The sequence below is a fragment of the Candidatus Bathyarchaeia archaeon genome, assembly GCA_041447175.1.
GTDB lineage: Archaea > Thermoproteota > Bathyarchaeia > Bathyarchaeales > Bathycorpusculaceae > JADGNF01.
Window position 1 is genome coordinate 1007961 of record CP166960.1, and the last position, 115343, is coordinate 1123303.

General features: G+C 44.9%; 110 protein-coding genes, 5 tRNA genes and 2 CRISPR repeat arrays (1 of these 117 only partly in view). Of the genes, 52 read left to right on the forward strand and 63 right to left on the reverse strand.

What is annotated here, in order from left to right; genetic code table 11:
- Positions 1–18 precede the first annotated feature (18 nt).
- A complete protein-coding gene (locus ACBZ72_05305) occupies positions 19–180 on the reverse strand; it encodes a 30S ribosomal protein S30e (GenBank protein XES78292.1) in 162 nt (53 codons plus the stop codon).
- A gap of 237 nt (positions 181–417) precedes the next feature.
- Between ACBZ72_05305 and ACBZ72_05310 the strand changes: the two genes are divergently transcribed.
- The 3 genes from ACBZ72_05310 to ACBZ72_05320 all read left to right on the forward strand — a co-directional run bounded on the left by ACBZ72_05310 (position 418) and on the right by ACBZ72_05320 (position 1679).
- Entirely contained in the window at positions 418–915 is a 498-nt protein-coding gene (locus tag ACBZ72_05310; protein XES78293.1) for a hypothetical protein, read from the forward strand.
- Positions 916–1023: 108 nt separating this feature from the next.
- A tRNA-Leu gene (locus ACBZ72_05315) sits at positions 1024–1111 on the forward strand.
- Positions 1112–1295: 184 nt separating this feature from the next.
- Positions 1296–1679, forward strand: coding sequence for a PadR family transcriptional regulator (locus tag ACBZ72_05320; GenBank protein XES78294.1), 384 nt, complete (start codon positions 1296–1298; stop codon positions 1677–1679).
- Positions 1680–1983: 304 nt separating this feature from the next.
- Here the strand turns inward: ACBZ72_05320 and ACBZ72_05325 are convergent, their stop codons facing one another.
- From ACBZ72_05325 to ACBZ72_05340, 4 genes are all read right to left on the reverse strand, one after another.
- A complete protein-coding gene (locus ACBZ72_05325) occupies positions 1984–2487 on the reverse strand; it encodes a hypothetical protein (protein XES78295.1) in 504 nt (167 codons plus the stop codon).
- A 5-nt stretch (positions 2488–2492) separates the two neighbouring features.
- A complete protein-coding gene (locus tag ACBZ72_05330) occupies positions 2493–3497 on the reverse strand; it encodes a hypothetical protein (GenBank protein XES78296.1) in 1005 nt (334 codons plus the stop codon).
- Positions 3498–3634: 137 nt separating this feature from the next.
- Complete coding sequence (locus ACBZ72_05335) at positions 3635–4135, reverse strand: hypothetical protein (protein XES78297.1); 501 nt, start codon at positions 4133–4135, stop codon at positions 3635–3637.
- A gap of 5 nt (positions 4136–4140) precedes the next feature.
- Positions 4141–5379, reverse strand: coding sequence for a hypothetical protein (locus ACBZ72_05340; GenBank protein XES78298.1), 1239 nt, complete (start codon positions 5377–5379; stop codon positions 4141–4143).
- 173 nt (positions 5380–5552) lie between these two features.
- Here ACBZ72_05340 and ACBZ72_05345 point away from each other — a divergent pair, with 173 nt between their 5' ends.
- The gene (locus tag ACBZ72_05345) at positions 5553–5732 is read left to right on the forward strand and encodes a hypothetical protein (GenBank protein ID XES78299.1); all 180 of its coding nucleotides are present in this window, start codon (positions 5553–5555) and stop codon (positions 5730–5732) included.
- 48 nt (positions 5733–5780) lie between these two features.
- Here ACBZ72_05345 and ACBZ72_05350 read toward each other — a convergent pair whose 3' ends face one another.
- From ACBZ72_05350 to ACBZ72_05365, 4 genes are all read right to left on the reverse strand, one after another.
- Entirely contained in the window at positions 5781–6266 is a 486-nt protein-coding gene (locus ACBZ72_05350) for a GNAT family N-acetyltransferase (GenBank protein XES78300.1), read from the reverse strand.
- Positions 6267–6318: 52 nt separating this feature from the next.
- A complete protein-coding gene (larA, locus tag ACBZ72_05355; protein XES78301.1) occupies positions 6319–7620 on the reverse strand; it encodes a nickel-dependent lactate racemase in 1302 nt (433 codons plus the stop codon).
- A gap of 81 nt (positions 7621–7701) precedes the next feature.
- On the reverse strand, positions 7702–8472 hold the full coding sequence (locus ACBZ72_05360; GenBank protein ID XES78302.1) for an HAD-IIB family hydrolase: 771 nt from the start codon (positions 8470–8472) through the stop codon (positions 7702–7704).
- The gene (locus tag ACBZ72_05365) at positions 8462–9649 is read right to left on the reverse strand and encodes a glucosyl-3-phosphoglycerate synthase (GenBank protein XES78303.1); all 1188 of its coding nucleotides are present in this window, start codon (positions 9647–9649) and stop codon (positions 8462–8464) included. The genes ACBZ72_05360 and ACBZ72_05365 overlap by 11 nt, the downstream gene beginning before the upstream one ends.
- A 254-nt stretch (positions 9650–9903) precedes the next feature.
- Between ACBZ72_05365 and ACBZ72_05370 the strand changes: the two genes are divergently transcribed.
- From ACBZ72_05370 to pyrE, 3 genes are all read left to right on the forward strand, one after another.
- Positions 9904–10932: a sodium:calcium antiporter gene (locus ACBZ72_05370; protein XES78304.1), complete on the forward strand. Its 1029-nt coding sequence runs from the start codon at positions 9904–9906 to the stop codon at positions 10930–10932.
- Between the two features lie 98 nt (positions 10933–11030).
- Positions 11031–11729 carry an MBL fold metallo-hydrolase gene (locus ACBZ72_05375; protein XES78305.1) on the forward strand — a complete coding sequence of 233 codons (699 nt, stop codon included), beginning with the start codon at positions 11031–11033 and terminating at the stop codon, positions 11727–11729.
- Positions 11726–12364, forward strand: a complete 639-nt coding sequence (pyrE, locus tag ACBZ72_05380) for an orotate phosphoribosyltransferase (protein ID XES78306.1) — start codon at positions 11726–11728, stop codon at positions 12362–12364. Before ACBZ72_05375 ends, pyrE begins: the two co-directional genes overlap by 4 nt.
- Here the strand turns inward: pyrE and ACBZ72_05385 are convergent.
- The 6 genes from ACBZ72_05385 to ACBZ72_05410 form a co-directional block, all read right to left on the reverse strand.
- Positions 12361–12924 (reverse strand): TATA-box-binding protein, encoded by a 564-nt coding sequence (locus ACBZ72_05385; GenBank protein XES78307.1) that lies wholly within the window; start codon positions 12922–12924, stop codon positions 12361–12363. The two genes, pyrE and ACBZ72_05385, sit on opposite strands and share 4 nt — an antisense overlap.
- 44 nt (positions 12925–12968) lie before the next feature.
- Positions 12969–13709, reverse strand: a complete 741-nt coding sequence (locus ACBZ72_05390) for a hypothetical protein (protein XES78308.1) — start codon at positions 13707–13709, stop codon at positions 12969–12971.
- A 67-nt stretch (positions 13710–13776) separates the two neighbouring features.
- Positions 13777–14427, reverse strand: coding sequence for a signal peptidase I (locus tag ACBZ72_05395; GenBank protein ID XES78309.1), 651 nt, complete (start codon positions 14425–14427; stop codon positions 13777–13779).
- A gap of 135 nt (positions 14428–14562) precedes the next feature.
- Positions 14563–14733: a chorismate-binding protein gene (locus ACBZ72_05400; GenBank protein XES78310.1), complete on the reverse strand. Its 171-nt coding sequence runs from the start codon at positions 14731–14733 to the stop codon at positions 14563–14565.
- A 277-nt stretch (positions 14734–15010) separates the two neighbouring features.
- The gene (locus ACBZ72_05405; protein ID XES78311.1) at positions 15011–15487 is read right to left on the reverse strand and encodes a cyclopropane-fatty-acyl-phospholipid synthase family protein; all 477 of its coding nucleotides are present in this window, start codon (positions 15485–15487) and stop codon (positions 15011–15013) included.
- Between the two features lie 35 nt (positions 15488–15522).
- Positions 15523–15849, reverse strand: a complete 327-nt coding sequence (locus tag ACBZ72_05410; GenBank protein XES78312.1) for a hypothetical protein — start codon at positions 15847–15849, stop codon at positions 15523–15525.
- A 352-nt stretch (positions 15850–16201) separates the two neighbouring features.
- On the opposite strand from ACBZ72_05410, the gene ACBZ72_05415 reads away from it, so the two are divergent.
- Positions 16202–16510: a winged helix-turn-helix domain-containing protein gene (locus tag ACBZ72_05415; protein ID XES78313.1), complete on the forward strand. Its 309-nt coding sequence runs from the start codon at positions 16202–16204 to the stop codon at positions 16508–16510.
- Between the two features lie 193 nt (positions 16511–16703).
- Here ACBZ72_05415 and ACBZ72_05420 read toward each other — a convergent pair whose 3' ends face one another.
- A complete protein-coding gene (locus ACBZ72_05420; protein XES78314.1) occupies positions 16704–17105 on the reverse strand; it encodes a hypothetical protein in 402 nt (133 codons plus the stop codon).
- Between the two features lie 89 nt (positions 17106–17194).
- Complete coding sequence (locus tag ACBZ72_05425; GenBank protein XES78315.1) at positions 17195–18523, reverse strand: rhodanese-like domain-containing protein; 1329 nt, start codon at positions 18521–18523, stop codon at positions 17195–17197.
- Between the two features lie 318 nt (positions 18524–18841).
- Between ACBZ72_05425 and ACBZ72_05430 the strand changes: the two genes are divergently transcribed.
- The 5 genes from ACBZ72_05430 (at position 18842) to rnz (ending at position 25856) form a co-directional block, all read left to right on the forward strand.
- A complete protein-coding gene (locus ACBZ72_05430) occupies positions 18842–21718 on the forward strand; it encodes a DEAD/DEAH box helicase (GenBank protein XES78316.1) in 2877 nt (958 codons plus the stop codon).
- Between the two features lie 256 nt (positions 21719–21974).
- Positions 21975–22718, forward strand: coding sequence for a hypothetical protein (locus ACBZ72_05435; GenBank protein ID XES78317.1), 744 nt, complete (start codon positions 21975–21977; stop codon positions 22716–22718).
- 296 nt (positions 22719–23014) lie between these two features.
- Positions 23015–23893, forward strand: a complete 879-nt coding sequence (locus ACBZ72_05440; GenBank protein XES78318.1) for a ribose-phosphate diphosphokinase — start codon at positions 23015–23017, stop codon at positions 23891–23893.
- Positions 23893–24930 (forward strand): DNA methyltransferase, encoded by a 1038-nt coding sequence (locus ACBZ72_05445; GenBank protein XES78319.1) that lies wholly within the window; start codon positions 23893–23895, stop codon positions 24928–24930. Before ACBZ72_05440 ends, ACBZ72_05445 begins: the two co-directional genes overlap by 1 nt.
- Positions 24931–24935: 5 nt before the next feature.
- Positions 24936–25856: a ribonuclease Z gene (gene rnz, locus ACBZ72_05450; GenBank protein XES78320.1), complete on the forward strand. Its 921-nt coding sequence runs from the start codon at positions 24936–24938 to the stop codon at positions 25854–25856.
- Here the strand turns inward: rnz and ACBZ72_05455 are convergent.
- The 5 genes from ACBZ72_05455 to ACBZ72_05475 form a co-directional block, all read right to left on the reverse strand.
- Positions 25845–26630, reverse strand: a complete 786-nt coding sequence (locus tag ACBZ72_05455) for a sugar phosphate isomerase/epimerase family protein (GenBank protein ID XES78321.1) — start codon at positions 26628–26630, stop codon at positions 25845–25847. The genes rnz and ACBZ72_05455 overlap by 12 nt on opposite strands.
- A gap of 306 nt (positions 26631–26936) precedes the next feature.
- Positions 26937–29666, reverse strand: coding sequence for a glucosidase (locus ACBZ72_05460; protein ID XES78322.1), 2730 nt, complete (start codon positions 29664–29666; stop codon positions 26937–26939).
- A 159-nt stretch (positions 29667–29825) separates the two neighbouring features.
- A complete protein-coding gene (locus tag ACBZ72_05465; protein ID XES78323.1) occupies positions 29826–30197 on the reverse strand; it encodes a DUF1622 domain-containing protein in 372 nt (123 codons plus the stop codon).
- 26 nt (positions 30198–30223) lie between these two features.
- A complete protein-coding gene (locus ACBZ72_05470) occupies positions 30224–31099 on the reverse strand; it encodes a bile acid:sodium symporter family protein (GenBank protein ID XES78324.1) in 876 nt (291 codons plus the stop codon).
- Between the two features lie 40 nt (positions 31100–31139).
- Positions 31140–33494 carry an arylsulfatase gene (locus ACBZ72_05475; GenBank protein ID XES78325.1) on the reverse strand — a complete coding sequence of 785 codons (2355 nt, stop codon included), beginning with the start codon at positions 33492–33494 and terminating at the stop codon, positions 31140–31142.
- Positions 33495–33715: 221 nt separating this feature from the next.
- Here ACBZ72_05475 and ACBZ72_05480 point away from each other — a divergent pair, with 221 nt between their 5' ends.
- Complete coding sequence (locus ACBZ72_05480; protein ID XES78326.1) at positions 33716–34231, forward strand: DUF6325 family protein; 516 nt, start codon at positions 33716–33718, stop codon at positions 34229–34231.
- Positions 34232–34505: 274 nt separating this feature from the next.
- Here the strand turns inward: ACBZ72_05480 and ACBZ72_05485 are convergent, their stop codons facing one another.
- Positions 34506–35435 (reverse strand): hypothetical protein, encoded by a 930-nt coding sequence (locus tag ACBZ72_05485; GenBank protein ID XES78327.1) that lies wholly within the window; start codon positions 35433–35435, stop codon positions 34506–34508.
- A gap of 399 nt (positions 35436–35834) precedes the next feature.
- Here ACBZ72_05485 and ACBZ72_05490 point away from each other — a divergent pair, with 399 nt between their 5' ends.
- The 4 genes from ACBZ72_05490 (at position 35835) to ACBZ72_05505 (ending at position 37857) form a co-directional block, all read left to right on the forward strand.
- Positions 35835–36206, forward strand: coding sequence for a hypothetical protein (locus ACBZ72_05490; protein XES78328.1), 372 nt, complete (start codon positions 35835–35837; stop codon positions 36204–36206).
- A 150-nt stretch (positions 36207–36356) separates the two neighbouring features.
- Positions 36357–36674 (forward strand): hypothetical protein, encoded by a 318-nt coding sequence (locus tag ACBZ72_05495; GenBank protein XES78329.1) that lies wholly within the window; start codon positions 36357–36359, stop codon positions 36672–36674.
- Between the two features lie 365 nt (positions 36675–37039).
- Positions 37040–37288, forward strand: a complete 249-nt coding sequence (locus ACBZ72_05500) for a hypothetical protein (protein ID XES78330.1) — start codon at positions 37040–37042, stop codon at positions 37286–37288.
- A gap of 236 nt (positions 37289–37524) precedes the next feature.
- Positions 37525–37857: an SHOCT domain-containing protein gene (locus ACBZ72_05505; protein ID XES78331.1), complete on the forward strand. Its 333-nt coding sequence runs from the start codon at positions 37525–37527 to the stop codon at positions 37855–37857.
- A gap of 117 nt (positions 37858–37974) precedes the next feature.
- Here ACBZ72_05505 and ACBZ72_05510 read toward each other — a convergent pair whose 3' ends face one another.
- The 7 genes from ACBZ72_05510 to ACBZ72_05540 form a co-directional block, all read right to left on the reverse strand.
- Positions 37975–38274 (reverse strand): PRC-barrel domain-containing protein, encoded by a 300-nt coding sequence (locus ACBZ72_05510; GenBank protein ID XES78332.1) that lies wholly within the window; start codon positions 38272–38274, stop codon positions 37975–37977.
- A gap of 211 nt (positions 38275–38485) precedes the next feature.
- The gene (locus ACBZ72_05515; GenBank protein ID XES78333.1) at positions 38486–39253 is read right to left on the reverse strand and encodes a hypothetical protein; all 768 of its coding nucleotides are present in this window, start codon (positions 39251–39253) and stop codon (positions 38486–38488) included.
- A 79-nt stretch (positions 39254–39332) separates the two neighbouring features.
- Positions 39333–39419, reverse strand: a tRNA-Ser gene (locus tag ACBZ72_05520).
- A gap of 72 nt (positions 39420–39491) precedes the next feature.
- A complete protein-coding gene (locus ACBZ72_05525) occupies positions 39492–42290 on the reverse strand; it encodes a PKD domain-containing protein (protein ID XES78334.1) in 2799 nt (932 codons plus the stop codon).
- A 180-nt stretch (positions 42291–42470) separates the two neighbouring features.
- Positions 42471–43268 carry a TIR domain-containing protein gene (locus tag ACBZ72_05530; protein XES78335.1) on the reverse strand — a complete coding sequence of 266 codons (798 nt, stop codon included), beginning with the start codon at positions 43266–43268 and terminating at the stop codon, positions 42471–42473.
- Positions 43269–43335: 67 nt separating this feature from the next.
- Positions 43336–44025 carry a PAC2 family protein gene (locus ACBZ72_05535; protein ID XES78336.1) on the reverse strand — a complete coding sequence of 230 codons (690 nt, stop codon included), beginning with the start codon at positions 44023–44025 and terminating at the stop codon, positions 43336–43338.
- A gap of 13 nt (positions 44026–44038) precedes the next feature.
- The gene (locus ACBZ72_05540) at positions 44039–44815 is read right to left on the reverse strand and encodes a PAC2 family protein (GenBank protein XES78337.1); all 777 of its coding nucleotides are present in this window, start codon (positions 44813–44815) and stop codon (positions 44039–44041) included.
- A 111-nt stretch (positions 44816–44926) separates the two neighbouring features.
- On the opposite strand from ACBZ72_05540, the gene ACBZ72_05545 reads away from it, so the two are divergent.
- On the forward strand, positions 44927–45163 hold the full coding sequence (locus ACBZ72_05545) for a zinc ribbon domain-containing protein (GenBank protein XES78338.1): 237 nt from the start codon (positions 44927–44929) through the stop codon (positions 45161–45163).
- On the opposite strand, the gene ACBZ72_05550 is transcribed toward ACBZ72_05545, so the two are convergent.
- Positions 45124–45912 carry a TrmB family transcriptional regulator gene (locus ACBZ72_05550; GenBank protein XES78339.1) on the reverse strand — a complete coding sequence of 263 codons (789 nt, stop codon included), beginning with the start codon at positions 45910–45912 and terminating at the stop codon, positions 45124–45126. The two genes, ACBZ72_05545 and ACBZ72_05550, sit on opposite strands and share 40 nt — an antisense overlap.
- 155 nt (positions 45913–46067) lie before the next feature.
- On the opposite strand from ACBZ72_05550, the gene ACBZ72_05555 reads away from it, so the two are divergent.
- Positions 46068–46454: a hypothetical protein gene (locus ACBZ72_05555; GenBank protein ID XES78340.1), complete on the forward strand. Its 387-nt coding sequence runs from the start codon at positions 46068–46070 to the stop codon at positions 46452–46454.
- A gap of 307 nt (positions 46455–46761) precedes the next feature.
- Entirely contained in the window at positions 46762–47160 is a 399-nt protein-coding gene (locus ACBZ72_05560; protein XES78341.1) for a hypothetical protein, read from the forward strand.
- A 4-nt stretch (positions 47161–47164) separates the two neighbouring features.
- Here the strand turns inward: ACBZ72_05560 and ACBZ72_05565 are convergent, their stop codons facing one another.
- Complete coding sequence (locus tag ACBZ72_05565) at positions 47165–47662, reverse strand: Lrp/AsnC family transcriptional regulator (protein ID XES78342.1); 498 nt, start codon at positions 47660–47662, stop codon at positions 47165–47167.
- A gap of 473 nt (positions 47663–48135) precedes the next feature.
- Here ACBZ72_05565 and ACBZ72_05570 point away from each other — a divergent pair, with 473 nt between their 5' ends.
- Positions 48136–49215, forward strand: a complete 1080-nt coding sequence (locus tag ACBZ72_05570; protein ID XES78343.1) for an mRNA surveillance protein pelota — start codon at positions 48136–48138, stop codon at positions 49213–49215.
- A gap of 102 nt (positions 49216–49317) precedes the next feature.
- Positions 49318–49905: a TATA-box-binding protein gene (locus ACBZ72_05575; protein ID XES78344.1), complete on the forward strand. Its 588-nt coding sequence runs from the start codon at positions 49318–49320 to the stop codon at positions 49903–49905.
- Between the two features lie 19 nt (positions 49906–49924).
- Here the strand turns inward: ACBZ72_05575 and ACBZ72_05580 are convergent, their stop codons facing one another.
- A complete protein-coding gene (locus ACBZ72_05580; protein ID XES78345.1) occupies positions 49925–50635 on the reverse strand; it encodes a nucleotidyltransferase domain-containing protein in 711 nt (236 codons plus the stop codon).
- Positions 50636–50717: 82 nt separating this feature from the next.
- On the opposite strand from ACBZ72_05580, the gene ACBZ72_05585 reads away from it, so the two are divergent.
- The 3 genes from ACBZ72_05585 (at position 50718) to ACBZ72_05595 (ending at position 52608) form a co-directional block, all read left to right on the forward strand.
- Positions 50718–51659, forward strand: coding sequence for a TIGR00269 family protein (locus ACBZ72_05585; GenBank protein ID XES78346.1), 942 nt, complete (start codon positions 50718–50720; stop codon positions 51657–51659).
- A gap of 17 nt (positions 51660–51676) precedes the next feature.
- The gene (locus ACBZ72_05590; GenBank protein ID XES78347.1) at positions 51677–51940 is read left to right on the forward strand and encodes a hypothetical protein; all 264 of its coding nucleotides are present in this window, start codon (positions 51677–51679) and stop codon (positions 51938–51940) included.
- Positions 51941–52374: 434 nt separating this feature from the next.
- Positions 52375–52608 (forward strand): NifU family protein, encoded by a 234-nt coding sequence (locus ACBZ72_05595; GenBank protein ID XES78348.1) that lies wholly within the window; start codon positions 52375–52377, stop codon positions 52606–52608.
- A gap of 201 nt (positions 52609–52809) precedes the next feature.
- Here ACBZ72_05595 and ACBZ72_05600 read toward each other — a convergent pair whose 3' ends face one another.
- The 3 genes from ACBZ72_05600 to ACBZ72_05610 form a co-directional block, all read right to left on the reverse strand.
- Entirely contained in the window at positions 52810–53271 is a 462-nt protein-coding gene (locus tag ACBZ72_05600; protein ID XES78349.1) for a hypothetical protein, read from the reverse strand.
- Positions 53272–53432: 161 nt separating this feature from the next.
- Positions 53433–55541, reverse strand: coding sequence for a hypothetical protein (locus ACBZ72_05605; GenBank protein ID XES78350.1), 2109 nt, complete (start codon positions 55539–55541; stop codon positions 53433–53435).
- Positions 55542–55786: 245 nt separating this feature from the next.
- Positions 55787–56926 carry a carbohydrate binding domain-containing protein gene (locus tag ACBZ72_05610; GenBank protein ID XES78351.1) on the reverse strand — a complete coding sequence of 380 codons (1140 nt, stop codon included), beginning with the start codon at positions 56924–56926 and terminating at the stop codon, positions 55787–55789.
- Positions 56927–57297: 371 nt separating this feature from the next.
- On the opposite strand from ACBZ72_05610, the gene ACBZ72_05615 reads away from it, so the two are divergent.
- The 3 genes from ACBZ72_05615 to cysK all read left to right on the forward strand — a co-directional run bounded on the left by ACBZ72_05615 (position 57298) and on the right by cysK (position 59512).
- Positions 57298–58002 (forward strand): hypothetical protein, encoded by a 705-nt coding sequence (locus ACBZ72_05615; protein XES78352.1) that lies wholly within the window; start codon positions 57298–57300, stop codon positions 58000–58002.
- 117 nt (positions 58003–58119) lie between these two features.
- Complete coding sequence (locus ACBZ72_05620) at positions 58120–58479, forward strand: transcriptional regulator (GenBank protein XES78353.1); 360 nt, start codon at positions 58120–58122, stop codon at positions 58477–58479.
- A 112-nt stretch (positions 58480–58591) separates the two neighbouring features.
- On the forward strand, positions 58592–59512 hold the full coding sequence (gene cysK / locus ACBZ72_05625; GenBank protein XES78354.1) for a cysteine synthase A: 921 nt from the start codon (positions 58592–58594) through the stop codon (positions 59510–59512).
- Between the two features lie 58 nt (positions 59513–59570).
- Here cysK and ACBZ72_05630 read toward each other — a convergent pair whose 3' ends face one another.
- The 5 genes from ACBZ72_05630 to ACBZ72_05650 all read right to left on the reverse strand — a co-directional run bounded on the left by ACBZ72_05630 (position 59571) and on the right by ACBZ72_05650 (position 64222).
- A complete protein-coding gene (locus tag ACBZ72_05630) occupies positions 59571–60839 on the reverse strand; it encodes a hydroxymethylglutaryl-CoA reductase, degradative (GenBank protein ID XES78355.1) in 1269 nt (422 codons plus the stop codon).
- An 88-nt stretch (positions 60840–60927) separates the two neighbouring features.
- Positions 60928–62043: a GNAT family N-acetyltransferase gene (locus ACBZ72_05635; protein ID XES78356.1), complete on the reverse strand. Its 1116-nt coding sequence runs from the start codon at positions 62041–62043 to the stop codon at positions 60928–60930.
- 180 nt (positions 62044–62223) lie between these two features.
- Positions 62224–63246, reverse strand: a complete 1023-nt coding sequence (locus tag ACBZ72_05640) for an MBL fold metallo-hydrolase RNA specificity domain-containing protein (GenBank protein XES78357.1) — start codon at positions 63244–63246, stop codon at positions 62224–62226.
- Complete coding sequence (locus ACBZ72_05645) at positions 63243–63668, reverse strand: RNA-binding domain-containing protein (protein XES78358.1); 426 nt, start codon at positions 63666–63668, stop codon at positions 63243–63245. Before ACBZ72_05645 ends, ACBZ72_05640 begins: the two co-directional genes overlap by 4 nt.
- Positions 63656–64222, reverse strand: coding sequence for an AAA family ATPase (locus ACBZ72_05650; protein XES78359.1), 567 nt, complete (start codon positions 64220–64222; stop codon positions 63656–63658). The genes ACBZ72_05645 and ACBZ72_05650 overlap by 13 nt, the downstream gene beginning before the upstream one ends.
- Positions 64223–64545: 323 nt before the next feature.
- On the opposite strand from ACBZ72_05650, the gene thpR reads away from it, so the two are divergent.
- From thpR to ACBZ72_05665, 3 genes are all read left to right on the forward strand, one after another.
- The gene (gene thpR, locus ACBZ72_05655) at positions 64546–65112 is read left to right on the forward strand and encodes an RNA 2',3'-cyclic phosphodiesterase (protein ID XES78360.1); all 567 of its coding nucleotides are present in this window, start codon (positions 64546–64548) and stop codon (positions 65110–65112) included.
- Between the two features lie 15 nt (positions 65113–65127).
- A complete protein-coding gene (cca, locus tag ACBZ72_05660) occupies positions 65128–66579 on the forward strand; it encodes a CCA tRNA nucleotidyltransferase (GenBank protein XES78361.1) in 1452 nt (483 codons plus the stop codon).
- Between the two features lie 125 nt (positions 66580–66704).
- Positions 66705–71069, forward strand: a complete 4365-nt coding sequence (locus tag ACBZ72_05665) for an AAA domain-containing protein (protein XES78362.1) — start codon at positions 66705–66707, stop codon at positions 71067–71069.
- A gap of 63 nt (positions 71070–71132) precedes the next feature.
- On the opposite strand, the gene ACBZ72_05670 is transcribed toward ACBZ72_05665, so the two are convergent.
- Positions 71133–71471, reverse strand: coding sequence for a hypothetical protein (locus tag ACBZ72_05670; protein XES78363.1), 339 nt, complete (start codon positions 71469–71471; stop codon positions 71133–71135).
- Between the two features lie 304 nt (positions 71472–71775).
- The gene (locus ACBZ72_05675) at positions 71776–71913 is read right to left on the reverse strand and encodes a CxxC-x17-CxxC domain-containing protein (GenBank protein XES78364.1); all 138 of its coding nucleotides are present in this window, start codon (positions 71911–71913) and stop codon (positions 71776–71778) included.
- Positions 71914–72311: 398 nt separating this feature from the next.
- Here ACBZ72_05675 and ACBZ72_05680 point away from each other — a divergent pair, with 398 nt between their 5' ends.
- Complete coding sequence (locus ACBZ72_05680) at positions 72312–72719, forward strand: NUDIX domain-containing protein (GenBank protein XES78365.1); 408 nt, start codon at positions 72312–72314, stop codon at positions 72717–72719.
- A 58-nt stretch (positions 72720–72777) separates the two neighbouring features.
- Here the strand turns inward: ACBZ72_05680 and ACBZ72_05685 are convergent, their stop codons facing one another.
- The 12 genes from ACBZ72_05685 to ACBZ72_05740 form a co-directional block, all read right to left on the reverse strand.
- Positions 72778–74331, reverse strand: coding sequence for a DUF2206 domain-containing protein (locus ACBZ72_05685; GenBank protein ID XES78366.1), 1554 nt, complete (start codon positions 74329–74331; stop codon positions 72778–72780).
- 760 nt (positions 74332–75091) lie between these two features.
- The gene (locus tag ACBZ72_05690) at positions 75092–76225 is read right to left on the reverse strand and encodes a glycosyltransferase family 4 protein (GenBank protein XES78367.1); all 1134 of its coding nucleotides are present in this window, start codon (positions 76223–76225) and stop codon (positions 75092–75094) included.
- A gap of 42 nt (positions 76226–76267) precedes the next feature.
- Positions 76268–77449 (reverse strand): glycosyltransferase, encoded by a 1182-nt coding sequence (locus tag ACBZ72_05695; protein XES78368.1) that lies wholly within the window; start codon positions 77447–77449, stop codon positions 76268–76270.
- 45 nt (positions 77450–77494) lie between these two features.
- Positions 77495–78667 (reverse strand): glycosyltransferase, encoded by a 1173-nt coding sequence (locus ACBZ72_05700; protein XES78369.1) that lies wholly within the window; start codon positions 78665–78667, stop codon positions 77495–77497.
- Positions 78668–79723: an NAD-dependent epimerase/dehydratase family protein gene (locus tag ACBZ72_05705; protein XES78370.1), complete on the reverse strand. Its 1056-nt coding sequence runs from the start codon at positions 79721–79723 to the stop codon at positions 78668–78670.
- The gene (locus ACBZ72_05710) at positions 79672–80646 is read right to left on the reverse strand and encodes an NAD-dependent epimerase/dehydratase family protein (GenBank protein XES78371.1); all 975 of its coding nucleotides are present in this window, start codon (positions 80644–80646) and stop codon (positions 79672–79674) included. The genes ACBZ72_05705 and ACBZ72_05710 overlap by 52 nt, the downstream gene beginning before the upstream one ends.
- A gap of 198 nt (positions 80647–80844) precedes the next feature.
- Positions 80845–81543, reverse strand: a complete 699-nt coding sequence (locus ACBZ72_05715; protein ID XES78372.1) for a glycosyltransferase family 2 protein — start codon at positions 81541–81543, stop codon at positions 80845–80847.
- A gap of 628 nt (positions 81544–82171) precedes the next feature.
- A tRNA-Gln gene (locus ACBZ72_05720) sits at positions 82172–82247 on the reverse strand.
- A gap of 34 nt (positions 82248–82281) precedes the next feature.
- A complete protein-coding gene (locus tag ACBZ72_05725; GenBank protein ID XES78373.1) occupies positions 82282–82521 on the reverse strand; it encodes a hypothetical protein in 240 nt (79 codons plus the stop codon).
- On the reverse strand, positions 82518–83531 hold the full coding sequence (locus ACBZ72_05730; GenBank protein XES78653.1) for a deoxyhypusine synthase family protein: 1014 nt from the start codon (positions 83529–83531) through the stop codon (positions 82518–82520). Before ACBZ72_05730 ends, ACBZ72_05725 begins: the two co-directional genes overlap by 4 nt.
- Before the next feature lie 453 nt (positions 83532–83984).
- Positions 83985–85664, reverse strand: a complete 1680-nt coding sequence (locus ACBZ72_05735; GenBank protein ID XES78374.1) for a chloride channel protein — start codon at positions 85662–85664, stop codon at positions 83985–83987.
- Between the two features lie 129 nt (positions 85665–85793).
- The gene (locus ACBZ72_05740; protein XES78375.1) at positions 85794–86231 is read right to left on the reverse strand and encodes a ribbon-helix-helix domain-containing protein; all 438 of its coding nucleotides are present in this window, start codon (positions 86229–86231) and stop codon (positions 85794–85796) included.
- Between the two features lie 83 nt (positions 86232–86314).
- Here ACBZ72_05740 and ACBZ72_05745 point away from each other — a divergent pair, with 83 nt between their 5' ends.
- A complete protein-coding gene (locus ACBZ72_05745; protein ID XES78376.1) occupies positions 86315–86521 on the forward strand; it encodes a hypothetical protein in 207 nt (68 codons plus the stop codon).
- 8 nt (positions 86522–86529) lie between these two features.
- Here ACBZ72_05745 and ACBZ72_05750 read toward each other — a convergent pair whose 3' ends face one another.
- The 4 genes from ACBZ72_05750 to ACBZ72_05765 form a co-directional block, all read right to left on the reverse strand.
- On the reverse strand, positions 86530–86904 hold the full coding sequence (locus tag ACBZ72_05750) for an MscL family protein (GenBank protein XES78377.1): 375 nt from the start codon (positions 86902–86904) through the stop codon (positions 86530–86532).
- 51 nt (positions 86905–86955) lie between these two features.
- Positions 86956–87033, reverse strand: a tRNA-Ile gene (locus ACBZ72_05755).
- Between the two features lie 179 nt (positions 87034–87212).
- A complete protein-coding gene (locus tag ACBZ72_05760; GenBank protein XES78378.1) occupies positions 87213–87434 on the reverse strand; it encodes a hypothetical protein in 222 nt (73 codons plus the stop codon).
- Entirely contained in the window at positions 87434–87757 is a 324-nt protein-coding gene (locus ACBZ72_05765; protein ID XES78379.1) for a hypothetical protein, read from the reverse strand. Before ACBZ72_05765 ends, ACBZ72_05760 begins: the two co-directional genes overlap by 1 nt.
- A 182-nt stretch (positions 87758–87939) precedes the next feature.
- Here ACBZ72_05765 and ACBZ72_05770 point away from each other — a divergent pair, with 182 nt between their 5' ends.
- On the forward strand, positions 87940–88410 hold the full coding sequence (locus ACBZ72_05770; GenBank protein ID XES78380.1) for a hemerythrin domain-containing protein: 471 nt from the start codon (positions 87940–87942) through the stop codon (positions 88408–88410).
- Positions 88411–88540: 130 nt separating this feature from the next.
- Positions 88541–88616, forward strand: a tRNA-Arg gene (locus ACBZ72_05775).
- 415 nt (positions 88617–89031) lie between these two features.
- On the opposite strand, the gene ACBZ72_05780 is transcribed toward ACBZ72_05775, so the two are convergent.
- Entirely contained in the window at positions 89032–90627 is a 1596-nt protein-coding gene (locus ACBZ72_05780) for a Kelch repeat-containing protein (GenBank protein ID XES78381.1), read from the reverse strand.
- A 350-nt stretch (positions 90628–90977) separates the two neighbouring features.
- A CRISPR array of direct repeats spans positions 90978–91173; the repeat unit is 37 nt; unit sequence CTTTCAATTCCCGTTACTTGGGATTATCCTTTGAAGC.
- Positions 91174–91846: 673 nt separating this feature from the next.
- On the opposite strand from ACBZ72_05780, the gene ACBZ72_05785 reads away from it, so the two are divergent.
- Positions 91847–92734 (forward strand): methyltransferase domain-containing protein, encoded by an 888-nt coding sequence (locus ACBZ72_05785; protein ID XES78382.1) that lies wholly within the window; start codon positions 91847–91849, stop codon positions 92732–92734.
- A gap of 102 nt (positions 92735–92836) precedes the next feature.
- Here the strand turns inward: ACBZ72_05785 and ACBZ72_05790 are convergent, their stop codons facing one another.
- Positions 92837–94444 (reverse strand): right-handed parallel beta-helix repeat-containing protein, encoded by a 1608-nt coding sequence (locus ACBZ72_05790; protein ID XES78383.1) that lies wholly within the window; start codon positions 94442–94444, stop codon positions 92837–92839.
- 29 nt (positions 94445–94473) lie between these two features.
- A CRISPR array of direct repeats spans positions 94474–97623; the repeat unit is 37 nt; unit sequence CTTTCAATTCCCGTTACTTGGGATTATCCTTTGAAGC.
- A gap of 136 nt (positions 97624–97759) precedes the next feature.
- On the opposite strand from ACBZ72_05790, the gene cas4a reads away from it, so the two are divergent.
- The 14 genes from cas4a (at position 97760) to ACBZ72_05860 (ending at position 112962) form a co-directional block, all read left to right on the forward strand.
- On the forward strand, positions 97760–98647 hold the full coding sequence (gene cas4a / locus ACBZ72_05795; protein XES78384.1) for a type I-A CRISPR-associated protein Cas4/Csa1: 888 nt from the start codon (positions 97760–97762) through the stop codon (positions 98645–98647).
- 7 nt (positions 98648–98654) lie between these two features.
- The gene (gene cas1 / locus ACBZ72_05800) at positions 98655–99698 is read left to right on the forward strand and encodes a CRISPR-associated endonuclease Cas1 (GenBank protein ID XES78385.1); all 1044 of its coding nucleotides are present in this window, start codon (positions 98655–98657) and stop codon (positions 99696–99698) included.
- Positions 99699–99713: 15 nt separating this feature from the next.
- Positions 99714–99995, forward strand: coding sequence for a CRISPR-associated endonuclease Cas2 (cas2, locus tag ACBZ72_05805; GenBank protein ID XES78654.1), 282 nt, complete (start codon positions 99714–99716; stop codon positions 99993–99995).
- A 50-nt stretch (positions 99996–100045) separates the two neighbouring features.
- Positions 100046–100366, forward strand: coding sequence for a UPF0175 family protein (locus tag ACBZ72_05810; protein ID XES78386.1), 321 nt, complete (start codon positions 100046–100048; stop codon positions 100364–100366).
- Positions 100363–100875, forward strand: coding sequence for a DUF3368 domain-containing protein (locus tag ACBZ72_05815; GenBank protein ID XES78387.1), 513 nt, complete (start codon positions 100363–100365; stop codon positions 100873–100875). The genes ACBZ72_05810 and ACBZ72_05815 overlap by 4 nt, the downstream gene beginning before the upstream one ends.
- 11 nt (positions 100876–100886) lie before the next feature.
- On the forward strand, positions 100887–101546 hold the full coding sequence (cas4, locus tag ACBZ72_05820; protein XES78388.1) for a CRISPR-associated protein Cas4: 660 nt from the start codon (positions 100887–100889) through the stop codon (positions 101544–101546).
- A 39-nt stretch (positions 101547–101585) separates the two neighbouring features.
- Complete coding sequence (locus tag ACBZ72_05825; GenBank protein XES78389.1) at positions 101586–103289, forward strand: hypothetical protein; 1704 nt, start codon at positions 101586–101588, stop codon at positions 103287–103289.
- Position 103290: 1 nt separating this feature from the next.
- Positions 103291–104355 carry a hypothetical protein gene (locus tag ACBZ72_05830; GenBank protein ID XES78390.1) on the forward strand — a complete coding sequence of 355 codons (1065 nt, stop codon included), beginning with the start codon at positions 103291–103293 and terminating at the stop codon, positions 104353–104355.
- Positions 104356–104366: 11 nt separating this feature from the next.
- Positions 104367–105365: a hypothetical protein gene (locus ACBZ72_05835; protein ID XES78391.1), complete on the forward strand. Its 999-nt coding sequence runs from the start codon at positions 104367–104369 to the stop codon at positions 105363–105365.
- Positions 105362–106129, forward strand: coding sequence for a hypothetical protein (locus tag ACBZ72_05840; protein ID XES78392.1), 768 nt, complete (start codon positions 105362–105364; stop codon positions 106127–106129). The genes ACBZ72_05835 and ACBZ72_05840 overlap by 4 nt, the downstream gene beginning before the upstream one ends.
- Positions 106119–108239: a CRISPR-associated helicase Cas3' gene (cas3, locus tag ACBZ72_05845; protein XES78393.1), complete on the forward strand. Its 2121-nt coding sequence runs from the start codon at positions 106119–106121 to the stop codon at positions 108237–108239. Before ACBZ72_05840 ends, cas3 begins: the two co-directional genes overlap by 11 nt.
- 281 nt (positions 108240–108520) lie before the next feature.
- A complete protein-coding gene (locus tag ACBZ72_05850) occupies positions 108521–109816 on the forward strand; it encodes an ATP-binding protein (GenBank protein XES78394.1) in 1296 nt (431 codons plus the stop codon).
- Positions 109817–110043: 227 nt separating this feature from the next.
- Positions 110044–111396, forward strand: a complete 1353-nt coding sequence (locus ACBZ72_05855; protein ID XES78655.1) for a DEAD/DEAH box helicase family protein — start codon at positions 110044–110046, stop codon at positions 111394–111396.
- Entirely contained in the window at positions 111397–112962 is a 1566-nt protein-coding gene (locus tag ACBZ72_05860; protein ID XES78395.1) for a DUF790 family protein, read from the forward strand.
- A gap of 4 nt (positions 112963–112966) precedes the next feature.
- On the opposite strand, the gene cas6 is transcribed toward ACBZ72_05860, so the two are convergent.
- Both cas6 and ACBZ72_05870 read right to left on the reverse strand, forming a co-directional pair.
- Positions 112967–113779 (reverse strand): CRISPR system precrRNA processing endoribonuclease RAMP protein Cas6, encoded by an 813-nt coding sequence (gene cas6 / locus ACBZ72_05865; GenBank protein ID XES78396.1) that lies wholly within the window; start codon positions 113777–113779, stop codon positions 112967–112969.
- Between the two features lie 527 nt (positions 113780–114306).
- A complete protein-coding gene (locus ACBZ72_05870; GenBank protein ID XES78397.1) occupies positions 114307–114462 on the reverse strand; it encodes a ribbon-helix-helix domain-containing protein in 156 nt (51 codons plus the stop codon).
- An 88-nt stretch (positions 114463–114550) separates the two neighbouring features.
- Here ACBZ72_05870 and ACBZ72_05875 point away from each other — a divergent pair, with 88 nt between their 5' ends.
- Positions 114551–115343 carry the 5' portion of a TrmB family transcriptional regulator gene (locus ACBZ72_05875; GenBank protein ID XES78398.1) on the forward strand. Its footprint extends 104 nt past the window's final position, so 793 of the gene's 897 nt are visible here — the first part of the coding sequence; it begins with the start codon at positions 114551–114553; its stop codon lies off the right edge, out of view.

Below are 115343 nucleotides of genomic sequence, written 5' to 3' on the forward strand. Positions count from 1 at the left end.
CAAGAAGGGAAGGATGAATTACATCCAGTTTTGTCCAACTTTACGTTGGAGAACTACACGTTTTTCGTAGTTACGGCGAGTCCTGTTTTTAGGGCTCATTTTGGTCCTTTCATGACCTTCAATTTTTGGGGTTTGTGCGCGGACTTTTCCCGCTTTGGATAATGAACCGTGAGTTGGCATTTTATTCTACCTGTTGGCAAATAAAGAAAGGAGGTTCTTCTTAAACCTTTACCTATAAAACTGACGCACAACCCGACTTGTCTGCACCACAAGCAGAAACAGATTATAACTCAAAAAAAACGTGAACAGAAAAGTTCAGCATCAAAAACCATTAAAACCGCCAGCAACATATAAGTACAATAAAACACCGTTCCTTTTCGCTTCACTTAATCAATTCTCCGCAGAAGGTGAACACTCATGGAAAAAACCCAAATCAACACCCAAATTCTACGCAAAATAAACCAGCCCGAATGCTACTTCACAAACAACTTTAAAGGGTTCGAAAAAGTCGCCTCTGTCCGTCGGCTTTTCGGCGAAAAAACCGCCAAAATCCTTGAAAAAATCAAAGTGAAATTCACGCATGACACCATCTACATGCGGGTCACCGACCAAGGGCACCTGCTGATTAACCCCGACTACTTCCAAACAGGAAACCCCACCGACCTCTACTTGGATATAATCCATGAGTTGGTTCACGTAAAGCAGGTTTTTGATGGCAGGTCCTCCAACCCAAAAGTCAACTACGTCGAGCGACCTCTGGAAATTGAAGCTTATGGCATAACGGTTGATGAGGCAAAACGGCTTAACCTAACTGAGGAGCAGATTGTTAACTACTTGGAGTCGGAGCTGGTTCAAGGCGCCGACCTCACCAAGCTTTGTGCAACCCTTGACCTTGACCCAGACGTAAGCTCCTAACCGCCTCGCCAAATCTGGGCTCATTTTTTGGTTTTTGTTTGCTGAGCAGTGGGGGCGGCAAGTATTTATTTGTAAGAGTGGTTTTAGATGAAACCACTGCTGCCGCGTGCAGGGGTCGCCGAGCATGGTCAAAGGCGTAGGCTTCAGGAGCCTATCCTGTAGAGGTTCATGGGTTCAAATCCCATCCCCTGCACCACACCTTAAATCCCCTGCTGTTGGCACTGCCTTTTTGAAGCAGCGTTAAATTGAGTGAATTGGATGGGGTAAAATCTCCCAAAAAGTAGCCTCAATGTTTTTTTGTTGAACAATTAGTGGAACTATCGATTTCTGTAATATGCCCTTTTATGCGATTCAAAAGCAACGTTTTGAACGATGCCCCAATGGACAAAAATGAACAAACAACCAAAGAACAAATAAAAAACAAATTCATTGGAAGGCTGATAACCGAATTCTTAGATATTATAATCATGGCGCACTTCGAAAACGAGCCCTTCTGCGGATACAAAATTCTCCAGCACGTGCAACACTTATTTGGGGTTCGTTTAAGTTCAGGCACCGTCTACTCCACAATCTACGCCATGGAAAGAAAAAACCTCCTGTCAGGCGTAGGATTAAACGGCAAAAGAATCTACCGAGTCACTAACAAGGGCAAACTCTATTTATCAGCTGCCTTTTCACCAGAAGAAACCGCAGAGTTTATGGCAAAAGCAATGAACACACCATTAAGGGATAAAAAGGGTCAAACTAATGAAATGCCAAACTGAGCACACGGCAACCGACGATAAACAAAGAGTTTTTTCGCCAACCCAACTGCTTTTGGACCAGTTTTCTTTACCTTCAGGCGATGCTTTTTTCATAATATTTAGGAAAAAGAAGCGATTTTTGGCGAATATCAACATTATCTAGTGGAGTAGTTGAATTGGAGCAATGTATTTCGAAGAGTGACCAGTCTTAAACACTGTACTTCTTTTAATCGTTGTATGCCTCTTTATCAAGTTACTTAATTGAATTGAAAAGATTCAACAACGGGGTAACCATTTTCAAAATTACAAAAAAAATAAAAAAGGTTTAAGCAGCATCAGCCTTTACTGTTTTATCTAAAGGTTCCTTTTGTGTCTCGGCGCCCTTTGGCTGTTTGGTTTTTCTTCTCAGCTGCAAGCCCTCCGCCAAAAACAGAACCGTCGCGATGATATTGGTTACCGCTAGATATATTAGGTCTATGCTGGGTAATAATCCGTGTAGGAAGAACTGGCTTGCAATTATCACGAGTTCGGTGCCTACCACTCCTGAAAAAAAGAGGGAGTAGCACATCAGTCGGGGCACGAGGTTTCTGCCAATCCACAAGTGCCCACTGATGTTGACTTTTTCTTTGACTAGGTATTCGCCGTATCCGTTTTTTTGCAGTAGTCCGCATGCTTCGAGTTTTTGCAGGTGCCAGTATGCTACGCTGGGGCTGCTTAGATTTGCGCCGCGCATAACTTCGCGTGGACCTACGGGTTTGCCCTCTTTGACCGCGTAGCTGTAGACGTTGAGGGTTTTGCCTTCCAATGATTCAGCGTCTGCGTTGGTCATGAAGTTTAGCTCCTTGGCTGTATGGTTACTTCGCCGAACTGGTCTATTACAAACACTTTGTCTGCCATAGAAACGTTGTCGTATACGTAGCCGTCGCTGGTTTGCTCCCACTGAATCTGAAGTGTATTTTCTGCAATTGCATGGGTGTCTCTGGGTATTGAGCCGTTTATTTGGCTGCTAATTGCTGCATGGAAAAGTATGTCGCCTGTTAGCTGCTCAATTTTCTCTGAGTCATAGTATCTGTTTGGAATTTCGCGGTCATCAAAGATAGCGATTAGCCTTGACTCGTTAGGTGCCCAAAGTTGATTAAAGCCGTTGGGTGTTCCGCTGATACCGGTGATGCCGTGCGTCTCAATGCCTGACGGGAAGTCACTGCCTAGCATTTTTTGGTGTTGGAAGTAAGTTTCGGGTCCAGCAAATGTTGGGGGCCAATCACTTGGGCGTTCTACATCGATTCTGCCTGTGACATCAACCCATGTGCCGTTCATGTTCATGCGTGTGAAGTCCAATTCGCCGTTGGCGTATTCTTCGTAGACCATGACGCCTTCCATCCAGTAGCCTGTGCTGTTCTCTTCAAAAGGTCCATTCATGCTAAATTCTTGGTTGTTGGGTACCCACGTGATGTTGTAGTATTTGCCATCTACCCAAGCGTACTCAGCATCCCATCCGCGCCCGCTCCTTCCAGTGTCTTGTGCAGGTTTGTTGTAGTTCGGGGTTTTTGCATCGCATGCTACTCCGCTAATTTTTGCTGTTTCATTGCTGTTGTTGGTTATGTTCAGGACGGTAAAGTATGAGATACCCGTGAACCTATCAGGCTTTGTACTGGGGTTTATGCTAAAGTTGGCGTATAGCAGGTCAATGCTGATGTCTGCGTAGGGTCCTTTGGGTGGTTCGGGGTATTGTCTGATGGTTGAGAAGTCGATTTTTGACATTAGAAGTGGCGAAGCAGCAGTAACTCCCAGCGATATCGAAAGAATCGCGGCGATTAATAGTTTTGTTCCATATTGCATTTTGTTTTTCCTCGTTTACTCTTTTGGGTAAGTGCCTATTAGCTCTGGTCATAGAACGCCCACGTTCTACCTGTAGAACAACAATCAAACAAGAAACAACACAACCGACACGGGTAAAGAAAAAGGAGGAAAAGAGGTTAAGCACTTTGATTTTGATTAGGTTTCTCGTTGATGGAGTCATCTTTCAAAGCAGTGCCAGGCCTGTTTTTGCGGAACAGAAGTAGCCCTTCGGTTAAAAAGAGCCCTGCAGAGATGGCGGTGACTGGCACCAAATACAAAATGGCTAAGCTGGGTGCTCTTGCTTGTATGAAAAACTGAATCAGCAAAATTGCAAGTTCAACGCCGAGCATGCCAAAGAAAAAGAGGGAGTAGCACATCAGTCGGGGCACGAGGTTTCTGCCAATCCACAAGTGCCCACTAATGCTTGCTTTCTCTTGCACTATGTATGCTCCGTACACGTTTTTCTTAACTAAGCCAAGCGATTCAAGCTTTTGCAGTTGCCGGTATGCGGTGCTTGGGCTGCTGAGGTTAGCACCCCGCATAACTTCACGTGGACCCACAGGTTTGCCTTCTTTAACCACGTAGGCATAAACGCAAAGAGTGGTGCCTTCGAGGACTTCAGCATCCAAGTTTGTCATCTTGTTTAGCTCCGATCTGCAATGAAAACTTCTATGTCCCATGGGTCAGGCTGGAAAATCTGGTTCGCCTCAAGAACACCATTGTACACAAAGCCCTCGCCTTCTGGTTGCACTGGTATCTGCTGGATTACGTCGATAACTTTTGTGGTATCTGTCATGGTTCCGTTTACAACGCTGGCAGCGTCGGTCAAGCGCGATTGCCCCATAACGTGAACTGCTATGTTTCCGCTTTGAAGATACTGCACAACATCCGCGCTGTAGGCAAATACTGTACCGTTAAACATTATCAGCCTAGACTCATTCGGTGCCCAAGTGTTATTGAATTTGTCAGGTCCCGTGTAGACGGTGATGTGTTCCGAGTAGGGCGATGAGAGGTCAACGGTTATGTTTGCACCTGAAGGGTACATGGGTTTCACTGTTACCGTTGTTATGGTTGTGGTTACGGTTGTGCCGTTGCCAAAGTCTTCTGTTGAGCTGCGTGTGTTTGTTTCTGTGCTGTTCCAGTCTTCAGGCAAAGGTGCTTGAAACAGGTAACGACTGTTGGCGATAGCATGTCCACCTGAAGTCATAGTGCTAAACGGGTCTCCACGGTCAGGCACTTCAACCCTATCAGTGACATCCACCCAAGTTCCGTTGATGTACATGTACGTGTAAGCTAAAGTACCGTTGACGTATGTATCCGAGGTTTCAACACCTTCACGCCAGTAACCCTCATCAGGAAAAGCCGCATCACTTTCTATTCCCCACGGAACAGACGATGGATACTCGGGGTATCCAGGTATGTCGGGGTGCGGCGCAGTTGGAACATTTCCAGAGTTGGGTATCCAGGTAACGTTGACTATTTCCCCGTCAAGGATTGCATATCTGTGGCTGCCTCCAAAGCTTGAGACACCGTTTTCAACGAAGAAACCACCGCCTCGGGTGAAGCTTTCCGCAGATGAGGCTTCTAAGAAGTCCACTTTGACATATTCGTCCGAGAGGTTGGTGACGTTGACGACCATGTTGTAGTTGACGGTTGTGGGGTTTTCGTTGTGGTTCCAAGAGGGCACGGTCAGGGCGGGGTCGGCAGATTGGACGCTGAAGCTGGCGTAGACAACGTTTGCGGTGACTTCGGGTTTGGGTCCTTCAGGCAAGTAGGGGTAGGGCGCTAAGTTAAGTTCAGAGATCAGCAGTGGAGAGGCACATGCGATTCCTATGGACATCGAAAGGATTGCTGCGAAGAGTAGTTTTATTCCGTATTTCATGTGAGTTTCCTCAAGTCCTCTTGTGTGAATGTACCTATTAGCTCTGCTTACGGAACAAACCCGTTCCAGACTGGAACACCCCAAACATGCAGCGACAGCAATTTTCGAGCTAATAGAAAACGTACAGGTTTTAAGGTTGACACACAATGGGTATAGGAGAGGTGAAATATGCCATGGGATGGGGAAGCGCGGGTACACCGCCATGGGTCGACGAAAAAGCCATCGACCAAGAAAAACACCGACGCAAAGACAGCCAGCAAACAGCCAAAATAGAGGCGCTGGAAAAAGAAAACTCCGAACTTAAACAACGAATAAAAGAACTTGAAGATGAATTGAAAAAACTCAAAAAGTAGTCCATTAGAAGTTGGACTGTTTAGGTTTACCTAACCAGCGTTCCTTTTTTAAAGAGAACTTAATTTTTTGCTCATTACGTAGGCGTCTTCGCCGTCGCTGTAGTACCCTGAAATTGTCCGTGTAACCTCCAACCCAACGCCCTTGTACAGGTTCACGCCAGCCTCGTTGGTCACGCGCACCTCAAGATAAATCTGCTTGGCTTTGTAGGCGCACATGCCCTCCATGGCTGCATTCAGCAACGCCGAAGCAACTCCCTGACGCCTCGCCTTGGGCATAACCGCCAACGAAACCACATGCCCCTTGCGGATTAAGCCGCCTAACCCAAAATTACTCAAACCCACCTCAATACGGCACATGATGTAGCCGACGATACCTTTGCTCTCTTCGGCAACAATGAAGGTCTCGGGGAAACGTTCATGCAAATCCACAAAAAACATGTCAGTATAGTTCTCGGGCAGACACACGCGATTGATACGCATCACAGCTTGCAAGTCGCCACGTTCGAACTTTCGGAGCTTGAAGGTTTGCTGCATGTTGAATTTTCCTTCTGTAACCAATTTTCCATAGGGCACTTAAAGGTTACGTTTATTCGGTACTCGCCGTCTCTTCAGAGGAGGATGCTTTGACTTCAGGCAACGTATAATTGCCTTGCGGAATCGTCCAAACGCGCCCAGCTTTCCCAGCAATGTTGAAGGCTTCATTTAATGCGTCGTTTACCGCTCGGGCAGTCTTCAGCTTAAAGATGTTAATTGCATAATAGTCAGGCAACGAGGAAACCAGCACTATTTGGTGGTTCTGCAACGCTTTCATCAAGTAATATGCCTTGTGCCCGCCTAAGACAAAGTTCTTTTTGATTTCCCGCTCAACCGACTTCGCATCAGCAAAACGAACCATCCAATCATAAAACACTTGGTTTCCATGTCCCTCAGGGCATTCCGCAACCAAAATCACCACGCCCCCACGCTTAACAACCTCTAAAGCCCCATCAACAGCCTTGTATGCCTGATACAAATTAAGGTCAGCGGGTGTACCGCCACAACTCACAACCACAATATCAGCGCGGCGGTCAACAACAACACGGTACATTTCATCCACAACCCCAACACCCGCCGCAAAAACGGTTTCCAACTCGCCCGCAAAAGCCTTCACCACCTCACATTTACTGTTCGCAACCACATTAACCGCAAAATCCACCTTAGCAAGTTTTGCGGCTTCAGCCATGTCTTCATGAACAGGGTTGTCTGCTAACACGCCAGTACGGGCATTTGGGCTAAGCATAAGTGCATGGTTAAACTTTATGGTTTCTTCGCCTGCAACGGCGGGCAAAACGCTTTTTCTGCCTCCACCATACCCAGCGTAGTAGTGAAAACCCACATCACCCAGCAGTATCCGAACATCTGCCTCAGCAAAGGTGCGGTTAAGAAGAACCTTGTTACCTCGCTTAGTAGTGCCAATATAGACTAAGTCTTGGGCTCGGCAGTCGTGGCTCTCCGTTTTCACCCGCCCAAGTATCTCTTCGCCCAGAAGCATTTTGGCTTCCTCAGGTTTCACGGCGCGGTGGGTTCCACAGCCAAAAATCACCGTTACATTCTCATCCTTAACACCCGCCGAATTCAGCTCTGCGAGAACGGGCAAAAGCATGATTTCGCTGGGGGCTTTTCGTGTCGCGTCATCAACAACTATTGCAACTTTGCTTTCAGGCTTGACAATGATTTCGCAGAGACGTTTGCTGCCCGTGGGCACGGGCTCTTGAAGAGCACGTTCTACTTCGGCTCTGGCGTCGGGGCAGGCAGGCAACTCTTTAGGCTCAAGGGACCCCAAAAAATTGCGCGCTGGAACCCGAACGCAAACGTCGGTTTTCCCGTATGGAAGCCAAACATCAACCATGAAACATCCCGATTAATAAAAAGACGGAACGCGCATCTATTAAGCCTTGCCAGACAAACACAAGAAACGGCTTAAAAACGGCTACACCTGCGGATTTAGACGGCTGACTTTGCTTAAAATCTTAAGCCAAACATCACTTAGCTGGTCAGTTGGTTTGATGAAGAAAGGTTCATCGACAATGTTTAGCATGTCCCAATCGTTTGGACCATTGCCCACGCCGAAGGTTCGGGGCTTCCCAAAAGCTCTCTCGTAAAGTTGGGTCAGCATGGCTGCAGCTTTGCCTTTGTTGTTGTTACCCGTTAAGTGATAGTAGCGGTCACCTTTAGTTACGGACAACCCCGCTTGCTCGACAAGGTGAATCACCAATTCAGGGTCACCTTTAACGACCCGAAAAGGCTCATCATATTCTCTTTGCTTTGCTAAAGACGCCATCTTTAAGCTTAAACCACACTCCGCCGATAAGTCTTCAACACTCAAGTCTCCAAACCCAACAACCTCAACGTCAGCTTCAGCATTGACCATTTCCAAAATCTCTCTAAGCTTAGAATAAGGAGTGCCTAACTCAAGTACCTGAAAGGTAAGGGTTCGCCGAGAATAAGTGAAATCGAAAGGAAAATACTCGTCAGGGATGAAAATCGCGGCGCCGTTTTCAGAAATGAAAGGGTCACTAAGGTTTAAGGTTTTTTGGAAAAACTGGATTTCGGCGGAGGTTTTGCTGCTGCACAGCACCACGGGTACGTGTAGGGCTAAAAGCTGCTTGACAACGGGTCGGGTTTGTTCATACTCGTACTTGTCGTTTAGCAGCGTGCCGTCTAAATCGGTGAACACCACAGCTTTGGGGTTAGTGTTCAATGGCGGCATTCCTCAAGCGTTCTCTTGCATCAGGCATCGCAGAAATAGTCCGCAGCCAGTCAGGCAGCTGAGCGGTGGTGGGTTTTTCCAGATACTTTCTGCCTTCAGTGATGATAACTTGAGAGAGAGAATCTACGTTGGTTTCTTCTTCATGACGGTCATACTCCAAAGAGTTGCATAATGCATCCGCATTGTATTGACGTATGCGGTCCTGGGCAAACCTACGATACGTAACTTCAAGACTAACCAGAAAAGACTCTGAGATGTTAATCCCCTCGGTTTCCGTCAGTGTCCGCAGCAAAGTAACAAAGCCGTCACCAGCAGTTTTAAGTAAAGATTCGGGACTCAGCGGCTTGTGAATATGATCAAAGAAGCCCAAGTCCACTTCGCAGATGCGTTTGTTTGAAACGTTACGGTAAAGTTCAGCCAGCATCCCTAATTCTAAGCCCCAGTCACTGGGTATCCTAAGGTTTAAGGCTAAATCGCTTAAAATGGCAATTTCACCAGACAACGTGTAACTGAAGCATTTAAGGTACCGTAGGAAAGTGGAGCGGTGGTCCAGCTTCTTTTGGAGGGCATCAATCACGGGGTTAATGAATAGTCGGCAGACGCGCCCGTACATTTTTTTGTTTTCCAGATTAATACGAGCATAGTAGCCCTTTGAGAAGGAAAAATCAAGTTTTGGCTCCACAATAGTGTACAACAGTTTAGTTGGTATTAACCCAGAATAGTTGGCTATGTCAGCATCGTGAAGGGCTAAGGCGTAAAGCTCCAAGGAAGCTATACCTGTGGCAATCCAGAGGTCTTTACCTTTACCTTTTGAAGCAGTAATATCAAGCCCTTTACGTTTAAGTTCCTCCACAATAACTTGCACTTCAGGCTTGTTACACCAAATTATCTCGCAGGGAATTTCGAACCGGTGGGACATCTGCATTGCTTTATCGTAGTCGTCGTCGTTGACTGTGGAAAGGGCGATGAAGACTTTTTTCAGGTACTGACATTCGTTAAGACCGTTGATTATTTGAGTGAAGCTTGGGTTTTTGAAGGCATCCCCCAATATGGGAATTATCACGCCTGATGGATGTTTCTCTCGAAGACTGCTCAGCCTCGTCTGCATGGTGTTAAAGTCCATACTGAAGTCGTGAATACGCGTGATTCTATCTTGGTCAAAATCCATAACAACATCCCCGCTTGCGCGTTAAACGTGGAAACGGTTAGCGGTATTTATAACTTTTCGCAGTCTTTATTTATAAACGTCCCATCTCAAAGCCTAACCCTCAAAGGCAAAACAGGAACCCTAAAATAAAGGCGTACAAAGCATTCTGTTGAACTTTCAGGTACAGAGTTTCAAAAGACAATATTTATATGGAAATGCCAATGCAACTCTGATGAAACAACCAAACATTAACGCCAAAAGGGAGAAAAACGTTCATGGCAGAAATTGCTACTAGCGAATTAATCTTCAACATTGTAGTCATAGCTGTCTCTCTGGTTGTTTTAAACTGGGCAAGCAACACCACAATTAACAACGCACTTCGGGTTTCGTCCATAACAAAACTGGGAAAAACCTCCGTTGGCTTCACATTAATCTCTTTATCAACAACGTTACCCGAACTCACAGTCGCCCTCACTGCAGCCTTTTCAGGCGGTGCAGGTCTCTCATTCGGAAACGCGTTGGGTTCAAACATTTTCAACATATCCGCAATCATCGGTATAGCTGCAATACTCATGTACATCAAGCATATACGGGTCCCGAAAAGCTCCAGAAGCGCCTCAGGTATTAACGTGATTCCCTCACTTGCCAAGGCTGACCTAAACACAATTTACTTTGGGCTTCTGGTTTCATCCTTGATTCCGATGGTGCTCATCTACATTTCCACAGCCTCTTGGATAGTCGGCTTGATTTTGCTGTTCATATTTGCTGCCTACATCTTCAAGTTAACTCAGGTCCGAATCCCCTCAGAGCAAACCGAAGAAGTACCTTTAGAGGAGAAAAAGAAACTAAAACGGTACATAGTCCTCACCATAATCGGAGCGCTAGGCGTCGTGGTTAGCGCCAATTTCCTAGTGGATTCAGCCATCGTCATCGCATCATCCTTTGGAGTCCCTCAAACAGTTATAGGGGCAACCATAATTGCGTTTGGCACAAGCCTGCCTGAACTGACCATAGGCGTGAAGTCTGTTCTGAAAGGACACGCAGGGCTTGCATTTGGCAACATCATAGGCGCCAGTTTCTTCAACACAACACTGATTCTTGGTGTCACCTTCTTTGTGCCGTACCTTGTAGGCACCGAGTTAGTGTTGAACATGGTTGTCTTCCGAAACATAGTCACATTCTCGATAATCATTAACATGTTCTTCTGGTATTTCCTCTCACAAGGCAAAATCAGCTTAAAAGAGGGCGCTCTATTTCTGGGGTTGTACGCACTTTTCCTGTTCACAACAATCGTGCAGGTTTAAACCCGTTCTAAACTCATTTTTGGGCAGGTAATTATTCGCCAGTACAGCAACTTCTTTAAACGCAGCAAACAATAATACTACCTCTGAGGATACTACTAATGCCCGTTGATAAGGTTCCGGAAAAAAACAGCATCATATTCGTATGTATTAACAATTATTCGGGCGTACTCCTGAAGACCCCGTCAAAAACTGTACTCATTGACCCCGTGGACGTGAAAACAAAAAATTTTCCCCAACTAGACGCAATTCTGATAACCCACGAACACTACGACCACTTGGACCAGCGGCTAATTGCAGAAATCCAGAAAAACACTGGATGCAAAGTCATCGCTGATGCAACATCAGCCAAAAAACTCAAACTGTTAGTCCCCCCCGAAAGCCTCATAAAAACTCAAGCCGGCGACAAAAACATGCTCGGCGAAGTTAGGATTGAAACGGAAAACTGCAAACACCAAGCAGCCACCCCCGTCACTTATATAATAACCAGTGAGGACGACTTGAAAGTTTGGCACACCGCGGATAGCATGCCTTTTCCAGAGATGGCCAAAATCGGCTTAAAAGATGACTTGGATGTTGTTTTCTGCACTGTAGGGATTGCATTGGGAGCTTCAGCAGAAAAAGGAAGCGAAATCGCGTGGTTAACCAAGCCCAAAGTGGCAGTTCCCTACCATAGCAGCTCAGTCGAAAGCCAAAGAAAGTTTGCCCAAATCCTACGTAAAGAACTCCCAAAAACCACCTGTGTCGTTCCGGAAGTAAACAAGATTTATCAGGTCTCCCGAGGAGAGAAAAAATCTTGAACACCCCTGAACAGAAAAAAATTGAAATCGCAAAAATCCTAACTAACAGTGACGCCCTAAAATTTGGGTTATTCAAGCTCACAAACGGAAAAGTCAGCCCCTACTACATTGACCTACGCATATTGCCCAGTTTCCCAGACGCCTTCAGAGACATCTGCGACTTCTATGGTGAAACCATAACTAAACAGGTCGGAGTGAAAAAATTCGACCGCATTTCAGGTGTTCCCATTGCAGGCATACCGTTTGCCTCACAAGTTGCTTACAACTTAAGGAAGCCGTTTTTATATGTCCGAAAAGGCGCTCGCCTGCACGGCAGAGAACGACGCGTAGAAGGAATTTTAGTATCAGGAGACCGGGTCTTACTCTTAGACGATTTACTGACAACTGGTTTGACACTGAAAGCGGCGGCTGACGCGGTGCGGGCTGAAGGCGGAGTGGTTACGGAGGCGGTAGTCTTTCTGGACAGGGAAGAAGGGGGACAAGAAATGTTAGAACAAAACGGCATCAAGCTTCATGCAATGCTCAAAATAACTGATGTTGCAAACACATTGTATGATTTAGGGGCATTAGACGAAGAAAGTCTAAAGACCATCCTGAAACAGGTAAAAAAGAAAAAGCCTGCTGAAAAGGCTTAGTCGTCGTAAAATATAAGCAGCTTGTTTTCCAGCAGCAGATGCAACTGGTCTACGGCTACGTAAACATCTTCTTCCTTTTTAGCACCAGTACATACAAGTTTCCCGCTGGCAAACAGCAAAATTACAACTTTAGGGTCAGCCATACGGTAAATTAAGCCTGGAAACTGTTCAGGCTCATACATCGTTCTTCCAAGCGTGAAGGCAGCTTTTTCCAAGTCAATCATTCCGCCAAGACTAGCGGAGGCAACAATGTTTTGAATTTTAAGTTCAGGTTTGCTGATGATTATAATGCCGCCTTTTTTCAGTTCTTTCACAACTTTCATAACAGCGCGTCGTGCTTCTTTTTCACTCTTCGCGCCTGTACAAACCATCTTTCCCGAATTAAAAATCAAAGTGGCGGTCTTTGGACGTTTAAGCCTAAAAACTAATCCTGGGAACTGTTCTGGACGATATTCCACACCAGGGTAGCCTTTGACAACAGCGTTGAGGTCAACTTTCTGGTTTAGCGTAGCTGATGCAACGACGTTTTCGATGGTTATTACAGGTTTGTTCTTGGGCATTATAAGCACTTCTGGCTAGTAACCTTCCTATTAAAGGGCACTGTTTATAAATACATCTGCACAAGTTTGTCTGTTTTTTTCTGTTCAACAATAACAGCAGTTCTTCGCTTCAAAGCAGGAACAACGAATTCAACAAGTAGGATGATTAAAAGTAGAAAACCAATTATGGGTAAAGCAACATACCGGTTGTCCACCCCCACGACATCATGCATAAACATAGCAAGGCGCCCCAACCACGGCACCCGCATAACAAGTTTGCCGACAACTAAGTCTTGGCTAACTGCCCCCTGCGGAATACTTGCGTTACTACTGTACCAAGGGTCATACTCGTAGGGTTTAGCGGTTTCTGGCCAGTAATGTGACGGGTTACCATCCCCTTTGGTGAAGAAATAAAGTTTGCCGTTTATAGTCGTGCTCGCAACGATTCGGTGAACGATAAGTTCATCTGGGTTGTCAGGTCGATGAAAAACAATGATGTCACTGTCAGGATACTGCGTCTTGAGCTCATTGGGAGCTACACCCTGAATTACAATTATATCCCCAACCTGCAAAGTTCTATCAAAAGGACGAAGCCAACCGTCACGTGAGCCGTCAGCATAAGGGATGCTCATGCTTCCACTTACAACAGCCAATGCAGGGGGAATCTCGGTGTTAAAAACGATTTGTGAACCAAACCATAGGCCAAAAACAATACCGACCGTGACTAAAACAACCACAACTGTTTGAAAATAGTTATTTTGCAAGAGGTTTTTAGTTGAATGACGCAGTTTTTGGCTTTCACTCATTAATGAATCCTGTTTCAGTTATAATCAGATGTTTTAATACTTTACCACTGACCGCTGCGGCACTAAATCACGGCTTCATCGTCTGCAACTCACTTTGACTCTGCTTGTTGCGTTTAAGCAGAGGAAACACGAATTCACTCACTATCAGCAGTACGATGAGGATAACAATTAAGGGGATAACTATCGTGTTGTTTGCGCCCGTACTCTGCATCATAATGGCTACCCAACCTATCCAAGGTACGCGCAGAATCACTTTTCCAACGACCATGTCTTGAGGAACAGGACTCCAAGGGTCATACTCGGAAGGCGAAATGGGGTCAGGCCACTTGTTCCAGCCGTTTCCGTCACCTTTGGTGTAAAAAGCCAATTCGCCATCAACTTGAGTTGGCGCCGCGATACGGTGAACAATTAATTCATTGGGTTTTTGTGGATTATGATACACTATTACATCGCTGTTTGGGTAGTCCGTAAGGAGGTCTTGAGGATTTATTGGTTGGATAAGAAGTATGTCGCCTACATGGAGGGTTCGGTCAAAGGGGTGTGTCCAGCCATCGCAGAGACCGCCATAGGGGATGCACATGCTTCCTGATGGAACAACGGCAACATATCCTGCCTGCTCAACTAAGTAGAAGCCGCCTACTGCCGTAGCAACCAAAGCTATGAGTATAACTGTTTGAACGTTGCCGTCTTTTAGGGCTTTTTTGATGCGGGCAGTCACGTTACTTCATCCATTAGGGGGCTAAGGTTAACTTGATGTAGTGATTGGAGCTTTAATACTTACCCGTAACGGGAGAACTAAGGTTTACAAAAAGAAAGGTTGGAAGCGATTGTTGTTAGCGTCAGGCTACCGTGGCTAAATTTTCTTTTTGCTTAGAACTTCGCGGAAGGTAGCGTGGCACTTGGGGCATTCGAAGAGCCCGATTTCTAGTTGCATGCGTTTGCCGGCTTTGTCTGGTCTTCCAGCCATTTTCCAAGTTTTCTTTGGTTTGGAAACGTCGGCTCCGCATTTGGGACATTTTGCCATGTTTTTTCCTCCAAATAATACGTTATCTATTCATGGTTTCGCATGACGAGAGATAAAAAACTTGCCCTTACGTTCCCATAGAAAACGCATATCGAAACATCAAAAATTAACACTTTGATGTCAAAAACTATTGAATGGGCAAAAAAAGCCACAAGCATGCTATAGACAAAATGCGCTCAACAAGCCACCACCAACAAACAGAAACGCCTCCACAAAAACAGCCAAACGTTAAACATAAACAAACAGAGTATTCACTGAGGCACAAAAATGAAAAAAATTATTGCTTGTGATAAAGGTAAATCGTGTGAGACGGATACCCTAACGAAGGGTTCTCCACGAAATTATCAACCTTCACGGGCTTCCAGCCAACAACCTCATAGTCGTGGCTCACAACCCGAACACCTTTTTTCAGTTCCGCTTCCATTTTCGGCTTAACCTTCTCGTTAGCACTGGTCGTCAAATAAAGGTAAACCACATCCGCTGAGGTCAAATCAACCTTGAACATGTCCCCGTTCACTATTGTTACGCGGTCACTTAAGCCATTGTCATGAATCACGTTTACTGCACGTTTAGCCAAATCTTCCCGCATTTCAACGCCCACAGCTTTAGCCCCAAAAGTTTTCGCCGCCATAATTACTGCTCGTCCGTCGCCAGAGCCTAAATCAAAAAGAATTTCGCCTGGCTTCAAATTGGCAAGTTCAAGCATATGCTGCACCACAGGCATTGGACTTGGAACGAAGGGTGCAATAAACATTCAGTTACCTCCATGTTGATTTTGAGATTGCATATCTAAGTCACGTAAGCATCTTTTTTCTGGGTGGTTCTTCTTGCTTCACCACATTTGACGCAGCTTTGCGCACATAGTTCAAGGTACTTTGCTTCATCTCCAGAACCGACGGCTTCGGCGGCTTTCTGGCATAAACCGCTGGGTTCGTCGCACCCTTCCTCTTTGCATAAGCCCGAGATGTATTGGCAAATTTCTTGGACATCTTTGGGCTCTAACACTGCGCGGTTAGTTCTAACCAGAAGACACAATTCCCGTGCCATTACACAGGTTTTCACATACTTGACCCGGTCTAAAACTTCTTCTCGGAGTTTTTTTCGGCTAATCTCCACTTTAACGTCTCCTTAGTCGATATTGCGCTCAGTTGAATAATAGTTTTTCCACTTAAAAGCTTGTTGTATACAATGGATAAAATCGACTAGTTCCTGTCAAAAAAGTGCATGCGTGCTCAACACGGCTATTTTAGACTGCTGCGTAACAGATAAAGCATTGCCAGAAAAGTGAACCTTTCAATGAACCAAAGCACGACAAATTTTATAGGACAACACAGCAAAATAAAGACTGGGTGTAAGTTATGAAGAAAACTGACTCAGTCAGGGCATGTAGGGAACAGGGTTGTTCATGGATCAATATACAGTATAGGAGTGTTTTCATTGCTATGCCCCATAGAAATGAGGGGTTACAATGAGCAAGCCTGAGAACGCCGTATTTGAAACACCGATTTTAGTCTTACTTATCCTCACTAAAGGTGCTGAATCAAGAAGGAACATTTTGGTTACTCTGCTTTCTGGTCCCAAAAACTGTAATCGCATAGCAAAAGAAGTTCATTTGGACTGGTGGACTGTCCAAAAACATCTTCGCCATCTAAAGAAAGAAAACTTGGTAAAAAGGTCAGAGTTTGGAAATTCAAAGTTCTATAGCCTTTCACCCAAAGGTGAAGTTATTATACGAACATTTTTGCAAAGATGCACGGACCCGAAAAAGATACCCTAACACGTTTACTTCGTCCCAAAAGCTAAAAAAAAGATAACCTTGTGCAGTGTAAAAGCTATTTTGGAGCTAAACTCAGCTTCAAGGTTAAAAACAGTCAGTAACCGTTTCGACATAACAAGAGTGGCGACAAATGAACAAAGCCGTAAATTCTCTGCTCTTTTCAGAAATAAAAAAGAAAGTAGTGTGTGCAGGGTTACGTATAAGGCATGTAATTCCGTCGTTTGCCTATAGTGTACCCCACTAATCCCCCAATAGTGGTAGGTATAACAACTAAGAGGATGATTGATAGAACTGGCCCAAGAGCACTGAAGGGGTAAGTCATGCCTGTAACTAAAAGAATGAAAACCACCGAAAACATAGTTAGGGAGAAGCCAAGTAAAGCACCAGCGCCAATGAAGGCAATTTTGTTAATAATATGCAGAGCTTGCGTGTGCCGATATTTTGTCTGAATATGCCAGACTGCATAAACAAGAGGAACAGTTACAATGGTTACGAGAACACCACCAAAAAAGATGGATAAGTCGATATATGATAAGATGAATAAGGCAACCTGTACGACTATAAGAACGGTATAGACTATAAAAAGCAGAGGCAAAAATTGCCTCCACGACTTGGACCCTTTTTCTGCCTCGCAGTTCATCCTAGTATGTTACCTCCTATGCACTTTTATTTTTTGCGATAAGGCTATGGACAGAGACCAGCTGCGGCACAGGCTATGGCGGCGCTAAACTCTAGTACAAGGTAGTAGTAAACAAGTGTAGCACAGTAGGCACATATTGGTGGAAACAGAAAACATATGCCGATACAGCCCATTGTGAGAAGAGGAAGCGCAACTTGACATAGTGTGCATTCGGGTTCGGGGTCTATCAATACTGCTAAATTGTTAAGGATTTCTTTATCGTATTGTGGCAGTTGTTCTTGCACTATTCTAGAAAAGCGGCTAAGTTCCGTAGCCATTAGCTGATAGTTTTGACCAAGCTGCTCGAGTTTTGCTTCGTTGTTCTTCTGTCCCTCTTTAATGTAAGCTTGGCCTATCTTTGTAGCTACTTCATCAAGTGTGTTATACAACTGTGATAACGTGACAGTAGAGTTAATTTCTGCGAGGTCCAGAGAGAGGATTTTAGATGCTTCAACTGGTACGAAGTTTACGATAGTAACGGAGCTGTTGTAAGTCTTTGCGTCCAGCGGTGTGAGATTAGTAGCTATTGTAAAATTGTATTCCGCATGTTGGAGCAAATAATCAAGGCTGTAATACTGTAGCGACGCCACGTTACTAGTGATTGTAATCATGGAGAAATTTGCCGCTTCGCTCACACCATTAGTATTGTTGCTATAATGCCACAATACACTTTCAGTGATTGTAAACTCAAGCAATGTTCCGTTGAGTTCATACGTTACCATAGTTACTGTGTAATCTGCTCCCTCATACAGGGGGGTAATCTGAATGTTAGTTATTTCACTGGCGTCTTGGCACCCTTGACTTGTTTTGCATAAGACACAGTCCGTTAGCATTAACAAAGGTTCCATTTCAATATTAACTCCGTTTTCGCCAGTTGTGTCCACGGCTACATTGTGAGATGTAATGTAAGCTGGGTATTCAGCTTGTATCCACGCTGTTATTCCGCCAATCATGTTGTAGACGCCGTCGAAGCCCTGATCTGTAAGGATTTTAGATGCTATCGCGCTTCTTCCACCAGACCCACAATAAACAATTATTTTGGCGTCCATATCAAGCTCATTTGTTCGTATTTCAAGTTCATCAAGAGGGATTGAAATGGCCCCGTACAAATGGTTAAGGTTGTATTCATTTTCATTCCTAACGTCTAAAATGATGATTGAGCCTCTTGTAGATTGATGCTTAATCATATCGTAGGCTTGTTGTACAGTGATGTCTTGGGAGTCGACCAGTTTAGGCGTTGCGAGAGCAGGTTGTACTAATACCAGCATCGAAAGCATTAGAGCTGATAACAGTACGGCGGTAACCAATTTTCTAAACTCCATAATTTTTAACATTTTTCTCAGCCCTTTTCTACCGGTGATTTATAGCTCTCTGCAAACTGTTAAGAGACTTTGGACGAGTCAGACCCAATTTGGGCACAAATTGCACCGCCACCCAACAAAAAACACTTTTTTAAAAAATGAGTGACTGCGCAATTAACTGTAAACTGAATACATTTTTCAAGAACCTTAGCGAGGAAAAGGCGAATACGAAGCAAGAATTGGTGTTAGAGGGGTTACGGGGCGTCAGTATACATGAAGTTGTTGGTGTCTCCAAAATGCTTTTACCGCAGATTTTCCGCTTTACTTGTGTCCCGTTGAGGTTAAAGCGGATTGCAAGAAGCTTCTGAGAACGTTTTTGAGTTACTCGTAAAACCTGTTCGAAGGCTTGTGGAACAAAAGGGGTTTCCAAAACCCACCGAGCCCCAAGAGAAAACCATACCCAAAATCTTGGAAGGCAAAAACGTCCTCTTAATTTCACCCACCGCCACCGGCAAAACCGAAGCTGCATTTTTGCCTGTGCTCAGTATGCTTCTTCAGGCACCCAAGACACCAGGCATCAAAGCACTGTATGTTACGCCGTTGCGGGCACTAAACCGCGACATGCTAGAACGGTTGACATGGTGGTGTAACAACTTGGATATTCGGTTGGCGGTGCGGCATGGCGACACGGACTCAAAAGAGCGGGTGCGTCAGTCCCGAAGCCCCCCCGACATTCTGATAACTACGCCTGAAACGTTGCAGTCTATCCTTTCGGGGTGGCTTTTAAGGCAGTCTCTGCAAAGCCTCCGATGGGTAATCATCGATGAGGTCCATGAGCTTTCGGACAGCAAACGTGGCAGCCAACTCTCCCTCGCGTTGGAACGTATCCGAAACCTCATCGGCAAAGATTTTCAGATGATTGGACTTTCTGCCACCATCGGCAGCCCCGAAACTGTGGCTCAGTTTCTTGTTGGCTCCCAGCGTCCGGTGGAAATTGTGCGGGTCTCAGTCGCCAAGATGGTAAAGCTGCAGATTCTCTTTCCCAAACCCACTGAGGATGATGCGCGTTTAGCGGGGAAGCTGTTTACGCATCCTGAAGTGGCAGCAAGGCTGCGGGTAATCCGAGAGTACATGCTTAAACACAAATCAGTTTTGCTGTTCACCAACACCCGCTCCATTAGCGAAGTGTTGGCAAGCAGACTCAAAGTTTGGGACATGAACTTTCCCGTCAGCATCCACCACGGCAGCCTCGCCAAGCCCAGCCGCCTTGCCGCAGAGACGGGGCTAAAAAGTGGGGAACTGAAGGGGTTAATTGCAACCAGCAGCCTCGAGTTGGGCATTGATGTGGGCAGAATCGACTTAGTTATCCAGTACATGAGCCCGCGGCAGGTAACGCGGCTTATTCAGCGGGTTGGCAGGGCAGGGCACAGTTATGGGCATGTGGCGCGGGGCGTAATAATTGGCATGGACAGCGACGACACGCTTGAAGCCCTCGTAATCGCAAACCGCGCTCTCAAGGAGGAGATGGAGACAGTGGTAGTTCCCCCTAAACCCTACGACGCATTGACCCATCAGGTTGCGGGTTTGCTTTTGAAAACGCGGCGGTTAGACTTTTACGAAATCCTGAGGGTTTGCCAAAACGCTTTTCCATACGCAGACTTAACCATGGATGATGTAGAGAAAGTCCTCAAGTACATGCATACGCGGTTTCCAAGGCTTGCGTGGGTTAGCGTTGAGGATAAGGTGGCTCTTAAGCCCTCCCGAAGCAAGGCGCTTTTTGAGTACTACTTTGATAACTTGTCGATGATTCCTGTGGAGAAGCAGTTCTTGGTCATTGACCAAACTACGGAAAGCAGCGTGGGCGTGTTGGATGAGGCGTTCATGGCTGAGTATGGAAAGGTGGGAACCAAATTTATCATTCGAGGTAGCCCCTGGCAGATTGCTCATGTGACTGACGATAAGGTGTACGTGCGTCCCGAGGAGGACCCCAGCGGCAGCATTCCCAGCTGGATTGGAGAGGAAATTCCTGTGCCCTTTGAGGTTGCCCAGGGGGTGGCACAAATCCGCGGGTTCGTGGAGGAAAAACTTCAAGGCGGTTTTTCGGTGGAGCAAACCGCGGGTTTGCTGGCGGAGACGTATCCTGCTGACGCTCAAACCATTACCCGTGCGTTAAGTGAGACTGCCGAGCAAGTCAACGCAGGTATTCCTGTGCCAACGCCCAGCCGCATTGTGTTTGAGGATTGGGGCGAATTCGTAATTATCCACAGCAACTTTGGAAGCTTAATCAACCGTGCTTTGGCGCAGTTTTTAGGGCAAGTTCTCAGCGACAAACTGGGATTTGGCATCGTCGTGCAGCATGACCCCTACCGAATTTTTGTGCAGACCATGGGACGAGCCGACGTCATCCGCCTCATCGAAGTTTTTGATGAGCTAAAAGGCATGCCCGAGCAAACGGTTAAAGAAACGCTCACTAAATCCACAATCAAGACAGGACTTTTCAAACGCCGCGTGATTCATGTTGCCCGCAGGTTTGGTGCCCTAAAAAAATGGGCTGACTTTAGTAACGTGAGCCTGCAAAAGCTTATCCAAAGCTTTGAGGGCACACCCATCTACGAAGAGGGCTTAAAAGAGGTCTTCACCAAAGACCTTGACGCCGACGGCTTGGCAAGGGTTCTAAAACAGGTGGGCAGCGGGGAAATCCAGCTTTTGCCCGTGGACAACCAAGGTAACCCCACACCTGTGGCGCGAACAGGCATCGAGAGGGTCAGCATGAAAACCGACCTTATCCCGCCTGAACGGATGCGGGCAGTTCTTATTGAATCCGCCAAGGCAAGGCTACTTAACGAGACAGGAAACTTCATTTGCACCAACTGTTGGAACTACGCGGAAATGATTCGCGTAGCTGACCTCCCCGACCGACCCCAATGCCCTCGATGCGGCAGTTCAGCTTTGGGGTTGTTAAAGGTGGAAGAGGAAAAAGTGGACCCGCTCATCGAGAAACAAGGTCAAAAGCTTACCAAAGACGAAGAAAAACTGCGCACCATCGCCGAAGACACCGCAAAGCTGATTGAACAGTTTGGGAAGCCAGCAGCGGTAGCTTTGAGCGCGCGAAAAGTGAAGGCTGCAGAGGTTAGGGATGTGCTGGAAAAGGAGCCCAAGTTAACGGACCGTTTTTACGAGTTGGTTATGGATGTGGAAAGAAAAACGTTAAGCAAACGTTTCGGTTAACCAGCCAAATGGGTTGCTTGAAGGTATAGGCGGTCTGGCTTTAAGGTGCCATACTTGACTAAGATATAGTTCGTTGCTTCGTTTCGCGTTAATCCAAACCCCAGAGAATTGTTGCCTGGTTTTCTTCGCCAAGAAAAAACCCGTTGGCGTGGTGACTAGCAAACGTGACTAGCTTATGTTTATTATAATAAACAGGCTTTACCATCTTTTGCTTTCGCAAAAGTCAAGCGCCAAAATTTTTAGTGGAGGTGAAAAGATGAGAAAATACCGCATCATTGGAGACACTCTGGCTTTTTCGTTATCGTTAGTTATCGCCTTGGCTATGGCTGCACCAGTTTTTGCTCAGGATTCAACAAACGACACAACGTACACGGACCACGGCAGCTATGGAATCGCAAATGTTCAGCCTTTGGATCAACCGTTTAACGTTAGCATATTGGCGGTAAACATTCAAAATGGTTCCTCAGGAAGTGGAGATTACCTGCGTCTCTCGTTAGGGAACGAATCGTCAGAATTTGTGCCCGTTGCCCTTATCACTAATAATGCACAATCATTAGATTTCAACGAGGCCGTGTACAATGGCAGCGCTGTTTGGACACTGCCCGACCAACAAAATGTCATACTTGTCAATAACAGCGATCTTGAAGTGTGGTTGGGTGATGATGATTTTGACGACGTAGACGACAATGATGAGGATGATGCACTCTTTGTTAATTTAGCGGTGCCCATAGAAGTTTCGCTTCCTCCAAACATGTTCAATAATTTGTCGTCATTTACCCTTCCGCCTCTATCTATAATGTTTGAAGAAACAGACGATGATACCCATAAAACAGAAACTATGCCGGCTCTGCCTTCAGGCGCAGAGATAACGTTTGATAGCGAAATATCCGATGCATTTGTGTATTTCAATTGCCCAACGTGGAATATGACAGGCGAAAAATCAACGCGGTTTGTTGGAACCTTCGCTTCAGAAGCGACAATAACCACTGTGCTGCCCTAACCGTGTTCACGTTTTTAAATTCTCACTCTCTCTTTTTCTTTACCCGAACATTTGGCAGCAAACCCAAAAACGTGGGTTACTTGTCACAGACAACATTGGAGGCAGCACTCTACTTCAACAAACCAATCAAGAATCTTTGGGCAAACACAGCCAGATGCTGTATCAACCAGCAGAGGGAAAAGACCAAAAAAGGGCGGGTGAACGCACTGGATGTAACGTGGGGAAAGTTAAAAAGCAGCCGTTCAAGTTAACCTAAACCCAACCGAACCCATCCAGTTAACATGAGGGATACTAAAGTGAAGATTATTGTTGGACCCGCCTCGCAGGAGCTAGGCGAAAAAATCTCCCAACTAACAGGTTACGAAAAAGTCCCCGTGGCTTCAAGAATTTTCCCCGACGGCGAAAGCTACATCCGCCTCGAAGGCACCGTTGAAGGCGAAGAGGGGGCAATTGTGCAAACCACGTGCGCGCCACAGGACACACGGCTTTTGCAGTTGGCGTTTATGGCTGCAGCGGCAAAACGCAATGGAGCCACAAAAGTTCTCGTTGTCACGCCCTACTTGGGTTATGCTCGGCAAGACAAAATTTTTCTACAGGGCGAAAACATAAGCATTGAAACCTTAGCCGCCATGCTCAAAGCCGCTGGAATCGACCAACTTCTGACCATAAACGTTCACTCCGAACCTGCACTGGAAAAGTTTCCCTTCCCAGCCAAAACTTTGACTGCCATTCCTCAGCTTGCGCAGTACTTTGTGGAAAAAGGCATTCAAAACGCGTTTGCCCTTGCACCAGACAAAGGCGCCATGTACATTGCCCAGCAAGCTCAAGCGGTTTTAGGCGGTGAAGTAGGGCACTTGGAGAAGCATCGTGACCGCTACACCGGCAAAACTACCCAAACCGCAGCCCACCTAAATGTGCAAGGTAAAACGGTGATTATTTTCGACGACATCATCAGCACCGGCGGAACAATCGTTGGTGCCGCACAGATTTTGCGTGAACAAGGTGCAGCCCACGTTTACACTGCTTGTGTGCACGGCTTGTTTATTGGCGACGCCGAAAAACGCATCCTTGACGCGGGTGTGGAAGAAATCGTTTCAACCGACAGCGTCCCAAGCCACCTGAGCAAGGTTTCGTTGGCGCCGTTGATTGCAGACGCGTTGAAGGCGCAACGTTAGTGGCGAAACTTTTCTTTTTGGTCAGCGGTGAATTCGAATCTCTCTCTTTTTCCGAGCTCCAAGCAATTCTCCAAGCAGAAGGCTACGCCTATTCGGTTACGGATAAACTGGACCAAATTCTGAGGCTTACCGCGGACGGGGAATGTGTCGTTCAGGTGCATCGCAGAAGTGCTTACACGCGTGTGTGTGCAGAGGAGTTGTTTGTGTGTGACGCAAACGAGCCAGCCATCACAGAAGCAGTGGCATCAGCAAACTTTCAAAGTGTGCTTTGCGAGGGGGAAACGTTTGAGGTGCGCATCCGCCGAATCAAAGAATACGCCACCAAAGAAGCCACCATGCACCATGAACGCTTGCTGGGGAAACTCATCCTGCAAAACGCGCCCAAAGCCAAAGTGTACCTGAAAAAGCCGCAGAAAAGCTTCTTTGGCGTCCTCACCAGCGGTAAGCTGGTCTTTGGAATAAAACTTGCCGAAATCATCCCTAAACCGTTTGTGGAGCGCAGAGCCCGCAAGAAACCGTTTTTCCATCCTTCCGCCATGAACGCCAAACTGGCACGCTGTATGGTTAATCTTGCGCAGCCAAAAAGTGGCGGTTTCGTTTTGGACCCGTTTTGCGGCACTGGAAGCACTGTTATCGAAGCCACACTTATTGGGTGCAGGGCGGTTGGGATTGATGTGCAGCCGCGCATGGCAAAGGGTGCACTGCGGAATGTTAGGCATTTTGGCTTGGAGCCTGAGGGCATGATTGTGGCTGACGCACGAAAACTTCCGCTTGCCCGTTTGGACTGCATTGTCACTGACCCCCCTTATGGGAAATCCGCTACAACCCTGAAAAGCGGGACACGTGCTATGGTGGAAGGCATCTTCTCTTCTGCAAGCGCGCTGCTTGCGGGGGGGCAACGGATTTGTATTGCTGCACCTAAAACATTGGACATACGACGCATAGGTGAAACGTATGGCTTTAGGCATCTGGAGTCACATTTTGCTTATGTGCATCGGTCGTTAACTCGGGAAGTAGCTGTCTTCGAAAAAAGGTGACCCGTATGAGTTTACGTGTGGTTTTCTTGGGGACAAGCGCGGCGGTTCCAACGGCGAAGAGAAGTTTACCAGCAGTTCTGCTGCAGCGGGGCAATGAGCAGTTGCTGTTTGACTGCGGCGAAGCAGTACAGCGGCAAATGATAACCGCCAAAACAGGGTTGCATAAAGGCATGCACATCTTCATTACGCATTTACATGGGGACCACGTGTTGGGTTTGCCGGGGCTTTTGCAGACAATGGCGTTGATGAATAGGCAAAAACCTGTGGATGTTTATGGTCCTGTGGGGTTAGCGCGTTTTTTGGAGTGTACGCGGGAGACGCTTCAGTTTCAGCTTACCTTTGAGGTCACCGTGCATGAGTTTGAGGGTTCAGGCGTGGTTTGTGACCAAGAGGAATACACAGTTTCTGCGACCCCCACTAATCACTCGATGGTAAGCTTTGGTTACGCGTTTGAGGAAAAGCCTCGTGCAGGAAAGTTCCACCCAGAAAAAGCCCAAGCATTGGGTGTTCCGTTGGGTGAAGCTTGGAGCTTGCTGCAGCGTGGCGTGGACTTTGTTTTGCCTGATGGGCGCGTGGTGAAAACTGAGGAGGTTTCGGAGGCGCCAAGGAAAGGCAGAAAAATCGTTTATTCAGGTGACACAAAGCCTTTTGAGGCGTTTGCAGCGTTTGCGGCGGATGCGGATTTGGTTATTCATGAAGCCACTTTTGAAGACGCTTTAAAGGAGAGGGCGGATGTGGATGGGCATTCGACGCCAAGCCAAGCGGCAGCACAAGCTAAAGCGGCAGATGCCAAGCTGCTTGTCTTAACCCACATAAGCGCACGATACACGGATACGGAGCTACTTTTAGAGCAGGCAAAAAAGGTTTTCCCCAACACCATAGTCGCGCAGGACTTTTTAGAGTTAGAGCTGCCCTTAAGCAAATAGTTTTTGCAGTTTCTGCACCGTTTCCTCTACGTTAAAGACGGCTTCGGTGAGAACGGTTTCTGAGAAACCGGTGGCTTTGAGCATTTTTGCGAATTGCTGCCAGTCAATTGAGCCATAACCTAAACCAAGGTGCTCGTCAGTTTCTCCGTGGTTGTCGCTGATGTGAACGTGGGCGATTTGGTTGGGCAACTGTTGCAGAAATGGCTCAATCTGGGCTTCCAAATGCGCGTGTCCAGTGTCTAAGACGATGCCGATGTCGGTTAAGCCTGTTTCCTTGTAGAAACGGTTAAAGTCATCGGGGGTTTTCATGAGGAAGTTGTATTTTTCAGGCAGGTTTTCCATGGCAATTTTCAACCCCAAATCAGCCGCATTCCGGTGCAGTTCGGTGATGCTTTGAGCGTTTTGTTTCCAGTCTGCGCCGGGATAGAAGGAGCTTATGCCAGATTTGCAGCCGGGATGAAAAACCCACAAATAAGCGTCCAAATCGCTGGCGTATTGTTGGCTTTGTTTGAGGCGGTTCATGGTGGCTTTAAGCATGGTTTTGCTGGGGGAGGCGACGTTTATGTCGGCGAAGGGGGCGTGGATGGAGTACTTGAGATTATAGGATTTTGCGGCTTCGTTAAGGGTTGCTACACGTTTTTTGTTTAAGGTGTGAGTTCCATCATCAACGATTTCAACGTGTGGAACGGGGGTTTTGTCAAGTTGTTTGGTCATTTTGTTGAAGGGTTCGCTGAGCATATAAAGCATAGAAAGCCCGATTCGGGGTTTGGACATTCGGATTCCTCAAGAGGGTTTGCGTTTACAGTTTAGCTCGCACCTAATAACTCTAGTCACCTTTGACGCGTGATTTCACATACGCTACCGTTAAAGACAGGTCCTCTGACAACAACTTTCGAAAAACACATAACAGATTTTATGTTGCTACCTATTTGCGGACAAAAAGTTAAGTTAAATTAGAGGCGAGGAACACTGCGAAGGTCAATGTCTGCTGATATGAACAGGTTGAAGCGTTGACTTTTAGGAAAAAGCCATTCAAGGTTACTGCCAACGGGAAGGTGCTCGAAATGACCATGTATAGGGTTATTGTTCGTTTTTTGAACGCTTGCCAGTTAATGCACGTGCTCCGCTCGCTTCAGACTCCACAACTTGCTCACTGCTTAAAGACCCGTAAAGCTTCATCAAAACAGCAACCAGCCCAGTCCACCCCGTCTGGTGGCTTGCACCAAGCCCAGCGCCGTTATCGCCATGGAAGTACTCGTAGAAGAGAAGGTTGTCTTTCCAGTAAGGGTCAACTTGAAACTTGGGGTTTCCGCCAAACACAGGGCGTAACCCATTCTTGTTTCGCAAAAAGATGTTTGACAACCGTGCGGCGATTCGTTTGCTAACTTCAAACAAGTTCAGCTTATTTCCTGAGCCAGTAGGGTACTCAACAAGGAAACTGTTACCGTAATAACCGTACAAGTTAAGGAGCCCCCGAAGAATAAGCACGTTAATCGGAAACCAGATGGGTCCTCGCCAGTTTGAATTTCCGCCAAATGCTGCAGTTGTGGATTCGGCAGGCTGATAATCTATGCTGAAATCGTGACCAGACAAGTTAAGAGAGTACGGGTTTCCAGCATAGGAACGCGATAATGAGCGAATTCCGTAGGGACTTAAAAACTCGTTTTCATCCAGCATCCTGGAAAGAATCCGACGCAGCTTTGTTTCGTCTGTTAAAGCAACCAGAAAACGTCCTGAAGTTCCTTGTTTTCCAGGGCGATGAATGGCGGCTATTAGTTCAGGATGATTTTTAGTAAACCAGGAAACGCGAGCCGCAAAGTTAGGCAGTTTGTCTAAGGTGTCAGAGGGGAAAATGCTGTTGGCGCAAAACGAGATTAAGCCAACCATGGAGCGAACTTTGATTTTAATTGATACATCGGGAGGCAAACGTAGTATGTCGTAGAAGAAGCCTTCGTCCTCGTCCCAGATTCCACTGGATTCCAAAGCATGCGCAATCCACAAGAAATGGTCAAAAAACTTGATGGCTAACTCTTCGTAGATTGGTTTTTGGCGAGCCAACTCAACGGCAATCTCAAGCATGTTTTGGCAGTACATAGCCATCCACGCGGTACCGTCAGCTTGCTCTAAGTAGGCGCCTCCCGGCAAGGGCGCACTGCGGTCAAAAATCCCGATGTTGTCCAACCCAAGAAAGCCGCCCTCAAAAACGTTACTGCCACTGCGGTCTTTGCGGTTAACCCACCAAGTGAAATTCATCAAAAGCTTCTGGAAAGCTGTTTCCAAAAAATCAAAATCGCCCTGCCCACGCAACTGCTGCTCTAACCGATAATTGAAAAGCACTGCCCAAGCATGAACAGGCGGATTAACATCGTTGAAATTCCACTCGTACGCGGGGACTTGACCATTGGGATGCAGATAACGTTCCAGCAACATTAAGTTCAGTTGTTGCTTTGCAAAGTCGGGGTCAACCAAAGATAACGTGACGGCATGAAAAGCCAAATCCCACGCAGCATACCATGGATACTCCCACTTGTCAGGCATGGAAATTATGTCGTTATTTGCCATGTGAAACCATTGGGAATTGCGCACGCTTCGGCTGTTTTTATGGTAAAAATCTACACCGTGCTCGTTGAGCCATTTAGCAACATCGTAATTGTAGAATTGTTTGCTCCAAAGCATTCCTGCAAGAGCTTGCCGCAGTATTCGCCGTTCATCCTCACTGAAGGAGGAAGGAAAGATGGATTCATAAAACTGGTCAGCCTCCCGACGACGCTGGTTAAGTGTGGTTTCGAAGACTTTTCCGAAAATAGCCGCGCCCTCTGCCGCCGCAGAGTTTTTGGCGAGTGCGTTTGGCGCAATTGTACTTAGCCGTAAACGAATTGTTTTCGTTTCCCCCGGACCAATAATTAATCGACAGCTGACTGAAGCCTTGGTTCCCTCTTTTTGGGGGTTCACGGCAGAAGTATCGTTTTTTACGACGCAGTCGTTTATGCCGTCTTTCACGTATTTGCTCACGTTAGGGGAGCCAAACAGGCGTTGATTGTTGGTTTCGTTTTCAGTGAACAGAAGCGGGGCATCCTGGTCACAGTAAAGGTAGTATTTTCCAAGTGACGGCTCATCAGCCTCAACAACGCTGACATTCTGGAGGTTCATTGCTCTTAACTGCGGTTTAGCCCTGCCCTCGTTATCAGACCACACATTGCGAAACCAGAGAGTAGGCAGTATGTTCAGGGGTGCAGCTTCCTTGCCCCTGTTGCATGCAGTTATTTTAACCAGAATGTCTTCAGGCGAGTTTTTGGCGTACTCAACAAAAATGTCAAAATAGCGGTCATCATCAAAAATTTCGGTGTCTATCAATTCGTATTCAAATTGGTAGCGGTTACGTGCCCTGTTCGTATAAACCAAATCAGTATAGGGATACGCTTTTTGGGGGTACTTGTAGAGGTACTTCATGTACGAGTGCGTTGGCGTGTTGTCCAAATAAAAATAGTACTCTTTGACGTCTTCGCCGTGGTTGCCTTCGCTGTTAGTTAAGCCGAAGAGGCGTTCTTTCAGAATTGGGTCTTGACCATTCCAAAAAGCCAAAGAAAAGCAGAGCAGTTGAGAATCATCTGAAATGCCCGCTATGCCGTCTTCGCCCCAACGGTAAGCCCTCGACCGCGCTTGGTCATGCGAAAAATAGTCCCAAGCGGAGCCGTCCCCGCTGTAGTCTTCTCGCACAGTTCCCCACTGGCGCTCACTTAGGTATGGACCCCATTTACGCCAAGGCACATTTGACTTATGCACGTCGTTTAGTCTATCTTGTTCAGACATAAAATCACACCAAAACATGACCGCAAAAATTTTCATGTGAAAACGTTATTATAAGAATTTGTGACTGCTTGCAATCTACAAAGACCCAAAAAAATGGAGTGCCCCCTTGTTCTGGGGCTTTGCCTGTCTAAACATAAGTTATGGAAAGTTGGGTTACGTTCAATCGGCTTTTGTTTGGTCGTACTTATTTTTTTCTTGTTCCTCAGTTTTCATTTCACGGTCCAAAAAATAGCTTAAAAACGTTCGGATTAGGGCTATGGCGGCAAGTTTGCTGATTTGATCCCAACTGGGCGCGACCGCGGTGCCAATGATGTCAGCGGCTAATTGAAATTCTAAAGCGATGATAAGAAAGCGCCCGAAAGCCAATCGAAGCTTCAGGTACCTGACAATCCGTTCTCGGGAAAGCAGCGCTCTTAAAACCATGAAAACCGCCACCGCGATGCCTACGCCGATTATGGTGACGCTGGACATTTCGGCGAACAGCTTTAAGCCTGCAGCGGCTTCTTTGAAAACCTCTTCGACTTCGCTCATAACAAAATTCCTTCTGAAAGGTTCGGTTATTGGAGATTGTTAGCGTGTGAAGGCTTTTTTCGTCCCCATTCGCCAGCGGAAATCATCAGAAATACAAGAGCAACCAGCGATACGACCATAACTGTCACGCCGACTAGGGGTTTATCGGAAAAATTGACCGAAGCAACAAGTATACTTGCTGTGATGTTACGTTGTGCAGCGCCTAAGCCTGAGACGCGTTTGATGTCGGGATTTTTTGCACTCAGCAGGTAACCGGCAGTCAATGCAAAGGCGATGAAGAATACTGAAAATAGAATGGTGCCTGTGCCAAATGTGCTAAGAATTGGATTCCAGTATACTATGAAAAAGAGGAAAAGCAGCGCCAGTAAACTTACTGTTGTAACTGAGTTTAGCAGTTTGGCTGCGTGTTCAGCAAAGCTCTCGTAACGTTGCCTTATCAGCAAAGCTAAACCGAGCGGAAAAAGCATAAGCAGCAGCAGGGGACGGGCGATGTCTAAGGGGTTAATTGCTGCCTCAGGAATTATGAATGGCAGAACAATAGGCAAAAGGATTACCGTTGCGACCATAAGCAACGTCATTAATCCGACGGCGAATGCAATGCTTGCCTTAGCAAACTGAGCTAACTTGGGAAGGAAAGGTGCACCGGCAGCTAATGCGAGAATAAAAAAACCGATACGTACGTCTTCAGGAAAGGGAAGAAAAGTCCCTAACCCGATGATGACCGCGGGGATTATGAGAAAGTTTACAGCGAGCGATAAAGCCACGATTTTCAAGTTTTTCAGTGATTGCAAAATCAACTTTACGGTTAGGCTAAAGCCCATAGCCAGCATACTGCCGACTACGAACAAAAATGCGAAAAGGGGAATGAGTACGGAAGCAACTGGCGCAGCGACCTCAGACAATCATCCGCGTCCTCCATGACACTGTTCAATCAGGGTCGCCTCACTGTCTGGCCATTACCGTACGCATTTTTGCTTCCGCATCTTCAATGAGCTCGCCGCTGACATCCACCACTATGCTGTTGATTTTTCCTGTAAACTTGAATTGCCCCTTGTAGTCAGGAGTCACAGGCGCACTGGGAGCTTCACCGATGGAGAATTTTCCGCTTAAGCCAATGGCAATCGGGATAGTAACAGGTATATCGCCTTGTCCAACCAGTTCGTTGTCAATGAAGAGTTTTCCGCGTCCAGCAGCGCCTTTTCCAGCAGCAGGGTCAGGCTTTCCAGTTACTTCAAATTCGTAACGCAGCTTATGGTGGCCTGTGGGAATGGTTTTTTCAGATTCAATATGGTATATGGCTTTGGCTAAATAATTGTGTACGTAGTGCAGTTTGTTATCTTTCACATATAGGGCGTAACCGCCGTCATTGGCACCGTGTGAAACAAGTAAACCCTCAACTGCATCGCTTGTTATGTCAACGTCTGCGGTGATTGTGTGCGTACGGTTAAGCACCTTCACAGCAACGTCTGGAGGAATAGGCTCAGTTTCAGGGTAGTAAATGTAACTTGTGCGTTCATCAGCTATCTGAGGCCTAACTTCAGCAAAGCGTGAAGTGCCTCTGCCGTCAACAGGTAACACGTGGTATTTGCCTGCTTCAACATACCACTGAGCAATCATCTCGATTAGGCGGGGCCTGTTTTCTTGTGCGACGTTGTTGTTTTCAGTTGGGTCTTCAACCAGATTGTACAGTTCCCACCCAGTCGCGTCTAATCGCGTAAGTTCCTCGGCAGAAATGGGCATACCAAACGGTTTTCCTGCCTCGGCAAATGAGGGACCAGGCCAGGGACAAACCGCTCGCCACCCGTCATGATAAATCGAGCGGTGCCCCAGCATTTCAAAGTACTGTGTGTGGTGGTGGGTTGGGGCTGTGGCGTTGTCGAAGGTGTGGGCAAAGCTTAAGCCTTGGATTGGAGACTGCGCAACGCCTTTAATCATTGATGGCGGTTCAATTTCCAACGCTTCAAGCACTGTGGGAACCATGTCTATGGCGTGGGCATATTGGGTTCGGAGTTCGCCTTTGGCTTTGATGCCTGCGGACCAGTGTACTATGAAGGCGTCACTTGTTCCGCCCCGGTAGGTTTCGCGTTTCCATCGGCGAAATGGCGTGTCACCAGCCCATGTCCATCCCCACGGGTAGTGATTGAAGGTTTCGGGTCCACCGATTTTGTCCAGCATTTTAAGGTTATCTTCTAACAGTTCGGGGACATTGTTGAAGAACAGGTTTTCGTTGATTGACCCATGCGGTCCGCCCTCTGCGCTGGCGCCGTTATCCGACAGAACCATTATGAGCGTGTTGTAGAACTCACCTATGCTTTTCAGAAAATCCAGCAGTCTGCCAATGTGGTAGTCCGTGTGGGACAGGAAACCTGCAAAAACCTCCATCATGCGTGAATAGACCTTTTTCTCTTCGGGGGAGCATTCGCTCCAAGGTTTCACGTCGGGGTCATGACGAGAAAGCTCTGCGTTTTCAGGCAGTATGCCCCTTTCTTTTTGTTTTTGGAAAACTTTTTCACGGTAGGCTTCCCAACCATCATCAAACTTGCCTTTGTACTTGTCCGCCCATTCTTTGGGAACGTGGTGAGGGGCATGCATTGCGCCTGTACAGAAGTACATGAAGAAAGGCTTGTTTGGCGCGACCTGTTTTGCGCTGGCAATGAAGGAGATGGCTGTGTTTACCAAGTCTTCGGTTAAGTGGTAGCCTTCTTCAGGGGTTTTTGGCGGTCGAACGTTGTGGTTATCTGAGGTTAAGTCAGGATAGTACTGGTTGGTGTCGCCGCCCAAAAAGCCATAGTACCGTTCAAACCCGCGGGCTAAGGGCCAGCGGTTGTAGGGTCCAGCGCCTGAAATTTCGTTAGCTGGGGTTAGGTGCCATTTCCCCACCGCGTATGTGCTGTATCCTTTTTGTTGAAGAATCTCTGAAAGAAAACCGTTCTCGAAGGGGATATAGCCGTTATATCCGGGGTAGCCAGTGGAGATTTCGGTTATTGCAGCCATCCCGTTTGAATGGTGATTTCTTCCAGTTAGAATGCATGACCGAGTTGGCGAACACAGCGCGGTGGTGTGCATGTTGGTGTAGAGTAAGCCATTGGAGGCGAGGCTGTCCAGATTAGGTGTGGATATGAGGCTTCCATAGCAGCCTAGCTGACCATAACCGGTGTCATCCAAAATTATGAACAAAACATTTGGAGAACCTTCCTTGGCTCGAAGAGGCATCGGCCAAGCTGGACTTGACTGGTCAACCGTGCGACCGATGATTCCAGAAAATGCGCTTCCAGGTTTATACTCATTTAAAGGCATAAAACTCACCTTTTCATTGTTTTTCAGAACTTCGTCACATGTGGAAACCTTTGCTCTGCTAAATAGATTTGTGATTGTTATTTAATGCCTACATAGACATTACTAGTTGTCAAGCCACAGCACACATCGGTGTTGCTGCATCATTACAGCTACAAATACTTAAAAATTGTATCCGATATTAACTACTTGAAAAAATTTTAAGGAGACCAAAAAAGATGGTTATGTCAAGCCAAAAATCCGTCATGTATGGCCCCATGCAACTGTTTGTGATGGGCTTTCCCGGAAACGAGTTCAGAGGCGAAATAGTCCCCGCGCTCAACGAAGCCAGAGACAAAGGCATCATCCGAATGATTGACTATGTCTTTGTCATGAAAGACGAACAAGGCAACATCGACTGGGCTAAAGGCACAGACTTAGGCAGGAAAGAAATCAAGCAGCTTGACTCAGTCATAGGTGAATTGCTGGGTTTGGGCGCCGCCGGACCAAAAGGAGCAAAAACGGGCGCAGAAGCAGGCGCAAAATTCGCCGAAAACGACAGGGGCCTATCACGAAAAGAAATTGAACGAATTGCAGACGAAATTCCAAACAACAGCTCGGCACTGCTGATGATTGTGGAGCATCTGTGGGCGAAAAAAATCAAAGAAGCATTAGTCGACGCCGACGGAATCATGCTCGCACAAGGTATGCTAACTCCAGAAATAGTAATGGACATCGGAGCAGCATTAGCAGAATCCTAAAAAAGAAAACAATAGCACATTTTGAAATGACGCCGTAGCGGCGATAACTGCGTAAGCAAACGATTTGATTTTACTGCGCAGTCTTTCCTTTCTTTTCTTTTTTACTTTACTTTGACCGGTGGCTAAGGAACAAAAGCAAAAGCTTCAGATATAACGCTTTTTTGTAACAAAAATCCGGCGCCACACAAAAGGGTCTTTTGACAGGCATCGGTGAAAATGGGTAGGTTCATGATTTTCAAGGTTTGAACTCTCAGATGCTGAAGGATGCTGAAGGTTAGATTCTGAAGAGGTAGAAAATTACGAAGAATATCACTGGAACAATTAGTGAAAGTATGAATCCCCATCGATTAGCACGTCTTGTTAACGCCTCGTTTTTGTAAAAGAACCAGAGTACGAAACCGACAATTGTTACAATCAGGTTCATGACCATGAAAACCAAGGTTGACAACATGAATAGGCTGTAAATGGTAAGTGATGAGGAAGGCGGAATTGTGGCGCTTATTGAGAAATTAAACAATAAAGTTGTAACGAGCATGGAGGTGTTTAAGCCTAAGCGTAGACCAACTGACCCCGCATCCTTGAGGTTGAATAAAAAAGAAAAACCTGACACAATGCTAAAAATTATGGGCGTTATGAAACTTTGAATGCTCGTTGCAGCTCGTTGCCTTTGCTGGGTGACAACCATCTCTGCTCGTGGAAGCTCAACAGCCAAAGGGTAAGAATGAGTCGCCACTGACAACTCAATATCGGTGGTTACCCAACGGGAATTCTCAAAACCGGGGTCAATGCCGGTCTCATTTTCAAGCCAAACTAGCTGTATGTTGTATCCGTGGGTGAGCAACTCGACAGCGACCACTAATTCGATTGTGTCGAAGGGAAAATCGCTTGCATCAGGTGGCGAGCTAAAGGCACCGGTTATGCGGTAAATTTCGTATTTCACATCCCCGGTTAAGTCACTGCTTACAAGAACGGTGGTTGCAGGATTAACCGGATACCCGTTCATTAGATACCAATCAATTGTCTCGATGTTGGGGTCAACCCAGAAGAAGTAAAGGTAAATGTCAAGAGTGTATGAGCCTGAAAGATACTGGTAGCTGTAGATATTATTTAACCAAAGACCGATGTAAACAGTGTTGTTCTCGTATTCTGCTTCGGGGATTTCCCGTTGCGCTAATGGAAGGTCAAGTTCATCAGCCAAAGGCACCGATGGGTAAGCATTAACGACACAGGTATGAAGAAAGGCAGCAGCAGAAGCAGAAAACAAAAACCCAACTGCAACCAACACAAAAATAAAACGCAACCACACCCGTCGACAACTCACACGCGGCATGAAAAAACCTTCCCTGTAGAAACCTGTATTTATCCACAATTTGAAAATCAAATAAACCTATGTGACTACAACACGCCACCTACACAACAACAGGTCATTAAAGGCCGCCAGAAAACGGGAAAAAGTTTTCAAACAAGGTTAAAAATTGAAAAGTTTTAATCTTTCTGGATTCTATAGACCTGTAGAGGATAGCCAGTTCTTAAATGCCAACGGAAAAAACTGATGCTATGGATGCGCTTTTGAAACGCATTAAAAACCTTGGGGAATCACTGGTTGGAGTTTATGGATGAAAATACGCGGTTAGCCTTGATTCGGACGCTACTGGCAACAGAAAGGAACTATTTAGCAGTCGAAAGAACACAGCTTGCCCAGTTGCGCACAGGTTTATCGCTTGCGTTGATTGCGCCTCCAGCAGCGGCAACTTTCACCTACATTTCAGGTTACCTCCCCGAAGCTTTTCGAATAGACATAATAGTCTACATTTTTCTCAGCATCATCACAATCTATGGGGCATACATAAGCGTCTCCGCATACATCGAGTTGAAGAAGACTCGAAAAGTCCAAAGTACAATAAGAAAACGCAAGCTGGAAGTCGTGGAAGAATCAGAGTTTGCTAAAACTTACTTAAAAGAAATATTCACTTAGCAAACCCCGACAATATGGATTGTTATTGAGCGGCATCAGTCACAAACTCTTAAAACTGTGGAACCCTCTACTTTTTTCAGTCTATTAAACAAATTTTGTATCTTGAATAAAATCATAACCTAAGGTCACAAATTGTTGGGAGGTGAAACCGTGATACGCGCATTTGCATCAATAGGCTTCATCATGACGTTAATAGGCGGATTGATTCTTATTTTTATGGGCATTGCAGGAATTCTAGGCATTTTCTGGTTAATCTTCGCACCGATTTTTTCATTAACCGCGTTCATTTGGGGAATAGTAATGCTGGTGCTAGGCATAATCTGCGCTGGCGGAGCCAAATTTGTTTCGAATGTCCCAACAGCAATCTTGATGATACTGATAGGTGTGGCTGCATCTCTACTGGGTGCATGGTTTACCGCTTGGCTAATCATAATTGGAGGAATATTTGGTCTTCTATCAAAGCTGTAACACCAGCACCAAAATATCCTTCATTTCTTCACATTTTTAAAAATTGAAGCTCGCCTTGTGTAGTTTAATCGTTATTCACGCGTGCTTTGTAAACGTAACCAAAATGAACTCCCTGATTACGAAACCAATTTTTTCGGTTTGAAATTCAGCTGCATACGTTTCTATAGAGAATTTGCCTGTTGCATGGGCAAGCCTTATTAGTTCTTGTGAAAGCAACTACCTAGTCTTCACTGGGGATAAATACACATATTACGTGAAGAGATGATGGGACTTGAAAATAAAACTAAACACAAATTTAGCAAGACTTAACCCTAAGTCCGAAAAAAGATCCCGCAATCCACAAAATATTCGGGGGCAAGGTCACCGTGAGTAACCGACTTGTTGAAAACATCCGCATCATCGAAGAAGCGGAACGTCAAGGCAAACGTTTCTGCCCCCAATGCGGAAACAAAATGAAAACCTGCTGCGACGTCCACCGACAACTCAACATAATGGGACATACACCAAACGGCATCCACGAAGCCCCAGAGGAATGGGTCTGCTTCAACTGTGGCCTCAGAGAATACCGAGAGCTGGCAATGAGGGCCATTTGCGGCCGCGCGGGCACATTGTAAGGTTTCTCACATTCTTTTCTTTCTACTCAAGGAAAAACGAATTTTTAGGCAGGCAAAACATTGTCGTAAGCCTACAACAAAGACTTATTTTCTTAATCAACTTCATCTTACAAAGTTGTTCTGTTAGAAAATTAGGTTAAAACACGATTACAGGCACGAATTGATTGAAACTGGAATCGGCGTCCTTGATTGCCTAATTTTCTTCAGCCATCAAGCATAGTTATGGAGGTATGTGAATGTTTAGACCAGGACCGCTTGGTCGTGGAGGCGCCAGACGCAGAACCAGGAGAAGATGGCGAAGACGCACCGCCCTACTTATGATGACAACAAGCCAGAAACAGCAAATCCAGCAGCAGACAGGAAAAAACCCTGAAACCATGACCGAAGATGAACTTAACGCCGCCATGACAAAAACTGGAATTCAACCTGTAGATGCTACAGACCAGCAAATTGCGGATATAGAAAAATTTGCGGACCTTAAAGAAAAAGGTGTCTTGTCTGAGAAAGAGTTTGAGGAAAAGAAAGCGCAAATTTTAGGCATAGCTCCCCCAAAACACAAGATACTATGAAATAACGTGCACAACCCGATTTTGAGGGTACCAAAAAACAGGAAGAGAAGCGCTGGCTTTCTTCCCACAAAAAGGATGGTTCAGGTGAGGAAATTGGGGATTTTAGTTTGGAAGCGGCTACACTACTGTGTGGGGTGTTTTTAGATGGTCAAGCAGGGATGAAACGTCTTTGATTTCTTCTTTTAGCATTATGTCTTCGCCCATTTGGCCGATGAGGTTTGCGGGTAGAGGCACTACGGATTTGGTCATGAAGCCCCCTTTGGCGCCGTAGAGTTTTGCGACTTCATCTTCAAGTTTTACGTCCACTGACTTTAAACCCCAAGTGGTTTCGTCTAATTCCACGTCTTCAACTTTGCCGATGAGCATTCCGCGTTTGGCAAAAACCTTTTTTCCTTTTAGCTCATTTACTTTCACCATAATTATCACTACAAAAAAATATTTGTGAATTAATAAAAACATTTGTAGTAGTATTTTGACTACAATAATTTTTTGTTAATTAAGCTTCATAAAGAGCAGTTAAAAGAGAATAGTCAACACTTAAAAAATGAATAATCGCAAACAACAAGCAGACTAAACATTAATCCAAGAAGAAAAAGCAGAATCATTTACGACACTACAGGCCATCAAATCAGAGGGTAAATGGGGGTTCCGCATCAAGCGCCGACAAAAGCTTTTGGGCAACCTGCTCTTGACTCTCGGAGCCAGTAATTGCAAGCCAGCAGCTACCTTCAGCACCGCACACACCACCAGCCGCGATAACCTCAGCAGTAACACCCGTCAAAAGCGCTAAGGCATCAAGCTCCGTGAAAACCTTCCCCGGCAAAGGCAAAAAACGATGACCAGTGGCACCCGGCGCATTCAATTTCTCCGCCAACCCAAACAAGTCGCAGGGCACGCGTTTCTCCAAACCTACAGGAATAATCAGACCGACCCTGCGTCCTGCAACCACCTGCAAAATGGTGCCCGCGGTTCCCGCCTGCGGATGCCCGATGAGCACGGCAGCTTGCTTCTTCTGCAGGTCTACTGCGTTGGCGCCTTTCAAGATGACATCGCCTTCCTTAAGGTCCGCTGCTACATCATTGAGTTCTTTGCCTTTTTGCCAGACACCCTTGGATATTACGACATCTCCAGGAAACTGGCTGTCATCACTTAGACGTCCTTTAGAGGTTGTGGCTTGGTTTGGCGGTAAAGTGATGCCGCGGAAGAAACGTTTGCGGGAAAACTCTTCAGAAACGCCAAGGCTGCTTAAGAGTTCTTCTGCTATGTAGCCGTTTGTGGTTCCCGCCACAACAACGATTGTTCCCTGTTTGAGGGCTGCTTTTACGTCTGGGTGTTGGGCGATTGCTTTGGCGATTAGTCGTTTTCCAGCGGAGGGTGTGACAACAAACTGTTTCATACACATGACCCAGTTGTGATTATTGGTTGTTTATGTTAATAAACTGTGAAGACCCCCACGCAGAGCTTAAAATTGTGTGTGGCGCGGGGTGGGGGATTTGAACCCCCGTGGCCTTGCGACCACAGACTTAGCAGGCCTGCCCCATACCAGGCTTGGGGAACCCCGCACGCCAAAGCTGACGCTACTCAATAGTCCACGACATTAATTATTATTTTGGTTTTGGATCAAAAAAAGTCCGCTAAACGGACTTATGTGCGGCTTGCCGCTTAACCAAAACCACCAAGAAAACAATGATTGCCCCAAGGCTGCTTAGCAGCGTGAAAGCGATGTTTACGTAGTTATACGAGTAAGTTGCACGCACATCCAAAGGGGAACCCAACAGTAAACAAACACTACTATTGCCGCTTTCCACTGCCCCACTCCAGCTCCCAAACACATAGAAAAAGGAAGCCGAAGTTGCCGTTAGCGTAATATTGGTTCCATAAGGAGCATAAACCGTTTGAGAAGAACCATGAAGAAGTTCACCTGAAACGTTCGCGTAAGCGTAGGAAACAGAAAGCTGCTCGGATGCTTCAACCGTTAACCCCGCAAGAAAAGTCGCGGTTTGATTAATCGCCCCGCCAACCGTTATCGATTGAACCTCACTTGCCCCAGAGTACGCGCCTGCACCTGACCCTGACCAATTTTCAAATTGCCACCCAGAATTTGGAGAAGCCACGAGTTGCAAAGAAACGCTCTCATCATACCAGCCGCTGTCTGGCTGTGTCTCTCCGCCGATGGGTGGAGTTGCCTGGTTTGTTACAAAAAACTGGTGCTGATATTGGACTGCGATGTTTTGGGGTTGACTGATTGTTCCCTGCGCTGCTGAGTCGGATAGCCAACGTTCCGAAGCATTTGAGCAGGATAATAAACTGGGGGTTGAATATGCGGCTCCACTGTCCAGCCAGATTTTTGTGGGCGTACTCGTCAGGAGGTGGACAGCTGGAGAGGAGAAGGCAGTTGAAGAAAGTTTGGGTGGCTGTGGAGGGGAGTTGCCTGTGACTGAATAGGCTGCGGTCACAAGGTATTGATGGTGGTAAAGTATTTCCTTTGTTTGGGGCACACTGGCTATTCCCCCGGTTTGTTGAGTGGTTTGCCATCTTTCTTCAGGGGATAAATTGGAGGCGGGATTTTTAATGGACCATGAAGTACCTGAATCCAAGGCGTACATTGTGGTGGAAGACGAAAGAGTGCTTGTTTGCTTTGTCCCATTAAAAGTATAAGTTAATTGGGGAGCAAGAAAACCCGACGCTCCGCCCTGAACAGAATAACTCAAAGTCAAAGGAACATACACAGGCAGCAGGTTTGATGTTGAATCGATGAAGCCTTCCTTGTCCTTAACTAGCAAACTAACTTGGTATGTACCCCCGAAGTCGTATACGTGGCTGATGATGGAAGAGTTTGTGTCTGTAGTGTTACCGTCACCAAAATCCCAAACGTATCGGGTTATAGGCGTTGGGGCACTTCTGTTTGAACCAGGCACAGAGGTTGAAGCGTCAAAGGTTAAAGACTGATTCGCCAAAGCCAACGTTTCAGCCCAGCTAAAGTTAGCGCTTGGAAGAGTTATCGGAGAAGGAAAATACGTAAATTGGGTATCTAAAGAACCTAACTTGATTACGTTTAGGATACTGTTCCAGTTTTGGTCAAATTGTACTTCGTAAACTCCCGAACGGGGAAAGGTGTACGAAACGGGGTTAGTTCCGAACTGAAACGTCAAGTTTCCCACGTTAACGGGGATGCGGATGGTTGATTTTGGGTAGTCAAAACCGAAAAGGGAAGCAGAAGACAACCAGCATGCCTCTTGGTAGCCTTCGTCGTTTAGGGGCATCGCTAAACTTCCTGTTTCTGGAATTATTCCTTCCAAGAAAAGGGTCATCATTCCCTCAGCGGTCGCAATGTCAGAAAATTCAGTCTGATTGGTGCTTCTGAACGTTCCGTGTGAGTAGAGGGGGCTGTTTAGGAGGGCGGTGGCGGCTTTAGTTTCGTTAAGCAAATCTGCAAAATCGTTCTTCCATGACGATAGCCCAGTGTATGCATGTAGCGCTTGAATGGCAATTAACGTGTTTTCAAGTCGTAGCTCATGGTTAGTTTCCGAGTGGCTAAGCACACCTGGGATGCCCCAAGCCACACTTTGCAGCCCCTGCGCCAAAAGCTTATTGTATAAATCCAAATACACGCGGTCAAAATTCGGAAGCGTTTGCCCACGTGCAACGTAGTAGTTGCCTATTATTATTGCAAAGGAGCCTACTTCACATTCGTACTCGTATTTGCTGTTGTACCCGTTGTATCCGTAAATTCGTCCGCCCCAAAAAGTGTCTTGAATATAATTCCATAGGTCAGCATCCTCATCGTTAAGTTTGACAAACGCATCTAAGGTTTCGGCAGCTTCATCGTAATAGCGAGGTTGCCACTGGAAAATTACTGAGTCCAAAGGATTATAGCCCAGTGAGGGCTTGCCAGCGGCTTGATAGGTGATGAGAAGGTCTTGGTACGCGGCGGTTGTGTTCCATTTTTCCGTCAAATTGTACTGAGGGGCATAACGGTACGCGTTCAAAACAAAGCGGTTCCTGACGCTGAAGTAAGATTGGTCGCCATCTTGCCAAGTAAGTGGAAGATTCTTAAGCATAGGAAGCTCAATCAAAGCTTGACGCGTAGCCTGCTCAATTATCGGAGAATCGTAACCGTCGATTTCACTGAACCGTTTTACCCTCAGTACATTAACCCAATCCTCACAAGAAACAAGCTGCTGGATAAGCGTATCATAATAGTTCAAGGGTAAGGCATTGAAAACCATTGCAAATTTGACAGTGTTTGGGTCTGCGGTCCAGTTAAGGTTACACGCGTTTATGGCTTCAGCTATTGTATAACTGATGGGTATAGATTCATTTTGTGTGGTTATTGTTTCGCTTTTTGCAGGTTTGATTGTTAAAAAGGCAGAAGAAATCATGAGGAAAAACAGAAAGGAAAAGGTTATTCGAAGAAATGTTTTTTTCTTCACGCCTGTTTCCCGTTCCAGAAACCCAAGTTATGAGAGTTCACGTTAGAGAAAAATATAATTGTCCAAGTAACTCCAAGTTTTTCCCCTATGCTATTTCCCCTCAATCTGTTTTATACTCGAGTGGATGGTTAACATTTAAAAGGGTTTCTTCAACAAAGAAAACCAATAACTGCATTATAATTAACCAATTTTGTTGATGTCAACCTGAAAGCCATTGCTCTGTAGCACTTTGGCTAACTTGTATCGCCAAGTCCCCTCCCTATCAAACCGCGTGTAAGTGACGCCCAAGATGCCCTCGGGTAAAACAAACCCTTTCACATCTCTAAAAAGCGGCATGACCCGTTTACTGCTCAGCTTACCAAGAAAAAAACCCAGTTCCAGAACTAGGTTTTGGCTGACTTTGAGCATCACGGTTGAGGGGTCTTCGGGAGAAAGCAGAACAACCGCGAAAGTCACATCCGAGTACTCCGAAAATTCACCTAGCAAAGTTTTACCCTGATTTGGCTGCTCACGCAGCACAACGGGTTCCAGCCCAAGTTTCTGTAAAGTCTGGACAACTTGTTGCTTCATGGGTTCATCTTTTCCGTGTAGAACATGAACTTGACGCCTTTCTGTCAAAGACATCGATGCCTCGCCCGAGTCGTCTTTTAGGGGGGTTAGGAATTTTTCTGTGCACAAGTGAACTCCGCTGATTTCGCCAAGGCAAACGCTTTCTACCACTTTTTTTCGGTCACTACAGTTTGAAACACACTCGCCGCTATGCAACCTTAGTTTACTGCAGTCGTCATTTGACCAAAAGATAACTACCCGCGCCACTTTTGAGGGACTAAGCAACCTGCCGCCTAGCCAAAACGGCTTGTTCGAGTTAAACGGCGTCACAAACGTGCGCGTCAACTCTTCTTCAGAGAGGTTGAAGCGAATCCCCGATTTCTCTTCGTCTTGGTATTCAAGGTAGATGTGGTACTTAGGAGGAGTCACGTCGCATCACACAAAACAAAAAAGAAGCGTTGAAAAAAAGGTTTACGTAAACGTATGAGAACAGTGGTTAGGGTTTGGGTAAACTTAAAACTCGCCCCAGCACCTCAACAATGCGGTCAGCGGCTTCTTGGTCTGGAAACTCCAAGTCGTTCTCTGTGGGCTCAGTGCCAGCAAAAAGACAAACCGCGTCGATATCGACAAGTTTTGTGAAACCAAAAATCAGCCCCGAGAAACCCATGAAAGGACCTTTATAGCCAACACCTACATCGAAGTCTTTTTTCATTTTATCAAGGGTGGCTTGGTTGTTGGCGGCACAGACAACCGTTTTCTCTTTTGTCCCAAACCCAGCCGCCACAATCATACGTTTAACCCCCATATCCTTAAGATAATGCACAATGCTTTCAGCAACAGCGTACTGCCCAGAAAAGTTTGCATGATATCCTCTCACGAGAAGCAGCGGCGGCGTTTGACTGGCATAGAATTGAGTTTTGGGAAAATCAGCTACTCCACCCTCAACCACGGTTCCGCCCATGCCGGGAAGTGACGGATGAGCAGCATACGAGGGCGTAGTCTGATAGACGGCTGGAAGGTGTGTGGAGTAAAGGTCTGCACAAAGTTTGGCGCTGGTTTTGGCGATAAGGCTGTCAACCACAAGTTTGCCGATGCTGCGTAGCCCAGGAGAACCTACAACTGCCACGGGCTCCACTAAGGTGGGGGTTTCGTAGCGGTTTATCCAGATGTCGCGGGTGGTTGCCATGCGTAAACCCCGATTAGGTCACGTAGCTGGGGCGCTTTCCGGACTGCGTCATTTCTTCTCGCACACGACGTTCAATTTCAGCCATCTTGGCGAATGCTTCATCCATTTCTATGGCTTGCTTCTCCATCGGCTCCATGTCCACTTCGATTCCTAAAATCTGAGTAAGCACGTTAAGGGCAGCTTTGGAAGCCCGCGGGTCAATAACGTATTCACCCGTCGGAGTCTGATAACCATGAGTTTCAGCTAACAGACAGACCGCTTCAACGTTTTTCTTCTTGGCTAAACCAATGATTAAGCCGTTTTCGCCTCCGATAATGCCGTGGTCCAGAACCTTGGCGCCTTTGGCTTTTGCTTGCTCAAGCAACTCGGCGGAGGTGGCGGTTGCGTAAACGTCGGGCACATCAAACTGCCGGTCAGTTACCAACGCGGCAACGGAATAGACCCGCTTTAATCCGTGCTCAATTGCCCAATCCAGAACTTCTTCTGAAACCTCGTACTGTCCTTCAGGGGAAAAAGCTTGAGAGTTCCCTGAAAGGAAAACAAGGCTGTCCTCCGCTTCGGTTTTGAAGTTGTGTAACTCGTTGCGCAAAAGTTCCACTAAGCCATCTTCTTTTATGATGACGTAAGGTGGAAAATGCTGGGAATAGATTTCGCCTATTGATTCGGCTTTAAGCTGCTGAATGAGATAGTCAACACTAAGCTTTCCGATGTAAGCCATACCAGGCAACCCAACGATGAGGGTTGACTCCTTAGCGGTAAACGGTTTGAGAATTTTTATCTCGGAGTTCATAAGTTAAGAACTTACGTTCTTACTATTAAAGTTGAATGCTGAGAACAAAAAAGAGAAAAGACCGCAGGTCAATATTTTTAGTGGAGGTTGCTTGGCATTCTTTCGGCTTTCGTGGTCGTACCCGTTCCGTCCTACACAGAAAACACGGCTTGCCCCAAATGCGGCACGCAGACACCAACATGTTCAAACTACTGCCCCTTCTGCGGAACGCCCCTTCGACTGCCTGTTGTGCTAAAGATTTGCCCAAAATGCAAAAGCAAAATCCCAGAAACAGCGCGATTCTGCCCAGAATGCGGAGTAAAACAGGATCAACTGGACCGTGCGCCCTCCCAGATGGTGTCGAAGTAGGTTTTGGCTAATTTAGTAATACAAGAGTTATTTGACCAGATTACTGAAGCCTTTGAACGTCCAACACTGGATATTTTTGGAAGTAACGTTTCTTTACCGTCGAGTATAAGGAAGCAAACGTCGGGCTGGCAAGCAGTGTATCGGATTCGAAAAAGGGGGTTTACTTGTAGGTCACAAATTTCTGTCAGCTCTGACTCAGTTGGAGAGTCCGTAAGAAGGCGCACAGCTACATTTCTGGATAAAGCCTTTTCAGCGACTTCAAGATTTTTGTTCAGATAAACTGCGGCTAGTTTACGTGGAATTATTGCACAGACGCTGTTAGACGTTTTTTCTAAAGCTTTTCGAAGTTTGAGGTAAAACGTCTCGCCACAAGGAAGTAAAATCATCTGGTTGTTTTCTGAGGGCTGTTTGGTTAGGGGTTTATGCTGCAGGTCAACAACTAGACGATTTGCCCTCTTGGAGAGCTTTAGGTTCTCTTTTGCACGCTTCAGAAGTAAGGCTTCAACAGCCTCTTTAATCGGCAGAGGTCTAAACCGTGCGGGTACAGAAACAATTTTTTCAGTTAAACCTAACTCCAACAAATCAGCAACTGCACGATAAGTATCTGGGCGCGCAATTTTAGAGGTGTAAGCGATTTCCTTGGCAGAAGCTGTTCCAATCTCCAGCAACGTCAGATAGGAACGGGCTTGAGCACGAGTGAGCCCAAGGTCAACCAGCACATCAACATACTCTTCAGTGTCCTTTCTCAAAGTAACATCTTCTCCTAGAGTTATTTTCCCGCCACAAGAGCAAGTATTGTGTCTTGACATATAATTATTAAATGTTCCTTCCAACTGTTGGAAGAACACCCACCAACTACATACTTAATAACAAAAAACAGCCATGTACTCAATGGGCACCATCCATGGCTCTTGATAATGCAGACAAGAAAGCACACAATAAAGTCACCACTACAAACGAGGATTTCGACTACTTGCTGCTTGAATCCATAGACGAAGCCTTCTCCACCTTAGGAGAATCCCCCAAAACTGCCATATACTACCATCTCGAGCACAAATTTGGAAGCCCTCGACGCACAATCCCTAGGCGAATTGAAGAGTTTTCAGATGCCCTTGAGAAAGTGTTTGGACTGGGCGCCAAGCATTTAGAAATAATCATTATGAAAAATCTTCACTGTAAAACTTTGGGCACATCACCTTCAGGAAAGGCATGGAACTCATCTGCTTTAACATTTTCTGCCTATATTCTGTTTCAAAAACAACTGTTTAATCAAAGGATGCCAAGGCGGTAAACAGAAGCCAAAACGCTTTCAGCATTAGCCGATACTTTGGCATCATTAAACAATACTACCCTTTCTATCCAGAAATCATGGGGTAATTTGGGAATGAGCCGGATTAGAAGGATTCTGCCGTGTATAAGAGGTTTGTGAATCACTATATTATAAATCATCACTAGTAGCTTTTGAAAAAAGCAAACCCTCACCAGTATGTGTATATTTTCGTGTAAAAAAAGGGTTAAAAATGCAACTTTTTCACCACGCGTTAAGGATAACCACGTTAAAATCTTTCTTACTTTTGAGCAAAATTACGGTGAAAAAGATGAGCATACTAAAACGCATACCTTTTGAAGAAGTTTCAATTGCCGCACACAGAATCTGGACAAACAAAATAATCAGCGACAAAATTGCTCAAGAAGCAGACCAAATCATAAGTCAAGCATACAAACGAAAGTTCATATTTTTTAACGGGAAAAGCGCCAAATGCATCGTTGGAGGCTTATTTTACATTCTGGGTTTTCGGTACGACGCGGTTAAGAAGCAGCGGGAACTTGCTGATAAATTGGGCACTACTGACGTGACAATACGAGCGTCGTACAAGCTGTGGTTGGAAACTTACCCCGATTTATTTGAGGACGTGATTGAAAAACTTGCACAAAACGAGGGGCTCCGCTACTACATCCTGGTTGATTTAAAGCAGATACGCACTAAACCCAGATGAAGAGTCAATGTTTTTCGAGTAGGTTGCTAACTTCGTCTTCAACTTCGGCGGGTCCTTCAAAGGATTCAAAATCGGATTTTTCCCAAATGAAACCCACGGAGACATCGAGATGTTTTATTTCAAAGCATTCAAGGATGGCTTTTATGCTGTGGATTGTTTCGCCTTCGTCTCCTTTCTTCACTAAAGCGACGAGTTCTAGGTTGTGGTCACCATAGCTACGCCAGAGAAGCCGAATTTTTTTATGTTTAGAAAGCAAGTTGAATGCGCGGTCCATTTCGCGCTGAGAGATTCTTAAGCCCATGCATATTGGTACAATCCCAAGTTTTTCTAAGTTGATGGAGCAGCGGATGGTGTTTTTTATTATGCCACTGTTTTCGAGTGCGGCTATTCTTCGATAGACGGTGTTTCGGGTTACGCCACATATACGTGCTAACTCTTCATAGGAGTTTATCCCAGAACTGAGCTGCTTGAGCAGTTGCCTGTCGAGTTCATCCAGAGGCATACACAAACATACACAACGATTAGTATAAAAAATTTTAGTGAAAAACAAAGCTTAAAAAACTTCAAAAAACTACGTTTCAAGAAAAAACTTGCACAGTTTGGAAAAATAAAGCTTAAAAAAAACACCCACACCATCATGCTATTTACAAAAAAGTGTTGACTTTCATAGAAAACCGCGTATACCGATTAAAGAATTATGCTTTGGGCGAATCCACCTACAGACAAGGCGCAAGAAGGAAAAAAAGGCAATCGGAGAGAGACTCGACACCTTGTTCATGCTGTGGTCCGCCAAAGCTTTTCCTCCCGACGTGGCACTTTAGGCTGCAATTCTAAATAGAACAGTCAAAGCAGTTAAGAGTTGCACCAATATACTATATAGGGCTATAAAGCCGCAGGGGCGGGTTTAAACTGTCTCTGGCTCCACAGCATATTTCTACCTCAAACAACATCACATATCCGCCGAGATGTAAAGCTGTGAAAATTATCGAAACAAACTTACGCCAAGGCTTCGTCAAAGTCGTGCCTGACAGCCAAGATGACTTTTGGCATCTGTACAATGTCATCTACAAGGGTGATGAAGTCTACGCTTACACAAGCCGCGCTATAAAAACTGACACGGAAGCCAGCCGCCCCAAAAGCGCTGAGAGAGTTTCTGCGTTTATGGGAGTAAAAGTGGAATCTGTAGCATGGGACAAATTTCTGGGGAAACTACGCGTCCACGGCATCATAATCCATGCGCCCGACATTATCCCCACTGGAGCGCACCACACGATAAGCGTTTCACTAAACCACCCCATAACGATTGTGAAAAAAGCATGGGAAAAACATACATTGGATAGACTAAAACGGGCAAGCGAAACTGAAAAACCAATGCTTATTGTCGCTATAGATGACGAAGGCTACGCAATAGCAGAAACACGTCAGTACGGAATTGAAGTGAAAGCTGAGGAGCGTGTGAAGCTTCCCGGAAAATATGAAGCAGAAAAACGTCAAGGCGCCACAAACGAGTATTATAAACGGGTATTAAACAGCCTCGACCAGTTTTGGAGCCAAAACCATAACCCAATCGTAATCGTTGGTGTTGGATTCATAAAAAACGACTTTGCAGCTTACCTCAAAGATAACGCAAGAGAAACCGCCAAATCTTTAGCTGACATAAAGAGCGTAAACAACGGCGGAATCGCTGGCATATATGAAGCGCTACGGTCCGGTGTCCTCCTTAAAGCGGCTCATGCGATGCGGGTACTGGAGGAAACGGAAGTGATGGAGGAAGCCATGAAACGTCTGGGCAAAGGAGATAGCACAGTAACCTATGGATTAAGCGATGTGGAAAAGGCAGCACAACTGGGGGCTATTGAGAAGCTGATTTTAGCTGATACTTTGCTGCGTGAGTCAGAAGATGAACAGAGACTGCAAATAGAGAAGATAATGCGGGAAGTAGATCACCGCGCTGGAAGCGTAACCGTCGTAAGCACCGAACATGAAGCGGGGTCAAAGCTTTTGGCTTTGGGCGGAATAGCAGCTCTTCTAAGATTTCCGCTTTACCAAGGATAAGGCAACATGAAAATTTGTCCAATATGCGGAGTGCAAGTGCTTATAAAGGCATGGTGTTATATACCCGTAGGTATATAAATTAAGGTGACACGGGATTCAGCAATGACCAAACGACAACCGAAAATCTCGATTCAAAATATTGTCGCTTCAGTTTCTTTAAACCAGAAGATCGACCTCCAAAAAATCGTGGAAAAATTCCCCCAAACCGAATACAACCCCAGCGTATTCCCCGGCTTGGTTTTCAGGCTTAAGAAACCCAAAACGGCGACGTTGATTTTCGGTACGGGCAAGATGGTCTGCACAGGCGCCAAATCCGAGAAGGAATCTCGTGCCGCCGTAGAAAAAGTTGTGAAGGAACTCAGAGGACAAGGAATCCAGATAACTGAAAAACCCATCGTCAACATCCAAAACATTGTAGCATCAGCCGAGTTAGGCGGCGAAATCGACCTGGAAAGTCTCGTCTACAAGCTGGGCAGAGTCATGTATGAGCCTGAGCAGTTTCCGGGAGCCGTTTACCGAATGGACGAACCAAAAGTAGTTTTCCTGATTTTCAGCGCTGGAAAGCTTGTTTGCGTGGGCGCCAAGAAGGAAGAGCAAGTCTACGCGGCGGTAGACAAAATCCAAAAAATACTTGAAGAGAAGGACCTTATCTTCTACCCTGACGTGGAAGGCGCAGCCATCCCGCCATAAACAACAACATCGCCCTTTTCTATTGTGCGCTTTTTAGTCTGCGTCGTACAGCAGGGTTTTCATCCTCAAACCGTTTCAGAACCAACTCGAATGTTTCTTCAGGCGCCAACTCTCTCTTGATAAACACGCCCGTTCTTCCAACGACATCTCGCTTTGTAAGCGCATGCACTCGATCCATCACTGTTTCAACAGCTACACCCAGCAGTTTAGCCGCATAATCTTCTTGTCCAACTATGCTTGTTTCAGTGTGACCCCCCTTTGAGGGCTCAATAAGAATGAGCCGTTTATCCACACCTAACACCCGAACCCCTGCTTTAAGCTGATTGAGCGTCACTTCACCACTAAACCTAAAAAATTCACGCTCCCTTCTGCGCATAGCCATCAAAGGAAAAGAGATAGTTGTTGAAGGGTCAAGTTCAAGGTAGGCTTTCATGGAGTATGCAGGGGTAGCTTGAATTACACATCGGCTTATAATGGGAACGTTTGCTTGTTCCAGTACCGTTTCAAGCAGGAAACTGCTGGGCGGATTGGGGAGGAAAACATCTATGTCGCTGTCTTTGGTTATGTCTCCGCGAGCAATGCTCCCGTGTACTATGGCTTGGATGTGTCTCTGCTCCAGCACATAAATTAAGTCTTGTGCTTTTTGCCTAAACTGTCCCAGCAGACTCCAATGCTCATTGCTGTAAGTGACTTGCCGAGTTTCTGGACGCTGTTTGGGTTTCTCATTCACATTTACCGTCTCTATGGAAGAAAATTAGCTGAATAGTTTATTAGACGTTTGCCAATCAAGAATTGTTCACCGTGAAACATAAATGAGCAAACAAACAACCAAATGCAGCACATGCAAACGCCGACTACCCTTCTACAGCAGACCTTATAGTGGGGAACGTCTATGCAAACACTGCTTTGGCGAATCCATTGAAGACAAAGTTCGTGCAACAATCGTTCGTTACCGCATGCTCGAATATAATGACCATGTTGCAGTTGCAGTTTCCGGTGGCAAAGATAGCCTGACCCTGTTGGAGATTCTGGCAAAAATGGAGCGAAAATATCCCCGCGCCACATTGGTGGCGATAACGGTGGACGAGGGCATTAAGGGTTACAGGGATGAAGCTATGGAAATTGCGGCGCAAACCTGTGAAAAACTGGGCATCCAAAATCACACCGTTAGCTTCAAGGAACTTTATGGGTTCACGTTGGATGAAATTGTCACGCGAACCCGAGAACGGGGGAACGCTTTGACTCCCTGTGCGTTCTGTGGCGTGTTAAGACGAAAAGCACTCAACTTAGCCGCTTTGGAGGTTAAAGCAAACAAAATCGCAACGGGTCACACGTTGGACGATGAGGTGCAAACCAGCTTGCTAAACATTTTTCATGGTGATATTCCTAAAATTGCGGCTGAAAAACCAGTAACTAACAAAGTGCATCCAAGGCTGGTTCAGAAGGTGAAGCCACTTTGTGAAATTCCTGAACGTGAAAGCGCTTTGTATGCCTATGTGAGGGGCATAAGTTTTCAGAGCACACCATGCCCTTACGCGGGGGAAGCAATGCGCAATGATATCCGTGCCTTGCTGAACCGGATGGAGGAACGCCATGCGGGAACCAAACATACCGTTTTCAAGTCGATGGAGAAGCTGCGACCAGCAATGCAGGAAATAGCACAGAAAGGGGAGTTTAAGGAGTGCCGTGAATGTGGCGAACCTGCAACGGGTGAAGTGTGCATGGCATGCCAACTACTTAAACAAATTCGCTGAATTAAACGAACGGCCAGATGGGATTGGGACGAATTAAATTTAAAAACAATAACAGCCACCACCAAATAAGCCTGAACAAAACGATTGCCTTTGAAATAATGGACAGCTTCGTTACGGACAGAAGTGGCAGTTTCACGAGAAACAAACAAAAACAAATTTACTTCTCGTTCAAACCTGCCGAGGGAGAAAAAGCAAACTGGACGGCGGTTGGGTTTTCTAAACTCAGACGGGCAAATCGACCGGGTGGTTGGACTATTTTTTCTCTTGCTTTAGAGGGGTAATTGTTTTCAGGGTAACTATTTGGCTTCTATTTGGATGCTATTAGCAATTGTATGCAGAACCTATAGAGGGGTAGAGGTCTATCAAAACGTAGCCCACCTACCACACCAACAGCAAGAAACAGCAATCTTCCCGTAAACGGTAACCCTAAACTCACGCCACCCACCCACAAATGAAGCCGAGACTATGAAAGAAAACTCACTATCAAGTAGACAACATAACGAATGCACAACAAAGTTAACAGTCGTTCTCAGTTCTAACTACTTTTGATTATGCCGTCTGATGAGCTGCTATGCTTTTGCCGTGTACCGATTATTGTTTAGGCAAGCCACATCTGCTGTTGCATGAATGGCATAATTTGTCGGGTTAAAGCGGAATGCTTTTAAGATTACAGCGACCTTTCAAGAGGAGCTTTCCTTCATGTGAAGTGTTAAAAATGAGTGAATCTGTAGAAAAAAGAGTTCAAAGTGCATTGGACCTAATTAGGCCTCAGTTGCAAGCAGACGGCGGCGACGTAGAGTTCATAGCTTTTGAAGACGGCGTAGTTAAAGTTCGACTTCAAGGTCACTGCGCAGGTTGTCCTATGTCTATGATGACACTTAAGCAGGGCATCGAAGCGTTCCTTAAAAAGGAAGTGCCCGAAGTCGAAAGAGTCGAAAACGTTCAATAAACCACACAGAAAGACCAACAAAAGCTTTTCATCTTTTTTTCATTAAAACTGCCAAAATCCGGGTTTTTCGTTCAGTAGTTACTCCCAAAAACTGGGGACAAAACGAAAATACGCTTTTACAGATTAAAAACAAAGCGGATTAAAATAGAATTATGATTATTAAAAAAGAAAAAGTGGTGAAAGATGTGTTTTGTTGATTTTTTACTTTTGTTTCTTTTTGACTATTGCGATTGTACCGAAAGCTGCAAATGCTGCGCCAACTGCTGCTAATGTTCCGAACACACTCTCAGGCAAGACGAACAAGGTTGCAACCGCGATTGTGAAAACTGGTTGCCCATTAACGTTCACGAAGTAGTATCCAGATGTTGGTGGTACAAATGAGTTAATTGAACCTGCGGATTGCGCCATCCATGGCCCTGCAACTACGTTGCCATCAGAGTCAAGAATTGTAATGTCAGCTACGGAACCGTCGGGTGCTGTTGAAACAAGCTTTACATACACTGTTTCGCCATGATTAAATTGGTTCTTGGGTACGCCGGCTGCATCTTGCGTTATAACTGAAGCGGTTTGAGCCTCGATTGGTGCTGCAAAAGCCATACTTGCGGCTGCTGCGAGAGCTAGAGTACAGATAATAGTCAATACTGCTATTTTTTTAACTTGCATCCTCCATTCTCCTTTTTAGTTTACGGTAGTCTATGTTGTCTACCGTTGCTTATAAAACTTAATGGAAAAGCAAAGACAGTTTTCTAGTCAAGTAATCAATAATGCAAATTCACATCTAGAAAAAAACTACATAAAAAATAAAGGAAAAGGTTGGGTGGTGTTTAGGGTTTTTTGTGTTTGTGTTTGTTGCTGTGGAGGGTGACTGCGGCTGCGAGGCATGCGATGGTGGCCATTAGGGTGCCTAGTGCGCTTTCGGGGACCACAAACAGGGTTGAAACGGCGATGTGAAACGCCGGTGACCCGTTAACCAGCACGGTAAAGTACCCTGCAAAGGGCGGCGTGAAGCTTACGGGTGAGTCTGCTTGGGCAAGAGTAAGCGCTGGACCAAACACGACGTTGCCATCCTGATCCTGCACCTGAATATCCACAACCGTGTGTTCTGGGCTAGGATGCCAATGAATAAAGACGGTCTGACCCAAACTAAACTCGCTAAGCTCAACACCCGCATCATTAGTGGTCCAAACAGAAGCCGAAGTAGCATAAGTGACAGGCAAAGGCGTCAAACCAACATTAAGATCAAAGACCGGCGGCGGAACCGTAACCACAATGCTGTCAGCGGAGTAGTATCCCGGTGCCTCCACGTGTACGCGGTAAGAACCTGCCAAGGTGTCCCACTGGTACTGGCCGTTTACGTCGGTGATTTGCGGGTTCACGTCGGGCTGCATAATTTCGGGTGTTTGGCCGGTGGGCACGTTTTCCCATTCGCCGGCAACTGCGTTGTACCATTGTAGCCAGACGGTGGCGCCTTGGATGCGGTTGTTGGTGGTGACGTCGTAGACGTAGCCTGCGGGGTCAATGTACATGCCAAACTGCACCGTATTAGTTGTGCCACTGGGGTAGTGAGGCGTATAGGTTACGGTAGCTTGACCATGACGCGGATAAAAGGTAGTGGTGTAAGTCCACGTAGGCGCAGGACCCGCCATAGAACCCGTAATGTCCGCTCCACCATCATTCACATGAATCGTGATATCCACACTAACCGCAGCAGCATCAACATACGTAAAGGTGATTGGGGTTCCCCAGTACACTGTTGGTGTTGGTCCCGTGTTTCCTGTTAGGGGTCCAACGTCTACGTTGGGCGGCAAGGATGAACCTGTAACGGCTGTTTGGACGGAGAATTCGTTGTCGTCAAGTCGGGTTTCGATTGTGGTTGAACTGATTGCTGCAGAAGTAGTTAACACCGTGCCCACTGGGGTGGTGTCAGGAATACGTACAGTTACCGTCACACTTCCGTGACCATTAGGAAATGCGGGAACGCTCCCAAGATTCCAGGTTACTGTTGATCCAGCCAAGACTCCTCCGTCTGATGCCGATTGGAATTCAACTCCAGCAGGCAGGGTTGCTTGTAATTCAACGTTTGCTGCGGGGACACTTCCATAGTTGTTGTAGAAGATGGTGTATGTGGCAAGGTGCCCTTGATCCATTGATGCGGGACCATTCATTGACAAGTAAAGGTTTGCTCCGCTGAAAACGGGGAATTTGAACAAAATTGCCAAGCCAGGATTAATAACTTGCTGGTTGTAGGAATACTGTAGCCCCACGGTTCCCATGGGGTCTTCAATTCCGACTGTGGCTGACCCGCCGTTGTTGTACGGCCCAAGATCTGACGATGTTGATCCAGAAACGCCACCAAAGTCTAAGTCATTGTATTGGAAGATAATGCTGTTTGAGCCTTCATAAAGTAGGGCTTCAAAAGTAACTCCACTTGATGAAGTGTGGTAGTGACCGTTGTTATACCATTCTGCTACGAAAATCCTGTTTGGTGCTGTTCCTATCGTTTGGTAGTATATTGCTGCGCCGCTTGTCCATGTAACTAGGTCGTCCCAGTAGGGTGCGAGAAAACCGTGAAGGTTGGGTGTCTGAGTTAGGGGTTGGTTTACGTATTGACTTGACCCGAAGGTCGAGAATAGTAACCCGTTGTTTCCGATTGTAATTTGGCTGTAATCAGTGCCGTAGTAGTTGAAGAAGAAGCCTAAGGGAACATTTGCGACATATGAATCGTCGGTACCGAATAAGATTTGAGTGCCAGTTTGGGTTATGTCAATCCAGTTGTATGTTGGCCCGTTGATGTCGTTGCTGTCTATGTATGTGTAGCCGAAAGAATCAGGACCGCCTGTAGTGGGATGTGGGTCTGCGTGGGCGAAGTTTAGAGCGGCAAATGTGCCAATTACAAGCACTAATATAGATATTATGGCAAATGATTTTTTCAATCCTTTCTCCTCTCGCTATGTAGCGGCAAATCAGTTTATAAGATTTTTGTAATCGTAAAAAGTTATGCATGAAAAAGCTTCAAAAAACAGTATAGACCACACACGTGAATGCCAATAAAACAGACACATGCATTTTTTAACACTTCGAATGATTCAGCTAATCCATGAAAGGTAAAGACGCAATAATTTCGTCTGATACTATGTAAAAACTAAGGAGAAAAAAGAAAAAACAGCAGGTTACTTTGTTATTTTCGTTTCTGCCAGAGGACGGCAATGGCAACCAACACTATCACCACTACAATAATGACTGCAATTATCCAAGCGTACTCCCAAAGGTTTGACGAATCGTCTTGTATGGGTACATCTGATGCTTCACCAATGTTCACATTAAAGGAATTGCCGCCAACAATGGGAAAAGATGCATTATCGTAAACGGTTGTGTCATCCACAGCAATCCATAGATGATAAGAATTGCCTACCGTGATGCCGTTAAAGATTGCCGCTCCATTTGCTCCAATCGGAGAGGAAAAAGACTCTATATGCACAACGCCACTAGTCAAGGGAGTGGTACCGTTAGTTACATGTATTATTACTGGCTCGTTTGTTGGCTCTTCACTGGGAGATGGCGTGGGAGTGTAAATTGGGGTTGTGGGGGTTGATGTTGGAGTTGGTGTTGAAGTAGGAGTTGAAGTAGGAGTTGGAGAGGGTGTAGACGTTGGTGTGGTTGAAGGACTTATGCTTGGAGTTGCGGATGGTGTTGGTGTAGGTGTTGATGTTGGAGAGGGGGACGGGGAAGTTGCAGCTGTTTCTTCAGGAACATCACTTCGGAGACTTAATTGATCAAGATACACTTGATTGGGAGCTGGGTATGAGAACGCGAATTCAATCAGGTTAACCTGTGAAAGATTGAAGGAGTCTGAGGAACGAAAATCAAAGTTCTTGAGGTCCAAGACAAAGAAATGCCAGCCAGTGAAGTTATCGGCAATTAGTTTAGCGATGTTGTTGTTGTTAACATCGAGAATTGCAAAGGTAATCCATGCATTCGAGTTTGAACCGTGAAGCCAGAAACAAATACTGTTGTATTCTGAAAAGTCTTGTGTTTGATTAAACCGATGATAGAAACCTACTGTCGCATATTGCCCAGAAGAGATAACGCCTTTAAGGCTAGATTGCCCAGCGAAAACGGTGGATGTTTCGGTTGTGATTGTGGCTGTTAGGTTGCCAGTACCTCCATTGTAAACAGACCAGTACTCTTGACCTTGGTCATCGAATAGGACTGAGTCCAATGCGAATGCTGGTTGAGTAGTGCTGGAAACAAATAAAACTGCCAAAGCCAGAATTGCCATGGCAGGAATCCATTTCTTGGTTAAGGTTAGGTTGTGCATTATCAATCCACACTTGGCACTTCTCCTAAGAATGGTTACACTTAAAACGTTTACTGTAATTTAAGGAATAACTCGTAAAAGCAGATATTACCAATTGTGCAATATTCCCCTGAGTAAGATTTGAGGTAAGCATGTAAGGTATATGTTGGCTTAGCTTTTTTGAAGCGTTAGTTCAAATTCCATCTGTTGACATTTTATGAGTCTCTCCTTGGAGGAGGGCAGGCTAGGAAGCCTTGAGTCGCGGGGGTAATCTTTTGCACTAACATTGAGTTTTTTGGGTTCGTATGCATCAACCTAATATGTCTCGAATGCATTCTAGATAAATGTCGGATTCTTCAAGAAAAGGAAACAAGCGGCGGGCTTTTTTCAAGATGACTCTGACGGCTAACAACGAGGGGAAACACCTGAAACATAAGAAGACATCGATAAGTGAATATCTAGCTTCGCTTTCCGTACAGTACAGCGTTTATCCAGCCGAGCTCTTTCAAACTTTGGTTAAAGCAAGAGAAAACAAAACAGCCAAAATTCAAGATTTAACTGTAGAATATCGAGGGAGCGTGGACCACGAAGCGATTTTTCTGATTAAACAAAATGACAACGTAGTTGTCCAATTCAGAGCTCCTGAAGAAGTTCTAAGACAAAAAGACATATCTTTTGAAAGCTGGATGGACACCGAGAAAATCCGCAAACAAATCGCAAAATTAAATCCCACTGAGCCTTCATCAACCTCTATTAATGATTTGCGGCATGGCATGAAGAAGGTTAACTTGGAAGCAAAAGTTGTAGAGATTGACAAACCTCGCATGGTACACACGCAGTTTGGTAGCAACGCACTCTTAGCTAACGCAACAATTGAAGACGCTTCGGGAAAAATTAAGCTCTGTTTATGGGACCAACAAGTAAATGCAGTAACAGTCGGCGATAATATCCAAATTACAAATGCGTCGGTTTCCACTTTTAAAGGCGAAAAACAGGTGCGGCTTGGAAAATCAGGCACATTAACGGTCATGCAGACGGATGTGCCGAAGGAAAAAGATGAACCTGAGGTTTCTTCTCGAAACGTTGCTTTTGCATAGGCTATATTTTGTCTATTGCAAGTTTTTCTTTTCAGGTTTGCTCCAGTTCGGGTTGCCAAAAGAGGGTTAGTGTAACTAATTTATAGTGATAAGCAGGTTATAGTGTTCAGAAGGAAAATGAAGGCTCGATGCGAAACTGTAGGTAAATATGTTTTACCGGTGTTCCGTTCACTTGTCGCAAAAGAGTTAGTAAATACCCACAACATGACGCAAATGGAAGCCGCCAAAGTTTTAGGAACTACCCAAGCAGCTATAAGCCAATACATCAACTCCAAACGTGCCTTCAAAGGCGCCCAACAATTCGGTAGAGTGCAACAAAAAATTGAAGCCGTCGCTAAAGAAACAGCCATTAAACTCGCCAAAAAACAAATTACTTGGGAGGAAGTTTCGCTGGATGTGTGTAGGTTTTGTTTAGAGGTTTCGTGTAAAGAAAAAAAATTGCCTGCCTCTCAAACCCTTGAAGATTATGTAATTTGAGGTATACGCTTACGATGCGCTCTGAAGGCGTTTTGATTCTTCTTTGTTGGAGATACGGTTTTATATCGCCCTGAGTATAGCAGTGTTATGACATTTTGGTGGGGAAACAAAGGTGCACACGTATGACTCTGTTTTACAAACCATAGGAAAAACACCTCTTGTCAGGCTAAACAAGATTGCTACAGATTCAAAAGCGCAAGTTTTTGTCAAGGTGGAGGCACGCAATCCTGGCGGTAGCATAAAAGACCGCATATGCCTCAGCATGATTAACGAAGCCGAAAAACAGGGTCTGCTTAAGCCCGAAACCGTGATAATTGAACCCACAAGCGGAAACACTGGCGTCGGATTAGCGATGGTTTCCGCCGTAAAAGGCTATCACCTTATTTTGACAATGCCCGAAAACATGAGCATAGAGCGAAGAGCCTTGCTGAAAGCCTACGGGGCGGAAGTGGTTCTCACATCTGGCTCAGAAGGCATGGCAGGGGCAGTTCAGAAGGCAAATGAAATTGCCGCTCAGACACCTAACTCGTTTATCCCGCAACAATTCAAAAACTCTGCAAACCCAAAAATCCACCGCGAAACAACGGGTCCCGAAATCTGGGCGGACACCGACGGAAAAGTTGACATGGTTGTTGCTGGTGTTGGGACAGGCGGAACCATAACAGGCATCGCTGAATACATTAAACCCCTCAAAGCCACGTTCAAAGCAGTTGCTGTAGAACCCGCAAATTCGCCAGTGCTAAACGGCGGCAAAAAAGGCCCCCACAAAATTCAAGGCATCGGCGCAGGGTTTGTTCCCGACATTTTTAGGCGGGACTTGATTGATGAAATTTTCCCAGTTTCTGATGAGGATGCGTTTGAGACGGCGCGGTTGTTGGCGAAGAAGGAGGGCATTTTAGCGGGGATTTCGTCGGGGGCTGCTACGTTTGCGGCGTTGAAGCTTGCCAGGCGACCTGAAAATGCAGGAAAGCTTGTCGTGGTTATTCTTCCAGACACGGGTGAACGCTACCTCAGCATACCGCTCTTTCAATAAGAAAACTGGCGGTGCATGTCTCGACAAAAAAGATTTCTAAAAAGGAGAAAAAGGTGGTCTATGTAGGTGCCGCGGAAGCGAGGAGTTCTTTGGCTCGGTCCACGCGGACTTTACGTTCCTTCACCATCTGTTCCGCCACCAAATCAATCTGTGCACCCACGGCTCCTGCCTGTACTGCGATGTTTCTTGCGTGAAGGGACATGTGTCCCCGCTGAATACCCTCATTTGATAGCGCACGTAGCGCCGCGAGGTTTTGGGCTAAACCAACTGCTGCAAGGACTTCGCCGAATTCGTTGGCTGATTTGACGTTGAGGATTTTCATGGCAACTTTTGCGGTTGGGTGAGTTTTTACAGCGCCGCCGATAAGCCCCACTGCCATAGGCAACTCGATGGAGCCGACAAGGTCACCGTTGCCGTTTTTCTCCCACTGAGAAAGGGTTGTGTAGGCACCGTTTCGTGCTGCATAGGCGTGTCCTCCGGCTTCAATGGCGCGGTGGTCATTTCCAGTAGCTACAACAACAGCGATTATGCCGTTCATGGCTCCTTTGTTGTGTGTGGCACCTCTGTAGGGGTCTGCGGCTGCAAAAGCTGACGCTGCAACGATGCCGTCGACAACGTCTTCGCCGCCAACAGCGTCTTTAGAAACTGTACACCAAGCACGCGCCAACCGCTTCACAGCTAAATTGGTGATTATACGCAGGTAAACGTGACCACCTGTTAAGGCTTCAATCATTGGGGCTGCGGCTTCTGCCATCGTATTAACCGCGTTTGCACCCATGGCGTCCCGGCAGTCCACATGCAACTCCACAATCAACATTGTTCCCGCGGTTGTTTGGATGACTTTCGCGTCTAAGTCTTTGGCTCCTCCGCCAAAACTGTTCAAAACGGGGTCTTGGTCGTTTGCCTTTTGGAGTATTTCCGCTTTTGCACAAAGCACACGTTGCCTTGCTGCATAGGGGTCTTTTGTGCCAACAACTTGAATTTGCCCAATCATAACGGGTGTTGTGCTGCTGGTGTGGAAGCCACCACTTTCGCGCACCATACGTGCTGCGTAGCTTGCGGCTGCAACCACCGAGGGTTCCTCAATAGCCATCGGAATCAGGTAGTCTTTGTTGTTGATTTGAAAGTTTACGCCTATTCCCAGTGGCAAGGGGAAAGCTCCAACGACGTTTTCTATCATTCGGTCCGCGACAGCCATGGGCAAGGCACCCGTGTTTGACAAAACCGATGCTTCTTCGTCGGTCAAGTTAGCGAACTCTTTGACTTTTACTAATCGTTCATGAGGAGTAAGTTTGTAGAAGCCTGAAATGGCGGAAGATTTCTCCATTTATTGCACCAGACGTTTAACATATCGGAATTTGCATTTAAGTCTTGACTTCGGTTGCAGCGTAATATTTTTGAGATTTCAAGTTTGCTTAAGAGAGAATCTTTTTTGCTAATGCTTTGGCTCGTGAGGATTTCTTAAAAGTTTGAAGCGCCCAAAAAAACAGACCAAAGGACTTTCTTCTGTTCACTACGAACGTGACTCGCGGCAGGGAAGTGTGTGTCCAGACACTCATGTGGGGAAGATTAGTCAAGAAATCCAAATGTTTCACTTCATTTCCTTCAAACAAGGCACGTATCGCCACGTTTGTAATGTATATGCCTAAACCTAACTTGCGGTATTTTTCCACATAAGACGTTTTGACGCCAATGGCTACTTGTTTGTATTTGAAAATAATTGAGTAAGCTAGGCTTTGGCAATTAATTTCCAAAAACCACAAATACATCTTAAACTGGGGGTTAGCATTTACCAAAAAAATGGAAGCATGCCACGCCCACAACAAGTCAGCGTCCGCACTCATCCCGAGCTGAGAACGCCAAGTTTGTTTCCAACTGCTCCCTTCAATGGAAAGGATTTTTTGCAAAGCAAAGTTCGCAGTTTGTTTATCCAAATCCTCAATGCAGGTAACGGTCCATTCGCCCGCTCGGGTAAGGTCTCTTTCTGCTACTCTAAACCTTTTCCTGAAAGCTGTTCCCTGCTTTTTTTGGAACTCCTCCCAAGAACAACCAATGGGCAGGATACGATGCCCGTTTTCAATGTCGATTTTCCTGTTGTGACCGATGTTGTTTTTTTGGCATAGTCCCTCTAAGATGGGAAGATTTGGGGACTCAACTGGAAATGTTAGGGATAGGGAGTGGCATTTCATTTTTTTAAAGAACAGGTTTAGGAGATGTTCTACAGCTTCTTTTCGGTATCTGTTTTCGAAAACGAAGTCGGGGGACAGGGAGTCTTTTAGAAGAAAGGAAACTGTTTGTAACCCTGAGAACCGTTTGAATACAACTTGGGATACTCCGATGATTTCGCCGTTTACGCGGGTAACTAAAACTGCAGGGGTTTTTTTGGGGCCCCTGTTTAGCTGCATAGCGGATTTGGTAAATTGGGAGAGCATGAAGGGGTTTTTGCTGTGTTGGTCAAGGAAGGCATCGATTTCAGATTCTACTTTGGCGAGTTCAATTGGGCTGGTTATTATGGTCGTTGTGAAACGCATGGATTATCACGCTAAAACTTGAGTTCAAGCCTCGTTACATGATTGACAATTAACCGTGTTACAAGGCTCGCATGTGTGACTTCAGAAAAAGTGAATTATTGTATGTGCAAAACTGGTATAAATAATTTAATGGCAACCAAACGTTTGCTTTGCAAAACAAAAGAAAAACAAAGAAACCAGTTAACTAAAAGTAGCTTGGTAACTTTTGCAGGGCATCGCAACTGCAGGTATGCCCAGTCGCGCATGAATAGCCTTTGCGAGCGCCTCACCGTGTCGTCCGCCATGATTGTCTGTGATTACCTGCTTAGGACGCGCCTGCCGCACATACTCAATTAGCCCGTCAAAATCTGAATGGTCACTTAATGCGATAACGTGTTCTTTTTCGCCGATGCGTCGGCAGGGTTTGCGGAATTCCCATCCGCTTACACAAATACGTTCGTTGGTTAAGCCGACTTTTCCTCGGTTGTTCATGTGATAAAACGCCACACATGGCAAATCCTCCTCCAACAGCATTTTGCCTTCCTTTTGAGAAGACAAAGTCATGCAGCCCAAACGCATCCCGTGTCGTGCACAAACTTGGGAAACATTGTAGACCTTCTCAGGCATCACAAACGGCACAGAAACATCAGCGTCGTGAAGAATCTGCATGACTTCCTGCAGTTTACCGTGGTAACCAAACACGTAAACGGTACCGCTTTTAAGCCGCTCTTCCACCATGTGAACCAAAAGCCGCCGCACATCCGCATCAAAGTTGCGCCTGCATGCGGGGTTGCCGTAAGTGGATTCCACCACAAGTGTGTCACAGTTCAAAACAGGTGTACCCTCCAACTTGAAGTCTCCCGTCCACACGATACGTTCTCCGTTGGAGGTTTCCAAAAGCACCTGCGCTGCCCCCAAGATATGCTCGGCTTTGAAAAGGGTTATGCGTTCACCGTCAAACTGCATTGGCTTCTCGTAATTCATCGTCTCTATGTCGTCAAGTCTTGAACCTAACGGTCCCTCCAAAATGTCGATAAGGTCACGTGTGGCTTTGGTCATGAGAACTTTTTGGCATTCCCGCAGACTCCACCGTAACCCTCCCGTGTGGTCCGCATGCGCATGCGTTACAATTCTTAGGGGACGATTTTCGTGATAAGCATCACACGCTACCGAGTTACCCAACAATACCGCGCCACGCGACGTCACCGAAGCTTTCTCATTCAAGCGGTTCCACTTCGCGACCGGGTGGTTCTGGGGGCAAGCCAGTCAACGAGTTGCTGGGGGTCTGAGGATTGCACGGTTACTTTTATGGGTCCAAGAGGTGATTCAGCGTCTGCTTCACAGAAAGAAACATGCCCCGCATACGCCACTTGCTTGTTAAGGTAGAAAGTGAAGGTGTCACCGCGTAATCCATGAAAGAGGGCTTTTCGGGAGGCATCACGGATTTTGTCTCGGCTCAAAACGTTGCGAAAGGTGCCAAGGGGTTCGATGCCTTTGGCTTCTGCTGTTAGGATACTGCCTTTTGATGCAGGTTTAAGCTCGGTGGGCACATCTCCGAAAAGGTTCCATACTGCTTTTTTGACTTTCTCTTCGGACTCAGTTGGATTAACATCTACTTCTATAGACATCTTAGTTACTTGCGCCATTTCTCCTCAATCCTTTTCAAAAACTCAGCAACCTTCACGAACAACTCTTCCTTGGTCCCATCGTTTACGATAACACTTTCGGCTAACGCGATGGCAAACCCGATGCCTACGCTCAGTTCACGCATGTCCCGCTCGTGAAAAACCTCCCAAGTTTTTGGGTCATCACTTCTGCCCCGAACAAAAAGCCGCTCAAAGCGGATTGCAGGTGCAGAATGCACGGTGATTAACTTGAAATCTGCCAAACGCTTCTGGAACACTTCCACCTCCGAGTAACTGCGAAGCCCATCCACAATCACTTTGGAGCTATGTTTTTCCAAAATTTTAGGTACACAGATCTCAGCTACAACACCTACGCCGCCTTTTTCACGAAGTTCCAGCATGACTTCGCCCACGTTTGAAGGGGTTGGCTCCAATCCTCGCTGTGCAGTTTCACCCCGAATCACGTCACCCATGGTCACCACGTCGTATCCGAGTTCTTGGGCGGCTTCCACAACAAGGCTTTTTCCTGAACCCGGCATGCCAGTTAAGCCGATTACCAGTTTATTAGTGTCCACGTCTAGTCCTCTGCGTTTAGCATTAGTTTTGTTCACAATTAAAAAGCATTTGCAAATGTTCCTGTTCAACCAGCAAGCATACACAGACGCGGTTATCTTGCGCAGAAGGGTAACTCGTTTTTGGCTTTGTGATGCGCGACGCATTCGGTACATTTGCCGTGACGGGAGCAGTCCCGTTTGGGGCAAGGACAATTTGGTGCTTCAGTCATAAAATAGTCACCCGTATAAGTTTCTTATAACCGTTTAGTCAAACAAAATCGCAACAACGATATTAAAAGCATTTATGATTGAAAACATAAACCTACTATCTGAGGAACTTTGCAATGTCTGAGTCCGTGAGAGCATTCTTAGCCTTTGACGTAGATAACCCAGAAGTAAAAAAGAAACTGGCGTACATGCAGACGAAGGCTGTGCAGACAGGCGCAGATCTGAAACTGGTTGAAACTGAGAACATCCACATAACTATCCGTTTTCTTGGCGACATAACTTTGAGCATGGCTGACAAAATCTTTGAAGAGATGAAGAAAACCCAGTTTAAGCCGTTTCCTGTGCAACTCACGGGCGTTGGGGTTTTTCCCAACTTGAACTACCCAAGAGTGTTATGGGCAGGCATTGCGTTGGGCGCAGACCAACTCCAAAACGTCTTTAACCAAATCGAACCCAAACTACAGAGCTTGGGGTTCCCCGCGGAACGCAACGCTTTCAGCCCCCACTTGACGATTGCGCGGGTTCGTTCAGCCCGAAACAAACCGCAACTGGCGGATTACGTCACCAAAAACAAAACCTACGATTTTGGAACAACCAAAGCCCAATGTTTTCGACTCAAACGCAGCGTCTTAACACCCAATGGCCCAATATATTCCGCACTAAAAGAGTACTGCCCAAAATAGCAGAAAGGTAACGCCATGACCGCCACACCCACGCTGGAAACTGTGACCAGCCAGATTCTTCAGAAAAGCACTCCAACTCCAAAAGACAGACAGAAAAAAGGTGCACTTGCCAAAGAGTTGGAGCAAAAAGTTGGGGCTGCATGCGAAGAATTCGGCGTTAAAGCTGAGGTGAGGGTGGAGGGTTCTTTTGCAAAGGACACTTGGTTAAGTGAGGACCCTGACATTGACGTTTTTATGCGGCTGCCCACATCTATTCCGCGGATGGCGTTAGGCGAAATCGCCCTCAAAGTTGCCCGTAAAGCCACTGCGGGTTCAGTGCAAGTGGAGCGGTTTGCTGAGCACCCCTATCTGGAAGCATTTGTACATGATGTTCGCGTGAATATTGTGCCCTGCTACGACGCCAAACCAGGAGAATGGTTAAGCGCCACTGACCGAACGCCTTACCACACTGACTACATCAACATGCACCTAAGCAAAGCCCTACGAGGAGATGTTAGGTTACTGAAGCGGTTCATGAAGGGCATTGGTGTGTACGGGGCAGAAATCAGGGTAGGCGGCTTCAGCGGCTATTTATGCGAACTGTTGGTGCTTCATTACGGTTCATTTCAGAAAGTTCTTGAAGCCTTCGCGAACCACAAACCCAAACGAACAGTAGACATTGAAGGTTACTATCAGAACAGGCAACGGGAACTTGAACTGCTTTTCCCTGAACCCCTCGTCATCGTGGACCCCGTCGATAAAGCCCGAAACGTCGCCTCCGCCGTCCAACCCCAACGGCTCCACACATTCGTCGCCGCAAGCCGCGCCTTCCTCAAAGAACCCATCGCCGAATTCTTTTATCCACTCAAAGTCACCCCTCTCAGCTTGGAAGAATTTGAAAAGGCTCTTATGAACCGCGGCTCCACAGTGCTCTTTCTTGTTTTGGGCAAAATCAACGCAGTTCCTGACGTGCTTTGGGGACAACTGCACCGCACTCGAAAAGCGCTACGAAAACAGCTTGAACTCGCCGACTTTAATGTCCTGCGGGATGAAGTGTGGAGCGAAGAGGACGCTTTGTTTTCGGTTTTCGTTTTCGAAATCGACCAGCAAATCATACCTTCTATCAAGAAGCATTTGGGTCCCCCACTGGAGTTGCAAAACGAATGCAGCCGCTTCTTGGAGAAGTATCACTCAAACAGCAATGTGGTGGCTGGACCATTCATCGAAGAAGGACGCTGGGTTGTGGAGGTGTACAGAAAATTCATCGACGCAGCCGCGCTGCTGCAGGAGAAAGTGAAAGACGGTGGCAGAAAGGCAGGTGTGGCGGAACTTATAGCTCAAGAGGCACGTAAACGGTTTCTGGTTTTTGTCGGCGACCAAATTGTTGAACACTACAGCTACAGCGAAACGTTTGCTCAGTACCTGACAAGTTTTCTTTCAGGCAAGCCATTTTGGCTTGAACCAAAATGTAAAAAGCCAGTGAGCTAGGCTCTGGCTGGTAGTGTCTTTGGTTTTGGGTTTGCTTTAGGTTTTGGATAACGGCTTTTAACTGGAACATCACTATTAAACTGCTATCTTATCCAGCTTAGGCTATATGTGAGGATTAAAGACACTTGAGCAGCCCCAGAAATAACCCCAACTATTCAGAAGAAAAAGCCTCAGGCAACAATGAAACGGGGGATTTGCCCTCGCTGGACGCCTCAGGAATCGCCGAATACATTCGCTTTGACTGCTGCCCCCGATATTTCAAGCTCAAGTTTGGTCCCGAAGGAAAAGCTGAGGAGAAAAGCCGCAAATGGCCCGAAGCCTTCAAGCCACTCAGCCCTCTGCTTTATGGTGCAGGTAGAGAACTCGAAGAGGCAAAAATAACAGAGTTGAAGGCAAAAGCCGCTGAATACCACGACTTAACTGACATAGACTCAAAGTATTGCGGATGGCAAAACGCAGGGGAAAAAGCCAGCCGAATCTTGGAGGAGGTTATCACAAAGCAGCTAAGTACCCCGTATTCTGAAGACGCAAAACCTATTCTTCTCTATCAGGTGCCTATGGTTGGACGTGTCGGCATCTGGGAGTTAAAAGGGCGGGCAGACCTCATTGGCGTTTGGCCCGCCAAAGGCGGCAGAGTCAGGGTGCGGATTTTTGAAATTAAATCGTCATGGAAGGAACAAACGGCTCATCGGATTCAGGTGGCAATTTATGCGCTGCTGCTTTCTAAGGGCTTGGACAAGCTATTCAAGGTGGACATAGAAGGCGGAGTAATAAACAAAGAATCCGACTTAGAAACACTCACCTACACAAGCATGCCCCGATTCAAGCTTGAACCCCTCATTCAGGATGTAGAACGACTTCTTTGCAAGGATGGAGAGCTTTACCGAATTCACCAAACTCCACTGTCAAAGGTAGAATATCAACTGGGTTTGCGTTGTGACAACTGCGGTTACAACGAATGCTGCGTCATTCGCGCTGTAGAAAGCGAAAGCATTGCCCTTCTTAACCTCACCCGCGGCGAACAGCACGCACTACAGAAACAGGGCATAAAGCAGTTGGAGGACCTTGCCCGCTTAAAGGTTGTGCCCGATGCCTGCTCTCAAAAGCCCTATAACTTTAAAGAAATTCCTGCACGTGAACCCAAGAAAGTTAAGGCGCTTTCAGCTGACCTGATTATTGGACCTAAACTGGACCGTATGGTTCAACGTGCCCAATTCATGCTCGGTTGGATCCGCCCTAAAAGCCCATACGTAAACAAGACTCGTTGGATGCCTTGGCTGACCGGCACGGGATATGGGGGTCTTCCTGAGGACAGCGCGCAAGAAGGAAGTAACATGGCGCTTTTGTTTAAGCCCGACAGCATGGTACGCGTGTATTTTCACATTCAGTGGGATTACATGTTGGATGTCTTGTCGATGGTGAGCGCCCGGATAAGTTGTACTCGATACCGCGGGAAACCAATTGACATATCCATAGTTATTGGCGGATTGCCTGATGACCGAAAAGAATGCATTGAAGAAGAGCAAGATATGCTGGAGGAATTCTTTTCAAAAGTCACCAACGCCATGAATCAGGTAGCCGCAGAAGTTGGATGCCCTGACGAGACACCAGTTCACCTTTACTTTTACACTCAACATGAACGTGACAAACTGATGGAGGCAGTTAGGCGTCAACCTTCTCTTATAAGCGCTAAAGCAGTCAGGGACCTTCTGGGACTAAGACAAGCCATCGACCAACCCATGTTCTCTATCATTCAAAACGAAGTCTTGCTTCGCAAAGCAGCCGGATTTCACAGCACGGGGCTTTTGCCTGTCCTTGAGCAAAGCGGCTACTTTGACTGGAACCAATGGAACGTCCAACGCCAAGATGGGTCAACAGTAGATTTACGCCGAATCTTCCAGCAGGGTTTCTTCAATTTTACCCTCCCATTTTGTCGGACCCCAGAGGGGGCAATTACGTTTATCCTTGATTTCCACGACAACCGGCGCCATGAGGGACGCTACCCTGCACGGGCACGTTTCGGAAACCAAATCCCCATTGAATATATTTGGGCAGCCAAAGGACGCCTTGACAACTACAACGAAACGGGTTGGGCAAAAGTGCTTGTTGAGAAACGCATGTGGTGCGATTATCCACAGAAAACCCGCCGCGTAAGCGACGAAGAACTCACCTTGCTGGGCATAAAACTGTGCGTTGCGCTTGAACATATCGAGCGGTCACTAAACATACGAAACAGGCGGCTGGGCAAAAAACCAATACCCATTCCCAAAATCGCCGAATTCTCTCTGGGAACCGCAACTTTAGAGCGCAGCTGTAGAGAATTCCTTGACTTGGAATACTTTTCCAAACGCCAAGAAATGTACCAGCATTATGCGTTGCTGCCTTACCAACGGGTAGCCACTGGGCGATCCGTGATTTTTGAATGCACAAGCGTGGAGGAAACGGAACGGGAATTCACGGTTAGGGGCAAAATGGTTTATGACGGCATCGGCCTCCCCAGTGGGGATTGCACCGCCAACGCCTGTAGACTCAAAGGCTCCGACAGTTCGGGCTCAGGTGACTGGCTGGTTGTAACTGAAGTTAAACGTAACAAGGAGGGACTCTTTGAAGAAGCCCAAGAAAGGTCACCTTCTGAAGTTGAGAAATCCGCACGCGCCATCGTCCAAACAGTCAACCTCAACAAAATGGAAATCATCATCAAAGTGGTTACTTGGCCAAGCGGCAAGAAAAGAAAATACAGTGCATGGCACAATTTACCCACCACTGACCCTGAAAAAGCCAGCCGCAGCCGATGCTACCAGCTTTTCGAGACAGGAAGAACATACATCCTTGACGAGTTAGCCGACGACATCATCTCTGAAAGGGCAGGTAAATGTCTAGAATACACCGACAGTAACGCATTTTACAGGCTGCTTTCGGGCTTCTTGACGGGCGAGAATGTGCCCTCTGAACATCAGGCATTACCAAAAGCAGGAGCAGAAAGATTTTTGGGTTGGGTTGACCAAAGGCGTCATGCACCCAAACCAGAACAGAAAGCGTTTATCGACCGCATTTTTAGTCCTGAACAAATCGTTATGCTTCAGGGACCGCCTGGAACGGGCAAAACGGAGTCGTTGCAGCTGGCGGTTTTGGCACACATCGCGGCGCATGGGGCAAGCGCCCGTTGCCGTGTGTTGATGGTTGCGCCCACCCACAAAGCTATCCACGAATTCGTCGCAAAACTTGCAAACGCTTGGCATGAGTACCTTGCTGATGGCGGAGTGGATTTGCGGGATCTGAAGATTTACCGTGTGTTAAGCAGTGATGTTTCAGCAGCAACAGCCTTTGATGGCGTTACATACCTTAACTATAACGAGGACAAAGAAGCCGTGGACCAGCTTCGAGCAAGTCTCATAAATCAGGGCAAATTGGTACCCGACAACGAAGACTGCTCCCCCCTGATTGTTTGTGTAACCCCGCCGGGTATGTATGGATTAATGAATAAAATCGGTGAAGGCGAACCCCCATGGGGCGAAGGTTTCTTTGACTTACTTGCAGTTGACGAAGCCAGCATGATGCGGCTGCCTGAACTGATTCTTTCAGGAGCATTCGTCAAAAAGAACGCTCAAATCTTGGTTGCGGGGGACCATCGGCAACTGCCGCCTATTGTCTCACATAACTGGGAAAAAGAAGACCGCCGCACAATCGAAGAAATGGCCTCATTCTTATCCGCGCAAGACTTCCTTCGCCTGCTGCGTCAAGAAGACCTTGGCCTTGAGCATATCCAATGCAAACATAAGGCGAATATTCCTGCGGAGCGGCTCAGCGAAAGCCACCGATGCCACGAAGTAGTCGCAGCGTTTCTTAAAGAATGGGTGTACGAGAAAGACGGCATCGACTTCCGCTCAGACCAAAAACAGACCCTACAGCTTGCAAACCCAAAAACCGCGGGGCTTTTGGCTGCATTGAAGCCTGAAAACGTGTTTGTCCTCATAGTGCATGATGAGGCTGAAAGTTTTCAGTCCAACTTGGTTGAAGCCAAAATTATTGAGGCACTGGTAAGAAATGCACCTTCAAACAATGTTGGGATTGTTACGCCGCACAACGCGCAGCGGGGGTTAATAAAAAACCTGCTCTCTGACCGCGGGGAAATCCGTGTGGACACAGTAGAGAGGTATCAAGGCGGAGAAGGCGACTTCATCATTATTTCATCTACAGTCAGCGACCCTGATTATGTCCGCGCCGAAAGCGACTTTCTGCTTAACTTGAACCGCATTAACGTAGCTGTGTCTCGCATGAAAAAGAAACTTGTAATTGTCGCCAGCAAATCTATTTTCCAATTCATGCCCCAAGACGCTCGGGACTACGACAAGGCGTTGCTTTGGCGAGGCATCGCCCAGACGGTTGGGTTCACCGCAGACGCAAACCCTCTGTGGAGGGGAACCTTGCAGGAATTCACTGGACAGACGGCAGCCGAAGTTAAGGTGGAAGTTTACGCTAAATCACCCTAACCAGATGGCTGTGGACCTTGCCTGGATCCGTTATGCTCCACGAAAACAGGAATAGCCACAGTGTCATCTGAGAAGGGAAGGAGAAACCACACGGAAAAATGTCGTCTTTGAAATTCTGCGTTTATTGAGCCAGCCCATCCGCGCTAGCTGGTTCAGGTAATTGCTTTCGATGGCGCGGCACCGTCCAGTAAGATTTGAAACGTGAACAGCGGCGCATTCTCCTTTAGAAACAACCACCAAATAAGTCCGCCGTAGATGGTCAGGCAGGGCAATTAGTTTTGATTCCGCAATTTCCATTGGATGTGGCTTCCAGTTCGACATGCTGTTTTCAAGGTCGTCGAGTCGGAAACGGATACTCTGCATTTCTTTAAATATCTGGTCAAATATGGATCGTCTAACCATTTCATGTCCCCCGATTTTCTTTCACTTAAATGAAAGGGGCGAATTTAATGCTTCTTGCAAAATCAATTCACGCAGATTACCAACTCTGCTTCGCATAAATTAGAATAGGCAATTCTTATAGTTAACATAACAGTGTTTTTTAAAAATATTTCTCAAGGAAAAAATCAAAATAAACAAAGCTACAACAGAGTGTAGGAGTCATTTTTCCACGGAGATACTAACGTTCAATTGCACCCTTAGGAATTTGGGTGTAAAAGAACTATAAACAAAAAATGAAATAGTGAGGTTAGATTCTAATGTAAGCTTAGTATCTTCGCGGAGGTCTTCGTTTTGCGTAACACTCGCGGCAGTACACTGGCCTTGTACCATCGGGTTTAAAAGGAACTTCACATTCCTTCCCGCATTCAGCGCAGGTTGCCTTGTGTGATTCTTTATTATACATCTAGTTTTTCAACTCCTTCTACAGCGGGTACAATTTAGTTGTACAGAGTTAGTTATAATGTACACCTATCTAAGCGTATCTGTCCCTACAAATATTTGCATCATCAAAACTCAGAATTTTCAAAAATTTAATGTCGCCTCAAGATTTCTTTGACTATAGAAGTATTCTAATCTGTCAAGGGTCTTCTTTTACGGGAAAACAGAAATCACTCCTATAATATCGGGAGAATTTAAGCGCCTGTGATGATAAACACGTCAGTATGAAAAGGGAGGTAAATAAAGTCGGTTCTCCCCCAAAAGATGATTAGCTTTAACCAATTCTGAGGCGTCTACCCAAAAGGAATCGTAAGAAAGAAAACAACTATTAAGCCACAATACTACTTATTTAAGCGAGAAGAAGTGATAGGCAAAAGGAGAAGAGGTACAGCCATAGTTGACACGCCAGAGGGTATTCTGGTTGTCAGCCGCAACAACAGAACCTTTTTCCTTCCAGGCGGCGGCGCCAAAAGTGGAGAGAGTAGAAGAGACGCCGCGATAAGAGAACTAGAAGAAGAAACAGGACTACAAACCGTGAAGTGCCAGTTCCTTTTCGAATACCCGTCATTCACAAACGATCATAAAGTTTTCTTAATGGAAACGGTCGGTGTTGCTGAACCCGAAAACGAAATCAGGTTCATAGATTTTTTTGATGGCTCAAACTTAAAAGTATCCAGCACCACATGGGAAATAATCGAATTATATCACCTGAAGAGACGACTTAATGAATCACAAGCCACCTCAAGTTCTGGAGACACAAAGAAAACGTAGTTACCTTAAAAGCCAGCTGACCACGCAGCCTGAATTTAGCAGGTCATCAACCAGCTACTTATGGAATAAGCCAATAACCTTGCGCATCCCCATCATCATATATCTGGATTGACTGGGTTAAAGCAGAAGTAGCGAAAACAGAGTTTTCGAAAGGCTCACTGTCGGGATACTCCACATACGCCGTCATTATTGTTCCGTTAAGGTTTTCTTTCCGAAGAAAAACAAAAGAGTGCGGAGGCAACCGTTCGGTGTCCCCCCAAAACGTATCTAAATTCCAAAAAGTAAATTCAGAAAGAATTGTTCGACCATAAAAATCTGCATAAACAGTAACATTAAATGGGTATTGACTTGACTGAAAAGCCATCCATCTTGCAGCTTCAACTTCCGCGTCGCTAAAGCGGGGATAATCAAGGGAGTTATTAAGCGACATCGAAGTCGGATTATCCTGAGTCACTTCATAAACAAAGCCTGAATTAAACAATAGGAACAGGGCCAAAAGTGCCGACAGAAACATTAACCCAATTTTCGAGGTAACCTTGAGTTTCATTAGATTAGACACTTTTTCCAAAAGGACTAAGAATCCAAGAATAGCGAAGGGCGCTAAAAAAAACAAGGTGATAAGGTAAAGGCGGGAGGCGTTAAGCGCGTCGGAAAAATAGGGAACTGCAACACAAGCAAGAGCAACAACTAAGCAAACAAAAGAGAAAGTTAAGTATTCCCTGCTGAACTTAGTGAATCGTTCATGAAGAACTGCCCAGAAAAATCCGGCAACTATGAAGAATTGAAAAAGCAAAAAGAGCCCTTTGTTCAGCAAGTGAAAAAATAATCCTTGTTGAGTGACTAAAATCGCCAAACCCTGAGAGGCATCAGGGTTGATGAACTGAACGAGGAAAGAAGAAAAAATGTGATTGACTATGTCAATAAACTCAAAAAGAGGCGTGGAACTCGAAACGAGATAATACCATGTGAAGGTAACGACTGCAAAAAATAGTATTGACCAAACCGCAACAAGTGAATTGCCATCAGACTTGGCTACAGTTAAATTGTTCGCCCTTTTAGAAAGAGCGGGTCTTCTAACTAATCGGCTAATCAGCGTTTGAAGCTTCTTACTTTCAGTTAACTTTAGAATAACCCACGTAAGACTCAGGGCAAACAGGAAAAAATAAGAAAGCCCATAATGAGAAATAACCAAAGAAGCACAAAAAACAAAAAACAGAACGTTCCTGATTTTTGTTGGCCAATTTTTTTCCACAATCAACAGAAGAAGTAACACTAGAAAAATGCTCGCAATTTCTTGACGCGCTATTTGAGTCATTTCTTGATAGTAAACATAAGATGCCATGAAGAAAAAACTTGAAAGAAACGCGATGGAAGCGTTAGTTTTCTTTTTGAACAATTCGTAGAGGCCAACGGGAACTAAAGAGAACAAGATTGGATAGATTATTTTAAAAACCCAAACTAAATTGAGGTTGCAGACTTCAGAGATAATAGGGGCAAGCATAACAACGCTGAGCATAGAATTATAAGTGAAAGGCAGGGCAGGATTCCAGTACGATTCGGATTGAACCAAGCTAGCAAAGTAGTATTCGTTGTGTATGTCCCAACCAGTCAAGTTGTTGCTAATCAAAGACGAATAAAAAAGAAGGGATAAACTAATAGAGAAAACCAAAACAGGGTATAGTCTGGAGGGGATTTTTTTGATAAAGATTACTGCTGGTGTAACAGACAAAACCAGAAGAGTTAGCAGAAGAATGAGGTTTTGCCCGTAGACGTTCATTGTATAGACGCCAAGGATGCTCAAAAGCGGAAGCAAACAAATTATAAGCGTGCGTACAGGGAAAGGGTCATTTTGCAGGGTAACTGGAAGCAGAGGCTTGTTTTTTTCCCGCATATAAAGTATGCCGCAGAGAATTAAGACGACTACGCTCACGGCGATTGAAAAAGGAATCAAAGAAACTATGCCGATTGCGAAAAGGGCACTTAGTGAGTTTAGCAGAAGTCCAAGTGCCATAAGCAAGGTAAGACTCAAACCGACTGTGAATAATAATGCTTCTGTTGTGGTTTGCTTGGCTATCCGCAAGAAACGTAAGAGCACCATCCCTGGAACAAACACTAGATAACAGAAGCCAACCAGTTGCGTCAAAATCGGAGTTTGAAAACCCAGCCAATTCAAACTTATCAGGACAGAAAATAACGCTTGAATTGACAATACACAAAAAAGGAATTCTTTGAGTCCCCATGAGTTAACGTTTAAAGCATGTTGTACTTGCAAGCGTTCACCTCTTGGGCATATCACAAGGCGTCAGTGTAGCCAAATAGAAACAAAAAAGCGAGCAGGGAAGGGGTTCCCTGAAAAGAAGCATATAGCAAGTTTAAAGTGCAATTGCTCGGCTTAAATTCCATTTAATTTTGTTCCAATCAAACTCCGTTTCCGCCAGTTCCCTTGAGTTATGCCCCATTTCCCTAAGCAGGTCTACTGGCTTTTGCGTAAACGACCCAAAACCTTCCAATAAGCCAACTGCCGCGCTTTTTTTTGTCACGAGACCACAGTTGTATCGGGTCACCAATTCGGCGGCGTCACCAACGTTGGTGGTCAATATGGGTTTACCCATGGCTGCGTATTCAGCAAATTTTGTTGGAGCGGCTATTTCGGTTGCGGGATGAGTGGGTCTTGGAAGGACAAGAACATTGCAGACCCCCGCGTATAGGGGAACCTGTATGTGGCTAACCCGTGGAACAAACAGAAGGTTACCAGCTTTTTGCGTCTTGTTTTGGTTTGTACCGACAACTAAAAACTGAACGTTAGGGTTACGGAGCAGCTTAGCCGCGTAAATGAAGTTCGCCAAGCCTTGCCACTTCTGGGTGTCCCCTATGTAGCCAAAAACAAACTTGCCGTCTAAACCCAGTTTCCTTTTGAGTGAATAAGCATCAACGTCGCTTACCGGTTTGAATAAGTTCAAGTCAACGCCGTTTGTGACGTAATAGGTCTTTTTAGAAGACCCGCCGTTATATTTTTTTAAGTAAAGCATCATTTTGTTTGAAACGCAAACTATTCTATCTGAGAAGGAAATTGCGGCCGTTTCAACGGCAGTTTTTGATAAGAGACGTATCGCCCCTGTTAAGCTTTGGGTGTTTCCTGTATTTAGACGATGTTCTTCTATGGCACTTCCGTGCATGTCGTAGATAAGAGGTACATGCTTTAGTTTCCCCAGAATTGACCAAAAGGCGCCTCCGTAGGTGTTTCCGTACATCAAGTCATAGTTTTCTTTGCCAAGGCCGCGCAGGTGAGTTAGATTTGTGAGGGCTTTTGGAGAAAAAACGATTGAATGGTCAAAAACGCTCAGGTCAACGGCGTTTCCCCCAGTTTTTAGCCACGCCTTTTTTTCTGCGTACTGTACGAGGTGAACTTGGTGACCTAACTCTATCAGAAGCCGATTGATGTTCAGTATGCGCTTAGACATTGCATCGTCAAGTAGGATACCTGCTATGACACTGAGTATTTTCAACAAATCACCCGAAGCTGAAGCTGTGAAGCCGGGGCATTTGAATCAGGAATGCATAGCCTCAGTGTAGATTCTTAGCAGGTCATCAACGACAACTTGAAGAGAAAAATGCTCTTTGACGTAATGTTTCCCCATCAAACCCAAGGTGTTTGCTTTTTCTTCATCAAGCAACAACCCTAAAAGAAGTTCAGCCAGCTCCCTAACGTTTTCAGATTCATAAAGGCAGCCTCCTGCTGCTTGTACAAGTTCTTGAAGTCCAAGTATTTTGCTTGCTATGACGGGCTTGCCGCAGGCGTAAGCTTCAAGGGCGCTCATTGGAAAAGCTTCATATCGTGAAGGCAAAACACATACATCTGCATCGTTAAGTGCCGCTAACTTGTCCTCACCGTAAAGAGGCCCAGCAAAGTGAATGCTGTCTTGTAGATTTAAGAATTTGACTTGTGTTTGGAGCGTTTTTAAGAAACCATCGTCGGGTCCAACTATGCAAAGTGTCGATTCGTGGAAATGTAAATTTTTCGTTAAATACGCATATGCATTAACTAACTGGTCAACACCTTTTTTCCAATGAAGCCGCCCTAAAAACAGTATGACCCTCTTGTCGGCGGGAATTCCATACCGAACTCGGAAGGCACCTTTTGGAGGCAGAACCTCGTAACAGGAAAGGTCAACCCCATTTGGAAGAACCTCAACACTTATGTGAGGAGCCATCTGGTGGTACTCCCACTGTTCCGTTTTGCTTAACGCCAGCAGTGTCGACGCATCCCGTAGTAACCGATAACCAAAAAACCCATCAAAAACCCGTTTCATGTTCCGCTTGGTTTGGTCAAGCATTAGTGAACCATGTGCCTGCAGCAAGTAAGGAACACCATATTTTTTTGCGTAATGATGAACTACAATGTTTTGAAAGGAGCGGTATTCATGAAGATGAATCACGTCAAAACTCTGCACACACCGTTGAACCGTTTCGATAAGGTTTGGCGTTATGAACTGTTTAGCTGCGCGAACTGAAGCCAAGGTTAGGTTCCTGAAATAATGAACTTCAACTCCGTCAATGAACCGAAGTGGCGCGTCCGATAAGCGGGAGTACGCATCTTTCGCGTCACTCGTATAGACAACTACATCATGGTTCCTTTTCGCCAGCTCTTTAGCAAGGTCATACGCTACTTTTGGTGCACCTCCAAACGCGAAAGAGGGCGCAAAAGCGACCGCAACCACAAGTATACGCATTATGTCACCAAGTTTCACTGCCTAGACAGGCGTTTCGGAGGTAGGTTAAACGCCTTTACTGTGCATGTCAAATTCTCGTCTTGTCGTCTTTACCTGTTTAAGAAATCTTGAATGCCCAAAAACAGTAGCTTTCATCAAACCAATCAAAAGATAAAGCTGCAATTGAATAAAAGCGATGAGAATATTGCGGGTTTTAGAGGGCAAAAAAACCGCAACAATAAACACACAAATTAGGGCTACAAGTTGCCAAGGCAATTCGAGCAAAACAAGCGGAATCAACAAAACGGCACATAGAAAAAGCAAAGGTGAAACCAAGTGGATTGCAAAAGTGTTGGGGAAGATAACTCGACCAAATGGGGTGGGTGTGAACAGGAGGTCGCGGTTTTGGAGCATGCTTTCCTGATTAAGGGTGGCTCGTTGAATTTTCTGTCGGTTTCGGTCATCTGAACGGTTTGTTGCCAAGCAATAGAATTTGATTCGGGGGTCACATTTAGCTTTATATCCAGCGCGTATTGCGGATAGGGAGATGCAAACGTCTAAAATACCTTTTCGGCTGTCAACGTTCATAGGAAAAAGCTCTCGTCTAATCGCGGCGAATTCACCTCGGAAATAGTAGGTTGAGTAAACTTTGCTTTCAGAAATGCTGAAGGTGTTGTAAAGTGAACGATGAGTGTGCTCCATTTGCGTAACAAGGTTTTCTTTGGGGTTTACTATCTGTTCGACGCCTGTAATGGCTCCCACTTTTGGGTCCATTAAGTCTTCAGCTAAAAGCAGTAAAACATCCTCATCAAACAACGCCTCAGTATCAGTCAAAACAGCTACATCCCCCGTGCTAATGCGTACACCATCTTTAGTAGCTTGGGTTACACCCTCCCGCGCTTGGTTTTTAACCAAAACTAAACGGTCATCCTCAACGCCTTCCAGCAGCTTAACAGTTTTGTCAGTGGAGCCCCCGTCAACTACGATAACCTCCACCTTATCTTTTGGGTAGCTCAAACTCAAAAGATTATTCATCTTACGGCTGATGAGCTTTTCTTCGTTGTAAACTGGTAAAATGATGGATACCTTTGGAAAGAAAGGGGGGTTCGTAACTTTTTTTGTTGAGGTTGCATCGCTTGTTATTGAAAAAGAGTAAACAAAAAGGGCGATGCGAATAAGATAGGGAATAAGGGCTATGAAGAGTAGTATGATGAAAACCGTTAAAAACAAACTAACCACCTAACCGTAGATTAAGCTGGACAGTTTCTGATTCTTGAGATACCACTCAACAGTGTTTCTCAAACCTTTTTCGAGAGAAACTTTGGGGTGCCAGTCTAAAAGATTCATAGCCTTGGACATATCCGATTTTCTTGAACGCACCCCACTAAGCTTAGATACATCATGCACTATCGGCGTGTCAAAACCAGTAAGCTTCAAAATCAATTCAGCTAAATCATTAATGCTTATGTCCGTAGACTCTCCCAGATTCACGGGTTCCGCATTTGGCAGCTTTTGACATGCTAAAATCATGCCCTCTACAAGGTCAGTCACATACGTAAAAGCCCGCCTTTGCCTGCCGTCACCCCACACTACGAAAGGCTTCTCTCGATTCAAAGCCCGCCTAATTAAAGCAGGAATTACATGACTATCCTCAGGACAAAAAGACTCCCTTGGTCCATAGGGGTTAAACGGCCTAACCACAACCACTGAAGTCCCATAGGTTTTGTTGTATGCTTTACATTGAATTTCGCCCAGAAGCTTAGTCCAGCCGTAGTCACCGTCAGGCATAGCACCAAATGTTAGCATGTCTTCTTCGCGTAAGGGAGGCAACTCTGGATTAGATTGAAGCCCAACCGGGTAAGTACAGGCAGAGGAGACAAAAAGCAGTTTAGCGGTGTCCAATTTTCGGCAGGCATCAATCACATGATAATTTATTAGCAGAGACCTAAAGATTTCTGACGGGTGAGTATTCATCCATTGCACATCACCTACTACAGCTGCTAAATGGTAACAGACATCGCAATCTTTCAAAACATGCGGGGCGCTTTCTGGACAGGCTAAGTCACAGTTAACAAACTCGATTTCGTCAAGGCAGTGCATGAGGTTTCGGATGGAGCCTCGGCTTAAGTCATCAGCTACCTTCACATGTGCCCCTTGGCAAAGCAAAACATCAACTAAATGACTGCCAATAAAGCCAGCCCCGCCAGTAACTAGAACGTTAGTTCCTTGTAACGAAGAGAAAGCTAAGCCTCCAATGCGGGCATAATTTTCTGATGCAACTGCATCGCAATCCACGTGTAAGTTTTAGCAAGCCCCTCCTCTAAGCTAACTTTTGGGGCCCACCCGAGAACTTCGCGTGTTAATGTCAAGTCAGCATTTCTTCCGCGGACTCCCTGTGGAGCAGTAAGGTCATACCGTTTTTTGAGGTGTTTACCGGCAATGTTCATTATTATGTCAGCCAATTCGTTTATGGAAACCCGCCTTTCCGAACCGATGTTGAGGGGTTTGTTGTAGGTGGAGTCCATAAGCAGAATAGTGCCTTCAACGCAGTCGTCAATGTAGCAGTAGGACCTTGTTTGGTTTCCATCACCCCAAATGGTCAACTCATCAGAATAATCCGTGGCTTGTGCTACTTTGCGGCATAACGCAGCAGGCGATTTTTCCCTGCCACCTGCATAGGTTCCTTCGGGTCCGTAAATGTTGTGATAACGCAGAATACGGATATCCATGCCGTAATCACGTTGGTATGCTTCGCACATTTTTTCAGTGTAAAGTTTTTCCCAACCATAAAAATTGTCAGGGTCAGCGGGATAAGCATCTTGCTCTTTTAACCCCTTCAGGTTTGGACGGGTTTGCCTGTAGGTTGGATATACGCAGGCTGATGAAGAGAACAAGTACCGTTTGACCACGTTGAATCTTGAGGCTTCAATCATGTTTGCATTGATTAAAGTGTTGTCGTGCATAACTTCAGCGCCAACATCAGTTATGAACCCTATACCGCCCATGTTCGCAGCAAGATTATAGACGCAGTCGATGCCTGCGGTTACCTTAAGACAGTTTTTCCAGCGCCTCAAATCCAATCTCAGTTTTTCATCCCAGTATTTTTCTTTGATATAATTGTTAAATTTTACATCTGCAACGCGCACAAAGTTACCTTGCTGTTTTAAGGCTCTAGCCAGATGGCTACCAATAAAACCGCCACCCCCAGCCACTAACACCTTCGTTAAATATCACCTCTTCTTTTAACAATACTTCACTTTCGGACCACGCTTCAAAATCAAACACAAAAAATACCCAAAAGTACAACTTACGTTTCGCCGTATCCATGACACGACTGCATAACAGCAACTTCATTTATCTGCAGAGAGCCGACATTGGGGCAAAACTCTGGCTAGGCAGCATGGCGCCAAGGCAAGTTAGATGGATTCGGTTAGAATTCGTTTTAAAATGCTTACCCCATGCCTTAAAGCGAGTTTTTTGTTGCCTACGCGTTTTCTGTATTCGATGGGTACCTCTACTATGTGGTAGCCGCTTCGTTTTACTTGACAGTTTAATTCAACTTCTATGTCAAAGCCTTTAGACTTAATTACCCAATCCGAAAGAATACTTGTACGCACCACGCGCAAACCCGTCAGAGGGTCCCGTAAAGATATCCCGTTAAACGTGTTATGCACAAAAGCAAGCAGTCGATTGCCGATAAAAAACCTCGTCTGTAGAACCTCTGAGTCAGGTCGTTTGGTTAAACGGTTGCCACACACCATACCCACCAGAGGGTTATCATCCAATATACGTACCATGTGGGGTATGTATTCTGCTGGGTATGTATAGTCTGCGTCAATTAACACAACATATTCTATGCCAAACCCAATTTGTTTAAAGCCCTGAGCTAAGGCATCGCCTTTTCCTTTTCCTTCTTGAAAAGTAACATCGGCACCAAAATCTTTTGCAGTCTCGGCGGTTCTATCAGTGCTGTTCCCGTCCACGACAAGAATATAAAATTCGTTTAGGTTTCTTTTGAGGTCCATAATCGTTTGTCTTATTCCAAGTTCCTCATTCAAAGTTGGAATAATAACGATTTTTGTAGAGGAATAACTGTTGTAGCCTGCTCGGGTCATGTTCGAAAAACCTCACACAGAACACGAAGTGGGGACATCAAAAGTCAAATGAATATCACTCATTGGGATCTCAAACAGGGATAAGCCCAAACACAAAATGTTAGATAATCTACGGAATCCCTCCGTGACGGAGCGGACTCGAAGCAAGCACGTAAAAAACATTTCCCGTGCTTTTATAATCAATTCTTGTTTGATTCGAATCGTTGGACGCTTTTTAATCAAAAGGGGCAGTTTCGGGAAGAAACAAAACACCAAACACTTTTGTTGAAACTTTAAAGATAATCAAAGAAAACAATTATGCCGATGTCACGAAATGGAGTGTTTTTTGTGAGAGCCACAAACAAATACACTAAAGTCGAAGCGCATTACAGTTAGTTTAAGGCCAACAGAATGCATAGCACCAAGTACACGATTATCAAGAACAAGAATTTACGGTAAAAGTTGGCAACAAATTTTTTGGGAATCACCCCACTAAATCATTCGCAAATCAGCACTTATAAAGTTTTTTAATAACAAAAAATTCAACAAAACACGGAATGTTACATACAATAAGCCATAGTGATTTGAATGATATACAAAAGTCATCAAGAAAAATGATTGAACGCACTCAGACAGCTCCAATTAAAAGTGGTAGCCCGGAAGAGACTCGAACTCTTGTCAAGGGCTCCAGAGGCCCCTATGCTTGGCCACTACACCACCGGGCTCCAAAAACCGATGCGCCACCTAAAAAGGAAGGTTCTAAGTAATAACTTTAACGTTGCCATTAGCTGCTTCTTGAGCTTTTATGGCTTCCCGCACACAGTAGCATTCTTGACTTACAGGGCTCCAGTCACTGCAGCAACCTAACGTGTCCACGATGGGATCCTTATTTTGAGTATAACGGGTGCTACAAAACACCTTACTTGGGTACTCATAGCAATTATGCCCATCACAGTTGCCACAAAACCTACCGTTTGCTGCTTCGTCAGAAGTTTTCATGACTCCAACCTCCAAGGTTTGTTTGTTAACGTACGCTGAAACGTGGAGCCTAACCGTTCCAGCACAGATGCTGCCATAATGGGAAAAACCATAGTAGCTTCACCGATAACCATCACTTTGTCAGCACCATCCTTCACTTTCCCCCAGCTAATGGTCTCCTTCAAAGTAGACCCTGACAAACCACCCGTTTCCGGTCGGTCCAAAGTTATAATCACAGCGTAGTCCATCCCCTTTTTGGAAGCCAACACAGCAGACTGCACCGTGTTACGCGGCACCCCTCCACCAATGACCACCATGCCGTTTTTGGTTGACTGCCCGCAGATGCCACAGATTTCAGGAACTTCCTTAAAGGCGTCCACGCACAGCACGTTTTCTCGGTTTTGCTGCGAAGAATGCAACCAATGAATAAAGCCAAATTCTGAGTCCCGCAGTGCAGGCATAAAAATGGGTACATCCATCTCGTAGGCGGACCTCAGAATAGATTGTGGGTCAGAAAGGTATTTGCCCAGTTCCCTTGCGAACTCGCGGGACGAAAGGGCGTTTCCTTTTTGTTTCTGTGCAATTTTGCCGTATAATTCCGCTAGTTGATAGTCCAGTTGAAGGTAGTCTTCTTCAGTCACCAAAATGTCGTAGATTCGGAAAAGGTGATACTTGTAAAGCTCATAGTCATCCATTATCCAACTGCTTTTGTAGTGTCGTCCACCAACTGCTTCAATAGCGTCGTGAACCATGCTGGCGCCAGTGCAAACCACCACATCAATTAGTCTTTTGCGTATTAAATCGCTGATAACAACCCGCAACCCCGCTGGAACCACCGCACCAGAAAGCGCCAAAAACACGGTGCAGTCTTGGTCGCGGAGCATCTTTTCATAAATGTCGCAAGCCGAAGCTAATCTGCCCGCTCCAAACGAGCCAGACCCGCTGAACTGTTGCATTAGCTGATTGACGGTGAGCGGCGCCGCTATTTTCATTTGTTCAACGGGGTTTTGGAGGTAGTCCTTTCGTTGCATCAAAACCCAACTCTCCGATTGTGACTTCTAAGCATAGGTCAAGAGGTAAATATGTTTCCCATCCAAACATCAACCCTTAGAAATCTGGAAGAAAAGAACCAAAAAAGACGGATATTGCAGTACGTCATTCATTGTTTGAAGCTCAATACATGTTTCGTCCAAAAGGTCCCTGCCAGCCGCCGTAAATGTTAGTGTTCTTCTTGAAAGAGAAAAAAGACAGCATATAACAAGTAGCAATACACAAACTTATATCGGTTTTTCCGACCCATACTTCACCAGAATATTGAATGGGGTTTAGGTGTGGTTTATGGGCATCAAGGTTAAAAGAAAAGGCAGATGCCAGCCGAATTCAGGAAATAATCAGTCTTCGCAGCGACAAATACAAGGTGACGGCTTCTTTAGATAAAGAACGCCCCAGGTCCACTTCGAAACATAAAACTCTTCCAGTTGCTTCTATGTGGCTAAGAGTTCCAGTATCTTTTTCACAACGTCAATTCCTGAAACTACACCTGTCAACCGTTCAGTAGCATCGACAACAAAAACGTGGTCTTGCTGTGTATCCATCATAAGCTGAGCGATTTCCTCCAAACTGGTTTCCTCGCAGATCAGCACAGGTTTATGCGTGACGGCTTCAGAGAGAGTCATGCTTTGACGACGCATATCCGCAAATCCTAAGTCCTCCAAGTTAACAACCCCAATAACACAGCCGTCATCGTCGATTACGGGTAGAACACGCAGTTTTGTTCCTTCAAAAGTCTCCAAAGCGCTTTTCACTGTTGTACCATGATGCAAGGTTACCGGTTTGGTGGTCATTACTTCCTTGGCTTTAGTCTGGCAAAGTTTTTCAGGAATTAACCGCTGCCCCTTGGCAAAGAACCGCTCAACAGCAAGTTCCTCTGTCTTTAGCCGCGCATGAGGTTGAACAGAATAAAAGGAATGCTTACCCGAAAGAGCATAACTTACCACACTCGCCAAAAGCGCAGGTATTGCAAACACGCCGCCCAAAGTTTCAACAACGAAGGCTACGGGAGTTAAAAGGACTTTATGAGTTCCCGCCAGAAGAGAAGCCATACCTACAGCCATAAACATCACGCCTGTAACTTGAACGTCAAAAAATGTGGCGAAAATGTAGCCAATCCCAGCGCCGATTACAATTGTAGGGAAAAAGAGTCCGCCGCTTCCCCCAAAACTAAGGGTTGTAGCTGTTGCGAAGGTTTTCAGAAGAACAATCAATATTAGTACAGCTAAACTGAAGCTTGTTCCTTGAATAAGAGCGCTAACGAAATGAAAACCGATACCTATGGAGTAAACAGATAAAACGCCTGACACACTCAGAATGGTTCCGCCGATTAGGACCAGACCTAGATTGCCAAGTCTTCTGCGGACCTTGTAGCTTAAGTGATGTACCCAAGAAAATGACTTTATGAAAAACAAGGTGTATAATCCGCAGATTAATCCAAGCAACATTGAAAGCCCGATTTCATAAAGCGTGATGGGCATACTTGGAATTGGACCAAAAAACGGTTCACTGCCAAGAATAGTGACAGAAAGCAAATACGCAGGAACAGAAGCAACTACTGCCTCCATGAAAGTTTCCCGGTCTAAGTCATTTTTGTAGGGAATTTCAAGCGCGAAAAGAATGGCGGTCAAGGGCGTATGAAAAGTCGCTGCCAAGCCAGCTGCGGCACCAGCAATGAAAACTCTACGCCGCACATCCGCTTTTATCTTAAAATGCCTTGACAGGGCAGCAGCGATTCCCCCTCCGGCAAGCAAACTTGGGCCTTCAGGTCCTGCGCTGCCCCCAAGCCCGATTGTTAGCATAGCGGCAGCGGGTTTCACAGCTGTGTCTCTTAACTCGATGTTTCCATTTGTTAGGTGGTATGCTTCGAGGACGGCGTGGGTTCCAGATTCAGTAGTTTTGGTTTGGGCAAAAAGTTTCACTAATGCGTAGGGTACGCCTATCGACAAGAAGGCTAGGGGAATGAAAAGGAGAATGGAGTAATTGATGACGGATTCGGTGAAGCCCCAAAAGGTCATGTAGAGTAAATAAAACGCGACGGTGATGGAGGATACTAACAAGCCAAGCCCTGCAACCAACAAGTAGTATCGTAAGCCGTCTTGAAATTTACTCATTACGGCGTTCAAACATGCTTAGATTACATATAAATCCTCTGTTCCGACTCTATTTGTCCAATTGGCATAAAGGGAGCGTTGAACAATGATTCTCAAAACTCGAGTTTTTGAAGAGTCCTGCGAGAAAAGTTATAGCTTGCTGGTCTTTTCGAAGGTTTCCTTCTGTTTGAGCCATTCTTCGTACTTTTCTATAAGCCCCTCAACTTGCTGGTTGATAAAATCTTCTACACAGTGAAAAGGCGTGTCCATTTGGTCAATAGCTTGGGCTAGTTTTTCATATTCTTCTTTTGGGACTTCCAGATACTCGGTTTCATTTTTAAGGAAGCGTAATCTGTAGCGGATTGCATCGCGGATGAATTCTTCTCTTGTGGTGTAGCCGAGTTTTCGATTTGTTTCGATGAAGTTTTGGGTTTCGTTGAGTAGTTCGGGTGGGAGGATTACGCTTTGGCTGAGCAGGTTTTCGATGGCGTCGGTGTAGGTTTGCATTTTCATGGTTTGGGCAGTGATTTCGCCTAGCATTCCGGTTAGTTTTTGGTGGGCATCGTCGCTTATTCTTAGGGTTTTCATGTTTGACCCTTGCTCATTTTATAGGGCAAAGCTAATAAAGCTTTTCAGTATACCAAATATACCAAATACACGGGGCATAAGGGATGAAGCACAACATAAGCATTACATTAGAACAAAAAATCTTCCGAGAAATAGAAAACACCCGTGGAAGAGAAAAACGCAGCACCTTCATCGAACACCTAATCATTCAAGGACTAAAAAACTACAATAACAACCCCAAACGCCCAAACACACCCACCTTAATGACCATCACCACTGCATCATACATTGAAAAAAGAAAAGGGGAATAAAGAGCGCCTTACTCCATGCCCCAACGCTTTGCAACTTTTACCGCCAAAAAGACGATGAAGGCAACAATTATGAAAGTTATCAACGCAACTAAAAAGTCACCAATTGCAAAGGGTCCAACAGTGTAAGTTGACAAATCTGTCATTCCTGGAATCGCTAAGCCTATCGCGGGCAAAAGCAAGTCTTTGACTAGTGCCTGAACTAAGGTTCCCAGATACAAGCCGATAATGAAGGCGACAGCAAGCCCAAACACCTTATACTTGGACAGAAACTCTTTGAATTCGTCCCATAGCCCCTTAGGAGGGGGTGGGGGTGGCGCAGGCGGTTTCTCTAGCAATACGCGAATTTTTTTGAGTTCGTCTAAAATCTCTTCGTCACTAACCAAGTAAAACTCTCCAGAATAGTTTTTGCAACTGTGGATTTATAAGATTTGTCATGGTGGGCCGAGCCGGATTTGAACCGGCGACCTTTCGATTATCAGTCGAACGCTCCAGCCGTGCTGAGCTACCGGCCCACATTTAGTGGTGACACCAACTTAATGATATGTTGGTTTAAAAGCGTAACGGTACAGTTTAAGCGTAAAACCCCCCACACCCACCAATCAACCCAAAACAGGGGAAGGACCCCCGAAAAAAGAACAGATAAACAAACAGGGATCAACAAAATAAAATGGGAAAACGACCAACAGATAAATTACTGTGCCCGTTGAAGCGCAAAGAGTTCTCTGATGGTTTTTAGGAGTTTTAAGTGATGTTTTTCGTCGCCGATTATGCTAACAAAAATACTCTTGACGTGATTTAAATTCAGGTTGTAGGAGTGCTCAAACTCTTTGACAACAAACTCTAACGTCTTCATCTGAACAAAAATGTTGTACTCTTCACCCAAGATCGTTTCAAAGACATCCAGCTTATCCATCACAGGGGCAATTCTTCCTCGGAAAAGTCGCCCATCGCAGCAACCTCACGACGCATTTTTCTAACCAAAGACCACGCTTCCCCCACCTGCGTCTCGCAATGTTTAGGGTTCGCCTTTGATTTTGCGATGCTTTCGCTAAGTCCAGCAACGAGGAGAGCATGTTTTTTGCTGTCTAGGGCAATTTCCATTACAAGAGCGTGGATTAGAGGGGGTTTGACCTTTTTTGCAACTGACCGGTAAAGGAGGTATGTTTCGTTTTCCAACAGGCTTAAGCAGTTGAGAAAGGAAGTTGAGGATTTGATGGTAATTCCGCCGTTGACCATTACGCAGCACTAAATAGGCTTGAGGGTTCACTTTGTAGATATAACTTGTGAATTCACACTCAACAAACATCGGCAATGACGGATAAACCTTGAATTGGCAGTCGCCAAATAATTTTGTATCTGAATTCTAAATTCTGAACAGCTTTATGGAAGAACAAAACAGTACCAATGAAGGTGAAAACTTGACAACGTGGGATTCACTGCACCAAGAACACGGAGAAATCTTTGTCAAAATGAACATCCTTGAAAAAGCATTGGCAGACCTTCTGCAGAAGCATACAGAAGAGCAAGTGGATAGGACGTTGGAGCAGCAAAAAGAATTCCTTGAAGCCTTCAAGCAGGGGTTAAGTTTACATTTTACTGTTGAGGAGAAAGCGCTTTTTCCTGAAATGAAACAGATTGGCAAAATTGCGGAATCTTTGGTGGATGAGCTTTTGGTTCAGCACCGATCCATAGTGGGCAAGTATGAAGGAATTGCGGAGCGGTCGAATAGTAATGTGGAAAGAAGAACAAACCTGCGTAGCTTGGTGCAAGAATTAATTACTCACACCAAAAAAGAAGAAGAGTCCGTGTACCCTTTGGTTAAGCAGATGAGCAGGGAACAACTCGAAGTAGTAGACCGCACCGCGAAACAGCTTGGATACCAAGTATAAACACATCACCAAGACACAAAGACCGTTATCTAAAGGGTCAGCCCGAAAAAAGCGAGCTTTTTGTGCCTGAAACGCGGGCAGTTTAGTTACCTTTTTTAATGTCTGAGATGATTCTGGTACGTTAGACTGCGGGTTCGTAGCCTAGCACGGATTAAGGTGTCGGCCTTCGGAGCCGGAGATCGTGGGTTCAAATCCCACCGGACCCGCTTTAATATAACCACATTTACACTGCAAGCCATTTTTTCTCTTTTTCTTTTTTGTCTTTTAAGGTGAGGGATTTCTATTGCTAAGCTCGATTAAACCTGAGGTGACAGCGCAAAAGGAGGTTAATCGGCAGAGCAGAATATCAGCACGCATACGCCTGCTCAGTTCATCCAACCAGATGAGCAGGATTTATCAGGCTTACCGTGTGAAAAGACCATATGAGAGGTTTTTTTCCAAAACGAGTCATCTTCTGAAGTGAAAACTGAAAAAAAGAGGCATAAAAAAGATTGTTGGCTTTCAATTCCCAGTCTTGGGATTAACCATTGAAGCTAACATTGCATTTGTTGAAAATCAAAAGGCACGTTTTGTGAATGAACAAAAGTTAAGAAGGTATGAGGAAAAAAGGTAGTTTATTAGTTATTTTCTTCGTTTAAGAACTAATGCGATTGCGGCGGTTATGCCGACGACTGCTATTGCTGCTACGAGATAAATTGGTTCCATGTGAAAGTTTTTTGACTGTAGCTTTGGTGACTGCGTTGATTGCTGGGTTGGTGAAGAGGATGAAGGCAAGGGTGTAGGTGAGAGAGTTGGAGAGGGGGAAGGTGAAGGAGTTGTGATGGATGTTGGCGGAGGAGACGAAGTTTGAAGAATGCCACACCATTCAGGTGTATATTGCTCGTTTGCTGAGCTTGGTGTGGTAAAACCGAGGACATCGTGAAGGAACCCTCCAATTACGTATATCGTGTCGTTCACAACGGCGATGCCAAAGTTAAGGCGGCTTGTAGGGACCTGAGCACCAATAGTCCATCTGCCATTTTGGGGGTCATAAATTTGGTTAAGAGCAGGAGGAGCACCCAATCCATTATACGCTGCTACGCTCATAACATAGATTCGTTTGGCAGCCATTACACCCGTTGTCGCGCCGGCAGCCCCAAGATACACACTTGATGCCGCAGAGGTGCCCTCACTCCATGTATCAGTTTCCGCATCATATATTTGGTTCAGATTAGACCAAACCGTCGGCAGCTCTGAACCCCCACCTACCACATATATCAGGTCATCAACCACGACTGAAGCATAACTGTACGCTTCAGTTGGCATTGCTGCCTTAGTCGTCCAAGAATCCGTTGCGGGGTCATAAACTTGGTTAAGGTCTCCATAGGGGTATCCTCCTATCAAAAAGATTTTTCCTGCTACAACATTTGCCTGCAGGTCACATCTATCAGCAGGCATTGATGCTTTAGTCGTCCACGTGTTTGTTGCGGAGTCATAGACTTCGTTTACGGCTGTGGCGCCATTGATTGTTTTTCCGCCTATACAATAGATCTTGTTCTGGAAAACTGCTATAGCAAAATCAGCTCTGGGCGTAGGCATTGGCGCTTTGAAAGACCATGTATCAGTAGTTGGATCGTATTGCTCGTTTATGGCTACGATTCCCCCTGTGCCAGGCCATTTTCCGCCCTCTGTGTAACCGCCGATGGCGTAGATTTTGCCGTCTACTGTGGCAACGCCTAAGCTACCTCGCGCAGTATTCATTTGTGTTTTTGTTTTCCAGGTGCCTACGTTACTTCCGGGTGAAGGCAAAGGTTCCGTTACGGTAAAGATTGTTTGATTTTCGGATTGCAAATAGTAGATTGTGTCGTTGGCGAAAGCTTGTCCTGGAAAGGTCACTTTCAGTGTGGCGTTGCCGTATGAAGAGAACGTGTAGTAAAAGAAGTTTTCTAATGAGCCTTCCTGATTAGTGTTGTAAGAATAGGTCGGCAAGATTTGCCCATCTGGGAGTGTTAATGTGATAGTCACGTTTTGGAAGATGTCATTGGGTGTTGGCGGGGCGGGTTGAATTTGAACGGTGATATCGATGCGTTGGTTAAGCGTGGCGGGGTTAGGTTTCACGTTTATGATTACAGAGGTCTCCGTGTAAGTTTGTGCGTGAACCCAAACAGGACCAGTAATAAGCATGCCTGAAGAAAGCAAAGAGAATAAAAGGAACAGGGAAACAACAAATTTAGTCATTCTTTGCCCCAATAATTTATACAGTAGGACTTAAATTAACTTTCATGATTTAACCGCATTATTCTTGAAAATTAAATAAAATAGGAAAAACGAATTTTGTTGTTAGCGGCTTTGCATGTGAGTTCATTGTTTACTCAAGGGTTTTTGAGGTGCATACTTCCATTTCTATACACAGCCATAGCGGAATCCGCAGTAGCCAAGGATTAGGCCATCAATATACTCTAAAGCCATTATGAAGAGGCAACTTACATCTCCGAATGCATAACCATAATATTGCGCCGAAGCTTGTTTAACGCTTGATTTCACGGATACATCTGTATTCAAGGCATAGTGAAAGAATATAGTGACCTCTTTCAATTCCCGTTACTTGGGATTATCCTTTGAAGCTGTGACACATAGGTATAGCAAAAGGTGTTTAAAAATGACTTTCAATTCCCGTTACTTGGGATTATCCTTTGAAGCAGAAAAAGAAGAACAACAGACCCTTTCAGTTTTTGACATCCTTTCAATTCCCGTTACTTGGGATTATCCTTTGAAGCTGTTAAACAGCATTGACCCCCCGCCAGTCACAGTGCCCGTTAGATTTTCCATCGCAATATCCGCTGCCTGCTGAGCAGACAACGTATACCACTGCCCCGAAACAGGATACACAGGCGTACCGACACTACAATTCTGCACAACATAATACGTCTGAGACGAGCCAAGTAGGGCAGAAACAATATAGTTGTAGGGGTTGCTGGTCGTGTAGAAGCTGGGGTTCACGTTGTATTCCAGCCAGTTCTGCAGCGCCGTCTGATTCTCCACCAGCAAATCGATAAACTCGCCGTAAACCGTAGAGTTCTGCGTTAACGCCAAAACCGAAGCCGAAAGCAATGTTTGGTTCTGCGCAAGCAAATCTACCTGCGTCTGCAAAACATCCGCTGCCTGCGCAACACCCTGCTGAGCTTCTTGAGGCGTAATAACGCCTGAAACAGTAGCTAAAGACAACATAACCATAATTGCTATGGAAACTACGTTGGCTTTGTTACTTTTCAAAGTTGAACTAATCTTGTTCGACATCTTGTTTACACTCCAAATAATTTTAGGAAACCATGAAAAGGGCGTGACACACCCACCCCGCAAAACCACAGAATGAAAGCAACACAAAGAGAGAGAATACGTCTCATTCGTCTTAATCCACCAAGACTCAAAGCAGGCTAATACAACACTTTTTCGTGTAATGTCAAATCTTGGTAAAAGCTTAAAAGATAACCTGTCAGATTTTACTTTTATGCTACAATCAATGCCACGCCCAAGTGTTCTTCTAAATTTTTCAAAGCGAATTATCCACAGACCACTTGAACAGTCTCAACTAAAACCAATCACACAATTTCTTTCAAAATATGTAGTAGGTAAATACGGTATTGAAATAGGCGGCCCAAGCAGAATCTTCCATCCCAACAACCAACTACCAATTTACCCATTCATAACATACCTTGACAACGTAAACTACTCTAATGTCACTAAATGGTCAATGGATGCTAAAGATAACTGCCTCTTAGGTCGAAGAGTAGGATTATTCTATGAATTGGAAGCAACAAACCTGTCAACTCTAAAAGATGGGCAATATGACTATTTGTTATGTTCTCACATGATTGAACACACCGCTAACCCCATAAAGGCATTAATGGAGTTCAAAAGAGTAGTCAAACCAAACGGTTTACTTCTACTAATTGTGCCGCATAAAGAAGGCACTTTTGACCACAAACGACCAACCACCACCTTAACACATATGGCGAACGACTATAATCATAATATTGGCGAAGATGACCAAAGCCATGTTCCAGAGATTATAGCGTTAAATGATCCTCCAGTAAAGAAATTAAACGACGATATTGTTAATAATTACAGGAGGCGGTGCCTTCATCAACATGTTTTTTCAACTGAAAGTTTTTTGGAATTAATTGACTATGTGGAATTGGCAATTTTAAGAGTGGCTACATGTTTGCCTGCAAACATAATTGTTGTTGCGCAAAACAAAAAGGGTAGTGAAAACTTTAGGTTCCTAAATGGAAAGAGTGAATGGAAAAAATATAGTCCATTCAAACTAGATCGGGCTAAAGATTAATTGGTTGTACCTATGTTATCTCCTTTGATGGTGTTAGCACCCGAAGTTGAAATATCGTATAATCCAGTGCTTCTAGTAACAATGTTGTTGTATATCATGTTGTTAGTTGCCTGATGCTTCAAGAATGCCATTAGCTCCACTGTAATCAATTCGATTAGCAAGTATGATGTTGTAGATTGCTGTGACTGCAGTATCATTTTCAATATTTATGCCTTGCCAGCCATTACTTATCATAGAGTTTCCAGTTACCGTGTTGTTTTGTCCTCTTAAATCTAAACCCACTCTCCCGTTTGAGTAGAAACTGTTGGAAGTTACAGTCCATGCACTGCCATATAAGCGGCAGCCACTGTAAAGGCTTTTAGATGTAGAGTAACCAGTTAATGTTCCATTATTGCTATACAGAATCGTAAGCCCTGCAGCGCAGTTTTCAGAGGAACCACCCGAAATTTCGGTGTTATTACTATGAATCACAAGCAAACCAGCGCTAGGAGTGTTTGTTTGATTGATAATTGTGTTGCCGCCGATCTTTGTATTATTACAGGTATCTATGGAAATGCCGTTTGATACAGTCATATTTATGGCGGAATTGCGAAAAATAGATAATCCATTGCATCGAAGAGCTTCTATGCCTCTGTAGCAGTTTTCCATTGTATTATCAAGAATCTGCAAGTTACCGCCCCATTCAGTTATTGCAAATGCGCTAGTGCAGTTTCGCAAAGTATTTTCAGAAACAACCACGTTCCAACTGTACAGTTCTGGCCCTGGATTTGATAATTCTAAGCCGAAAGCGTTTCCGCGGTCATAGATGCCTCCAACTAACGTATTGCCAACTATTCTGCCACCGTTGATGTTTTCCATTTTCATCTGTGACCAACCAGAGTTTTCGCAATAGTTGTTTTCAAATAGAATATTGCGACTATATCCATCATACCAAGATACGTCGTTCCATTTGTCAGCTTCTATTCCATGCCCAAGGTATGCGTAGATGCAAGTGTTGTCTCTTGCTGTGGAGTTGTTGCAGCCTCCAAAAAATATGTAGTGAGTCTGTACGTCATGGATGTACATTTTTTCAACTAAGATACGGTTGCCATAGACGGCAAATACGCCGATGCCGCCAGAGTTTGTAAGTACGTCTATTGAGTGCTGTGTGTTGTTGTTTCCGTCTATTTCGCCGCCAGAAATGGTTATGTCGTTAAGAAAGTGCCCTGCAGCTAAACCATCTATGGAGATTGCTGCGGCGTTTTGGTTGTTTCCCACTTTTAAAATTGCGCCATCTGCTAATGTTAAGGTGCGGTTTGATGTTGCAATGGTTAAACTTCCATTTTCCTGATATAATCCAGGTGCAATGTAAACGTTGCCGTTCGCGATGGCGCTGTTAGCTGTGGATGTAAAATTTATTGATGTAAGTTCCATGACTGGCTGCCCTGTACTGCCATTAATCGCCACATACGCAACCGTACCATTCTGCAAGGTGCTGGGCATAATCAGGTAACTAAAATCTCTCTGCCCACCAACGTAAAAGGGCATGCCCAACTGATAGTTTATCACGTAACCATTCTGCTCATCATACACGGTGCAATTTGCCAAAGTGCCAGGAGTGTAGGTTATGCCCGTTGCGCCTTTGCCGATGGTTACGCCTGTGCCTTCCAGAACCGTTAAATCGACCCCTACACCGTCAGCGCTAAAGTTGCCGCCACTGTTAAACAGCATTGACCCCCCGCCAGTCACAGTGCCCGTTACTTTCAATTCCCGTTACTTGGGATTATCCTTTGAAGCATTAAGACCCCAAGCAACGCTCCAAGCAACCACACGAACTTTCAATTCCCGTTACTTGGGATTATCCTTTGAAGCCATACCATAAAAGTTAGGCAGCCAAGGATGAGCCACCCCACTTTCAATTCCCGTTACTTGGGATTATCCTTTGAAGCCGGATTATTTTGAGGTTGAGTCTGAACCTGTACAAGTCTTTCAATTCCCGTTACTTGGGATTATCCTTTGAAGCATGGTGGAATAATTTAGATTATATTCCTGCTGAGCATCCTTTCAATTCCCGTTACTTGGGATTATCCTTTGAAGCGTCACCCTACGGGTTCGCTAAACAGGTGAATGGCAATGCCTTTCAATTCCCGTTACTTGGGATTATCCTTTGAAGCACCGTTTGACGCTCAAATCTGGCGGTAGAGCCAGCACAACTTTCAATTCCCGTTACTTGGGATTATCCTTTGAAGCTTCGGCGGCTTGGTTGTCCGCGAGTTCTTGGATTTACCCCACTTTCAATTCCCGTTACTTGGGATTATCCTTTGAAGCTTCCTTTTTGTGTTATGCCTCACGCTCGTTCTCTGACTTCTTTCAATTCCCGTTACTTGGGATTATCCTTTGAAGCTGAGTTTTGCCCGTTGGAAAGACCTTGATTCATGTAGTCTCTTTCAATTCCCGTTACTTGGGATTATCCTTTGAAGCTCATGCTAATTAAAAGGCGGGGGGTGCCTTTCTTGTCGGCTTTCAATTCCCGTTACTTGGGATTATCCTTTGAAGCCTGTTTGCAAACCACTGCCATTATATACCTTATCATAACTTTCAATTCCCGTTACTTGGGATTATCCTTTGAAGCAAAAATGGCTTCAGCTCCTGTTCAACTTCACTTTTGCCTTTCAATTCCCGTTACTTGGGATTATCCTTTGAAGCTCAACTTAGCCAGCCGCGTTATGCCCAGTCAGTTTACGGCGCTTTCAATTCCCGTTACTTGGGATTATCCTTTGAAGCGGGTTGGGTGATAACCCGCCAGAAAAGTTGCTGTTCAAACTTTCAATTCCCGTTACTTGGGATTATCCTTTGAAGCTTCCCGCGCTCAAATACAAGCCGTTGACGGGTACGCCTTCCACTTTCAATTCCCGTTACTTGGGATTATCCTTTGAAGCTTAGAAGTATACGTCGAAAACAGCGAAGTCGTTTTCAGCTTTCAATTCCCGTTACTTGGGATTATCCTTTGAAGCGTCACCATAGCAAGCAGCGACAAACGCAGCCTCATCTACTTTCAATTCCCGTTACTTGGGATTATCCTTTGAAGCAGAGATTTGTTTGGTGGAAGGCGAGGAAGAAACCTATCTTTCAATTCCCGTTACTTGGGATTATCCTTTGAAGCTACCCACCGCCAGCGGCACCGTCCCACCCGGACTATACTTGCTACTTTCAATTCCCGTTACTTGGGATTATCCTTTGAAGCAGCGGCTGTATGCGATATTTTGACTCAGGCTATTTTGATTCCTTTCAATTCCCGTTACTTGGGATTATCCTTTGAAGCTGTTGATTTCATTTTGATGCTTCGAGAAAACGGTATACGCTTTCAATTCCCGTTACTTGGGATTATCCTTTGAAGCTGAAAAAGATGTTTGCCCTAAACCACTGTTCTTCTATCCCTTTCAATTCCCGTTACTTGGGATTATCCTTTGAAGCGGTGACGCTTAACATACGACAGCAAAGCCATGATATCCGCTTTCAATTCCCGTTACTTGGGATTATCCTTTGAAGCCCCAAAGGCTTCAACATCTACTTCAACCGCCCATATGACCTTTCAATTCCCGTTACTTGGGATTATCCTTTGAAGCCCTAAATTACGAAGAAACGATTGAACCTCAGGAATAAAATCTTTCAATTCCCGTTACTTGGGATTATCCTTTGAAGCCGGCATTTACGGCAGAAATTTTGAACTGTAGATATACCATCTTTCAATTCCCGTTACTTGGGATTATCCTTTGAAGCGTGAACGTTTAGGTCAAAATTTTCGTACCCATTCGATCTTTCAATTCCCGTTACTTGGGATTATCCTTTGAAGCCTGTCCACGTTAAGGTTTTCCTGCTTCGGAACCAACGTCTTTCAATTCCCGTTACTTGGGATTATCCTTTGAAGCAGAAGCCTGCTCCCGTGAATTGTCCCATAAACCGGACCTTTCAATTCCCGTTACTTGGGATTATCCTTTGAAGCCCCAGTAAGGTGCATGATACGCTAACATCATCTTCTCGTTCTTTCAATTCCCGTTACTTGGGATTATCCTTTGAAGCCCAAAGCCCAATTTGCAAGCTTTGCAACAATGTTAAAGCCTTTCAATTCCCGTTACTTGGGATTATCCTTTGAAGCGATGTTGCCGAGCAAGGCGCAGACAAAACAGTTCTTACCTTTCAATTCCCGTTACTTGGGATTATCCTTTGAAGCGCTCAAGATGTCGCACGATTGCAGTATGTAGTTAATGGCTTTCAATTCCCGTTACTTGGGATTATCCTTTGAAGCGGCTTTATCAACTCAGAGTTTGGGGTTGGTGAATTTGTTCTTTCAATTCCCGTTACTTGGGATTATCCTTTGAAGCGACAGCGACTATGACGTTTCGGCTACTGCGTGGAATGACTTTCAATTCCCGTTACTTGGGATTATCCTTTGAAGCAAAGAAGCCAAAACTTCAAGCTGCTGCATTTCTTGTAAACTTTCAATTCCCGTTACTTGGGATTATCCTTTGAAGCAGTCACCATTTAACGTACATCGCCCACGGCTTAAACTTCTTTCAATTCCCGTTACTTGGGATTATCCTTTGAAGCTTTACGTTTCCCCTCTTTAAGTTCAACACGGATTTGCTCTTTCAATTCCCGTTACTTGGGATTATCCTTTGAAGCGTCGCTGGATGTGTCAAGCTGCAACCCCTGAATAGTTAACTTTCAATTCCCGTTACTTGGGATTATCCTTTGAAGCAGAAGCGGTATAGCCGAAAACTTGTAGATGAAACTCAACCTTTCAATTCCCGTTACTTGGGATTATCCTTTGAAGCCACCAGAAAAAACTTATAAGTCACCTGTGAGTTACGTACTTTCAATTCCCGTTACTTGGGATTATCCTTTGAAGCCGAGCCGATTTTAGCCCTATTCGCAAATTAGAGGCAGATTTATTCATGATTCTGGGTATGTAGCCTCGATTATTACTGAAATGTCACTCACTTTATAAACATAATCGAATAAACTGCACTGTGCTGGTCGACCAGAATGTATTTTCTTTCTGACATCGAACAGAAGCAACTTCTCTACCAGCTTCTGCCAACCGCAAGAGAAGTAGGCGTAAGCAAAGAGCTACGCGGCTGGAACTGGCACCAACCACCTCTAAAACCATACTTCGACAATGTCAGGTTGCCCATGTACCAAGTAAGCTCAAAATATTGCCCCACAAACCGAGACGTATACCTGCGCAACGTGGAGAAAAAATATGGCGCCCCAAATGCGCGCATGGCTTTGGGCAAACTGTTCCACGGCATAGTAAGTGACTGCCTTCAGAGCTTTCGACAACGACAAAACATAACATTTGATGCTTGGTGGCAGAAAATCCGGTGGCAAGAAATCTCTGAAAAACCCGAAAACACTATTGACAAGTGTAGACAGGTCTGGGATTTCGTGCAGAAAATGTGCGACGCCCAGCTGGCTGAGCGTTCTTGCAGCCAGCCTTACTCGACGGAAATGGACTTGATTAGCACTGCCGTTCCGTTTCTGGTTGAGCACAAGCTTTCGGGTGAGCTTCTTGGCTTAAGCGATATCCTAAGTGTGGATTGTTTTGATTATCTAAGAACCATCATGTTTGACCTCAAAGTCACCAGCTTCAAGGAGAACTGGCACAGACTCTACTCCCTTGGCTATGCCCTTGTTTTTGAAAGCATCCACGAAGTACCGGTGGATATTTGCTGCACCGTCTACTTAAACGTTGAAAACGGCAAAATCAGTGTACAAAAAGACTTGTTTTTTGCTAACGATGAACTGCGGCAGTGGTGGCTTGAGGAACGAGACAGGAAACTGGAGATTGTGGCGGAGAGAAGAGACCCGGGCAAGCCAGAATGTTCACAGTGTAAAGAGTACTGCCAATACTACAACATCTGCTATGGATAAAGCGGGGGTGGTTGTTTTGAATGTGTTTTTGGATGATTTTGGGATTTTCTTGGGACGCAAACGAAACCGCTTCAGTATTAAGAAAGGCAACGAAGTAAAAGAAATCGTGGCTGATGATGTTGACTCAATAATCTGCTGCTCCTCTGGCGTAGCTTTTTCTGCAAGCGCATTAGATTTAGCCACTGAAAACAACATCCAGGTGGTCTTTGCAAAGTATCGTGGGTGGCCTTACGCGGTTTTGATGCCAGCATCGTTAACTGGCTCAGTCAAAGCGAGACGGGAACAGTTTCTGGCTTATAATGATGAGCGAAGCGTAGTTCTTGCCAAAAAGTTCATCACTGGGAAACTGGTGAATCAAGCGAATTTTTTGAAGTTGATGGCTAAGAATAGGAGGCAGACCAGCCCTAAATTGGCTGAAAAACTGTATGAGTCAGCCAAACACATTGACGACGCCAACGAGCGAATCAACAGAGAGCAGGGGCGTAACATTGACGAAAAGCGTCAGCAAATCATGAATTTAGAGGCAGAAGCAGCACGATACTACTGGGACTGCGTACGGCAGATTTTGCCTGCTGAACTGGAATTTACAGGCCGAATCACCCGAGGCGCCACCGACCCGTTTAACGCGATGCTAAATTTTGGGTATCAGACGGTTCTGTTTCCTGAAGTTTGGAAAGCCGTCAGCTACGCGGGCTTGGATTTTTATGCGGGATATTTACATGCTGACCGCTCTGGGAAGCCATCATTGGTTTTGGATATGATGGAGGAGTTTCGCCAGCAACTCGTAGACCGAACACTAATTGGGCTAATCACTAAGAATGTCATAAAACCTGACGAGATTATTGCTATAGAATCAGTTGAACAAGGGCGGGTTTTACGGAAAGAAGTCATTAAAGTCATTTTAGACGCCCTCCAAGAGCGCTTAGACAGTGAAGTCATGTTTAATGGTCAGAAAGGGTCGATGAAAAGCTTCATTCACCTGCAGCCTCGGTGTATGGTTCGTTTCTTGCTCAAGGAAGCCGAGTATGTGCCTTTCTGTTTGGGGTGGTGAGCCCCATTGCGTTATGTGGTGATTTATGATGTTTCCGACGACAACTTGCGAACGCTTGTGGCTGAGACGCTTAAGGACTATGGGATGCAGCGGATTCAGTACAGCGGCTTTATGGGCGACCTCCGACGTGACCAACTCAACAGCCTTTTGGTGGATTTGAAGAATCTGATTAAGGATTTGGTGGAGAACGTACAGCTGTTTCCCATGTGTGACAGCTGCCTAAAGGGTAAGAAGATGGTGGGTAAACCCAAAAAGTACGAGTTCAAAGAAGGCAAAGACAAAATTGCGTACTTTTAAGCACAACATTTTTGTATGCAAACGATATCTATTGTACACGGTGATGTGTGTTGACGCTTAAACCATTAGCCGTACGCGTCCCCGCCGAATTAGAAGAGGAAATTTCGGAAATCATAAAAAAAGAAAAATTAGACAAAGCAACAGTCGTCCGAAATCTCCTTGAAGCAGGCATCACTGAGTGGAGAAAACAAACCGCCTTGGAACTCTTAGGTACAGGGAAAGCCACGTTTGCCCAAGCCGCTGATATCGCGAAGCTTTCTCTTTGGGAATTTGCCGATTTAGTGAAGCAGTGCAATGTTGAATGGGTCAGGTTCGAACCAGAAGAAGTTGAGAAAGACTTTAAGGTAGCCTCGGCGGCGAAACGTAATTGAAACCGTTAGTTTTCAATTCCACCCCCTTGATATACCTGTCTAAAGCTGGATTAAGCGGGATTATTGAAAGTCTGCAGGAGGAAAAGTTGACTTCTCCGCTGGTTAAAGTTGAAGTTGTGGATAAAGGCAAACAAAAAGGTGCTCCAGACGCTATTGCTTTGGAGAAACTGTTTGAAAACGGCGTTTTTAAACTTTGCAATCCCAAAGACAAGCTGTTCCTTTCACGGTTGTCCAGGACGCGGGGGCTTCATGCTGCGGACGCGGAGGTTTTAGCTCTTGCCAAGGAACACGCGGGGCTGGCGGTTATTGATGATGAGGTGGCAAGAAAAACCGCTAAAGTTTACAAAATCAGTTACGTGGGCACGCCGTATGTTTTGGCAAGGGCAGTTTCAGAAAAGGCCCTGTCAAAAGAGCAGGCTAAGGAGGCGGTTAAGGACATGGTTTCTTCGGGTTGGCGCTGTAACGTAGAAACCTACGCCAAGATAATGGAGTTAATAGACAAAATATAAGGGCTGCAGTCTTGGGCAAGAAAAATGATTATTGGCTGAAACGTCAACAGAAACTACGTGTTTCCGATGTGGCAGAGTCTTTTATCTCCGTTACCGATGTCAAGCACTATATTTACTGTCCAAGGCTAATCTACTTTGACCACGTACTGCACGCGAAGCCTGTTTTTGGTTCACAGCAGGAAGAGGGCAAAGAGTCTCATGAGGAGCAGGTGACTAAGGAGCTGAGGCGCAAAGACGCCGTTTACTATTCGTCGGAGTTTGTGGGTGCCCAGAAACTACTCTTTGCATCCTTAAGCTCGGATGCGCTTGGCTTGCAGGGCAACGTTGACCTCATAATCCACACAACCCGCGACGAATTCATACCCGTCGAGTACAAGAACATGAACAGCGATGGCGGCAGAGTCTGCATGGACCACAAATACCAACTTGTCGCCTACGCCCTACTCATAGGAGAAACCTACAGCACAACCGTCAAAAGCGGCATCGTAAACTACCTCCCCGAAACCCAGATCCTGCAGTTCGAAATAACGCCCACCATGAAAACCCACGTCAAACGCGTCCTAGGACACATAAAAAGAATAATCCAAACCGAAGAACTGCCACCAATACGAGTAGCGAGTTATAAATGCCAAGGCGGATGCGGACACAAACAAACATGCCAAACAAAATAGAAAGCAAAATAATTAAAGACCTAAAGATAATGCAATATTATGATGGCTATCACTCCTGAAATGGGAAAATCTCACATAGTAAAAACTATTGTTCAATATGCCAGATATTTAAAGGATGAGCGATTTCTCGAATTCATTCCTGAGACTGATAGGCAAGAGGCTAGGTCATACTTACAGAAGTTGGATGAACCGTTGTTAATTAGAAACATGCACCAACCAAAGAATTGTCCAAGAACGGAATTCAGCCCTCAAATATACATGCATGTTTTCGCGAAGCCAGAACCAAGCGACAGATTGATTTCTATAGCAGTTGAAAGTTTGGTTAAAGAATTTTTTGATTATTTGGAGCGTGCCTTCTTTGTGATAATACGGCAAGAAGAAGGGCATGAGATAATTCTTGAAAGCTTTGAGAAATTAAATTATGATATGTTATTTTGGAACTTCTTGATAAGCCAATACTCTGATGACAACCTAACTTACCGGTGGTCGTTAGTTAAAGCGCTCTACAATCTGAAGCCTTATTTTGACCCGTTTAAAATAAAGAACAGCATATTGAAAAATAAAATTCCATTGGAAACTCCGGAAAGTCCCTCTTTATTTAATGATAATTCTATAAGAAACTGTCTTTTTTGTGGACGAGAAATAGTTGATGATAAAAGCGTTCATAAAGTGATGGGCGGATTTGCAAGTTTTGCCTCACAAAAGCCTCAATCTGATATTAAAACCCAGAACGCGATAGTTTGCTCAATTTGCCTATTCGCTTCGTGCGTCTCACTTATCAGGACCTCAAATCCACAAGGCTTAGGTTATGCCAAAAACATCGTCTTAGTAGCTGAAAGCGGTAAAGAACAGTACGAGTCTGTTTTCAATAGGCTAATCGGAATATCTGTGGGCTCTTTCTTCACTATGAAAAACGCTGAAACAAGCATCGACAAATATGGTGAGACAACTGTAACTCATTTAGTGGCATCTACCGCACCCATTGAACTTTTGCAGGATCAGCACGTCAATTTAATTTCAGGTGCCTCTGAAAATCCATTAGACAAACGAAAGATTATCGCCATTAAATCTTTCGAAGAGTTAATAGGCTTTAGAAAAATGTACAAACCATCTGATGAAAGCTGCTTCAGAAAAATTCATTATGATATCTTACGAGGAAACTTTTTTAGCATTTTTGGGCATCTTGCAGGTCTTTCAAATAGAAAAGAACTAATAGATAATGGGATATATCGCTTGGTTAGGTATGGAGTGATTGAATTGGACGATGCAAGGATTGTGTTTGGCTCAGCTTTACTTATAGATGCTTTTTTACCAAAGTCATGGAAAAACGCAGCCGACGATGCAAAAACAGATACACGTAAAGTAGCATACTACTTGGATCAGCCTGAGGAAGTTTTATACAGACTAAGAAAGATCAGCGATGAGACAACAAGCATAAACAAAACTTTCTCTAACGAGGCATCTTACAAGCTTTTGAAAGAATTATTGCAGGCTATATACGAAGAAGAACATTATGGTGCATTTCAAGAAAAAATAAAACAAAACGACTTAGGCCAAGAATATATGCGTCTTTCATTAGATGATGTTCTTAAGGTGTATCTGTACATCAGAGAATACTTGCTTAAGAGATACAAGGATCAAGATGAAAACAAAATGAATAAGACGTATTCAGATTTTATGGCAAAAATCAAATATGCACTAGTCGCTCGAAGACCTGAATTAGTGGAAACAGGTGGCAAATAAGATGTCTGACGTTTTTAGAAATGCAAACAAAAACCTTGTCCACATGGACATCTACGCCGTTGTGGAAGCAACTCAAGAGTTATATTTTGGCAATGTTAAGGATCTGAATATAAACCGAGTTGAACTGATCTCAGTTCCAAAGGATGATGGAACAGTAGTTCAAAAACCATATATGAGCCCTACAAAAATGAGAGGCGTAGCTAGAAGAGCCCTTCTCTGGGAACTAGTTCGATTGGGCGACCAAAAGGTTTTGAGTTGTGGGATACCCGCAACATGTGGGAACTGTGATGTATGTCGGCTGTATGGTGCCTTGGTTACAACACAAAAGGGAACCAAATCTAAGGCAACAGAATCAAATTCTCAAGGAACTGAGGAAGAAAGCCTCGCTGGAAGCATTGCGAGCAGAGTCATCCAAGCAGGTGGTGTTGCCATACAAGAGCTTACGCCCGCAATTAAACAAAGACTCAGTTCTCCCTGTTATGTTGTTAATGGGAAAATAGGTCAATACAATGTGGAAGAGATCAAGAAAATGCTTCAAGACAGAGGTGTCACTGGAGACGCACTGAATAGGCTTTCGCAACCCATGCCTTATGAAAAAGAGTATGTTACAGGGCTCTTCCCGATATACTGGCACGCCTATTATCTTGAGACTTCCAAGAATGACGAATCCAAGATGTCAGAACCACAGATGGTGGCTTTCAGTTTCATAGAGACGTGGAAAAGAATAGGTGCAGGGCACCCAAAGGGTGCAGAAATCAAAGAAGCAGAAATCCAGGGCAAACCGCAGCCGTTGATTGTTGTAGACATCTATCACAAACCGCTTGGCAAAAGGCCAATCATTAGTGTTAGTGAATCAAATGAAAAAACCGCCATAGAAACGTTCGTACGGAAAGCAATGATAGTCAATGGTAAAACAAATCCAGAAGAGCATATAACCATTTCCGAGAACGAAACCACGGTTACACTGTTTGAACGTTTCATCGGCGATGCAGCAGAAGATTTCCTCAGAAAGCTTGCAAGCGGATTGGGCACACCCTCAAAATTAATATCGCCTCCAAAAAAGTGATGCAGTTGTTTTTGAAACGACTGGAAATCACTCCAACATCCGCTCTTTCGTTCAGGAAATTGCCCATGTCTCACAAGGCGATTTCTAGTTACAGTTTTATACCGCCCACTGTCCTGTCGGGATTTCTCTACAGGTTGATTAGGCTGTCTCGAGGCGAGATGATACCGATTCCTAAAATGTTCAAAAATGATAAACCAATTGCCGCTGAATATTTTATTATAGAAAACTACCTGACGAGTCCTGAGACAAAAGGGGTATTTTCTCTTGGCGCGTATCCTGATATCTATGCAAACTTTACAAGTTTCAGAATGGGTTATCAGGATATCTCCTTAGGCATAACGTTTGCAAGCGATCTAATGCCCTTTAGAAAGAAAAGAGAAGATATTATATCACTCTTAGAACAGAATTCCAGCAAATTTAAAGATTACAAGCAGGTTAAAGAGAAAATCGAAAGAGCTCATAATGACTATCGTTATTTCAAGACTGTAGAGAACATAATCTCATATTACGCGAGCGAATTAAACTTAAACGAACGGCTGATTCCTGACCATGCCCGAGTGAGTAAGAGTGGGAAAGTCAAATCAGGGACCACTTATGATACGAAGATAAGGCGTGCTCCTCTTGACTGGGAATTTACAGTAACAGACAAATATTCGGCTTATTTGGTGTCTGAGAACAAAGAGCGTCTAGCCATCTTTGATTGCCTTCAAAACTACGGGTACAAAATTGGAAAAGAAGGATTTGCATTCGTTTCACAAGTTTTTGAGACACAAGACCTAACTGAGAAGAATGGAAAAGTTAAGTCAAGCGTAATAGTACCATTGGATTCGGAAATGTATTATCCTAACAAAATTAAGTTTGACCTGCTTTATTTTTTTGATGGACAATCATTTTCCAAAGGTATGTTTGCCCGCGAAGGTTGCGAAGTAGAGGGAGATTTTTTTGCAACTACGGATAATCGAGTAATTCTTCCAAGGGGAACTCTGACAAAGCTAAGGTGTATATCTTGAGCACGATGAACGGCATTGCAAAGGTCTTTAAAGAAAAAAGCGTAATGAAGTTTGTTGATATTGTAAGCCATAATGAAAATCTCAGAAAAATCTCCGAGTCCATATGTGAAGAGTTTGTAGGTAATAGGCAGCTATTGATTAAGGCTGCTGCAATTCATGATTTGTGGAAAAGTGCGACGATTAACCCGGATGCCTTGTTTGTGAAGAGACCGTTATTCAAAGGGCATAGTTCCAAGTTTCCAGCAAGTTTGGTCAGTAAAGAATTTGACGATATTGAGTTCAATAAATCTGTTAGAGAAAAACACTTCGACGACTATTATATTCTAAATCTTGTGCGTCTTCATCATTCTGGTTTCAACACATACTCACTTTATAGAAATGTCGATTTTATTTTTGAAAACTTTGAAAAAGACCATTGGAAAATAATTGAGTCAATAAATGCCTTTATCAAAGATTGGTATGCACTAATGACTGCTGATTGGATAGACAGCGCAATTGTAGGTGCAGTCCTTAATGCAGAGGACTTAGAGTTTTATGTGCCCTCGGAAATTTCTTTGGGGCGAAAAGATGTGACCGAATTCAATGTCCTCCCAGAAAATTTCCTCAAAACAGATGTAACTCTTTCTTATACATATGTGGAGATACCGACCACTGAAGTAACAGAAATTATTAAAAATTCAAGAAAACGTAACGGTCTGAACAAGGAATTTCTTTCAAGATTAGAAAATGGTTCAAGGGAAAAGGTGCGTTTACATGCAACTTGATTGCGATTCTGTATATAAAGAAATATGTGGACAGGAATTCATTCCATATAAGCATCAACGAGAAGTTTGGACACAGATATCAGAAAATAGACCTGGCTTTTGTTTGCAATCTGGAACTGGGTCTGGAAAAACCGAAGCAGTTATGCTTCCGGCGTTAGCTTTTGATAAACGACTTATCATGGTATACCCTACCAGAAGTCTCGTTGACGACCAAATTGAAAGAGCAAAAAGATATATTAGAAAAATGCTAACAGCAAAGATGGCTATTAGAAGAACGCTAATTGTAGATGTTGGCGGGGTTCAAGATGCTTACAAATATAGCGTTTTTGACGAAAAATCTGTGAGGATTATCCTCGATCAGATTAGGTTTTGGGTGTCAACCAAAAACTTTAAGGAAATTCTTGTTAGTGAAAATAACACTGGAGAAAGCAGCGAACATTTTGGTAAGAATGCAGATATGCAAACAGTAGAGAGAAGACTTAAAGAATTAACATCCAATCGAAAAGGCTTTGAACTGGTTTTTTCCGTAGGCCCAAAAACAACGATAGATATAACAGATATTGAAGATGGACAATTCTTAGTCCTAAAAACGCGCAAACATTACTACGGTGGGGATGTAATTCTGACAACTCTAGATAAATTTATTTATAGATTTTTTGGATACGGAGAAAGAAAATGGAACCTTCTATATCCGTATAGGTTCTTGCTAAACCCTAAGAAGTCAATTATAGCCTTCGATGAGGCTCATGTTTACGATGAAGTTGCGTATACAAACTTTGTTCGCCTTATATCTTCACTGATAGCAAATCCAAAAATAACTGTTGCCTTAATGTCTGCTACTTTACCGAATGAGTTTACTGACTTTTTTAAATCAAAATTCGGATTTGAGTTAGTTAAAGGAGAGGACTACAAGGGTGAAAAGACCTATGAAATACACAATATTGAGCCTACCGTTAGAAACGAGAAGATTCTGGAAATAATCACTCAAAATTTTAATAAAAAAACGATAGTTGTCCGAAACACAGTTGCGAATGCATTCAGAATCTATTCCTCACTCGCACAACCTTCGGATGACAAAGAAGAATACCATAATTTTAAGGGTGTTCCTGTTTTCTTTTATCATGGCAGGTTATTTGATTTTGTGAAGTCAAGTCGGTACAAGAAACTGAAGAAAATTGATAGCGCAGGCGAACCGTACATTCTGATCACAACACACGCTATAGAGGTTGGTTGCGACTTGAGTTCCGACATCATGGTGACAGATTTCTGCAATCCGCAACAGTTAATTCAAAGATCAGGTAGATGTGCTAGAAAAAAAGGCACCTGTGGAGTTTTACACGTAATAGGGAGTGAGTTGTTAAAGGAAGAGGCATATCTGAAAGAGGATCTTATAGATTATCAACATTTCATTGAAATATTAAATGACAATAACGGCAAGTCTTTGCCAGAAGAGAAGATAAGAAATGAAATTATAAAACATCGACTTGCTAAGGATGAAATTACGGACGCCCTTTTTAGCTTGATGTATTCCTATGTATACAATTTTGATAGAACCAAAAAAACTTTACATGAAAGTGGAATTTTAGTGACTCGTTCATGGGAACCTTCTGTTAGTATGGTCTTACTGAAAAAGGATGCTGATTTGAAAAGAATCCACGAGATTGTAAGCGAAAGAAGAAAGAATGTCGAGGAATTACTCGATTTCTTGTTAGAACAAAATTGGAGTTATTCTGTAAATCCAATAAAAATTTCGTTGGAATCATTATGCAAGAATGAAGGAGGCGGTGAAGCATATGACTTAAAGAATTTACAACAAGACACCATAGTAATAGGAGTGGATGATTCCAGAACAATTAACGAGGAAAAGGGTTATGTTAAAGGCAACCTGAATCCATATTTGAACGAAATTTACGTCTTTTACAAACCACATGAACCGCTAAACAGAAACCCATATGGATTTGGATTAGTAACTTTACCCAAAATTTTTAATCTGAAAATTGCAGGTGTCAAAAAACGTGTTCTAATAAAGAAGCAACTTATGCCCGATGATTACAAAAATTGGACAGGAGACGTAAAAGTGGATTATATTGATATATCTGCCGTCCCTTAGAGAGATGTTTTTGCAAATTCTCACCTTTCTGATGTTATTGAGTGCAATTGATTAAAGAATTCAAAGGCTTCAGGGTTTTAACATAAGTTTTGTTTGTCCGTATGGTGCTGTTTTGTTTCCGCCTATGTTGGCGTATTGTGCATAGTGTGTGTATATGCGTTGTTTTGTTTGGGTTGTTTAGTTGTTTGGTCTTGTATGCTCTGTTAGTTAAAGGTTGAAGGTAAGCAGAGTAGTGAGCATCAAATCACAAACTTTTTTAAAATCTGGGTGAATTCATTTTTATGGAAGTTGAGGAATTAAAGGCCATAGTTACCTCACAGCGTCAGGCTTTGGAGGAACTGTTCAAAAAAGAACAAATCGTAAACAGAGGCATAGACAGTTCCCATGTTAAATCTTTCCTAGCAACACCCAACGTGTTAGCCATACTTGGGATAAGACGATGCGGCAAATCCATATTCTCATGGCTGCTGCTTGAGGGAGAAAAATTTGGCTACGTAAACTTCTTCGACGAAAGACTAGTAGGACTAAAAGCTGAAGAACTTAACAAGGTTCTGCAGGCATTCTATGAGCTCTATAGCAGCCAAGTTGAATATTTGGTCTTTGACGAAATACAAAAAGTCCAAGGATGGGAAAGATTCGTCAGCAGACTTCGGACATCCAACAAAATCATAATAACAGGTAGCAACTCTGATCTGCTACGCGGTGACCTTGCCACCTATCTAACAGGAAGACACATAGACATCGAACTTTTACCGTTCAGCTTCAAAGAATACCTGCGGGCAAAAGGCACAACATTAGATGAAAACTGGGAATACTCAACAACCAGCATCGCCACCGTAAAAAGAAACCTCACAGAATACATGGAGAAAGGCGGCTTCCCAGAAGTCAACAAATTCGGCAGCGCAATTTTAAGCAGTATCTACAGGGACATCATAGAAAACGACATAATTGGGCACCACAAAATAAGAAAACCTCAAAACCTAAGAGAGCTCGCAAAATTCCTAATTTCAAACACTGCAAAAGAAGTAACTTTCAACAGGCTAAAGTCAATAGGGATAAAAGATGCCCACACGATATCAAAATACGGCGCCTACATCTCGGACTCATACCTCATATGTTTTCTTGAAAGGTTTTCGTACAAATTAAAAGAACAATTCAAAGCCCCCAAAAAAGTCTATTGCATCGACAATGGCCTAGCAGGTAACATCGCCTTTAAACTAAGCAAAGACCAAGGCAGACTAATAGAAAACATAGTGTTCATAGAGTTACTGAGAAGAAAACTCTATCATAACGTAAACTGGGAACTCTACTACTGGAAAAATCACCAAGGTAAAGAAGTAGATTTTGTTGTAAAAACCGATGCATTCGTAGAGCAACTCATTCAAGTAACATACGCCTCAGCCAAAAACGAGATAGAAGAGCGAGAACTTGAGGCTTTAGAAATCGCCGCATCTGAATTAAAATGCGAAAAGCTGCTGGTCATCACATGGGACTATGAAGGAACAACATCAATTGGCAACAAAACGGCCAAGTTAGTTCCCTTGTGGAAGTGGCTAATCAAAACGCAGGTGACATAACCAGCGATTAGACTCTGAAAGGGTTCGCCTCAGAGACAGACTCTTGTTTGTCTGTATGCTGCTGTTTTGTTTCCGCCTATGTTGGCGTGTTGGGCAGAGTGTGGGATCAGGTGGGTGGTTTTGTTGCAGGGTTTTCTTTGTCTTTTTTGGCTGGGAGTTATGGCGGAGGCATACTTTCAGGGTTTTGCGTGAAGTTTAATTGATTGCTTAGGAATTTATTGGTTGTTATGTTTCGTTTGTGGTTTGATAAGGGTACGCTTCTGTTGAAGGGGGAGGTTGGAACTCCGTATGGTAAATGGGATCAGAGGAGTGGCTGTTACCGGATTAAAGCATGCCATTACAAGGATGTTTTGGATTATTTTAGGGAAAGTAACATTCACGTTGAAGATGCCGTATCTAATCTGCCGCCTCTTGAACAAATTAAGGGGAACGTGGAACTGCGGGCATACCAGAATGAGGCGTTAGATAAATGGCAGACGGCAGGCAAGAGGGGAGTGCTAGTTTTGCCTACAGCCGCGGGGAAAACCTTTATTGCCCTAAAGGCGGTGGACCTTCTTAAGGTGCAGACGTTAATTGTTGTTCCCACCTTAGACCTTCTTGATCAGTGGAAAAAGCGGGTTAGAGACTGTCTTGGTGTTGAGGTGGGGGTGGTGGGAGGCGGCGAAAATGTGGTGCGGATGGTTACGGTTGCCACTTATGATTCAGCTTATGCGCAGGCGGCGCAGTTGGGTAACAATTTTTTGTTTTTAATTTTTGATGAAGTGCATCATTTGGCTTCGCCGGGTTACATGCAGATTGCTGAAATGTACATTGCGCCTTACCGTATGGGGTTAACGGCTACCTACGATAGAAGCGACCAAAGACATACGCTTCTGCCCCTGTTGGTAGGCGACCCTGTTTACTCTGTTTCTGTTGAAGAGCTTACCGCAGGAAAACATCTGTCAAACTACACGTATGAAAAAGTCGCTGTAGAGTTGACTGCGGAGGAACAGCAGACCTACGATGCACAGATGGCGATTTTTAAGAAGTATCTTGCGGAGCGGCATATTGTTCTGAAAACTGCGTTTGATTTTCAACGCTTCATAATGACAACTGGTCGAGACCCTCATGCGCGGGAGGCGCTTCTGGCAAGAAACAAGGCGTTAAAGATTGCCGTTAATTCCGAAGCAAAACTTGACTTATTATCAGAGAAGCTTGAAGCATACAAGAATGAGAAAACGTTAATTTTCACGCTCTATAATGACTTGGTCTACACGGTTAGTAGGCGTTTTCTCATACCAGCCGTTACGCATCAGACACCCCGTGAGGAGCGGCGGGAAATATTGGCGAATTTTGAAAGCGGCAAATACAAGGTTATTGTTACGTCGCAGGTTCTAGATGAGGGGGTGGATGTTCCAGATGCAGCAGTCGGTATAGTGCTTGGTGGAACAGGAAGCAGACGAGAGTATGTGCAACGGTTGGGACGGCTTCTGAGAAAAAAGGAGGGCAAAACCGCCAAGCTATTGGAGATAATTTCTAAGGAGACCGTAGAAGTTGGCATCAGCCGCAGGCGGCACTTAAAAACAGGAGAGACCCGATAGTTGCTTCCCAGCGGCTTACTTGTGGTGTATAAGCGGAAAGGAGAAATTCAGCCCCGTTACGCAAAACTGTCTTCAGAAAACCTCGACATTGCAAACCGACTCATAGAAGCCTACGGGGATCATATTGGAGAAAAGAAAAAGGTTCTCGCATCCTTTGTTGCGGACTTAGAAAATGAAGGGTACGAGTACCGTTTCGTGAGGGCATTAGCTTTGCTGCTTGACCGAAGAGGCACCTTCATCTGTAGCAGCAAAATTAACCCTGCTGATTTGAGAAAGAAAATCTTTCAAGCAACAGAAAAATACGGTTTAGCGACAACTCTGGAAAAGAGGCAGAGGATTCTTGAGGTCGTTGCTTCCGAAACCGCTTTATCAACCGAAATCATTGAGGAGCAGCTATACGCTGATTTAGACTCTGAGTTAATTCTTGAAAAATTTGAGAAACCGTCAGCGTTGGAACTGCTTCAGCAGTACAATCTTAGCTTAGCGCAGACACTTCTGTTTGACTGCACAGAATTGAGTTTTAAAGCGTCAGGCAATTGGCAGAGGTTGTTTTATTTTGTTAAGAAGCTGGGTCTTATCTATGAGGTCTCGCGTGATGGCGATTTTTGGGTAAAGATAGATGGACCTGCCAGTCTCTTTAAACTTACAAAACGGTATGGCAGTAACATAGCCAAGCTTCTTCCCGTAGTTATCGCAAATCAGGAATGGGCTATAAGCGCTAAGATATTGTGGGAGTACACAAATGAGATATGCAGCTTCAAAATGGAAAGCACAAAGCATAGTTCACTGTTACGCAAACCCAATTTGCAGCAGGTAACTTATGATAGCACTGGTGAAGAGAGTTTTGCTAATCAGTTCGAAGCCGTTAAAACTGGCTGGACACTGAAAAGAGAGCCTGAACCTGTTTTGGCGGGCAACCAAGTTATTGTGCCAGATTTCTCGCTTGAGAAAGCGGGGCTTAAGGTTTACTTGGAGATTGTTGGGTTCTGGACCGAGGAATATCTACGCCGTAAAGCGGATAAACTCAAGCAAGTAGACGTTAAAATGATTCTGTTAGTCAATGAGGCGCTATCATGCGAGAAGCTCACTGCGTTGGAGAAGCGTCCACAACTGCACTTCATTTATTATCGAGGTAAAATCTCTTTGGCTCCGATTCTGCGTTATTTGCATGCTGCCTTTGAAGAGGTCAAAACAAAAGAAATCAAAATGTTAGAGAACCTGCCCGTGAAGTTCACAGAGCCAATTGTCGTATATGCTGAATTTGCGGGTAGAGTGGGGGTTTCTGTTGAAGCAGTACAAGCAGTGCTCACCGCTAATCCGCCGTCAGGTTATCTGCCTACGACTAACAGTTTGGTGAGTGAAGAAAAGCTTCATCAAATACACTTGTCGCTGGATGAAGCATTGAGTCAGCCGGGAAAACTAACTCTTAACCAAGCAACACAACTAATTGAAGCCGCAGGAATAAATGATGCATCCTGCGTATTAACCCATCTTGGCTACAAAATAGCGTGGCATGGAATAAGCAGTGAACAAGCGGAAATCCTGCCTTCAAAAGTAAACAACTAAGCAGTTAGCAAAAACTGTTTTCGTTCATTGAATACAGTTTTGTTTGTCCGTATGCAGCGGTTTTGTTTCCACCAACGTTAGCGTACTCTGCATATCGTGCAAGCATATTGGTGATTTTGTTCCAAGCGTTTTCTTTGTCTTCTAACTCGTAGCTAACGGTGCCAATGAAGCCTGTAGCTTTCTTGCTACGCATAACTGCCAGCCGCGTCCGCAATTCATAGCGACTCACACCTACGTTCTTGCCCAGCCAGTTCTTGTAGGCGATGTATTCGTCTTTGCTGAAGCGGCGTTGGTCGCTGAATTGGTTCCAGCATCGCATCAAACTGCAAAAGATTTTTGTGGAGTCGGGAAACATCCAGTGGTAATCGCTGTTAAGATTCGCCAGATACGTTGGCGTCCTAAAATTCAGCGTGAACCCGTCAACCGCTTGGGCTTCTTTCTCTAAAGCCGCGTAACTTTTGCAGTTTATGCTCATTGAAGCAATTTGGAACGGGGTGTCAAAAATCAACGCGGTATTTTGTTTCTTGAAGAAATTAAGCAGATAAGTTGAGTACTCGTCTTTCAAAAATCTAAATCCAACCTTGCAGGGAAACAGCGGGTCCAAGATGTATCCGTCCGCGGTGCGGCTTTTGCTTTTAAACCGCAAAGGCGTCACACTGTAAGGTTTAGAAACGTTCAATTCATGCAGTAGCCCTGAAGCGGCAGGGTCAACCAGCCGAATAAAATGCAACAACAAACCCCGTGATACGTGACCGGTAAAAAACGGCAGAGTTAGAGACTTCTCTGCGTACATTTCTAAAGTGATTTCAACAGGCAAACCCTTCAACTCCCCATAATGGGATTTAACCTCAAACTGCAACGCCTATGCATATAGCTGAGAGGGAAGTTAAAACTTTCCAAATTTGCTCAGATGAACAGATAAACGACCTTTTGATAGACGGACTCAAGAAGTAGTAGTCACACCTTTGCTATCGCCGACTACTACCAAAGCATTCTAAAGAAGCAAAAGAACAACAACAAACGCATTTTCTACGTACAACTGTTGTTCTTCTCAAAAGTAATGGCTTATTTTTCGAGTTTTAACTTTGGGAAGAAGAAGAACTTGCTGGAAAAGCTTGTTCTACTTCTTCTAGTATATGAAGAAGACTAGTTTTAGTTGTCCCTTCTTTATGACTATGTTACCTTTTTCGTCTTCAACAAATACTATTACGTCGCCGACTTTCACGTTTAACCTTTTTTGGGTCGTCCCCTGGCGAATGATGCTATTCTGGGGTTAGGTGTGACTTGCGTTTCCCACGACCTTTTTCAAATGGTTTCAGAAGATGTGTGGTTTATATGAATGTATTAGGGCAGTAGCTTGTGTTTTCTTAGAAGTTCTCTAACTGCATCTTTCACAGCGTCAGATACGCTAACGTAGCCAGCTTCCTTAGATTCGACGAGCGTCTCAAGCTTGTTGTATAACTCTTGAGGCAAGCTTACATTTTTGTATTTTTTGGGCATAACTACACGAGGAACAAATCCGAAAAGGCAAATAAGAGTCTAATCAAGCATATATACAGTATACATACCAATAAAAGCGTGGGCACACATGAAAACTATTAACACCACCCAGTCGCGTCGCGATAAACACAATTTAGCGAAGTTGCATGGAAATTCTCAAGCGCTTTGTCATTGTGGGTTAGGTGTGTCGGGGGTTGGGGTTGAAGATGTAGAGACCTTGATTACTCTTGGTCTTACAGGCAGACAGGCGCGTGTCTACCTTGCATTGCTCAAAACAGGCGACGCCAAAGCCAAAGCAATCGCCGACCTCTCTTTGGTAAACAGACAAGACATTTACCTCATCCTTGACACCCTTCAACAAATCGGCTTAATACAAAGAAAAATAACAAGCCCCACCACCTTCAAGGCAACCCCGCTAGATGAAGCCCTCAAAACTTTGCTCCAACAAAAAACAAACGAACTTACACTTATTAGGAAAAAGACAAGTTGTCTAACACAAAAATTCAACCAGCTCACAACATCAGTAGTCGACCCCCAAGAAACTCCTTGCTTGGGCATCGTCTCTGAAGGCGATAAAGGCAAAAAACTCGGTCAATCCATAGAAAACACCTTCAAAAGTATAGAAACCGTCACCACGTGGAAGCGGTTCAAGCAGGTTTCTGTACTTTTTGAGACCCAACTGGAAAGCGCCCTCAAACGCGGCGTAATCATCCGTGTAATAACTGAAAAACCAGAAAACAAGGCGCTCCCAAACTGGACAAACAACGCTTTAAACAAGAAGCCCGACTACTTCAAACTAAAAGCCCTCCAGACCCCGCCCACCGCAGTCGCCACCATATTCGACAACACCCAAACCGTTCTCGCATTCAATAACTCCACCG

What these genes read in the sequence shown, in the direction of transcription:
- ACBZ72_05305 (XES78292.1), bottom strand. Translation starts at nt 180, where the DNA reads ATGCCAACTCACGGTTCATTATCCAAAGCGGGAAAAGTCCGCGCACAA.
- ACBZ72_05310 (XES78293.1), top strand. Translation starts at nt 418, where the DNA reads ATGGAAAAAACCCAAATCAACACCCAAATTCTACGCAAAATAAACCAG.
- ACBZ72_05320 (XES78294.1), top strand. Translation starts at nt 1,296, where the DNA reads ATGGACAAAAATGAACAAACAACCAAAGAACAAATAAAAAACAAATTC.
- ACBZ72_05325 (XES78295.1), bottom strand. Translation starts at nt 2,487, where the DNA reads ATGACCAACGCAGACGCTGAATCATTGGAAGGCAAAACCCTCAACGTC.
- ACBZ72_05330 (XES78296.1), bottom strand. Translation starts at nt 3,497, where the DNA reads ATGCAATATGGAACAAAACTATTAATCGCCGCGATTCTTTCGATATCG.
- ACBZ72_05335 (XES78297.1), bottom strand. Translation starts at nt 4,135, where the DNA reads ATGACAAACTTGGATGCTGAAGTCCTCGAAGGCACCACTCTTTGCGTT.
- ACBZ72_05340 (XES78298.1), bottom strand. Translation starts at nt 5,379, where the DNA reads ATGAAATACGGAATAAAACTACTCTTCGCAGCAATCCTTTCGATGTCC.
- ACBZ72_05345 (XES78299.1), top strand. Translation starts at nt 5,553, where the DNA reads ATGGGATGGGGAAGCGCGGGTACACCGCCATGGGTCGACGAAAAAGCC.
- ACBZ72_05350 (XES78300.1), bottom strand. Translation starts at nt 6,266, where the DNA reads ATGCAGCAAACCTTCAAGCTCCGAAAGTTCGAACGTGGCGACTTGCAA.
- larA (XES78301.1), bottom strand. Translation starts at nt 7,620, where the DNA reads ATGGTTGATGTTTGGCTTCCATACGGGAAAACCGACGTTTGCGTTCGG.
- ACBZ72_05365 (XES78303.1), bottom strand. Translation starts at nt 9,649, where the DNA reads ATGGATTTTGACCAAGATAGAATCACGCGTATTCACGACTTCAGTATG.
- ACBZ72_05370 (XES78304.1), top strand. Translation starts at nt 9,904, where the DNA reads ATGGCAGAAATTGCTACTAGCGAATTAATCTTCAACATTGTAGTCATA.
- ACBZ72_05375 (XES78305.1), top strand. Translation starts at nt 11,031, where the DNA reads ATGCCCGTTGATAAGGTTCCGGAAAAAAACAGCATCATATTCGTATGT.
- ACBZ72_05385 (XES78307.1), bottom strand. Translation starts at nt 12,924, where the DNA reads ATGCCCAAGAACAAACCTGTAATAACCATCGAAAACGTCGTTGCATCA.
- ACBZ72_05390 (XES78308.1), bottom strand. Translation starts at nt 13,709, where the DNA reads ATGAGTGAAAGCCAAAAACTGCGTCATTCAACTAAAAACCTCTTGCAA.
- ACBZ72_05400 (XES78310.1), bottom strand. Translation starts at nt 14,733, where the DNA reads ATGGCAAAATGTCCCAAATGCGGAGCCGACGTTTCCAAACCAAAGAAA.
- ACBZ72_05405 (XES78311.1), bottom strand. Translation starts at nt 15,487, where the DNA reads ATGTTTATTGCACCCTTCGTTCCAAGTCCAATGCCTGTGGTGCAGCAT.
- ACBZ72_05415 (XES78313.1), top strand. Translation starts at nt 16,202, where the DNA reads ATGAGCAAGCCTGAGAACGCCGTATTTGAAACACCGATTTTAGTCTTA.
- ACBZ72_05425 (XES78315.1), bottom strand. Translation starts at nt 18,523, where the DNA reads ATGTTAAAAATTATGGAGTTTAGAAAATTGGTTACCGCCGTACTGTTA.
- ACBZ72_05435 (XES78317.1), top strand. Translation starts at nt 21,975, where the DNA reads ATGAGAAAATACCGCATCATTGGAGACACTCTGGCTTTTTCGTTATCG.
- rnz (XES78320.1), top strand. Translation starts at nt 24,936, where the DNA reads ATGAGTTTACGTGTGGTTTTCTTGGGGACAAGCGCGGCGGTTCCAACG.
- ACBZ72_05455 (XES78321.1), bottom strand. Translation starts at nt 26,630, where the DNA reads ATGTCCAAACCCCGAATCGGGCTTTCTATGCTTTATATGCTCAGCGAA.
- ACBZ72_05460 (XES78322.1), bottom strand. Translation starts at nt 29,666, where the DNA reads ATGTCTGAACAAGATAGACTAAACGACGTGCATAAGTCAAATGTGCCT.
- ACBZ72_05465 (XES78323.1), bottom strand. Translation starts at nt 30,197, where the DNA reads ATGAGCGAAGTCGAAGAGGTTTTCAAAGAAGCCGCTGCAGGCTTAAAG.
- ACBZ72_05475 (XES78325.1), bottom strand. Translation starts at nt 33,494, where the DNA reads ATGCCTTTAAATGAGTATAAACCTGGAAGCGCATTTTCTGGAATCATC.
- ACBZ72_05480 (XES78326.1), top strand. Translation starts at nt 33,716, where the DNA reads ATGTCAAGCCAAAAATCCGTCATGTATGGCCCCATGCAACTGTTTGTG.
- ACBZ72_05505 (XES78331.1), top strand. Translation starts at nt 37,525, where the DNA reads ATGTTTAGACCAGGACCGCTTGGTCGTGGAGGCGCCAGACGCAGAACC.
- ACBZ72_05510 (XES78332.1), bottom strand. Translation starts at nt 38,274, where the DNA reads ATGGTGAAAGTAAATGAGCTAAAAGGAAAAAAGGTTTTTGCCAAACGC.
- ACBZ72_05515 (XES78333.1), bottom strand. Translation starts at nt 39,253, where the DNA reads ATGAAACAGTTTGTTGTCACACCCTCCGCTGGAAAACGACTAATCGCC.
- ACBZ72_05535 (XES78336.1), bottom strand. Translation starts at nt 44,025, where the DNA reads ATGGCAACCACCCGCGACATCTGGATAAACCGCTACGAAACCCCCACC.
- ACBZ72_05540 (XES78337.1), bottom strand. Translation starts at nt 44,815, where the DNA reads ATGAACTCCGAGATAAAAATTCTCAAACCGTTTACCGCTAAGGAGTCA.
- ACBZ72_05555 (XES78340.1), top strand. Translation starts at nt 46,068, where the DNA reads ATGGCTCTTGATAATGCAGACAAGAAAGCACACAATAAAGTCACCACT.
- ACBZ72_05560 (XES78341.1), top strand. Translation starts at nt 46,762, where the DNA reads ATGAGCATACTAAAACGCATACCTTTTGAAGAAGTTTCAATTGCCGCA.
- ACBZ72_05565 (XES78342.1), bottom strand. Translation starts at nt 47,662, where the DNA reads ATGCCTCTGGATGAACTCGACAGGCAACTGCTCAAGCAGCTCAGTTCT.
- ACBZ72_05575 (XES78344.1), top strand. Translation starts at nt 49,318, where the DNA reads ATGACCAAACGACAACCGAAAATCTCGATTCAAAATATTGTCGCTTCA.
- ACBZ72_05585 (XES78346.1), top strand. Translation starts at nt 50,718, where the DNA reads ATGAGCAAACAAACAACCAAATGCAGCACATGCAAACGCCGACTACCC.
- ACBZ72_05590 (XES78347.1), top strand. Translation starts at nt 51,677, where the DNA reads ATGGGATTGGGACGAATTAAATTTAAAAACAATAACAGCCACCACCAA.
- ACBZ72_05595 (XES78348.1), top strand. Translation starts at nt 52,375, where the DNA reads ATGAGTGAATCTGTAGAAAAAAGAGTTCAAAGTGCATTGGACCTAATT.
- ACBZ72_05600 (XES78349.1), bottom strand. Translation starts at nt 53,271, where the DNA reads ATGCAAGTTAAAAAAATAGCAGTATTGACTATTATCTGTACTCTAGCT.
- ACBZ72_05610 (XES78351.1), bottom strand. Translation starts at nt 56,926, where the DNA reads ATGCACAACCTAACCTTAACCAAGAAATGGATTCCTGCCATGGCAATT.
- ACBZ72_05615 (XES78352.1), top strand. Translation starts at nt 57,298, where the DNA reads ATGACTCTGACGGCTAACAACGAGGGGAAACACCTGAAACATAAGAAG.
- ACBZ72_05620 (XES78353.1), top strand. Translation starts at nt 58,120, where the DNA reads ATGAAGGCTCGATGCGAAACTGTAGGTAAATATGTTTTACCGGTGTTC.
- ACBZ72_05630 (XES78355.1), bottom strand. Translation starts at nt 60,839, where the DNA reads ATGGAGAAATCTTCCGCCATTTCAGGCTTCTACAAACTTACTCCTCAT.
- ACBZ72_05635 (XES78356.1), bottom strand. Translation starts at nt 62,043, where the DNA reads ATGCGTTTCACAACGACCATAATAACCAGCCCAATTGAACTCGCCAAA.
- ACBZ72_05645 (XES78358.1), bottom strand. Translation starts at nt 63,668, where the DNA reads ATGGCGCAAGTAACTAAGATGTCTATAGAAGTAGATGTTAATCCAACT.
- thpR (XES78360.1), top strand. Translation starts at nt 64,546, where the DNA reads ATGTCTGAGTCCGTGAGAGCATTCTTAGCCTTTGACGTAGATAACCCA.
- cca (XES78361.1), top strand. Translation starts at nt 65,128, where the DNA reads ATGACCGCCACACCCACGCTGGAAACTGTGACCAGCCAGATTCTTCAG.
- ACBZ72_05670 (XES78363.1), bottom strand. Translation starts at nt 71,471, where the DNA reads ATGGTTAGACGATCCATATTTGACCAGATATTTAAAGAAATGCAGAGT.
- ACBZ72_05675 (XES78364.1), bottom strand. Translation starts at nt 71,913, where the DNA reads ATGTATAATAAAGAATCACACAAGGCAACCTGCGCTGAATGCGGGAAG.
- ACBZ72_05695 (XES78368.1), bottom strand. Translation starts at nt 77,449, where the DNA reads ATGCGTATACTTGTGGTTGCGGTCGCTTTTGCGCCCTCTTTCGCGTTT.
- ACBZ72_05715 (XES78372.1), bottom strand. Translation starts at nt 81,543, where the DNA reads ATGACCCGAGCAGGCTACAACAGTTATTCCTCTACAAAAATCGTTATT.
- ACBZ72_05725 (XES78373.1), bottom strand. Translation starts at nt 82,521, where the DNA reads ATGAAAACTTCTGACGAAGCAGCAAACGGTAGGTTTTGTGGCAACTGT.
- ACBZ72_05730 (XES78653.1), bottom strand. Translation starts at nt 83,531, where the DNA reads ATGCAACGAAAGGACTACCTCCAAAACCCCGTTGAACAAATGAAAATA.
- ACBZ72_05735 (XES78374.1), bottom strand. Translation starts at nt 85,664, where the DNA reads ATGAGTAAATTTCAAGACGGCTTACGATACTACTTGTTGGTTGCAGGG.
- ACBZ72_05740 (XES78375.1), bottom strand. Translation starts at nt 86,231, where the DNA reads ATGAAAACCCTAAGAATAAGCGACGATGCCCACCAAAAACTAACCGGA.
- ACBZ72_05745 (XES78376.1), top strand. Translation starts at nt 86,315, where the DNA reads ATGAAGCACAACATAAGCATTACATTAGAACAAAAAATCTTCCGAGAA.
- ACBZ72_05760 (XES78378.1), bottom strand. Translation starts at nt 87,434, where the DNA reads ATGGATAAGCTGGATGTCTTTGAAACGATCTTGGGTGAAGAGTACAAC.
- ACBZ72_05765 (XES78379.1), bottom strand. Translation starts at nt 87,757, where the DNA reads ATGGTCAACGGCGGAATTACCATCAAATCCTCAACTTCCTTTCTCAAC.
- ACBZ72_05780 (XES78381.1), bottom strand. Translation starts at nt 90,627, where the DNA reads ATGACTAAATTTGTTGTTTCCCTGTTCCTTTTATTCTCTTTGCTTTCT.
- ACBZ72_05785 (XES78382.1), top strand. Translation starts at nt 91,847, where the DNA reads ATGTCAAATCTTGGTAAAAGCTTAAAAGATAACCTGTCAGATTTTACT.
- ACBZ72_05790 (XES78383.1), bottom strand. Translation starts at nt 94,444, where the DNA reads ATGCTGTTTAACAGTGGCGGCAACTTTAGCGCTGACGGTGTAGGGGTC.
- cas4a (XES78384.1), top strand. Translation starts at nt 97,760, where the DNA reads ATGTATTTTCTTTCTGACATCGAACAGAAGCAACTTCTCTACCAGCTT.
- ACBZ72_05825 (XES78389.1), top strand. Translation starts at nt 101,586, where the DNA reads ATGATGGCTATCACTCCTGAAATGGGAAAATCTCACATAGTAAAAACT.
- ACBZ72_05830 (XES78390.1), top strand. Translation starts at nt 103,291, where the DNA reads ATGTCTGACGTTTTTAGAAATGCAAACAAAAACCTTGTCCACATGGAC.
- cas3 (XES78393.1), top strand. Translation starts at nt 106,119, where the DNA reads ATGCAACTTGATTGCGATTCTGTATATAAAGAAATATGTGGACAGGAA.
- ACBZ72_05850 (XES78394.1), top strand. Translation starts at nt 108,521, where the DNA reads ATGGAAGTTGAGGAATTAAAGGCCATAGTTACCTCACAGCGTCAGGCT.
- ACBZ72_05855 (XES78655.1), top strand. Translation starts at nt 110,044, where the DNA reads ATGTTTCGTTTGTGGTTTGATAAGGGTACGCTTCTGTTGAAGGGGGAG.
- ACBZ72_05870 (XES78397.1), bottom strand. Translation starts at nt 114,462, where the DNA reads ATGCCCAAAAAATACAAAAATGTAAGCTTGCCTCAAGAGTTATACAAC.